Consider the following 83,112-nt stretch of genomic DNA (forward strand, 5'->3'; position numbering starts at 1 on the left):
TTTTGAGCTTGCTTATAGCTAAGTTCACCTTTTTCTACTTGCGAAATAACAGCTAATTTAAAGCCCAAATTATAATCGCGTTGACTACGCTTTTCTGCGCTGTTTTCTGATCTATTCATAATAAGTCGATTTCATGTCAACTTATTTCAGGACGGGACAGCAATTAACAAAAAAGCACCTCAATCAAGGTGCTTTTTTTATATCTAAAATAAAAAGTTTTTCTATTTAGTATCTTTCTTTTTCTGGTACATTTTATAAACCGCAAATCCTATTAATCCCGCAAGGATGTAAGGAATCACCATTAAGTACACAATTCCGTCATTAACCGCTTCAGCCTGACCAGTATCACCAGTACTTTCCAATGAAGCACGACACATTGCACATTGGCTATAACTTTGAAAAGAAAAGAAAATAGAAAATAGAAAATAGACGCATAATGTAAAACGTCTTTGCCCTTTACTCTTTGTTCTTTGCTCTTTAATTAACATAATAAGGTGAAATCATTAAATAAACAATCACTCCAGTCACTGCAACATACAACCAAATCGGAAATGTAATTTTGGCAATCTTTTTATGTTTATCAAATCTTTGCGAAAGAGCCCGAACATAAGTGACCAACACTAAAGGAATGATGATTATGGATAATAAAATATGTGAGATCAGAATGAAAAAATAAATCGGCCTTACAATACCGACTCCTCCAAACTTCGTTTCAATGGAAGTCATGTGATATGCCACATACATCGCTAAAAACGCCACAGAAAGCGCAATAGCCGTTTTCATCAGGTTTTCATGCAGTTTTCTTTTTCCATTTTTAATCGAAATAACCGCCCATATCAAAACAATAGCTGTAATCCCATTGATGGTAGCATAAATTGGAGGCAAAAAAGACAATGGTTTTACGTCATATCCTAATTTTCTCAGATTCACACCAAACAGCAGCGCAACTACCAAAGGGATCACAATTGATAAAATGGTAATCCAAACGTTGTATTTTTTTTCTGAAATATTGTTTTCCATTATTCTGCTAATAATTTGGTGATGTCTTGTTTAATTTGCTTTACTCCTTCGTCCTTCAATCCGTCATAATAAATAATCGGGTTTCCGAATTCGTCCCGCCTACTGCGGATATTGCCATTCTTATCAATTAAAGCAAAGAATCCCGAATGCTCAAATCCCCCGCTAACCTTACTATTCTTACCTACATACAAATTATATCCTTTGTTAGCCATATCAAATATTTTAGTTCGGTCTCCGGTCAAAAAATGCCAATTTACTCCTTTTGCACCAATGGTTTCAGCATGCTCTTTTAAAACTTCAGGCGTATCATTTTCAGGATTAATACTTATTGATGCAATCCCGAAATTGCTATTTGCTCCGAAACTCTCCTGAACAATTTTCATGTTTTTGTTCATAATTGGGCAAATGCTCGGACAGGTCGAAAAGAAAAACTCAACAACATATACTTTCCCCGCATATGTTTTATTAGAAATCATTTCCTTATTCTGATCCGTGAGCGAAAACAACGGTGCTTTCCCAATAGTCACTAAATCGCTTTTTACAGCTGTATCACCGTTATTGGTTTTACTCAATCGGTCAGATTTTACAACATCATCGCTTTTAATCCTGTCAACAATCTTTGGAATAAAGTAAATCCCAAAAACAAGTATGATAAAAGCGGTTCCAATGTATGATTTATTTTTCATGGCTTATTTGCTTTCGTGCAAATGAAAATCTTTGCGTTTATTATTTCTTTTCAGTGCTAAACGGTATTCGCGAAGCATAATCTTTACGTCGTCAGCCATTTCGTTATGCAAATCGGCTGCAGAAGTCGTATTATAACTTTCTTTGTATTCCTTTTTTCCGGCCTTATTTTTCCCTTTCCGGCCACGGTGATTTCTGTCTTTATCGATAATGATAACTTCTGCCGTATTCATCTCCGAATTTAATTTTCCTTTCAATTTGAAAGAATTATAATACTCCTGAATCTCTTCCGGTTTTGCAAAAACGAATTTCCAAGCCGACATGTTTTCAGTAAAATTTGACAATTTCTCGACTAGGGCTTTTACTTCATCCTGTTTCCCATCGGCTACAATCATTACCATCTGAAAGTCCTTAAACCCAACATAATTATCATATATCTTTTGGTTCAGATTAAAAATGTTTCCTTCGCTGTTTTTGATATCATTCCCGATAAATCCCAGAACGGTAATCTTGTTTTTCAAAAAAACAGGCTTAGCATCAAAACTGGTCCATTTAGGCAACTCTTTATTGTTACGGGAAATAGTAGGCAGAAAAAGTGAGTTATGAGTAGCTGAAGCAAAAATTAAGTAAATAAGAATCGGCAACGCCAAAAGAACGATTAAAACCAGTTTCTTTTTCATCTGAAAAATTTATATTGTGAGTACAAAAATAAAAAAAGCTCCGCATAACGGAGCTCTTTTTTGAATTAATATGTTGTTAAAAATTCCATTTAATGGTAGAATTCTTAAACACTCCAAAAATATAATCAGCTTCAACTAGTAAAATGAATATTAAATATATTATTAGAAAAACTAATGGCCCTACAATAGACCAACGCAATGATGCTTTTTCACCTTCAAGGTGCATGAAAGCCCACATGATTCCATAGGCTTTAGCAATTGTTAAAATGATAAAAATCCAGTTTAACAAATTCATTCCCAGTAAATTAGTGAAATGCAAGCTGTGAGGCTTAGTAATCCCAAAATAAACTTCAACAATAGTGATAGCAGAAAGAATGAAAAAAACTTTCCAGATTCTACCTACATTTGATTCGTGTGCGTGATCGTGTGACATGATAATCTTTCTTTTTTGAATTAAAAAATTAAACTAGGTAGAAGAATGTAAATACAAACACCCAAACTAAATCGACAAAGTGCCAATACAATCCAACTTTCTCCACCATTTCGTATGAACCTCTTCTTTCATAAGTACCTAAAAGCACATTAAAGAATATAAGAATATTGATTACTACTCCTGAAAATACGTGGAATCCGTGGAATCCTGTAATAAAGAAGAAGAAGTCAGCAAATAATTTACTTCCATATTCATTACGAGTTAAATTAGCTCCTTCAACTACGTAGTGCGCAGTTTTCATTCTCTCAAGTGATTCTTCACGTGAAAGTACTTTTTTATGCTTAGTTGTCGGATCAATTACTTCAGTTCGTACCAAAACATCAGGATGCACTTTAAATCCTTCAGTTATTTGTTCAACCGTATAAGTAGGCAGAGTTGACTCACCAAAAAACCAAACCCCTTTACTTCTGGTATCTTGAGTTCTTTCCGTAGGTGTATTCGCTGCAAAATCAGCCAAAGCAACTCTCGTATGCTTCGCGTCATTTTTCACAAATTGCAATATAGAACCTCCTTTAGTTTCTACAGCACCGTATTCCCCTTTAATGAAATTTTTCCATTCCCAAGCTTGAGAACCCACGAAAATTAATCCACCGATAATGGTTAGGAACATGTAAAGAATCACTTTGTTTTTTTTCATCTGATGACCAGCATCTACTGCCAACACCATGGTTACAGAAGAGAAGATCAGGATAAAAGTCATTAATGCCACGTAATACATCGGCGCAGAAACACCATGCATAAATGGAAAGTGTGTAAAAACCTCGTCCGCTACCGGCCAGGTTTCAATAAATTTAAATCTTGAAAAACCGTAAGCCGCAAGGAATCCGGTAAATGTTAAAGCATCAGAAACGATGAAAAACCACATCATCATTTTACCGTAGCTTATACCCATCGGTTCATTTCCGCCTCCCCAAGTTTTACCATCAGTACTAGTAGTAACTGTCGTTGCCATAGAATTGTATTTAAAAAGTTGTCAAATTTACGTTTTTTTCTTATTTCACGAAATATAAAAACAAAAACAAATATACCCAAAGAAAATCTAAAAAATGCCAGAACATCGCACCAAGCTCAATACCAGTGGATTGTGTGGAATTGTATTTTTGTTTAAAATGATTATAAATTATGATTAATAGTGAAATCATCCCTGCAAAAAGGTGTGCCAGGTGCAAAATAGTCAGAACATACAAGAATGAAGAGGTTACAGAACTTCCGTTTCCTGTAAAATAATACCCCATCTGAACCACCTGACTAAACCCTTTGAATTGAAAAAACACAAAAGCAATTCCAAGAACCAATGTTGTCAAAAGATACATGGTTGTATCTTTTCGATTGTCCTTTTGGATCGCTTTTTTTGCAAGGTGGATTGCAACACTGCATAAAATAATTAACACCGTACTTATTGTAAAAGCCGGTGGCACAATCATGGTGTGTATCCAGTCTTTTCTGGAAGAACTTACCAGATAAGCACTCGTTAAACCTGCAAACATCATAAACATACTCAACATTGCGAACAGCAGAATCAATTTGTATGATCTTGCTTTTCTTTGATTATGCTCCTGTACCGACATTGTCATCTCCATATTATTATCGTAAAAATTTATCTAAAATATAAACTACCTGTATTAGCGAAATGTAAGAAACACTCACCAGCATTAAAGATCTTGCTGATTTGTCGTTTTGGTTTTTATACAATTTAACAGCATAAAAAAGCATCCAAAGACCTAACAAACCAACTATTATTGTTGAAACTGTAGTCAAATATAACTGTCCTGTGTAACCAAAACTAGGCAAAACAGAAGCCACCGCCAGCCATAATGTATATAAAATAACCTGCATTGCTGTTCCTTTGTCTCTTTTCCCTGTTGGCAACATATAAAATCCGCCTTTTTTATAATCTTCAAACAAAAACCAGCCAATTGCCCAAAAATGAGGGAATTGCCAGAAAAATTGAATTAAGAACAAGGTACCCGCTTCAATTCCGAAGTTATTCGTTGCTGCAACCCAGCCCAACATAAAAGGAATTGCTCCTGGAAATGCCCCTACAAAAACAGATAATGATGTTACCGTTTTAAGCGGCGTATAAATACAAGTGTATAGAAATATTGAAATGGCACCAAACATGGCCGTTTTAGGATTAATCCAATACAAAATAATTAACCCAATCAAAGTTAGCGCCGTAGCAATGACAAACGCAGTGTTTACAGTCATTCTGCCAGATGGAATAGGCCGATTTTTCGTTCTGTCCATCAAAGCATCTAAATCTTTTTCAATGATCTGATTATATGCATTTGAAGCACCAACCATACAATAGCCTCCAACAGCAAGCATAACCAGCACATAAACATTGGCAGAGGAAAATTCCGAGACTCCAAGCAAGTATCCGGCTAGTGAAGAAAAGACTACACTAATCGCAAGACCTGCTTTAGTAATTTCTTTGAAATCAAGAAAAATAGATTTTAATGAATGTGATGAATTCGTTGCGCTCAAGGCAGATTTTTTTAAAACTGGTGCAAAGATATAAATTACCATGCAGAATATGGAAATCTTCAATCTATATTTTTTGATATTTTACTTAGAAGGCCCGCTTGATCCTGAAGTCTATTTATTGCCTCCTTCGTAAATTTCTTTAAAAATAACAGCACCTACAACTGGTCTGTAGTGACTGTTCTCATAATAGTTTTCTTCGTTATTGGTAAATTTATTTTTCCCGGTGTAATCATAAAAATTTTCACCAAAGAGTTTTGTCAGAATATCTTTGTCTTTTTTATTCCATTTTATCTGTTCGTACAAAGGTCCGGCGACGATTTTATACTTTGTTTTCTGTTTTTCAAGAATAGATTTCATTTCCTTCAGCGTTTCTAAATAATCCTGATCTATCCGGCTTATCGAATCTTCTTTTGCTTCATTCGGCCTGTCGTAAAAAACACCGCCAAGATCTTTAACATGCTGCCTGGGATCCTTTTCAATCCTTTTGTCAAGATCAAATTCAGTCATTTCATTACTAACCGGATCTATTGCAAATCGATCTTTGGCAATCACATACACCATCCAATCCTTATATTCTCCAGTTATTTTGTAATTATAAAACACTAATAAAAACCTTGGATTCAAATAGGCTTTCAAAAATGCAAAATGAAAATCCAACCATGATCTTCCAGAAATCACAGGATGTTTTTTAAACAAATGTCCGACGCTGTTTTTTCGGGTTGCAAAACTCCAATCCCTGCATAAAATTATCAGCGCATTTTTTATTTCAACCTTTTGCTTATCCATATATTTCAATTTGGCACCGATTCCGCTGATGGATTCCGCTGAAGCATCAAATTTGTATGGAATTGCATCATTACTTAAGTATTTCTTCCAATCAGCTGTCTTAAAAGCAATCGTCCTTGAACTACCTAAAATAAAAGAATTATAATGATACTTGTCTTTGTTTTTAAGATACTGTTCTGTGGAAATATAATCCCTACTTGAAATAACAGGTGTCTGATCGTAATTATCATACGTATAAATCACATTAAAGGGATCAAAATAAATATATCCTCCCAATAAAAAAACAACAGGAATGGATACAAATAAGAAAAGGCGTTTGAAGAATTTTATCATAAGCTAAAATTGGAAATAAATAAACTGCTGTCCTGAGCCTGCAAAATACAGCACTGCAATAATTACTGCGTAATAAAATCCCCAGCGAACCGGAGCAGGAAAGGTCATTTCTATTTTAGAAATAGCATATTCATGTTCCCTTCCAAACCATTCAACAATAAAAAATGGCAATAAAAACCACAACTTGATTCCTAGTTTTACATTTGGAACGGTAAAAACCGACATAGAAAATATCCCGCTTATATAGCTTATGGCATGGCTTAAATTCTCTGATCGAAAGAAAATCCAGCAGAAGACAGTCAGGCAAAAAGTGATAATAACCGATGCTAATTCCTTAAAAGTTGGGAAAATTCTGCCCTGAGCTACAATATCAAGATTATTTCTATTTGTGTTAAATAAAACAGAAGGCATTATAAACAATGCATTTACAAACCCCCAAGCGATAAAAGTCCAATTGGCACCGTGCCAAAATCCGCTTACGAGGAAAATAATAAATATATTACGAACCTTAGTCCCCACTCCTCCCTTGCTTCCGCCCAACGGAATATATAAATAATCTCTAAACCAAGACGACAATGAAATATGCCAACGCCTCCAAAACTCAGCAATATCTCTTGAAAAATAAGGAAATGCGAAATTTTTCAGTAAATCAATTCCGAAAAGCTTGGCTGTTCCAATAGCAATATCTGAATAGCCTGAAAAATCGCCGTAAATTTGAAAAGCAAACAAAACAGCCCCTATTATCAATGAACTCCCCGAATAATCTTCATGATTGTTAAAAATCAAATTAGCAAATTCGGCACAATTATCCGCGATAACCACTTTTTTAAACAAGCCCCACAGAATCTGCCGAAGACCATCTTTCGCCTTGGCATAATTAAAATCACGCTGGCATTGTATTTGCGGCAATAAATGCGTTGCTCTTTCTATAGGCCCTGCAACAAGCAACGGAAAAAAACTAACAAACACAGAATAATCCACAATATTCTTTTCCGGTTTGATTTTATCCTTGTAAACATCAATCACATAAGACAATCCGTGAAAAGTATAGAAGGAAATCCCCACAGGAAGTATCACCTGAAGCGACCAAAAACCCGCATGAATCCCCAAAAGAGACAATCCGTCTGCGAAAGAATCAGCGAAAAAATTATAGTATTTAAAAATCCCTAAAAACCCCAGATTGACCACAACACTTAACCAAAACCAAAAAGTTTTAGTCTTCTGAGTTTTGGCATCAGCCATTTTCAATCCGGTATAAAAATCCAAAAAGGTGGAGAAAATCAGAAGAAATAAAAATCTCCAATCCCAGCAGGCATAAAAATAATAACTGGCAACCAGCAAAAGCACATTTTGCACTTTATAATTACCTCGCGTTGCAAACCAATACAGTACAAAAACTATAGGCAGAAAAACAGCAAAACTAACGGAATTAAAAAGCATACTCTACAACTGATTTTTCAACCCGATGAAACCTAAAAATCATAATACCAGTTAAACAAATCTGCTCTTAGACCTACCGAAAACCAAGTAGTGTTTTCTTTAAATACTATTGCCGTATCCATTTTTGGTGAAAAATTTCTATAAATAAGATTTCCGAACAATTTTAGATTAGTACTTGGATTTAACAGATAACCAGCCTGAATATCAGCGATAAGAATATTGGCTTTATTTCCCTGACCTACAACAACACCTTTATCAAAAGCCCTGTTTTCCTCATAATCTTTATAGATATTTGATCCGTAATTTAATCCATCAGTCGCCGTGTCATAATCAAAGCCTCTTACTCCGACACTTAATTTTGCATCGGCAAACAAACGATTTTTAGAATAACGCGCAATGACTGTCAACTCTTTGAAGTTTGAGCCCCAAATATGCCCCATACTTTGATTGTTATGCCCGTAATTTGTAAGAGCGTTGCTGTGAGCGTAAACATAAGGACGAACATGATTGTACTCTGCCTGCAAATATAGGTTCTGAATTCCAAATGCGTTATAATACTTTCCTCCCAACTGGTATCCAAATTTATTTTTCCAACTTTTCTCTCCGGCTTTTATATCGCCAAGCGAAAATTCGTCAAGCAGAAATTGCCCGTAGAAATTAATGAAGTTATTCCATTTATATTTTGAAGTCAATCCTAAAACCGCATTTCCGCTTCGGGAAGAAGAAGAAAATTCAACAGAACGATAAAAGATAATCGGGTTTACAAAATTAACATCAAAGCCTCGATCATTATCATTGGCCCAAACTATCGATTCAAAGAAACCGATATTTAATCTTTTGGTCACATTATAACTCAAATAATGGTTAGCCATATATTTGGTTGCATAAGTTTTATCTACAGTTACTTCAGGACGGACGTCTTTAAGCCACATGTATGTGTTAGTATATTTTATTTTCCAGAAAGTCGTATTTATTTTAAAAAACGGGTACGGACTGGCACCATCCGCTTCTAACAGAGAACGGTAACCATCTCCAATGAAATTTCTGCTGTAGCCCAGTTGCAAATTGAAAAATCGACTTGGTGTATAAGTAATATTAGCATCGGCAGAAGGAAAATCAAATTGTGTTTCCTTAAAATCTTTGGCAATACCAATCCCTGGAATAACGGCAGGATTACCTCCTCCTGGTTTTATAGACTGAGCATATTGGTTAAAATAATCCGCAAAAAAACCTTGACTTTCATAAATAGTTGTTGTAAAACTTATCTGCTCACCCAGTCCGCCTTGAATCTGTAATCCACGAGTGTTGTTATAGGTGTAACTTTCAGAGCTTGGATTACTTTTTCCTAATCTTAAATCGAAAATAGGATTCATCGTAAACCAATAATCCTGCCCTTGGATGGCTACCAGATTTTCATTGAACATCTTCCTGCCCCACCAACCTTCTTTTTTTATTTTAATTTTCTCGTTGGCTTCGGATAAACTGTAGTATTTAGCAACTTCCGCATATGTAAATGGCTTTGACGCTGTATGACTGTTAGTTCCCACCTGATTCATTTCGTCATCAAACTGCGTATAGAAATTATGTGAAAAAGGAATATTGAGATGACTTGTAAACTGTGGATTCGAGAATTTCTTATAGCTTTTTGATACCGCTGCAAATTCCGGATTTTCTTTATTAGCCAATACTTTTGTCGAATTAGCTATTTGCATCTCTTCTTGTTGCTTCAGTTGCGCCATCTCGGCAGCACTTTGCAAAGGAATGGCAATCGTCAGAGTATACTTTGAATATGTAGGTTTTCCGTTGTAGGTTCCAGGAGTAATTTTTGGCAGTCCCGAAAAAACCCTTTTGATTTCATCAATTAAAGAAGCATCGATTGCATCAACATACAAAACCTTGAAAACCCCTGTTGTATCTACTTCAAACAAAGTAATAATCTTTCCTTTAAAATTGTTCTGTTTTGCCATTTCAGGCAACTGAAAATTATGGTAGACAAAATCCTGCAACTGGTTGTAAAAACAATTTTCAAGTTCTTGACTTAAAGCGTTTTGACAAGCATCAAAGACAGGAGGTTTTTCCTGATTTCCCACTTGTGAAAACATATTCTGAACAAAAAATAAAACAATAAAGGCAGAAAAGTATTTTTTCATTTTGGTATTTTTAATAATTATCACCCGATGTCTTCCCTTCAGCAATCACTTTTGCCGCCGAAGTTCCTATTCTTTTTACACCGAGTCTTATCATAGCTAGGGCTTCATCAAGTGTTCTTACTCCGCCGGCCGCTTTAACAGGAAGCGGATTTGAATTTTCCAGCATTAAGATAATCGTTGGGATCGTAGCTCCGTTTGGCAGACCATCTTCGGTTTTATAAAATCCTGTCGATGATTTCACAAAGACATTCTGGTAATTATCTTCTTTAAAATTAGCAATAATCGTGTTTTTGATTAATGCCGAAACCTGAACAATCTGCTGGTTGCTGAGCGCGGCTACTTCAATAATAAATTTGACCACTTTTTTATGCGACAATCCTAATTGAGTGCAGGCAATGATTTCTTTTTTGATTTCGTTTGTTTCTCCTCTTTTGAATGCCTCGTAATTGATTACAAAATCCAATTCATCTGCATGATTCTCTATTGCTTGTTGGGCTTCTTCTAACTTGGCTTCCAATTCTGAAGCACCGTTAGGAAAATCGATAACGGTTCCTATGAGTACTTTCGAATTAGCCTGAACGATCATTTTTTTTGCCAGCCGGACTTGTTCAGGGCGAATCATAATCAGTTTAAATCCCTCATCAATAGCTTCCTGAATGAAATTTTGTACCACAAGCGTATTTTCATTTTCAGATATATTCGCCTGCGAAGCTGTTTTCAGGTACGTTGAATCGAGATATTGTTTGATGTTCATGATTGTCAATTCTTAAAATAAGCTATACGGCTATAAAAATAGAAAAATCCCACCGAAATGGGGTCTTTTTTGAATTAATTATTTCGTCATGCTTCTGTTTTCCTTATAAAATACCGCTGTTGTCCTTGGTATCAAAACCATTTGTCCGTAACCATACAAACTATAGAAATAGATTCCTTTCCAATTTTGAATGATACTACATATTAATCCTTTTATAAAAGAAAAAACAATATGCCGATACTTAGCTCCAAATCTCTATATTTGTTAGTATAATTTATTCTGTTTTGAAAAGAATTTTTCCTTTTTTCTCCTACTTCTTCCATCCAATTTTCACAGCGGTATTTGCGGCGCTTTTATATTTTGTGATAACTCCCCGATATTTCGTATATGAAATTATCTATTTGTATCTTATGCAAATACTAGTGGTCACGGTTTTCATTCCTTTAGCCTGTTTTTACCTGTTGCTTATGCTTCAAAAGATAGACTCTATTATGGTTCCATCGGTGTCACAGCGTAAAATACCCTTACTGCTCCACATTGTTCTTCTGGCTATGCTTATTTTAAAAAGTACCAGCATAGACGCAATTCCAGAATTATTCTATTTTTATTTAGGCAGTATAATAAGTAGTGGATTAGCCTTGTTATTGGTTGTTTTCAACAGGAAAGCAAGTTTACACATGTTAGGCATGGCTTCTTTAACAGTTTTCTCCATCAGCTGTTGCCTTCATTTTCAAGCTAAAGAAGTTGTCTTTATTGCTTTGTTGTTATTGTGTAACGGACTCGTGGCATCCTCAAGATTATTTATGAAAGCTCACACAACAAATGAGTTGATTCTGGGGTATCTTATTGGGTTATTTCCGCAATTATTTCTTTTATTCTTCTGGCTATAGAATATAAAACATCAAACCAAAATTCAGGGTATTCATTTTAATCGGATTACCGTTTAATGTTCCTTTCTCGAACATATTATCAAATCCGTAGTAGGTATAAAAATTCCATTGATTCCAGCCTGCGGAAATATAAGCACCGTATTGAAGCTTTACAATGTCTGGATTATTATTTACTTTATAATCGATTCCGGTTGCTTTGTACCGAGATTGACTCGCCAACAGATAACTCATTTTAAATCCGGCATAAATACGCCAGAACTTATGTGATTCATAGGTTGAAGTTCTCCAGCGAAATTCGACAGGCACTTCGACAAAATACATCGCCAACTTATTTTTATCAAAAGGAACTCCGGCAGGAATAGTACTGTATTCCATCACTCCTTGATTCTCCTGAATAACCAAATTTTGTTTGTAGTTTTTGAATGAGAATCCTAGTCCTGGAGCTATTGCAAAAGTTCTTTTTTTATTGATTGGAAAATCTCTCAAAAAGCCTAAATACAATCCTGTAGAAAAAGAATTCTGTGAAACTTCCTTAGGCTTACTGCTCAAGATATTGTAGGTTACTCCAAAATAAAACTGATCTTCTCTATACAAAGAATCAACCGCTTCAAAGTTGGGAACTTCCTGCGAAAACACAGTAAAAAACGAAAGCAAAAAAACAACTTTAAAAAGGTTTTTCATAGCACTGATTTAAGGTTTAAAGTTAACAAAATACTTTATAAAGAAAAATGCCTTTCAATAAGAAAGGCATTTTATTATTATTTTGTTTATGAATGGTGAAGTTCTTCTTCTCCTTCTTTCATTGGTGTTGTTTGAGGCACAAAATCCTCTTCATAACCAGGCTTACTGTAATCGTAAGGCCATCTGTGTACTGTAGGCAACTCACCTGGCCAGTTTCCGTGCATATGCTCAACTGGTGCAGTCCACTCCAAAGTATTTGATTTCCATGGATTCTGCACTGCTTTTTTACCGTAGAAAATACTAGTAAAGAAGTTCCACATAAATACTAACTGGAAAGCAGCTCCAATGATAGCAAATGTTGTGATTAGAACATTCACATCAGCTAAATCATCAAATAATGGGAAGTTTGAATTTGTATAGTAACGACGTGGTAAACCAGCCATTCCAATAAAGTGCATTGGATAGAATACACCGTAAGCACAAATTGCTGTTACCCAAAAGTGAATATAACCTAAGTTTTTATTCATCATTCTTCCGAACATTTTAGGGAACCAGTGGTAAACCCCGGCAAAGAACCCGTAAAGAGCAGAAATACCCATTACTAAGTGGAAGTGAGCTACTACGAAATAAGTATCGTGAACGTTAATATCTAATGTACTGTCTCCTAAAATGATTCCTGTTAAACCTCCAGAGATAAAAGTAGAAACCAATCCGATAGAGAACAACATCGCAGGATTCAACTGTAAGTTACCTTTCCATAAAGTAGTAATATAATTAAATGCTTTTACTGCGGATGGAATTGCAATTAACAATGTTGTAAAAGTAAATACAGACCCTAAGAAAGGATTCATTCCTGAAATAAACATATGGTGACCCCAAACAATTGTCGATAAGAAAGCAATCGCTAAAATTGACGCAATCATCGCACGGTAACCAAAGATTGGCTTACGTGAATTTGTAGCAATAATTTCAGAGGTGATACCTAATGCCGGTAATAATACAATATATACTTCAGGATGTCCTAAGAACCAGAATAAGTGCTCGAACAATACCGGAGAACCTCCTTGGTAGTGTAAAACTTCACCTGAAATAAAGATATCTGACAAGAAGAATGAAGTTCCAAAACTTCTATCCATGATTAACAATAAAGCCGCAGATAATAATACCGGGAAAGAAACAATACCAATTACAGCTGTAATAAAGAAAGCCCAAACAGTAAGTGGCAATCTTGTCATTGACATCCCTTTAGTTCTTAAGTTGATAACCGTTACAACGTAATTCAACGATCCCATCAATGAAGATGCGATGAATATCGCCATAGAAGCCAACCATAAAGTCATACCTGCTCCAGAACCTGGAATAGCTTGTGGCAAAGCACTTAATGGAGGATAGATTGTCCAACCCGCAGAAGCTGGTCCCGATTCAACAAATAACGAACAAAGCATAACAACACTCGAGATAAAGAACAGCCAGTATGAAATCATATTCATAAATCCGGAAGCCATATCTCTTGCTCCAATTTGGAGCGGAATCAGTAAGTTACTAAATGTACCACTCAACCCGGCAGTTAATACAAAGAATACCATGATAGTACCATGAATAGTAACCAAAGCAAGGTAAATATCGTTACGCATTACACCTCCTGGAGCTAATTTTTCACCTAATAAAAATTTGAAAATCCCAAATGATTCCTCAGGCCAAGCAATTTGCATTCTAAAAAGAATTGACATTACAACTCCAATGATTCCCATAATAATACCTGAAATCAAGTATTGTTTTGCAATCATTTTATGATCAATACTGAAAATATATTTTGTTATAAAAGTATCTTTATGGTGGTGTGCGTGATCTTGATCGTGTGCGTGATCGTGGTCATGTGATGCTGCTGCCATAGTTTTATATTTTAATTTTTTTAATTCTGATTATTATTTACTTACACCTACTGTTTCTGTAGCCGCTACAACGATAGTATCAGCTTTTTTTGCCTGAACCGGAGCAGAAACAGGAGCGTTCTCAGCACCTTTAGCCGCTTTATCATCATTAATTGCTTTAACAATCGTTCCTTTTCCTTTTAACCAATTTTGAAAATCCTGTGGAGTATCAACTACAATTTTCATTTGCATGTTATAGTGAGAAGCACCACAAATTTTATTACATAACAAAAGATAGTCAAAAGTATACGGGTCTAATCCTTGTTTGCCTTGAGCTACTAATTCAGCAGTTTTCTTAGCACGAATTTTATTAATATTCGCAACTTTTTCAACCATATCAGCATCCTGACGCATTTCGTCTGTAGTATAGATTGGTTTAAATGCAAATTGAGTTACCATACCAGGAACACAGTTCATTTGCGCTCTAAAATGTGGCATAAAAGCCGAGTGCAATACGTCTTGTGAACGTAATTTGAACAATACTTTTTTCCCTTTAGGAAGATGTAATTCTGTAACTGCAATATCATCTTGTGCATTAGGATCTGTAACATCAACACCCATTGTGTTTACACCTTCAATCAAACGAACATTTGCTTTACCAAGAACGTTGTCCTCACCTGAATAACGAGCTTCCCAGTTAAATTGTTTTGCATATAATTCAACAACTATAACATCTTCGTCTTCATCAACAAACATGATATTTGTCCAAGTATACAATCCGTAAAGAATTAAAACTGCAAGAACAATAACAGGAATGATTGTCCAAACAAACTCTAGCTTATCGTTATCGGCAAAATACAAAGCTTTATTTTCTTTTTTCCCTCTGTATTTGTAAGCAAAATAATGAAGTAATGCCTGCGTAATAGCCTGTACAAAGAATACAATTCCAAAAGAAATCCACATTAAGTTGTCATAATCAGCTCCATGTTCAGAAGCCGGATTACTCAAAACAAAGTGACCCCATTTAAACAATCCATAAATAATAAAGACATATAGGAACGCAAGAAAGCCGAACATCAAATATCCTTGAATATTATTATCATTATCAGTCGCAACTTGGGAATCATCCTTTTTATTGCCAACTTGAGTTAAGTCGAAGATTTTAGTCATTTGCCAAATAGCAACTGATAATAGGACTAAAACTATAATAACCAACAAACTTGTCATCTGTTTTTGTATTTAAATATTAATAATGAAAATGCTTACTTTCTTCAACAAGCGGATTACCTTTTGGCAATAATGGTTCTTTTGTAAGTGCTGTAAAGACAACAAATATGAACAATCCCGCAAAGAATGCTATTGAGCTGATTTCTGAAAGACCTATAAACCATTGATCACCAACCGTTGCAGGATAAATCATGTTATGGAAATCTAAATAATGTCCTGCTAGAATAACGATTCCAGCCATACTGATAATCCAAGGCACACGTTTAAAATCAGTGTTGATAAGGATAAGAATAGGGAATACGAAATTCATCACAACCATTCCAAAGAAAGGCAAATTATAATGTTCAATTCTGAATTTAAAATAAACTACCTCTTCAGGAATATTAGCATACCAGATTAACATAAATTGAGAGAACCATAAGTAAGTCCAGAATACTGAAAATCCAAACATGAATTTAGCTAAATCATGAAAATGACTATTATTCACATATTCTAAATAACCTCTTGATTTTAAGTACAAAGTAACTAATGCAATTACAGTAACTGCACTTACAATAAAACTAGCAAATACATACCATCCGAATAAGGTACTAAACCAGTGTGGATCTACTGACATAATCCAATCCCAAGACATCATTGATTCTGAAACCAAGAAGAATGCTAAGAAACCAGCAGATAATTTGAAGTTTTTCTTGTAGTAAGTAAGATCGTTTGTTGCATCTAAAGCCAAACCGTTTTTTCTTGAAAAATGACGGTACAAAATCCAACCACCCATAAATATTGCTGCTCTTATTAAGAAGAACGGCACATTCAAATAACCGGATTTACTTTGAAGCAACTTATCTTCAGCTACAACTGACTCATCCATCCAAATAAATAAATGATTGAAATGCAATCCAGATAAAACTAATATAACATAAACTATTATAGCTCCGGGAACCAGGTATGAAGTGATAGCTTCCATTACTCTAAAAAGCACTGGAGACCAACCTGCCTGTGCAGCTTGTTGAATTGCATAGAAAGCCAACACTCCTAATGAAATTAACATAAAGAATAAGGCAGCAACATAAAATGCAGCCCATGGCTTGTTTTGCAGCTGATGTAAAACATGCTCTAAATGCTCTTCATGTTCATCTTGCTCAGCTACTTCATGTCCTTTTGCTTCTGCTTCATGTTCTTTTACTTCTACTCCATGAGCTGTTTTTGCAACTTCAGCAGCAGGAACTTCCGCTTTAACAACCGAATCAGAATGTGTTTCCGCAACAGCATTTGAATTCTTAACAGCTTCAGTAACATGTGCTTCTTCAGCATGTTCAGCAGGTGCTGCTTCGGCAGCATGTGCTGGTGCTGCTTCGTGAGCGCCTTCAACGTGATGACCACCATGACTATCAGCAGCAAGAATTGCTTCTACATCTTTAGTATTTTTTGGTGCAGTGAAAAAACCAACTCCAATACCCAATGCTCCTAAAACCATTAGGATAAGAGATAAGTTTTTTAATTTGCTTGAAAATGTATACATAACTTATAAATAGAGTGTTTTACAATTATAATTCAGATCTAAGTTTTAAAACATAACCTGTAACTTGCCATCTTTCTTTTTGCGATAGTTGATTAGCATGTGAACCCATAGCATTTTTTCCATAGGTAACTACGTGAAAAATACTTCCTTCGGTAACTTGTCTGTCTTTGTAACTAGGAACTCCAAGGAATTTTTCTCTTACTGCCAATTTTCCTTTTCCATCCCCTTTTTCACCATGACAAATTGCACAATAAATATTGAACAATTCTTTTCCTTTTTCCATGTTAACAGGTAAAGAATCCAAAGGTGATTTTAAATTTAATTTTGCAGCTTCGTACCCTGCATCCGTATTTGGATACTCATAAGGCACAAAACCTCTTTTGATAGAACCTTGAGCTGGCAATTGCCCTTCTTTTCCATTTTTGAAAGCTGCAGATTCAGAATAAGTTTCATATCCTGTCGATTCATACATGTTTGGAAAAAACTGATAATTCGGTTTTTTTGTATCTTGACATGAAAACAGCAATGAAGACAACCCCATTAAAACTGCTAGTGTATATACTTTTTTCATAGTTCTGATTAATGCTTTTCAATTACTTTAACTTCTACAGCACCTGTGCTTTGTAAAAATGAAGTTAATTCACTTTCATTATTATTTACTGCCACTTCCATTAAGAAGTGATCATCAGTTGTTCTGACATCTGGGTTTTCAGCTACTTTAAACGGCCATAATTTACTTCTCATATAGAATGTAATAACCATTAAGTGTGCTGCAAAAAATACCGTTTCTTCGAACATAATTGGCACGAAAGAAGGCATATTCTGAATATAGCTGAAACTTGGCTTACCTCCAATATCCTGTGGCCAATCCTGAATCATGATATTATTCATCAACCATGTTCCGAAAGACAATCCTGTTAACCCGTAAAGAAATGCGCAAATAGCGATTCTTGTAGGTGCTAACCCCATAGCTTTATCTAGTCCGTGAACTGGAAATGGAGTATAAACTTCTTCAATATGGTGATGCGCTTTTCTAGTTTGCTTTACAGCATCCATCAAAACATCGTCATCATTATATAGTGCATGTATTACTTTATTACTCATGACTTATTAGTGATTATCGTGATTATGACCTTCTTTTTCTCTTTCTCTTTTGTAATTCTCTCCTGATGATTTCAAGATTGTTTTTACTTCCGCCTGAGCAATCACAGGGAATGTTCTTGCATAGAGTAAAAATAATACAAAGAAGAATCCAATAGTACCGATAAAGATACCTATATCAACAAACGTCGGCTGAAACATTGTCCATGAAGACGGTAGGTAATCACGGTGTAACGAAGTCACAATGATCACAAAACGCTCAAACCACATACCTATATTTACAACGATAGAAATAACAAATGAGAACATGATACTGGTTCTTAGTTTTTTGAACCACATAAATTGCGGAGAGAAAACGTTACATGTCATCATCGCCCAGTATGCCCACCAGTAAGGTCCGGTTGCTCTGTTTAAGAAAGCATATTGCTCATACTCTACTCCAGAATACCATGCTACGAAAAGCTCTGTTATGTAGGCACAACCTACGATAGAACCCGTAATCATGATTACAATATTCATTAATTCAATATGCTGAATTGTAATATATGCTTCAAGATTAGAAACTTTTCTCATAATGATCAACAATGTATTTACCATTGCGAATCCTGAGAAAACCGCTCCTGCAACGAAGTAAGGAGGGAAAATAGTTGTATGCCATCCCGGTATTACCGAAGTAGCAAAGTCCATCGATACAATGGTATGCACAGAAAGTACAAGAGGAGTTGCCAAACCTGCCAAGACCAAAGAAACTTCTTCAAATCGTTGCCAGTCTTTAGCTCTACCACTCCATCCAAAACTCAAAATAGTGTAAATTCTTTTTGTAAACGGAGTTACAGCTCTATCTCTTAACATTGCAAAGTCAGGTAACAAACCAGTCCACCAGAAAACTAATGATACTGAAAGATACGTTGAGATTGCAAATACGTCCCAAAGTAAAGGTGAGTTAAAATTCACCCATAATGATCCGAACTGATTCGGGATTGGCAATACCCAATATCCTAGCCATGGACGACCCATGTGGATAATCGGGAACAAACCTGCCTGAACTACAGAGAAAATTGTCATCGCTTCTGCAGAACGGTTAATGGCCATTCTCCATTTTTGACGGAATAACAATAATACTGCTGAGATTAGGGTTCCAGCGTGACCGATACCTACCCACCAAACAAAGTTTGTGATATCCCAAGCCCAACCTACTGTTTTATTTAATCCCCATGTTCCAATACCTGTGGTAATTGTATATATCATACAGCTCAATCCCCATAAAAATGCGGCTAAAGCGATATAAAAAACTGTCCACCATTGTTTATTGGCTCTACCTTCAACTGGTTTAGCTACATCAACTGTTACATCGTGATAGCTTTTATCACCAATAACTAAAGGTTTTCTAATGGGTGCTTCGTAATGAGACGACATAATCCTTTATCTTATTTCTTATTAATATTAATTTCTAACTTTTACGTGATAGAATACGTTTGGTTTTGTTCCAACGTGCTCTAACAAGTGATACATTCTTTTATCTTCGGCTAATTTAGCAACTTTACTTTCTTTATCGTTAACATCACCAAAAACCATCGCTCCAGAAGAACATGCATTTGAACAAGCAGTTTGGAATTCGCCATCTTTTACTAATCTTCCTTCTTTTTTAGCAGTCAAAATAGTAGCTTGTGTCATTTGAATACACATAGAGCATTTTTCCATAACCCCACGAGAACGAACGTTTACATCCGGATTTAATACCATACGACCTAAATCATCATTCATGTGGTAATCAAATTCATCATTTTGGTTATACAAGAACCAGTTAAAACGACGTACTTTATAAGGACAGTTGTTTGCACAGTAACGAGTTCCCACACAACGGTTGTAAGCCATATGGTTTTGACCTTGACGGCTATGTGATGTCGCAGCCACAGGACAAACAGTTTCACAAGGCGCATGGTTACAGTGCTGACACATAACCGGCTGGAATGCTACTTGAGGATTATCAGAAGGACTTTCCATTCCACGTAATGTAGAAAGAGAATCCATCAGACCTGAAGCATCTTCTTTAGTTTTATCATCCCCTTCAAAAGTATCCTCAGAAGAATAGTATCTGTCAATACGCAACCAGTGCATATCACGGCTACGTCTAACTTCCGCTTTTCCAACTACCGGTACATTATTTTCAGCATGACAAGCGATAACGCAAGCCCCACAACCTGTACAGGCATTTAAGTCTATAGAAAGATTGAAGTGGTGTCCTACTGTACGATCAAATGATTCCCATAAATCAACCGTAGTTGCAGCAACTTCTTTATGATCCAAAGATACAACCGGAATAACATTCCATTCTTTTGAATCTTTAGTATTGAATATTTCAAGGGACGTTTCTTTAATAATATCGCCACGACCCATCAATGTTTTTTGTAATTGAACACAAGCAAACTCGTGCTCTCCGCTTTCTTTAGCAATTGTTACGTTCTGAACATTGCTAAAGTTGTTATACAAAGTGTAAGCATTAACTCCCACCTGCATTTCTTCTTTCATAGAAGCAATACGTCCGTAACCTAAAGCGATACCTGCAGTTCCTTTAGCTTGTCCTGGCTGAATCATAACCGGAACTTTCTCCAATTTGACACCATTAACAGTTAAAGTTGCATAACTTCCGTTAAGACCACCATTAGCTACATTCCAGTTTTCCAATCCTAATCTTTCAGCATCAGCTTTAGAAACGGTTACATAATTATCCCAAGAAGCACGTGTAATTGGATCTGGGAATTCCTGTAACCAAGGATTGTTTGCCTGCTGACCATCTCCTAAACCGGTTTTAGTATACATTACTAATTCCAATCCGCTGGCAACAGGAGTAGCTTTTGCTAAAGTTGAAGCAGCACTGTTAAAGTCAGCTCCAGCTCCAGTTCCTGCAGAAATTGATTCATTTACAGCAACACCATCATGAACTAATTGATTCCATGATTTTGTTCCAACCCATGAAGTACGGATATAATCGTAGTATGATTGGGAACTACCTGTCCAAGACAACAAAGCATCTTGAAATTGAACTGTATCAAATAAAGGGCGGATTGTAGGTTGTGTAATTGCATAACTGCCTTTTACAATACTTACATCATTCCATGATTCTAAATAATGAGGAACAGCAACAGCTACTTTAGAAACTAAAGCTGTTTCATCTTCTTTCATCGTGAATGAAGCAGAAAGTTTCACTTTCTTCAAAGCTTCAGCAAATTCTTTTCCATTAGGTAAAGAATAAACCGGGTTAACAGCATTCATAATTAAAGTGTGAACAGCACCTGATTTCATATCAGCCAAAAGCTGTTTTACATCAGCGTTATTTCCTTTACGGATTTGACGTGTATTTGCTGTATTGAAAGCTTCACTGCTTAAGGCGCGGTTGATAGCTAAAACTAACAATTGCGCATTTTTATCTTCGATACCACACACCAAGACACCTTTACTTCCGGCAGCTTTTAATTGTTGTGCAGCTTTTGTTACCGCATCATCATTATCAGTTTTTGAAACTGAAACAGCTGCACCGGTAATAATATTGTATATTTTTACTAAAGCTAATTTTTGATTAGCTACAGTCATTGGCACACGTTTATCAGCAGCAGCACCTGACATTGTCATATTAGCTTCAAACTGAAAGTGACGCGACATTTTTCCGTTTTGAGGAATTCTTCCTTGAGCATATCCAGCATCAAAACCTCCTCCTTGCCAATCTCCTAAGAAATCCGCACCAACAGAAACAATCGTATTTGCTTTTGAAAAATCATAATCAACTAAAGCTCTTTCGCCATAAACCATTTGGAAAGCATCTAAAGCTTCTGAAGAAGAAACCGCATCATACACCACATGCTTTGCATTAGGGTTTAACGCTAAAAACTGCCCAATTAATCTATCCGTAGATGGGCTCGCAGAAGTATTAGTAAGTAAAACTACCTTACCTCCTTTCGCCTTAGCTTCGGCTACGCTAGCTTTAATTTTAGCATTTGCTTTTTCCCAAGATGCAACTACGTTTTCAATCTTAGATGTTTTCAAACGCATATTATCATATAATGATAACACAGACGCATGAACACGAGCATTGGCTGTAAAATTCGCACCGGCGATTTTATTATTTTCTATCTTAATAGGACGACCTTCACGGGTTTTTACTAAAATATTAGCAAAATCGAAACCATCCGCCACAGTGGTAGCATAAAAATCCGCTACTCCAGGGATAATTTCTTCAGGTTGAACTACATAAGGAATCGACTTATGCACTGGACCTTCGCAAGCTGCCAATGTAGCAGCTGCAGTACTAAATCCAACGTACTTAAGAAAATCACGACGTGTTGTAGAAGACGTAGCTAAAGTAGCCGCATCACCTAAAAATTCATCTGTTGGAATTTCTTCAACAAATTCGTTATTTCTAAGCGTCTCAACAATAGAGCTATTTTCGTTTAGCTCCTCAACACTTTTCCAGTATTTTTTGTTTGATGACATATTGTATATAAAAATTAGCTTCTTAGTATTCTATTAATAGTGACATTTACCACATTCTAAACCTCCCATTTGCGCTGCAGTTAACTTATCTACACCGTATTTTTTAGAAAGTTCTTCGTGAATTTTTTTGTAGTAATCATTTCCTTCGATCTTCACATCAGTCTGACGGTGACAGTTCACACACCAGCCCATTGTTAATGGAGAGAATTGTTTCATTACTTCAAAAGTTTGCACAGGACCGTGACATGTCTGACATTCAACTCCAGCAACAGTTACGTGTTGAGAGTGATTGAAATAAACGAAATCAGGCAAATTGTGAATTCTAACCCATTTTACCGGTTTTTGTTTTCCAGTATATTTCTGAGTTGTTTTATCCCAACCCACTGCGTCATATAATTTCTGAATTTCAGCAGTGTAGTACTCCTTAGTATAATCAACATATGTTGAATCTTTGTCACCTTGGAATTCAGAGATGTTTTTATGACAGTTCATACAAACATTTAATGAAGGTATACCTGCATTTTTACTTACTCTGGCTGAAGAGTGACAGTATTTACATTCAATACCATTATCACCGGCGTGAATTTTATGCGAATAATGGATTGGCTGAATAGGCGCGTAATTTTGATCAACACCAACCTGCATCAAATATCCGTAGATAAAGTAAGCACTTGTCAGCATCAATAACACTACAGAAACCAGTACTAAAAATTGGTTTCTTGCAAAAGCTTTCCAGATTGGTAATGATTTTGGCTTTTCAGCAACTTCAACACCATTTGACTTAGCTATTTTATTAAGCACATTGTTAACCATAAATAACATAGCCACCAAAATTGCCAAAATACCTGCTAATAATCCTAAGATCAAGTTGTTTGACAAACCACCTTCTTTTGAAGCTCCTTCAGCCCCAAGTTGAGGAAGCACAGTTTTCGACACTTCGATTTTGGTATCCGTGTATGCTAAAATATTATCAATATCCGCTTCTGACAATTGAGGAAAGGCTGTCATGTTAACCTTGTTGTTCTCATTGAAAACCTTTACAGCTTCTGCATCACCTGAAGCAATTAAAGCTGCACTGTTATGAACCCACTTATAAAACCAAGCTTTATCATGTTTTTCAGAAACCCCTCTCAGAGCAGGCCCGGTAGACTTAGAGTCAAGCTTGTGACAAGCGGCACAATTGGTATTAAACAATGTTTTACCCAGAACAGCATCACCACCAGCAGCAGGAGGTGCAGCCGTTGTAGCTGCAGCATCAGCCGCAGGAGCAGCTGGAGTTTGGGCAAAAGAACTTAAAGAAACGGATAATACAAACGCCAGACTTAGCGTTATTATCCTTGAAATCGATTTATGGTTTCCCACTTTTTTCATATATTAAATGATTATCATCTAAATTTGGCATAGTTTTTTCTACTGTTTTTGCAGCAAATACAATATGCCATTTAAAAAACTCCGACAAAAATACGACTTATGAACTATTCTCAAAACCTTAAATATATCTTAATTATTAATTTATATTTATTCTAAATAATATTTTTGATTTGTTTAATCAGTTAAAATGTACTTTTGCTAAAAAATATATTCATTATGAGAATTTTAAGTCTGCCGAAAGGTTTTACCTGTTTGATTTTCTTTCTTTTTATTACCTCAAATAGTTTTGCACAGGATGGGAAAACGAGTGTTAAACAAGATCCGAGGTTTGAACAGCTGTTAAATGAAAAACGTAAGATTAATTCGTCAATTACAGTTAATGACCGTTATAAAATCCAGATTTTTACCGGTGATAGCGAAACAAGTAAGAAGGCATTAACCGAATTTAGAAAAGCCAACAAGAATGTTGATGCCACAATAGTTTTCAACACACCTATATATAAAGTATGGATTGGGAACTTTAAAACCCGCATTGAAGCCGAAAAAAAGCTTTTGGCGCTAAAGAAAAAATACCCGAATGCTTTTTTAATAAAGCCAAATAAATAGCATTTGAATTATCGATTCGATTAGTTCGCTATTATAAAGAATGGAAAAAGCCTTGATTTTTGAAAGTCAGGGCTTTTTTGTTTGAAATACTTACAAAGTAAAATTTTGAATTAGAATATCAATGTATTATGTTTTAAAAAAACCTGAAATTAGACAATATATGACACCGGACAAAGCTTCAAACCCCTTGATGAAAAAAGCTTAAGCCAATGTCTAGAACTTGCCCAGTAGTGGAGTTTTTAATAATTAGTTCTAAAAGTAAGTAAAATATCAACTTAAATTTTCCGGTTAAAGAAAACTAAATGAGCTATTTCACTAAACCGTCTTAAGTTTCTTTTTCATTCAATATTTTTATTTTTGAAGTGTCAATTCCTTTTGTTAGCATCCACAAACACAATGATAATTCGCCAATAAAAATAGGAATGGCAAGATATATAAATAATGGATTTAAAAAGCCTTTTGAAAGAAACATTGTAAAACTATTTATTAAGTAACACAAACCTGCAATTGCGTAAAGTATTCCCAATATTCTTGGAATTAATTGTGATTTAAAAATCAGAAAACCTATTATCAAGCAGTAAAAACCAAAAAATACTAATCCAATTCCGTAGCCTTGTGCTTGAATATTTAGAGATAATAGCGAAAGTGAAGCAAGTTGTTTAGGCTCAAATGTGTTAAGATAAGTTTCGTTACTTAAAATTAAAAGTGTAGAAATTTGATTTAAAAGATTAACTGCAATAATTGCAGTTTGAATAATTACAAAAGCCAAAGCAGTTTGTACTAATAATTTATTTACTCGTTTGAAAAAATAGTAAATAATTAATATAGTAGGTAAACCGACAACAAAGTTGATAATATCCGCAACAAAACCCCAACGAAATAGCATTTCGTGTGCCTGAATGTTTTGAGCAGTTGCCAAAGCATTATTCGGCACTCTTAATACTTGTCTTACAAATACTTCTGAAAATAGTCCTGTTGCTATTACAATTAAATAGCACAAGCCTGCTATACGAGCCAAATTTTTATCTGTTATCATTTTTTTGTTGGTAGAATATAATTTTTAAAGAAATATGTCCAATGAATAAAAGGTATTGCCAATAAATGAAATTGCAGCATAACCTGGCCATAATTAACAAGTTACACCATCTACTGGTTCCCATTCTCTAATATGAGTTAAAACCTCTGTCCACGTAATCTAACCCATTACAAAAAAATAAGCGCAAAATACACTCTTAGAACATAAATATTTATTGGTCTTACTCCTTCAAAATTCTTGAAGTCTTGCTTAAATATATTTTTCGTTTTTTATGTTTATGAGTAAGACGATTGGAATTATATTTTGTTACATTTCAATATTTTACGGTATCTCGCAGCTTGACCGCCAACTTACTTATATGTCTGATTTCATCATGTATATGTCTTAAAAACAGCTAACTATATGCGTAATGTTATTTTAAATATACTAAACTTAATTCTAAATTCTAACTCCTTGCTAAATTAGTATGCCCAATTCAAAAAACATATTGATTTGTTGTACTTATGTTGCACCAAATTAATTTTAATTTAAAAAATATCAATAAAATTGATACCATTCAAAGCTTCTAATGCAAAAGGGCTGTTATCCGCTGACATGTTATGATATGTTATCACAATACTTTTTGTTAACAACTTTGTCACGCATTATCGCTTTATTATTAAAACTTCTGGATATGTTTCTAATAATATCACTATAATTATTTCCATTTGTCCATTCATAAAAAAATGGTTTAATAGAGACGCAATTATTATTTTCAAACAATGTATTTAAAAGAGTTCTATCAGATGTTCCACATGAATGTCCAAAGAGTAAAATTTGATACTTTCCAGAGTTAATAAACTGTAATAGATTTTTATAATTCTCAGTTTCAAGATATTTTATAGATTTAATATTATCTAGATAAACATTATTTTCTAACTTTTCTATTTCCTTATAATCATCATCTAGTTCATCACCAAAGCCAAAAATTATTGGATTTGAATGAGAAGTGTCAACGCTCCCATGTATATGGATAACTTCAACATTTTTATCTGTATAATTACCAAAATGGTCATAGTCATTTTTATTCAGATATAATCTTTCACTACTTGTATAATTAAAATTTAGAAATAATATTGATTCGGGTAATAAGTCAAAATAATCAACTGCTGTATCTGATAATAATAATTTTCGCAATTCCTGTTTTGTCCTTTTTGTGCTAATTCTTGAAATAAGTCTTTGTTTATCTGGGGCTATTTCTTCGAAAGTGATATTTCCATTCTCGAGGTCATCAATAATTGGTTTAATTTTATCGTATTCAACGTTCGCTTTTTCATTAATTGAATTCTCAGTGAAATCTCTTAATTTGAAAGGACAATAAATTTTTGGTCCAATATCATTAGTCACTCCTGTCAAAATTAATTTTTCTAAATATTCGTTTTCAACGTTTAATAAATATTCATTCAACTCAGTCTTAATAAATTCAAACTGTCTGTTTAAATCTTCTATACTAAATTTACTTTTTACAATTTTGAATGTCTCTTTGAGTAGCTGATAATATTCATTTTCTATATCAACCCAATTTTTAAGGTTTTTTTTATCAGTTATAATTTCTAAAAACCTATTGTTATAAGATATATTTTTCCCGATATACTGTAAACTTTTGACAAGGGCCTCATAGTTATGGCCTGGAAACCATTGACGTGGTACGCGAGAAACTGATATATATTTATTGCTAAAACTTGTATCAACCTCAGCAGCTTGTACTTCTTTACAGATTTTCTCCCATAAATAATCTATGAAGTTATGATAACTAGTTGGAAATTTATGGGCTAAATCAAATCCGTTACCAATTAAAATTATTCTATTCATAAAAAAGTAGTTTGAAAATATTGTTGATTAATGCTTGCTACTAACTCATAAATATACACAACTTACCTTATAATCTTCAAAAACTCAACGAACAACCCAATGCTCTTTCAAACCACTCCATCCAAAAGGTTTGAATATTTACCACAATAATCTTCATCCAAATTTCATTTTTGACACATATATGACACAAGTCAAAACAAAAAAAGAGTCTAATTGTTTGACAAGCAAATAATTAGACTCTTTTTGCAGAGGGGATGGGATTCGAACCCACGATACAGTTACCCATATACTAGCTTTCCAGGCTAGCTCCTTCAACCACTCGGACACCCCTCTGAATATTTTTGCAAATAAAAGAATAAAATAGTTCTGATAAAATTATTTTTGGAATTTAATTTCAATTCATTTCACCACGAAGCGAAGTTTCGAAAATGGTCTTAAAAACATTGTGCGCCACATTTTGCCCTAACAGGTACATTAATTTCGCTATAGCAGCCTCAGTTGTAATGTCTTTACCGGAAATTACGCCAATTTGTTTCAGCTGTGAACTGGTTTCATATTGACCCATATTGACACTTCCACCGGAACATTGCGTCACATTTATAATGTAAATTCCTTTTTTGACAGCACCTTCCAACGCATTCAAAAACCAATCTTCCGTGGAAGCATTTCCTGAACCATACGTTTCCAAAACAATTCCTTTCAATCCCGGTATTGACAAAATGGTTTTAACCACGTTTACATTCATACCCGGAAATATTTTTACGATAGCAACATTGTCATCAAACGCAGTATGAACATCCAGTTTTTTTGCTGAAGGTTTGACCAAAATAGCTTCATTCACTTTCAAATGCACTCCAGATTCGGCTAAACACGGGAAGTTAGGCGAAGTAAATGCATTAAAATGTTCAGCACTGATTTTTGTAGTTCGGTTTCCTCTATACAACTTGTATTCAAAATACAAGCAGACTTCAGCGACAACGGATTTGCCTTTTTGCTGTAACGAAGCCACCTGGATTGCTGTAATCAGATTTTCTTTGGCATCTGTACGCAAATCTCCAATAGGCAATTGAGAGCCTGTAAACACAACCGGTTTATCGAGGTTTTCCAGCATAAAACTTAAGGCAGAAGCGGAATACGACATGGTATCTGAACCGTGCAAAACTACGAAACCGTCATAGGCATCGTAATTTTCCTTGATGATATTGGCCATTTTTACCCATTCCTGAATATTCATATTGGAAGAATCAATAGGATTTTCAAAAGAAACGGTGGCAATATTACAATCCAGCAATTTTAACTCTGGTATGTTTTTAAGCAGTTTACTGAAATTGAATGCTTTTAAAACACCCGTTTCGAAATCCTTAACCATTCCAATGGTTCCTCCAGTATAAATCAGGAGAATATTAGGCTTAGACTGCGTCATTGTATTTCATTTTGTTTACTACCGGATTGGCATACATGGCAAGAAAACTTTCCTTCATCTGCTCGTTTTTACCATCAATACGCATTTCCAGTCGACGTGCAAAAAGCGATTTTTCCTGTTCTGTATATCGGTCCGAAAACTGGTCCGTTTTATGCAAAACGTCGTAAGCGATAAAGTTGGTTGGCCATAATTTATACGATTTCAGGATAGACACGTCGACAACCTGAGTTAAGGCCTGAATTTGTTTATTTGAATTTGAATTTTCAGCTTTTATTTCATCCAATTCCTTATCTAATATATCACCCACGTGGATATGAATGCCTTTCTTCTGACCTATAATACCACTAATGATGTTATTGAAATCTTCGTTAGATCCTTTTACATACCTTTCCTGATTGGCTTCAGCCATTAATTGCGGCATTTTCAGAGCGTCTGTCGGATCGTATTCGTATGAGATAGAAATAGGAACAATTTTGATTTCCTTAAAATAGTCAATTACATTTCTATTTCCGGAAGCCATAGCAAGCATTTTTAAGACACCTGAATGCGTGGCATCGTTACCATCTTTGGTTCTTCCTTCACGTTGTGCAATCCAGACAGATCGGTTTTCACGCAACAACAATTGCTCTATATATTCAGACATCAGATGAGAACTTTGCAGTAATTCCCGTGGAGGCAATCCCCTTTGCACTAGAAAATTCCTATTAAGTCTTGATAATGATTTCAGAAAATCTTTCTTCACCAGATTATCCCCTATCGCCGATGCAGTCATGACCAATCCATGATCAAAAAGCGCAATGTTAAGCAACGAGGTATCTAAAATAATGTCGCGATGATTGGAAATGAAAAGGTACGAGGTGTTTTGCTCCAACTTTTCGAATCCGGAAGTAGACAAGCCATCAGAACTTTTTTTAAGTACTTTTTGAATTGCTTCGTAAATAAAATTACATTGAAAATCGCGAATAGAATGCGTTTTGCTCAGCTGTGTTTTCCAAACTACCTCTTCAACATCAGGGAAAGTGAAATTCATCATCGCCTTCATTATCGGATGATTAATTGCGCTTTGCAAAGCCTGATTTACTTCGGCATCATAATACGGTCGAATGGCATCGAATTTTGACATTTCAGAGAATTTATTCCTACAAATGAACGAATTTTTTTTTAATCTTAGGTTAAGAAACCCTTACATTCCAAATACAGCCTTTGCGTTTTGAGTCGTTATACGTGCAACTTCCTCAATTGAAATAGTATAAATTTCGGCTAATTTTTGAGCTACGAGTGTTATATAACTGCTTTCGTTTCGTTTTCCGCGGAAAGGAACCGGTGCCAAATAAGGAGAATCGGTTTCCAAAACGACGTGTTTGATATCAATCTGGTTTAAAAACTGGTCAATCTTTCCGTTTTTAAACGTCACAACCCCTCCAATTCCTAATTTCATATTATAGGAAATCGCTTGGAGTGCCTGCTCATAAGTCCCGGAAAAGCAGTGAAAAATACCAAATAAATCATCTGATTTTTCCAATTCCAAAACCTCGAAAATTTCATCAAAAGCTTCTCGGCAATGAATATTTATAGGCAACTTGTATTTTTTTGCCCATTGAATCTGTCGCTGGAAAGCAATTTTCTGAATAGCCAAAGTTGTTTTGTCCCAATACAGATCTATCCCGATTTCGCCAATGGCGGCAAACTTTCTTTTGGCTAATTCTGCTTCAACATGAGCTAATTCTTCCTCATAATTTTCTTTAACATAACAAGGATGTAACCCCATCATCAGAAAAATATTTTCAGGATATGCGGCTTCTAAAGCATACATTTTTTGAGTATAGCTGGAATCAATAGCCGGAATAAAGAATCTGGAAACGCCTTTTGAAATGGCATTTTGAATCATTTCGGCTCTGTCTTCATGAAATTCTTCCGAATATAAATGAGTATGTGTATCTGTTAAAACCATCAAATTATAAGTGCTTTTTTTGGGCTGTAAAAATACGATTATTGCCGCTAGTTTTCACAGAAAAAACAAAACAGAATACTATTGAGAATTACTCCAGGGCTTTTAGCAATTTTTGGGCTTTTTCGAAATCTTCCGCATCCGAAGGAATCTGTTCCAATAGGGACTTACAAGCAGGAATTTTATGCTGCTTTAATTCCAAAAGTGCCAAATACCATGTTGCTTTGTCTTTATAAACCGAAGTGCCTTCTTTAATGTTATCCAAAAGAATGGCTGCTTTAGCGAAATCATTGGTTTCAATTAAAGCAATAGCATAGAAATACTGCAATTCCGGATTTTTCAGGTTGTCCACTTTTTCAAAAGCCATAACTGCATTTTTATACTCTTTGGCATTAAAAAAATCCTGGGCTTTTTTCAAATTCACATCTTCAATTCCGCGCTCTATGAAATAGGCATTCTCATGCTGGTTGTAATCTCCATATTCCGGATTGGTATTTTGCATCAGAAACCAGGTACCAAACAAGATTGTAATTGAAGCAGCGACAGCATATTGCCACGGTTTGAAAGAAATCAATTTTGACTTATCCTGTTGATTTTCAGAAAAATAATCTTTTGAAATTGATTTTAAGTTTTCTTTAAAATCATTGGTTTCCTCGGAAAATTTACTGTTTAAAAACTGTGTGGTTTCTTTATATGAATTGAAGTCCTCTCTAAACTTTTCGTCGTTTTGAAGTCTTAATTCAAAATCAGACTTCTCTTCAGGCAGCATTTCATTATTGAGATAATTTTCAAAGCCTATGTATAATTCTTCGTTCATGACGCTAGTTTTTAAAAGATTTGTACCTGTTCGATTGTTGAATCATTTCTGACAATTGTCCTGTGCAAAGTGATTTCTTCTTTCTCACATAACCGTAAGTTACATTCAGTTTTTCGGCTACGTCTTCCATGGTTTTAGACACAAAACTTAATTTGAGTAATTCCTGGCATTTTTCACCCAGCTTTTGAAACATCTCGTCGAACAACGACTGTTTTTCATCAAAAACTTCGGTTTGAAAAACCATATCCTGAACAGGTTCATCTATAGATACAAGATTTTCTGAAATTGTTACCTTCTTATTCGCTTGTTTTTTCAATTCATTCAGCCAGCGTCTTTTGCATAATAGAAAAAAATAAGCCTCAAAAGGGCACGTCAATTTTAATCCGGTTGTTTTGGCTTGATTGTAAATAATAATTAAGACTTCCTGAATAATATCCTGAGCATCGTCATCATTACCGCTATTATTTCTGATGTAATTCTTGATTTTTGGCGCAAATTTCTTGTAAATAACTTGTATCACGCTGGAATTATTTTGCAATAAGCCATCAATATACATTTGATCTGAGTGTAGATTTTTACCGGTCATGAATAACTATTAAATGGATAAAGTTAAAAAAAATAAAACTAATGGGTAACAAATTGAATCTCTAATTGATATATCTACAAACACGATAATTAATAACACAAAAAAATTAGAAATCATGAAATCAAATTTTAAAACAATCGGTCTTTTATTCTTCGGAATAATCACAATGACGGGATGCAGTACTAGTGATAATGAGAGTCAAATTACACATATTCCACCTTCATCTCAAGAATACAGAGCATTAAGTCAGGAAGCATTAGACAATCTGACTCAGAATTTCACCATGGTAGCTGAAAACGGAACGGCCACTTTTACCTCTTCAAAAGGAGTGAAAATCACAATAAACGGAAACTGCCTGACGCTAAACGGAAATCCTGTAACCGGGAATGTAGATGTTAAATTCATCGAAGTATTTGACAAAGGAACTATGCTAACAACAAACAAACCAACTTCGGGAAAAATGGCTAATGGAAATTTAGAATTACTGATTTCAGGCGGTGAATTTTATGTTAATGCTACAAAAAACGGACAACAACTTACCACAACCTGTAATATTCAATTGGAAGTTCCTGCCAACTTAACTGGCGGCGCTGATATGGGTATGGAATTATTTACTGGCTTTATCGATGCCAAAGGCGATTTAGAATGGAGAAAAAACAATCCAAATCCTGCAGGCGGAGGCGGAATTGATGTAGGTCAAGGCGGAACAGGAGGCTCAAGCTATTATGTAAGTTTTGGAAACTTCGGCTGGACAAACGTCGATAAATTTTATAGCGACCCAAGACCTAAAACTACTATTCTTGTTGATGCACCGGAAGGCTATGATTTTGACAACAGCGCAATTTACCTTTCTTACGATGGCGAAGGGCAAAATGCCTTAGCGAAAATGGATACTTATACTGCTGCAGGTTTATTCAGTGAACATTACGGACAAATTCCAGTTGGATTAGCTTGTCATATTATTTTCGTAACCGAAGAAGACGGACAATTCAGATACGGAATAAAAGCAGTTACAACTACTGCAAATGCTATTTACTCTTTTACACTTGCTGAAACTACATTGGGAACTGAAGCGCAACTCGTTGCTGCTATCAATGCCATTCAATAATTCAAATTAAAAAAATATAGGAAAGTGGTGACAAATTCGCCGCTTTTCTATATTTTTATATACCAAAAACCAAAAGATCATGAAAAAATTATACTTACTTATGTTTTTTATGTCATCTTTTTTCTTGTTTTCCCAAACCAAAGTAAAAGACACGATAACAAGAAGAGCAAACATTGGTTATAATAAAAAAGGAAATCAAGTTTCTTTTAAACCGGAAACCCCTCCTCTGATCCAAATTGCCGGAGCGCCAAAAGCTAGCTATTCTTACTTATGGGAAATGGGAGATGGAAATTACAGCAAAGACCCCAATCCCAAACATAATTACAAAAAGCCAGGTGAATACAAAGTAAACCTAACGGTAACTAACAATTATGACAATGGAAAACCTCCCAAAACACGACCGAAAACTGTTGCCATAAACGAAATAACCGAGAACAATTATACCGAAATCGCATCACTGGCTGATTCAATCGGATACAGTATATTCAACAACAGGGAACCTGTTCCTGATGAAGAAATGGTTGTAGTTGTGAGTTACAAAAACAGTCTGAATTATGTAGCCAATGGAAAACTATACCTTTTTTATAACGACAAAGAATTTAAAAGCGATAATTTCCAATTAACAGAATACCGAACCCATTTCGATGAACGAAAAGTTATAGAAGAAGGTTTTGCCTACTCAGATGAACTCAATAATACCAACCAATATGTAGCTACTTCTTCAAACGAAACAAACTATAACAGTAATTTATCCCGAAAAGATGAAAATCTGGAAATGACGCTTTTGGAATGCAAATCACAATTTCGAAATGTTAACGTTCTCGAGTTTGACACTATGAATCCCAACGAAACCCGAAACGTTTTTTTTACCTTCAAAACCACTCCGGAAATGATAAAAGATACAAGTGCAACAGTAAAAATGCGAGGTATTTATGTCCCGGACCGAAATTACAAAAATCATAAGAAACGAACACTCGAAATGGAAATCGTAACCTCACATGATCCTAATAAGATGTCAAGCAACGGGCTTTTCATGAATTACAGATTCGTGAGACTTAAAAAACTGAATTTTAAAATTCGTTTTCAGAATGACGGTGAAGGCCCGGCAAGAACCATCCGTCTGGAATCTGATATTCCGGATATGTTTGATAAGAAAACACTTCAAATCGTAGATTCCTATCCTAAATGCCCTATTTGCCCCAAAGGTGAAGAAGTGACTTACAGCTGCCTGGACACGATTCTCAAACAAAAGCAAATCCATTTCATTTTCAAAAACATTTATCTTCCCGGAAGTAACCAGAAAAATGTAACCGAAAAAGACAGCACAAAGGGATTTGTAAAATACACCATGAAACTGGCTAAAGATTTCCACAAACAAACCACACGCAGCAAAACTTCTATTTTCTTTGATAAAAACGAGCCTGTAATTACAAATTATGCCGTTACGAGATTTAAACCCGGCATTTGTATTGGTGCAAAAACCGGTTATAATTATTTTTCCGGCTTAGAAAATTCCAAAAGTTACTTTGTTGCTGCTACTGTTTCCCCTTTTAAAGCATATCGCTGGTATTGGCAGGCAGAATGGCAAAACAGCATCCATAAATACAATTCAGAAACCAGTATTCATGACGAAATAGTAACCGGCACTAACGGCGTTCGTCAATTGCACCGTACGACAACAAAGTCATCATTTGACAACGTTACTATGGAAATTCCCTTATTAATGCGATATAACATTAATAACTATTTTGGAGTTGGTGCCGGAGTTTTGGCCGGAATTAATATTTCTGAAGATCAGGATATGAAAACCAAATTTGAAATTTTTGAAGGCATAAACCCTAATTTCGTGATGAAAGAAATGAATAGATCCGAAACCATAAAAGAATCTTTCTCTCAATTCAAATCAGGCATTTTACTCGATTTTACAGGTGGCTTCTCTCGAATCGGACCAAGTGTTGGAATTCGGTATATTTTACCTTTTGAGAAAAATTTTAATTACTGGCAGTTTTATGCAATTTGGAAATTTTAAATTCAACACCACAAAACTGACATGAAACAGGTTTTACTTCTACTTCTTTTTGCGCAATTCGCTTTTTGCCAAAACGTAAAAATCACCTTAGAAGATACCATTTACGATGCTATTGACAACTTCGTCGCCAAACCCAGCCCCGAAAGCTTAAAAAAATTAGAATCCTCAGAAAAGAAATTCAATCCTAAGACGAAATCGGAACTTTTAGCATTTGTCATTTTAAAATGCAATAAAGCGTATTTTGAAAATCAGTTCGGATTAACAAGCAAAGCCATTTCAGATTATGAAAAAGCATGGCAATTATTTCAAACTCATCAACTCAAAAATTACGACATTACTGAGTATTGCTTAAAACCTTTAGGGAATCTTTATACTGTTACAGAAGATTATGACAACGCCGAAAACACAATAAAACAGTATTTTTTTATTGCCAGCATGGAAGGAAACCAGCAGCAAAAGATAGCATCAGTCCTTAATTTATCTAATGTTTACCAAAGTTCCGGAAAAAGTGACCAGGCAATAGCATTGTTAGAAAAAACCATAAAAACAGAAAAATTATCTTACACGCAAAAAGGAATATTACTGAATAATTTAGGTGCCAATTATACGATTACCGCTAATTTCAAACAGGCAAAAAAAGCGTTGCAAACTTCTATCAGTTTATTAAAAAACAGCACAAATCAAATCATTACTGTCTCGAATGCAAACAGAAACTTAGCGCTGATTTATAACCGGGAACGAGATTTCAAAACTGCTGATTCTTATTTTGCAACCGCAAAAAAAATGTTTTTTGAAAGTAAAAACCTAGAACCTAGAAAGACAGGACGATTTTATTATGATGAAGCATTGTTGTTTTTTGAACAAGGAAAACAAACTGAAGCAACCCAATCCATAACTGCTGTATTTAAAACGCTCATCCCTGATTATGAAAAACAGCAAAAATTACTTCCGGACACCAACAGTCTCTATGCCGAAACGGTTCTAATTGATGCTTTAGACTTACAGGCACAATTATTTTCAGATCAAAATCAGCCTAAAAAAGCGTTAGAATGCTATACGCTTTCTTTTCACATCGAAGAATTACTTCAATCATTATTCGTTTATGAAAATTCAAAAATCATTTCACAAATCAGAAATCGAAACCGTACTGAAAAATGCATTTCCCTTTATACTTCGCTTTATCAGAAAGAGAAAAAAATTAGTTATATAGAAACTGCTTACCAATTACAAGATCAGACAAAATCAAGTGTTTTGAAGCATTATATCGCTGAAAATCAAATCATATCACAGGAAGAAAAACGTATTTTAGAAGCACTTCAAAGTTGGTCGGACAACATCTTGAAAGAACAGCAGAAATTAGATGCCGCTGATATTTCAAAAATAAACCATGCTATAAAAAAACAAAATGAGCTGATGCTTTTGCTCAAATCAAAACGGTTAAAAACTACTGATTCAAAAAATGAAATTATCAATCTTACCGATTTGTATGAAAAATTAGAAAAAGACAAAACCGATATGATTTCCTTTTTTTACGGGACAAAAGATATTTATCTGTTTACATTGTCCAATCGCAAAATAACATTAAAAGTTTTTGAAATCACCAGCCAATTACAAACAGATATTTACGGGTTTATCAATTATTTTAGTGATGCAAATGTTATCACAAATAATACAAAAGGCTACAATCTTTCCGCTAATAAACTTTACGAAACGTTCCAGCCGGGAAAACATTCTACCCAAAAAAACTTAGTTATTATTCCCGACGGCATTTTAAACTTTATCCCTTTCGAAGCTTTAATCGTCGAAAAAACAGCAACGGCAAATTTTACCAAAATGCATTATCTGGTCAATGACTTTAAAGTTGGATATGCTAATTCGGCTGATTTCTATCTGAATTCCAAACCTTTTAAGCACACAAAAGAAACTGTCTTAGGTGTTTTCCCTGTTTTTGAAAATTCACCACTGGAACTTCCCTTTTCAAAGGTAGAATTAGAGAATATTGAGAAGTCTTTCACAGGAATTTATTTAAAAAGAAACAAAGCGACATTTACCAATTTCAAAGCCAATGCAGCGGATTTTTCGATATTGCATCTTTCTACTCACGCTTCTTCAGGAGATCTTTATACTCCGGCAAGCATTCGTTTTTACGATCAGGAAGTTTTATATTCCGAATTATACCATCTCAACATCCATCCTGACCTAGTCGTTTTAAGCGCGTGTGAAACCGGTTTGGGAAAACTTTATAAAGCCGAAGGAGCTATGAGTGTTGCAAGGGGGTTTCAATTTGCAGGAGCCCGTAATTTAATGTTTTCTTTATGGAAGGTAAACGATTATACAACTTCGGTTTTTATGAATCATTTTTATCTCAATGTAAAAAATCACAATTCCTATTTCGAATCCAATCATAAAGCTAAATTAGATTACTTAAATGACTCCCATATCCCAAATGCAAAAAAATCACCTTATTATTGGAGTGCAATGGTCTATTATGGTACCTTGGAGCCTAAAACCGAAACCCACTACTCCATTTATATTGGATTGGGTATCATTTTTGGTTTTGGACTATTTTTACTCTTCAAAAAAATAAAAGATGGAAGAATTAGAGAAAATTCTAAAAAAAAATAAATACAAAAAAATAAAATTCAGGATTTTAAAAACCCAGCATTTGCTTATAAAAGCGAAAATAAATGGTATAAATGGCGATTTTATACTGGATACCGGAGCCAGCAACAGTTGTGTTGGTTTTGAAAGCATCGAATATTTCAACTTGGAAACTTCAGCATCAAAAACAAAAGCAGCCGGAGCCGGAGCAATTGGAATGAGAACGTTAGTTTCGAAAGAAAACAAAATTGAAATCGGCCGATGGAAACACACGGACATTGCAATTGTCATTTTCGATTTATCTCACGTAAATCAAGCATTAAAGGAATTTAAAACAAGACCTATTCACGGCATTATAGGCGCCGATGTTTTGCAAAGCGGAAAATCTATTATTGATTACTACAACCATTGTTTTTACCTTAAATAAAAAAACGCCTTGATTTCTCAAGGCGTTTTTTTTTATATTTATGAACTGCGATTACTGAAAATCAGTAGCAGTTACACCTTCATTGATTTTTACATCAGATGTAAGTAATTTGATTTCAACACCAACATTCATATCGATTTCATGTGGTATCTTAATTCCTTTAACCTCTTTATAATTACTATAATAAGTGGTTTGATTACCTCTTTCAGTCATTTCAGCTTCAGCTGTTTTTAGTCCTGTTTTAACATCGTAGTAGTATGTTTTCTTATCATTTTTGACAGCATAAACATCATTCCCATTCATGTTTTCGATAGACTCTAACTTGGCATTTGGATCACTGGTTAGTGTCAATTCTTCAAATGGGACAGCTGCTTTCTTTTCCTCCTTTAATTCTTCAGGAGTGAAGTCTTTTCTTTGTCCTTGCTGAACCATGTAACCGGATTTGTCACCTATTACTCGTTTCATCATTGACTGTCCCATCACTTTCATTTCCACAAACACTTTACTGTCTGAAGTAGTTTTAGTTGTTAACTCTAAAGAAGCTCCCTGAACAGTTCCTGAAGAAACCGTTACAACAGATTTAACAGTTTTAAGAATTTTTTCGCCACCAATAGCTTTAATATAATTATCAAAAACCGTTTTAGCAGTTACACCAGCTGGAATTGGAGTATTCACTTTTGGCTTTTCTGTCGGAGTACCATATTTATCAAAGTACAAAATTGGCAATTTTTCTTTAGCGCTCATTTTTTCTAATCCTGGTAAAACTTCAGAAGCTTTTCCAACGATTACAACACGAGTGTTATCCGCCATAAAGAATTTATTGGCAGCAGCCTTAACATCTTCAGCCGTTACAGCATTGATGTTCTTGATGTAGTTTTCATAGAAATCCAAAGGAAGACCTTGAGTTTCTGTATTTAAAGCATAACGGGCAATGGTAGCCGGTTTTTGAATTTGCATTACAAAGTTTCCGATGTATTTTGCTTTAGCAACTTTTAAATCTTCTTCAGAAACCAATTCGGTTCTAATTCTTTTCACTTCATTGAAAAATTGAACTACAGCACTATCTGTAACCGCGTTTCTTACTGAAGCTTCAGAACGGAATTTTTCTACATATTTCCCCGAACCTAATGAAGAATACGCTCCGTAAGTCCATCCGTGTTTCTCACGTAAATTCATGAACAAACGACCTTCTCCACCACCACCAAGAATTTGGTTAGCCAAGATTCCGGCGAAGTATTCTTTATCTGTCATTTTTAAATTTACCGTATTTACCAATGCAATTTCCGATTGCACAGCGTTTGGCATATCTACAAAGTTAATTTGAGAATACTGAACATTACTTGGATCAGTGTATGTTAGTGACGGAGCTGTTGCTTTTTTCCAAGGGCCAAATTGTTTTTCAACCATTTTCTTAATATCTTTCAAGGCAACATCACCAACGATAACCAAATAAGCATTACCAGGAACAAAGTATGTATTGTAGTTTAAAACAACATCATTCAGCGTGACATTATTAATTGTAGCTTCGCTTAAATACTCCCCTGAAGGGTGGTTTTTACCGAAAGCCAAAACGTCTTCCACGCGTCCTGCAACAGAAGTTACACTTTTCTCATTTGATTTTAATCCTTCTATTAATTTCGCTTTTTCTTTATCCAGCTCTTCCTGTGTGAAAATTGAGTTTAAAGCTCCATCAGCCATTAATTCCATGATTCTTCCGGAATATTTAGACAATCCGCTTGCGAATGCTCCGTTTGATTGGAAATTAATATCAGCTCCCAAGAAATCAACTTCTTCATTAAAAGCATCCTTAGTCATTTTTTTTGTTCCGTTTCCAATTAACGCACTGGTTAATTCTGACACCCCTTTTTTATCACCTTCGGTATAAGGTGCATTGTCGATTGTCAGGTTAAAAGAAATTCTTGGAAGTTTATGATTTTCAACAACCAATACTTTCAGTCCGTTTTTCAATACGAATGAAGATGGCTTTCCAACATTAATTGTTGGCGATGGGCCTGGTTTTGGTTGTTTTCTGTCTTGCGCTTGCATCGTCATTGTTAAAAACAAGCCCGCTGCTATATAAATATATTTTTTCATAGTAATTTTCAACTTAGTTTTGTGCTTTGTCTTTTGCAGGAACATAATCTAAAATCAAACGTTGGTTGGGGTTCAGATATTTTTTTGCAACTTCTCTGATTTCCTCTCTGGTGATAGAACGGTAAATATCAATTTCAGTATTGATTAAATTTACGTCTCCATGCAACAAATAAAAAGAAGCCAGGTTTTCAGCAATACCTTCAATACTTGCATTACCGTTAACATATTGGTTTTCGAATTTGTTTTGCAGTTTTTGAAAGTCTTTTTCAGAAATCAATTCTGTTTGTAATTTTACAATTTCCTCGTCAACTTCTTTAACTAAGCTTTCGGTAGTGTTTTGTCCCATTGGCAAACCGTAAAGGATATACATTCCGTAATCTTCCTGACTGTAGTTGAAAGCGCCAATTTGCAATGCCATTTTCTTATCGTCTACTACTTTCTTGTATAATCTTGAACTTTTTCCATCAGATAAAATCGAAGAAATCATATCCAAAACTTTAGAATCACGTGTTTTCATCGAAGGTGTTCTGTAAGTACAAACCATCATCGGAATCTGAATATTCGGATCCTGATATGTTGCTTTGATAGTTTGTGTTATAGGAGCTTCTTCAAATTTTTGTTTTTGAACCGGCGCTCCTTTTGGAATAGCATTAAAATAATCTTTTACCCATGCTTTAGCCTGTGCTGGATCAAAATCTCCGGCAACTACTAAAACAGCATTGTTAGGAATATAGAATTTTTTGTTGAAAGCCTGGAATTCTGCCAAAGTTGCTGCATCCAAATGTTCCATAGAACCAATAGGAGCCCAACGGTATGGGTGTACTTTGTACATATTTTGTTTCACGGCAGCAATTAAGTTTCCGTATGGCTGATTGTCTATTCGAAGTCTTTTTTCTTCTTTAACCACTTCATTTTGTGTATCAACACCAATTTGATTGATTACCGGATGCATTAACCTTTCTGATTCCATCCATAAAGCCAATTGTAAATTGTTTGAAGGAAAAACCTCGTAGTAATAGGTTCTGTCTTCCGATGTATTAGCATTGTTGTTTCCACCGTTAGCCGTTACAATTTTAAACCATTCGCCACGGGCAATGTTATCAGTACCTTCAAATAAAAGGTGTTCAAAGAAGTGTGCAAATCCTGTTCTTTCAGGGTTTTCATCTTTAGATCCCACGTGATACATTACAGAAGTGATCACAACTGGTGCCGATTTGTCCTGATGTAAAATTACATGCAAACCGTTGTCTAGGTTGTATTCTTCAAACGCTACTTTTTGAGCTGAGGCAAAACCTCCAAGCATTAAAACAGCGCTTAAAGTCATTAATGATTTTTTCATAAAAGTTAATAGTTATTAAAATATAATAGCATGAGACGATTCTTTTGATTTTTTGTTACAAAATCAATTCATTTTTTTATCAATCTTTTTGATTGTAAGACTTTTATAAATAATTTTTAAAGCAAGAGTTGCGGAATAGATAAATAATCGTATATTTGCAACCTTAAAATTAATAAACATTATTGTTATGTACGCAATCGTAGAGATAGCAGGGCAACAATTTAAAGTAAGCAAAGACTTAAAGGTTTATGTTCACCGTTTGACGAACGAAGAAGGTTCAAAAGTTTCTTTTGACAAAGTTCTTTTAGTAGACGACAATGGCACAATCACTTTAGGCGCCCCAGCTATAGAAGGTGCTTCAGTAGAAGCAAAAGTGTTACAACACTTAAAAGGAGATAAAGTAATCGTTTTCAAAAAGAAAAGAAGAAAAGGTTACAAGAAAAGAAACGGTCACAGACAGTATCTTACTCAAATCTTAGTAGAAGGTATTACAACTTCAGGCGCTAAGAAAGCTGCTCCTAAAAAAGAAGCTGCTCCTAAAAAAGAGGTTGCTGCAACTGAAGAGGTAGTTGAAGCTCCAAAGAAAAAAGCTGTAAAAGCTAAAAAAGAAGATACACAAGAATAATATTAACATTTAAAACCAAAACGTCATGGCTCACAAGAAAGGTGTCGGTAGTTCGAAGAATGGTAGAGAATCAGAATCGAAACGCTTAGGTGTTAAGATTTATGGTGGTCAAGCTGCAATCGCTGGAAATATCATTGTAAGACAAAGAGGTTCTAAACACAATCCAGGAGAAAACGTTTACATGGGTAAAGATCATACTTTACATGCAAAAGTTGCCGGTGTTGTGAAATTCCAGAAAAAAGGTGAAAACAAATCTTATGTTTCTGTAGTTCCATTTGAAGCTTAAGTCTTTAAAAACTTATACAATATAAAAAACGCTCAACTAGTTGAGCGTTTTTTTTTGGTCCTCGTGATTCAAAAAACAGGATTTTCTGAAATCTGCTCCATTAGCGGCTTAATAATTTATTTAATACCTTTGCAAACAATTTGATTTTTTATGAGCAAGATAAGAATTACCAAACAGTTCAGTTTTGAAACCGGCCACGCCCTTTATGGTTATGATGGAAAGTGCAAAAATGTTCACGGCCACAGTTACAAGCTGTCGGTAACGGTTATTGGTTCACCAATTACGGACAGAACCAATGTTAAATTCGGAATGGTGATTGATTTTTCGGATTTGAAGAAAATAGTTAAAGAAGACATTGTCGATATATTTGACCACGCCACAGTATTTAATGCCACCACTCCGCATATTGAACTGGCAAACGAATTGAAGACACGCGGTCATCACGTGATTTTGGTAGATTACCAGCCTACAAGTGAGAATATGGTGATTGATTTTGCAGAAAAAATAAAACGGAGACTGCCTGATTCTATTAAATTGCATTGCCTTCGATTACAGGAAACCGAAACTTCATATGCAGAATGGTTTGCATCGGACAACGAATAACCAGGTTTAAAACACAAAAAGGACAGCAAAATTGCCGTCCTTTTTTATTTCAACAAAAAAAGAGCCCAAACGAGCTCTTTAATTATACTATATAAATTAGATTTTAACCTAAAAGATTCAACACATAGCTAGGAAATAACCCCATCGCTATATTAAGCACTAAAGCCACCACAGCAACGATTTGATATGTCATTGGTATTGCCGGCAAACTTTCCTCACTTTCTTTAGTATACATAGCTAAAATGATCTTAAAATAATAGCCAACACTTATTATTGAAGTAACAATGGCAACGATAACTAAAACCAGCCAGCCAGTATGTACTAATTGGTTCAATAAAAAGAACTTGGCAAAGAATCCGGAAAGTATCGGTATTCCAGCCATAGACAATAACGATGCCGTAAGTATCCCAGCCAATAGCGGATGTGATTTTCCTAAACCGTTAAAGCTGTCAATTGTTTCGTTTTCTTTGGCAGCAGTCACATAGATTACCACAGCGAAAAAGGCAATACCTGCTACTGAATAAGCCGCAGCATAATACAATAAAACACTAGCTGCATCATTAACACATAAAAGTGTCATTACCATAAAACCTGCGTGTGAAATCCCTGAAAAAGCAAACATACGCTTTACATTATTTTGACGCAAAGCCATGATATTTCCAAGTACCATTGAACCAATAGCTACGCAAACAATAATAATTTGGAACGAATAAGATTGTATAGGCAAAAGTTTTGTCACCAATTTAAACAATGTTGCCATAGCTACAATTTTAGCCAAGCTGCTCATTGTAGCAGTTGTTAGCGCCGGAGATCCTTCGTATACATCCGGAGCCCAGAAATGAAAAGGCACAGCTGCTATTTTGAACAACATACCAATCACCAATAACACGATACCTATAAAATACCATTGCGGAAAACTAGAATAGTGTATTACCTGATAAATAGCCATCAAATCAAAACTACCGGTTGCACCATAGACCAAACAGATACCAAAAAGAATGATTCCTGAAGCAAATGATCCCATTAAGAAATATTTCATTCCGGCCTCGTTGCTTTTCAAATTCAATCTGTTGCTTGCTGCAAGAACGTAAAGTGCAATAGACAATACTTCAATTCCCAAAAAGAACATAGATAAATTCCCAAAAGAAACCATCGCCACAGCGCCTGCCAGCAAGAATACTTTTATGGCAACATAATCTGAGATTTTAGTCCTTTGATTTTTATAAAAATCATGACTCATAGCCACCAGAAAAATAGTAATTACAATAAATAAACATGAAAATGCAGAAGAGAATTTATCTGTAACAATCATGTTATTATAGTAACTTTTATCAAGACCAAACTCAGAAGCAGTAAGTCCCAAAATAGCTAAAAGCCCGACAATCGTTATTGGCACTATTATTCTTCTTGCGTTAAAAATTTCGGCAAGCAAAGTTAAAATCCCTAATCCTGATATTGCTATTAATGTATTCATTTGTGATATTTATATTTTGAATTCTGATTAAAAAATCAAATTCGAACTATTTATTGTCTATTAATTTTAGTAACAATCTCCTGTAATGCCGGTGTAATCAAATCATTAATTGGCTTTGGATACAAACCGAAGAAAAGCAATACAGCGATGATGATGACAAAAACTACTGTTTCCTGAACTGTAATCGTTTTGAAAACTTTGGCATTAGCCTCACCTAACATTACATGCTGAAACATTTTAAGCATATAAACTGCCCCTAAAATAATGGTTGTTCCTGCAATTACCGCAAACCAGATACCTGAGTTGTACAAACTGTATAATAAAGTAAACTCACCAACAAAGTTGAAAGTAGAAGGCAATGCAACCGAAGCCAGCATAACAATCATAAACATCGAAGCAAATTTATTATCCTGAATTCTGATTCCTCCCATTTCTGAAATTTCCTGAGTATTGAAACGTCTTTCAATAACTTCAGCAGCAAAGAAAAGACCTACAACGACAAACCCGTGCGCAATCATCTGTAAAACTGCACCACGCAATCCATCAAGTGTTAATGTATAAGCGCCCGCAGCAATTAAACCAACGTGTGCTAAAGACGAATATGCCAATAATTTTTTTATGTTTCTTTGTTTTAAAGCGACAATTGAACCATAAACTACACCCGCAACACTCAAACCAATGAAAATATCCATATACATCTTTGCTGCCATTGGCGCAATAGGCAATTGCCAGCGAATAACACTATACAATCCCATTTTAAGCATAATTCCTGAAAGCAGCATGGTACCAACTGCTGGAGCTTTCTGATACGTATTTGCCTGCCATGAATGAAAAGGAATAATTGGAATTTTGATTGCATAGGCTAAAAACAGCGCCAGGAAAATCCAGAATTGCTCTTGACCTGATAAAGGAAACGCATACAAATCTCCTATCAGCAAACTTCCTGCTTTTTTGAACAGGTAAATGAAAGCCACTAACATGAACAGCGAACCCGCTAACGTGTAAATAAAGAATTTAATTATTGCTCTCTTACGTTCTTCCGCATCGCCATTACCCCATAATAAAGCAATAAAGTAAATTGGGATCAATGACAACTCCCAGAAAATGTAGTATAGAAAAGCGTCTGCACTTAAGAATGTCCCCACCATAGCAAACGACATGAACAGTATTAAAGCGTAAAAATTCTTACTGTTATTGTATTGATTTCCAAAAGAAGAAAATATAATAATTGAAGTTAATGCCGTTGTCAAAAGCATCATAGCAATCGATAATCCGTCAACTTTTAATGCGATGAATAAATTAGGATTAGAAATCCAAACCTCTTTAAAATCAATATCGACTCCGGCCATATGAAGATTCAATATATAAATTGAACCTGCTACTGAAGCCAAACTAAAAATTAAAGCTACGCTTTTAGCTAATTTATCTCCAGCAAAATAAGTTGCTATCGCACCGAACAATAAGAGAATGAGTATAAATGATACGTTCATTATGTATGATTATTAAACTAAAAATAAATAAATTAAAATCGAAGAAACTCCTATTACAAAAGCAAAAAGATACAATCCAATACTTCCGTTCTGGATTAATTTCCCTTGATTCCCTATTTCGTTTGCCAATTTTCCTAAGCCAAAAATAAATCCTGAAACAGCTTCTTCAACATACTTTCTGCAGAAGTGTGATACCTTATACAATGGATTTACAAAAACAGCATCATACGCTTCATCGACATAGTATTTATTATACAACACTTTTGCAATCCCTTTAATCTCTGAATCTTCGTCCGGAATTTGATTTTGTTTGATGTATTTAGAGTAAGCCATTCCGATTCCAAGCAATGCTCCTGCTGTAGCAATCGCCATAAGCATGTATTCGGTTGTCCCCAAATGATGCGCTTCATGCGAAACTTTACTGAAAAGCGGCTCCAGATAATGATTTAACCAACTGTTTCCAGGCAAACTAATTAATCCGCCAATAGCAGCTAAAAACGCAAGAATAATCAATGGAATCGTAATTAAACTTGGACTTTCATGCAAATGATGTTTTTGTTCTTCTGTTCCTCTGAATTCTTTAAAGAAAGTCAGATACATTAATCTGAACATATAAAAAGCAGTCATTATTGATGCGATAGAACCAATTACCCAAAGCACAATATTCCCATGAAAAGCTGTCATTAAGATTTCATCTTTAGACCAAAAACCTGCAAATGGAAAAATCCCCGCAATAGCCAAAGTAGAAATCATCATGGTCCAGAATGTAATTGGCATGGCTTTTTTCAACCCACCCATTCTTCTCATATCCTGTTCTCCATGCAAAGCGTGAATAACAGAACCTGAGCCCAAGAACAAACAAGCTTTAAAAAAAGCATGTGTAATTACGTGAAAAACAGCCACTTCATAAGCTCCAAGACCTAAAGCCAAAAACATCAATCCTAATTGAGAGACCGTAGAATAGGCCAATACTTTCTTGATGTCATTTTGAACCAATCCGATAGAAGCAGCGACCAATGCCGTAACAGCTCCTACAACTGCAATAATATCCTGGATATACGGCGTAAGATCGAATAGAAAATTCATTCTTGTCACCATAAAAATACCGGCAGTAACCATCGTTGCAGCGTGTATTAAAGCAGAAACCGGCGTAGGCCCGGCCATCGCATCCGGCAACCATGTATATAATGGAATCTGCGCAGACTTCCCGCAGGCTCCTATAAACAGACACAATGCCGCTACAGAAAGTAATGGATTGGATAAAATAGCACTATTGCTCAGAATTCCTGTTTTAAGTGCGGTATAATCTAATGTGTTGAATAAGTATCCTAAAATGAACAGTCCGATTAACAAACCTAAGTCTCCAATTCTGTTCATGATAAACGCCTTCTTGGCAGCGTCGTTGTACTCTTGATTTTTATACCAAAAACCAATCAAAAGGTAAGAGCATAATCCGACACCTTCCCAGCCAATAAACAGGATTAACAAGTTACTTCCCATAACCAATGTGATCATGAAAAACACAAACAAATTCAGATAAGCAAAAAACTTATGCATATTTTCGTCATCGTGCATATAACTGATGGAATACATATGAATCAATGTTCCGATTCCAGTCACAAAAAGCAGCCAAAGAACAGACAATTGATCTAATAAAAACGAAAAGTCAATATTGAATTTTTCTAAAGAAATCCATTGGAATAAATTAACCTGCACTGGTTGTCCATTCGATTGGATCAAAGCGAAGAAATAAGTCGTTGCAAAAAAGGAAATCAAAACAGACAAAGTTCCAATAATTCCTGAAATCGATTTTCCTGCTTTTTTCCCTAAAAAAACATTGAATAAAAACCCGCACAACGGGGCTAACAATAATACTAAAGCTAAATTTTTTTCCATTAGTATTTATCCTTTTAAATTTTTTAAATTATCGATATCAATAGAACTCAAGTTTCTGAAAATCGATACTAATATAGCTAGTCCTACAGCAACTTCGGCAGCAGCCACAGCCATAGAGAAGAATACGAATACTTGTCCCTGAGCATCCTGATGATACGTCGAAAAAGCCACAAAAAGCAAGTTAACAGCATTCAGCATAATTTCGATAGACATAAACATGATGATGGCATTTCTTCTGTACAAAACACCAAAAATCCCAATGCAGAAAAGAATCACACTTAAATAAATGTAGTTTTCAATTCCTATTTCTTGTAAAATATTATTCATTTATTGAATTGATTTTTCTTTTTTAGACAACAACACAGCTCCAATCATCGCTACCAGCAATAAAACAGAAGCAAATTCGAACGGCACCATATATTCGTTAAGCAATACTTTACCTAATACTTTTATAGATTGAAAATCCTGACCTGTTTGCTTGTATTCTTTGATAATTGGCATTGCTTTAATAAATACCGCCAACATGATAAAGCAGATCAATCCAAAAGAAATTACTGCGGCCAGTTTGGTTGCCCATTTTTTATGCGGCTCGCCTTCTTTGTTTAAATTCATCAGCATGATCGTAAATAAAAACAAAACCATGATGGCTCCTGAATAAACTATGACATGAACGATAGCAAGAAACTGTGCATTAAACAGCAAATAATGGCCTGCTACCGTAAAGAAACAGATTACTAAATAAATAGCACTGTGAATAGGGTTTTTACTAATGATAGTTAAAAGTGCAGTCGCAATAGTAATTGCCGATAGAAAGTAAAATATAATAAGTAATGTTGACATTAGTTAGCGTTTTTAAGTTGAGCATTTTTCATAGCCATATCCAGTGGCATAACTAATTTATCTTTTCCGAAAATGAAATCTTCTCTTTCGTAATTTGAAGGAACCAATACTTTAGACGTTGTTAAGTAAATAGCATCTTTCGGACAGGCTTCTTCACATAATCCGCAGAAAATACAACGCAACATATTGATTTCGTAAATTTCTGCATATTTCTCTTCACGATACAGGTGTTTTTCATTTGATTTACGCTCTGCTGCTTTCATCGTAATAGCTTCAGCAGGACAAGAAAGCGCGCACAAGCCACAAGCCGTACAATTTTCGCGACCTTGCTCATCACGCTTCAACATATGCTGTCCGCGATACACAGGGCTCATTTCACGAACTTGTTCCGGATAATGAATCGTTACTTTTTTTCTGAAGAAGTGTTTAATCGTAATTAACAATCCTTTGACAATTGCTACTAAATACAAGCTTTCCCAAAAAGTCATCTCTTTGTGTGAAACGTCTTTTTTTCTGCCTGATAATGATATATTTTGTATAGTTACTGACATAAATTTCTTATTTAAAAGCTAAAAGGCAAACTCCGGTTATCATAATATTGATAATGGCCAATGGGATTAAAATTCTCCATCCTAAATGCATTAACTGATCGTATCTGAAACGCGGAATCGTCCAACGCACCCACATATAGAAGAAGATGAAACCGCAAATTTTGATAAACAAAGCCAGAATACCTAAAACATTAGCTGTATTTACACCCACGTTTTCAGCCATCCATTGCATTCCCGGATAATTGTAACTTCCGAAGAATAAAATAGCCAAAATAGCCGATGAGATAAACATATTAGCATATTCAGCAAATAAATAGAATCCCATTTTCATGGAGGAATATTCTGTATGGTACCCTCCAATTAATTCTGATTCACATTCTGCTAAATCGAAAGGTGTTCTATTGGTTTCCGCAAAAGCACAGATTAAAAATATCAGAAAAGAAAGCGGTTGTTTAAAAACATTCCAGGAAAACCAATTTTCTCCCCAAAAACCTGCCTGTTGCACAGAAATTTCTTTTAAGCTTAAAGTTCCTGTCATCATCAACAACGCAATCATTGACAATCCCATAGCTACTTCATACGATACCATTTGTGAAGCCGCACGAACCGCTCCCATCAAAGAGAACTTATTATTAGAAGCCCAACCACCAATCATAATTCCATATACACCTACTGAAATTACCCCAAAAATGTACAATAAAGACACATCAATATCTGTTGCCTGCAAAGTAATATCTCTTCCAAAAAGGTGTAGTTTATCACCCCAAGGAATTACTGCACTCGTCATTAAAGCCGTACTCATTGCGATACCCGGCCCTATGATAAACAAAAATCTATTAGGAGTGTTTGGGAAAAATTCTTCTTTTGAAAATAATTTCAAACCGTCGGCAAGTGGCTGTAATAAACCTCCGAAACCGGCACGATTTGGCCCAACCCTATCTTGTAAAAATGCAGCTACTTTACGTTCTGCCCAAGTAGAATACATGGCAAAAATCATCGTTATGGCAAATACTGTTACAATGACAACGCTTTTTTCTATAATAAATGCACTATCCATTTTTCTTAGTGTTGATTAAGTTACCATCAATTTTTTCGTTGTAATCAATTTCAGCCATACTGATTTTCTTTCTATCGATATCTCTACCGTCTAAGATTCCTTTTTCGGTTTCGATGATTACTTTTTCTAATTTTTGAGTGTAATTGTTTTGATTGATTACAGAATCTTTTTCAAATTCACGAGGTCCTTCAATTGTCCAGTCTTCCACGTTTTTATGATCAAAACGACATCCATTACAAATGAATTCTTCAACTTCATGGTACACGTCTTTACGACCTGTAACACGTTGGATTTCACCTCCGAACATCCAAACAGTTGTTTTTCCGCAGCATTTATCACAATCTCTGTGTGCATTATATGGTTTATTAAACCAAACTCTTGACTTGAAACGGAAAGTCTTATCGGTTAAAGCACCAACAGGACAAACATCAATCATATTCCCGGAAAACTCATTGTCAATTGCTTTTGAAATACAAGTTGAAATATTGGCATGATCACCACGATCCATTACACCATGAACACGATTGTCAGTCAATTGATCCGCTACCTGAACGCATCTTTGACATAAGATACAACGGTTCATATGCAGTTGAATATTCGGACCGATATCTTCCGGCTCGAATGTTCTTTTTTCTTCAATAAAACGGGATTTTGGATTTCCGTGTTCGAAACTTAAATTCTGTAAATCACACTCACCAGCCTGATCACAAACAGGGCAATCCAAAGGATGGTTGATTAACAGGAATTCCGTCACTGATTTTCTGGCTTCTTCTACTCTTGGTGAAGATTTGCTGTTTACTTCCATTCCGTCCATACAGCCGGTTACACAAGACGCCATCAATTTTGGCATAGGTCTTGGATCCGCTTCGCTGCCTTTCGCAACTTCTACTAAACAACAACGGCATTTTCCGCCGCTGCCTTTTAATTTTGAGTAATAACACATGGCTGGCGGCACTAATTCGCCACCAATCATACGTGCAGCCTGCAGGATGGTTGTTCCTGGTTCTACTTCTATACTTTGACCGTCTATTGTTACTTTCATAACTCTTATTGTAAAGCTTCAGCGATTTACATCACGCCACTTTCGACTAAATTTATACTGTTACTTTTGACACTAAATGCTTTACTTTCTCGAAAGGCTCAGCTACAAAGTGATCTCTGTTTTTTATTTTTTCGGGGAAACGAACGTGGTATTCAAATTCTTCTCTAAAGTGACGAATTGCTGCTGCCACTGGCCAAGACGCTGCATCACCTAAAGGACAAATCGTATTTCCTTCAATTTTACTTTGAATACTCCACAATAATTCGATATCCTCTTCACGACCTGAACCGGTTTCGATTCTGTGTAATATTTTTTCCAACCATCCTGTCCCTTCACGGCAAGGCGTACATTGTCCGCAAGATTCGTGGTGGTAAAAACGGGCAAAATTCCATGTGTTTCTTACAATACAAGCTGTATCATCGTATACGATAAATCCACCTGAACCCAACATCGAACCCGTAGCGAACCCACCATCAGATAACGACTCATACGTCATTAAACGATCTGTTCCAGCTGCTGTTTTGTAAATTAAATGTTCCGGTAAAATCGGCACGGAAGAACCTCCAGGCACTAAAGCTTTCAAGGGTCTGTCAGTACTCATTCCGCCTAAGTATTCGTCTGAATTCATGAATTCATAAACGCTGATTCCCATTTCAATTTCATAAACTCCAGGATTTTTGATATTTCCTGAAGCCGAAATTAATTTGGTTCCCGTAGAACGTTCAATACCGATTTTGGCATATTCAGCACCGGAATTATTTACAATCCAAGGCACTGCAGAAATAGTCTCCACATTATTTACTACTGTAGGATTTCCCCAAAGTCCTGAAACTGCAGGAAATGGTGGTTTAATACGAGGATTTCCTCTTTTTCCTTCCAATGATTCAATCAATGCAGTTTCTTCACCACAAATGTAGGCTCCACCACCAATTTGAACATATAATTCCAAATCATAGCCGGTTCCTAATATATTTTTACCCAACCAACCGGCAGCTTTTGCTTCAGCGATGGCTCTTTCTAAAATTTTGTAAATCCACATATATTCTCCACGAATATAAATGTAAGATAGGTTGGCACCCAAAGCATAACTTGAGGTAATCATTCCTTCAATTAGTAAATGAGGAATAAATTCCATCAAATAACGGTCTTTGAATGTTCCTGGTTCCGATTCATCGGCATTACAAACCAAATGACGTGGTTTTCCTGATTTTTTATCGATAAAACTCCATTTCATTCCCGCTGGGAAACCCGCTCCTCCACGGCCACGAATTCCTGAAGTTTTTACTTCTTCCACCACTTCATCAGGTGTCAATGTTTTCAAGGCTTTCTCTACAGATGCATAACCGCCTTCACGACGATATACTTCGTAAGTTTTAATGCCTGGAACATTTATTTTGTCTAATAATATTTTTCTTGACATCTTATTTATCGTGTAATATTATTTTATTGTCTTTACAATCAGCAATTAACTGATCAATTTTTGCCTCTGTTAAATGTTCCTGGTAGAAATCTCCCAATTGCATCATTGGTGCATAACCGCAAGCTCCCAGACATTCCACACCGCGAACTTCAAACATACCGTCAGCGGTAGGTTCTCCAATTTTAACTCCTAACTTATTACAGGTATAATCCATTAAGTTTTCGATTCCATTCAGACAACATGGGGATGTATGACAGAATTCGAACATGTATTTACCAATTGGTCTTTGGTTAAACATGGTATAGAAAGTTACCACTTCGTATACTTCAACAGGTTTAATCCCTAAAATTTCAGCAACTTTGTCTTGCAATTCGATACTCAACCAGTTGTCGTGAGCGTCTTGAACTTCGTGCAAAACGGGCAATAATGCCGATTTTCTTTTATCATCCGGATAATGACTCGTCAATTCATTGATACGGGTCATCAATGCTTCCGTGATGTTTATGTTTTGTTTGATCTGCGTTTTTTCCATAATTATTAAGCGTCTAACTCGCCGGCAATTACATTAAGACTTGATAATATTACGATGGCATCCGATAATAATGCTCCTTTAATCATTTCAGGATACGCCTGATAGTATATAAAACATGGACGACGGAAATGCAATCTGTAAGGCGTACGGCTTCCATCGGTAATTAAATAAAATCCTAATTCCCCGTTACCGCCTTCAACAGCATGATAAATTTCAGCTACAGGAACCGGAACTTCACCCATTACAATTTTGAAATGATAAATCAAGGCTTCCATATTATTGTATACATCTTCTTTTGGAGGAAGATAATAATCCGGAACTTCTGCATGATAGACATTTCCTTCCGGCATTTTATCCAATGCCTGACGGATAATGCTCAAACTTTCCCAAACTTCTGCATTACGAACGCAGAAACGATCGTAAGTATCACCTGATTTCCCTACAGGAACGATAAATTCAAAATCCTCATAAGAAGAATACGGTTCAGCCACACGGACATCATAATCAACACCTGCAGCACGTAAGTTTGGACCTGTAAATCCGTAAGCCATGGCACTTTCAGCAGAAATCGGACCTACATTTACGGTTCTGTCAATAAAAATTCTGTTTCTTTCGAAAAGGTTTTCAAATTCTTTCCAAGCTATCGGGAATTCTTCCAGAAAAACGTCTAATTTTCTAAAAGCTTCTTCCGACCAATCTCTTTCGAAACCGCCAAGTCGTCCCATATTAGTTGTTAAACGGGCTCCGCAAATCTCTTCGTAGATTTCGTAAATTTTTTCCCTGAATTGGAATACATATAAGAAACCGGTATAAGCTCCTGTATCAACGCCTAGAATCGAATTACAGATAATATGATCTGTAATACGTGCCAATTCCATGACAATAACTCTTAAATACTGAGCACGTTTCGGCACTTCGATATTCAGCAGTTTTTCTAAAGTCATCCACCACGCCATATTATTAATAGGCGACGAACAATAATTCATTCTGTCCGTTAAAGGGGTGATTTGGTAAAAAGGGCGGTTTTCGGCGATTTTTTCAAAAGCTCGGTGAATGTAACCAATTGTTGGCTCGGCATCTAAAATACGTTCTCCATCCATCAACAGAATATTTTGAAAAATACCGTGAGTAGCTGGGTGAGTTGGCCCTAAATTCAGGATGGAAAGCTCGCTTCCGTCTTCGTTTAGTTTCTCTTTAATTATTTTAGCATATCGATGCTCTGGTGGTAATAATAGTTCTGACATTTATTTAAATGTGAAAAATTATGTAAATATTTTTTAAGAATTTGTCTGGGTTCTTCCAAAAAACCTATCGTCTTTGTCTGTTCTTCCGGAATCTTCCAATGGGAATTCTTTTCGCATTGGAAAAGAAACCATTTCATCCATATTGAGGATTCTCTTTAATTGCGGGTGACCGATGAAATTGATTCCGAAGAAATCGTACGTTTCACGCTCCATCCAATTGGCGCCTGCAAAAACAGTTGAGATTGTTTTTATCTCCGGATTTTGTCCGTTAATAAAGCTTTTGATTCTGATGCGTTTGTTTTCAATCCAGTTATGCAAGTGGTAAACAACAGCAAACTGCTCGTTTACATCACTATCCGGATAATGAACTCCACATAAATCTGTTAAAAAGTGGAAATTCAATGTTTCTTCGTTCTTCAAAAACAGAATTACTGAAGTTATTTTATCTGATGAAACATCGAAAGTAAAAATATCTTTTTCCTGGCGGAAATGCATTACGCTTTCTCCAAAGGTTTCAGTTAATTTATCTTGAATTTGGGTGTTTTCTAAAGCCATGTTCTTACTTAATGTTATAAGATGCTAATAGTTCTTGGTATTCCGGCGAACTGCGACGACGAACCGATTCTGATTTGACCAATTCCTGCAAACGCATTACACCATCCACGATTTGTTCCGGTCTTGGCGGGCAGCCTGGAACGTAAACATCAACCGGGATTACTTTGTCTATTCCCTGTAAAACAGAATACGTATCAAAGATTCCTCCTGAAGACGCACAAGCTCCTACAGCAATTACCCATCTGGGCTCAGCCATTTGTTCGTAAACCTGACGTAAAATAGGTGCCATTTTTTTTGAAATAGTTCCCATGACCATTAGCATGTCTGCCTGACGAGGAGAAAAACTCACACGCTCAGATCCGAAACGCGCTAAATCATAATGCGAAGCCATTGTTGCCATAAACTCAATTCCGCAACATGATGTCGCAAAGGGTAATGGCCACATAGAATTGGCACGGGCTAAACCTACAACATCATTTAATTTTGTTGCAAAAAAACCTTCACCTGATACTCCTTCCGGAGCTTCTACTATGTTTATATCTGAATTGCTCATTTTAATATTTTAATTATTAAGTTATGAAAAATCACTACTTAAATATAAGAAAAAAAATCGACTTTTATTCCCATTCAAGGGCCTTCTTTTTGATAATATAGAAAAATCCGATTAACAATAACGACATGAAAATCACCATTTTAATCATTCCTTCCATTCCTAAATCCTTAAAATTGATAGCCCAAGGATATAAGAAAATAACCTCAACATCAAAAAGAACAAATAAAATAGCTACAAGGAAATATTTTACAGAAAACGGGATTCTCGCATTTCCGATAGATTCTATACCGCTTTCAAAGTTTTTATCTTTATTTTCGGAAGATCTTTTCGGGCCTAAAAGACTAGAACCAAATATGGTTAAGGCCACAAACCCTACCGCAAGTCCCAATTGCATTAAAATAGGTATATAATCAAATTGATTTGTATGCATGCTGCAAAAAAATTAGTTTTTATCACTTACAAAGATACATGGCTGGAATTAAATCACAATTAAAAATGGCAATTTCGGTAAAAAAAATGCCTTTAAAGGAGTTATTTTTATTATTTCTAAATAAGGCCTTGTATAATAATACTGTTTTGTCGTATTTTATTGATAAAAAAGCAAAATTTAACAGTGAAACTCTTAGAAAACTGAAGATTAAATTTATTTTGAAAAATATTAAAAAAAGCAGAAAAATTTTACCAATTTGGTATTAGTTTTGATGTAGTTTAAAAGAACTTTTAACCAATTATTTATCCTTAAATTCTTTAATCAAAATGAAAACGAAAAATTTTGTTTGCGTGTTTATTGCTGTTCTTATTTTTCAAGCTTGTGGCAGAAAATCAGCCGCCGATTTTAATTCAGACTTTTCATTATTTAAGGGTATAATTACAAATTTCACTGGAGGAATAGTCTCGGCCCAGTCGGATATACGAGTCGTCATGGCTTTTGACAAAAAAGAGTGGAAAGCCAATACCATTTTAGACAGCGATTTATTTGATATTTCGCCAAGCGTTGATGGAAAAATTGTCGCACTATCCAGCAACACCATTGCTTTTATTCCTGAAAAAAAGCTGGCTCCGGATACAGAATACCAAGTCACACTGAAACTGAACAAATTAATGACCGTCAAAAAAGAACTGTCTGAATTCTGTTTTACAGTTAAAACCCTAAAACAGGACTTCTTGGTTACAACTCAAGACATACAATCCTATAGTAAAGATTACCAATATTTAAACGGAACCTTAAAAACAGCCGACAACATCGATTTTGAAACAGCTGCAAAACTAGTAACAGCCCAACAAAAAGGAAAAAATCTTGCCGTAAAATTCATCAAATCCCAAAGCAACGCTACGGAATTCAAATTCATTATCGACAGCATTCAGCGTTTCGATGAAGACACAAAAATTCAAATCGCCTATGACGGAAATGATTTTGATATTGACCAAAAAGGAGAAATCGAATATACTATTATTGGAAAAGACAACTTTAAAGTGGTTGATGTTATCATTCCCGAAGGAGAAAACCAAACGCTGTTAATCAATTTTTCCGATGCTTTGCAAAAAGGCCAGGATTTTAAAGGATTAGTTTCCATTCAAAATGCCAAAAACCTAAAGTTTGCCACTCAAGGAAACGTCTTGAAAGTCTTTTTTAATAATGAAGTTCCTCAAAACACACCTCAACCCCAGCAAGTCACAGAAACCATCGAAGCTGTTGTAGATACGGCAGCAGTTGCAATAGATAGCGCTGCAGCAATTGTAGAAACAGCAGCAACTGCCGTAGAAGACGTAGAATATGAGGAACCCGAGACAGTTACCGAGCAAGTAACAAATGGCAATATCTTAGTGGAGGTCTTTCAAGGTATAGAAAGTGAAAACGGCTATAAAATGAAGCAGAATTTCACCACTTCCATTTCATTTGATCAGATAAAACCTAGTGTCAAATTCACAAAAAACGGCACCATATTACCTAGTTCGAATAATCTAAAGATCAATTTTGAAGCTGTAAATCTAAGCGCTGTTGATGTTAAAGTCTATAAGATATATAAAAATAATATTCTCCAATTCTTACAATACAATCAATTAAATGGCGCGCAAAATCTAAAAAAAGTAGCACAGCCTATAGCTAAAAGCACTATCAATCTGAAGGAAAACAGGCTGGTTAATTTTGCCGAATGGAATACGTTTGCATTGGATTTATCCAAAATCATCACGCCGGAACCGGGGGCCATTTATCGTGTAGAATTTTCATTTAAGAAAAAATACTCTCTATATAAATGTGACAATCCACAAACAGATGAAGAAGAAACAGAAGAGGAAGAAGTTGATGAAAACGATGTAAACTACAGCGGAAACAACTACGATGATTACTATTACGAAGATTACGACTGGCGCGAAAGCCAAGATGCCTGCACATCTTCTTATTTTTATAACACAACAATCGGCACAAACATTCTTGCTTCCGATTTAGGTGTTATTGCCAAACGGGGTGAAAACAAGTCCTATTTATTTGCTGTAAATAACATTGTAACAACAGAACCTGTTTCGAATGCAAGGATTGAATTGTATAATTTCCAACAGCAAAAATTAGCTGTCGAAGCAACAAACAGCGAAGGAATAGCCGAATTTCAACTGGATAAATTTGCTTATTTTGCTACTGTCACGCAGGGAACACAATCTACCTATCTAAAACTGGATGACGGAAATTCGCTTTCAGTAAGTAATTTCGATGTTGCAGGAGAAGCGTTGCAAAAAGGACTAAAAGGTTATATTTATGGAGAACGCGGCGTTTGGAGGCCGGGTGACAACCTATATCTTTCTTTTATTTTCAACGATGCTGCTAATAAATTACCCAAAACACATCCTATCAAATTCAGATTGTCAAATCCTAATGGAAAGGTAACTTATCAAACGGTTCAAAAATCAAATGAACTCAACCACTACAGCTTTATTGTGCCAACAAATTCGGATGATCCAACCGGGAATTGGGAAGCAATGGTGAGTGTTGGTGGTGCAAAATTCTACAAAAGCATTAAAATCGAAACCATCAAGCCAAATCGTTTAAAGATCAAAAATGTTTTCAAAAACGCGGTGCTTTCTTCTTCTTATCCAAACACAAGCAACCTACAGGTCAATTGGCTTCATGGGGCTGTAGCCAAAGATTTAAAAGTTGAAATGCAAGCTAAATTTTCACAACAAACAACCACTTTCAAAGGATACACCAACTATGTTTTTGATGATTTAGTACGTCAGTTTGGCACCGAAGAAATAAATGTTTTCTCAGGAAAAGTGAATGGTACCGGAAAAGCTTCTGTTGTTATTGACCCGAAATTACAAGGTCAGGCTCCGGGTATGCTAAAAGCCGCTTTCATCACAAAAGTATATGAAGAAGGTGGTGATTTCAGCACGGATGTAATAGCTACAACCTATTCACCTTACAAAACGTATGTAGGCTTAAAATTACCTGCATTGACAAAATATGAAATGCTTGAAACCAGAACTAATAATCGCTTTGATGTTGTTACCGTTGATGAAAACGGCCGTCCAAAATCAGTTAAAAATCTGGAAGTAAAAGTATTTAAAGTAGAATGGCGCTGGTGGTGGGATGCCTCAAATGATAATTTATCGAATTACAACTCATCCGATGCAACAACTTCGTACAAAACATTTAGGGTAAATACCGATGCAAACGGAAAAGGAACTTTTCAATTCGCGCTTTCTGATGAAGAATGGGGCCGTTACATGATTCGAATAACAGATCCTAACGATGGGCATGCGACAGCACAAACCGTAAACATTGACTGGCCAGTCTGGTCCGGAAAAACCAGAAACACAGATGCTTCAACGGCGAATATGCTTGTTTTTTCTACAGATAAGAAGGATTATGCCGTTGGAGAAAAAGCCCAAATTTCCTTCCCGTCAAGTGAAGGTGGCCGTGCTTTAATTTCGATTGAAAACGGAGCAAAAGTAGTACAGACTATTTGGGCAAAAACAACAAAAGGAGAAACAAAAGTTACAGTACCAATAACTGCTACAATGGCACCAAATGTGTACTTCAACATCACATTACTACAACCGCACGCTTCTACCAAAAATGATTCTCCAATACGAATGTATGGCATCCTTCCTATTGAGGTAATTGACAAGAACACCATTCTTGAACCGAAGATAGCAATGCCTGACGTTTTGAAACCGGAGCAAACCTTTAACGTAAATGTAAGTGAGAAATCAGGCAAGGAAATGACCTATACAATTGCTGTAGTAGATGAAGGATTATTAGATTTAACCCGATTTAAAACACCTAACGCTTGGGATAGTTTTTATGTACGTGAAGCACTTGGAGTAAAAACATGGGATATTTACGACGATGTCATCGGTGCTTATGGCGGAAAAGTAAATCAGATTTTCAGTATTGGTGGCGATCAGGATTTAGGTGGCGGAAAAGCTAAAAAAGCAAACCGATTCAAACCGGTGGTCATCTATCTCGGCCCATTCAAATTAGAAAAAGGACAAACAAAAACACATCAGTTGAAGTTACCAAAATATATTGGTTCAGTAAGAACAATGATTGTGGCCGGTGATGCGAACACAAGTGCTTATGGAAGCGTGGAAAAAGCTACGCCTGTACGCAGTCCTTTGATGGCTTTGGCTTCGTTACCGAGAAAAATTTCACCTTCGGAAAAAGTTACTATACCAGTTACCATTTTCGCAATGGAAAACCATGTGAAAAATGTTTCGGTGCAAATCAAAACCAGTGCCGGATTACGAATTGTTGGAAAAGCAATCCAAAACCTGACTTTTACCAGTCCGGATGAAAAAATGACTTATTTCAATCTGGAAGTAGGCGCAACAACAGGCATAGGAAAAATCGAAGTGATTGCAACTTCAGGCAAAGAAAGATCAACATATGATGTTGAGATTGATATGACCAATCCAAATCCTGTTACTAACATATATTCTGATATTATTTTAAACCCGAATAGCTCCAAAACTATTTCCTGGAAAACTTTTGGCGTAGCCGGAAGCAACAAAGCCAGAATTGAAGTTTCCTCGATGCCATCGGTTAATTTTAACGGAAGACTTCAATACCTGATTCAATACCCGCATGGCTGTGTGGAACAGACTACTTCTTCTGTTTTCCCTCAACTGTATTTAAATGATATTGCAGATATAGATGCTAATCGCAAGTCTCTAATCCAGAAAAACGTAACCGCCGGAATTACAAGATTGGGCGGATTTCAACTAGCTAATGGTGGAATGTCCTATTGGCCAGGAGAGGGTTCTGCTGACGATTGGGGAAGTTCTTATGCCGGTCATTTCTTAATTGAAGCGGAGAAGAAAGGGTATGTTTTGCCGATAAATTTCAAATCAAAATGGATTTCCTACCAGCAAAAAGAAGCTAAAAAATGGCGATTTGAAGCTAAATACGGTAATGATTTTGCGCAAGCCTACCGTCTTTATACTTTGGCACTTGCCGGATCACCGGATTTATCATCCATGAACAGACTAAGAGAAACAAATGGTATTTCTAACGAAAGTAAATTAAGATTAGCAGCAGCGTACGCTTTGGCTGGCCAAAAACAAGCCGGAATGTCTTTATTATTAAAGAGCAAAATCGACGAGGAAAACAACCACTATAATTATTACTATTATGGATCCGGCGACAGAAATCGTGCAATGACATTGGAAACGCTTATTTTATTAGGACAGAAGCCAAAAGCATTTACAATGGCCAATACCTTAGCTAAAGCCATGTCTGCCGATCAATGGATGAGTACGCAAACTACGGCATACTGCTTGTATTCGATGTCGAAATTTGCACAGTTCAATGGTGGAAAGGGTGTTAATGTGCAATTTAGTAATGGCGGAAAAAATATTCTCATCAATACTAATAAATCGTTAGCTGAGAGAAATCTGACCATCAAAAGCGGAGCAAACGGAGTTACTATTAAGAATAATAAAAACAACACCTTGTATGTTCGTGTCTTAAATTCCGGAATTTTACCTGTTGGTCAAGAACAAGTCGTTCAAAGTAATCTTTCGGCTACTATTGTTTTCAAAAACAGAAAAGGGCAAGTAATAAAAGTTTCCAAGATCAATCAGGGAACCGAATTCATTGCTGAAGTTACCCTTAGAAATGAGAAAAACGAACGTGTGGAAAATGTGGCGCTTTCACAAATCCTGCCTTCAGGCTTCGAGATTGTAAACACCCGTTTTACTGATTTTGGAGATGCGACCAACAATATTGCCGATTATATAGACATCCGGGATGACAGAACCAATTTCTATTTTCCGCTAGCAGCCGGCGAGACAAAAGTGTTCCGAATCCTGCTTAATGCTTCCTATCTTGGAAATTATTACTTACCTGGGTTGCAATGCGAAGCCATGTACGATCATACTTTCCTGGCCAGAACAAAAGGACAATGGGTTGAAGTGGTAAAATAATTTTTTTAACCGCAAAGAGACAAAGAAAACGCAGAGTTCGCAAAGTATTTAAATACTGTTTGGCGAACTTTGCGTAAATTCTTGCGGCCTTCGCGGTTATTATTTCAAACAAAATGAAAGAAAAACTAAAAGCGTTACTGCAACGCATTCTTCATTGGATAAAAAGCAATAAAAAAAAATCAGCATGCTTATTTGTGCTACTGGTTATTTACTATTTTTCATTGCCGAGAACATTGTTTCAGGAGCCCTATTCTACCGTAATTGAAAGCAAAGAAGGTGAACTGTTAGGCGCAAAAATCGCCCGTGATGGTCAATGGCGTTTTCCGGCGCAGGACAGCGTACCTGATAAATTTAAAAAATGCATTGTCTATTTTGAAGATGAACATTTCCGACACCATCCGGGTTTCAATCCTGTGGCAATGTACAACGCAATGAAACAGAACAGTAAAGCCGGCAAAGTAGTCCGAGGCGGAAGTACACTAACACAACAAGTTATTCGTTTGTCCAGAAAAGGAAAAAACCGGACTTATTTTGAGAAAATAATCGAATTAATTCTTGCTACAAGATTAGAATTCAGACATTCTAAAGAGGAAATATTAGAATTATATGCGGCACATGCTCCTTTCGGAAGCAATGTTGTCGGATTGGAAATGGCTTCCTGGCGTTATTTTGGAGTGCAGTCACATCAATTATCATGGGCAGAAAGCGCCACTCTGGCTGTTTTACCTAATGCGCCCAGTTTAATTTATCCGGGGAAAAATCAGGAAAAATTACTCCGAAAAAGGAATACTCTCTTGTTAAAACTAAAAAACGAAGGAATCATTGACCAGCAAACCTATGCATTAGCTAGTGACGAACCTCTGCCTCAAAAACCATATGACCTGCCACAAATTGCCCCTCACCTGTTACAGCGTGTTGCTAAAAATCAGGAGGGAACGCGATTGAAAACAACCATTGATATTACACTACAGAATCGGGTAAACCAAATTGCAAAATACTATTACAATCAGTACAAACAAAACGAAGTCAACAATCTGGCCATTTTAGTAATTGATGTACAGAATAGAAACGTGATTAGTTATATTGGAAATTCCCCTTCAGATGAAAATCATCAGAAAGATGTTGATATCATTGGCGCTCCAAGAAGTACCGGTAGTATTTTGAAGCCTTTATTGTATGCTGCCATGCTGGACGAAGGAGAATTATTACCCAACACATTAGTCGCTGATATTCCCACACAGATTTCAGGTTATACACCACAGAATTTCAATTTGACTTTTGACGGTGCTGTTCCTGCTCACAGAGCCTTATCGCGCTCACTGAACATTCCGGCAGTTCTGATGTTACAGGATTATGGAGTGAATAAATTTTATGAAGAATTACAGAAATTCAAACTCAAAGACATTTCGAAACACCCGGATCATTACGGGTTATCATTGATTTTAGGTGGTGCTGAAAGTAATTTATGGGATTTGTGCCGCACCTATGCCGGCATGTCATCAACAGTAGATTATTTTAATAAACACAACGGAAATTACCGTACCAAAGAATTCGCAGAATTGAATTATGATCATAATTTTACACCCGATTTTGGTTCAGAAAGTAAGCAAAAAACCATTTTAGGAGCCGGAGCAATTTGGCAAACTTACAATGCGATGGAAGAAGTAAACCGTCCTGAAGGAGATGAAGCATGGAAGTTTTATGACAGTTCGCTTAAAATCGCATGGAAAACAGGAACCAGTTTTGGGAATCGTGATGCTTGGGCCATAGGTACAAATTCGAGGTATGTTGTAGGTATTTGGGTGGGCAATGCTTCGGGAGAAGGAAGGCCAACATTGACAGGAGTAACCAGTGCAGCACCTATTTTATTCGATGTATTTAATTTATTACCAAGAAAAAAATGGTTTGATGTCCCTTTATTGGATCTGGCAGAAGTAGAAGTATGCAGATTAAGCGGCCATCTGGTACAGGAAGACTGTCCGAAGATAAAGCAATATGTTCCATTGAAAGGAAAAACGACATCTATTTGCCCGTATCACAAAACCGTGCATGTAGATAAAACCGGAAAATACAGAGTGAACAGCAGTTGCGAGAATGTAGAAAATATTGTGACAAAAAAATGGTTTGTGTTGCCTCCGGTTATGGAATGGTATTATAAGAACCAGCATATTGAATATTTACCTTTGCCCCCTTTCCGAAGTGATTGCCAGGGAACACAAACGGCTTCAATGGATTTTATTTATCCAAAAACCAACAACAAAATTTATCTGACAAAAGATTTTAACAGCGAAACCCAGCCTGTAATCCTAAAAATAGCCCATTCACAAAGAGAAACCGAAGTATTCTGGTATGTGGACAATGTGTACAAAGGTTCGACAAAAACCTTCCATGAAATGCCGATTACACCTAGTGAGGGCTTTCATTATATCACTGTGGTGGATGAATCCGGCTATGAAATCCGAAAGAAGATTGAGATTGTGCGGGAGTAATTTCAATAAAGCATTCTATCTATATCAAAAAAACGCCAGTCAAATTCGACCGGCGTTTTTGTTATTGTATATTTAAGGTTTTATAATCGGTATTGGCACTTTCTTTTTCCATTGTGCTTTTTGAGTTAACAGCCAACTGAAATCACCTGTCAACTGATCTCCTTGGGTAAAGTTTCCTTTAGCATCTATTCCATTATAAATACCGGCGCTTGAGTGGCATCCCATACAGCTTTCCGTACCAAAAACAGTAATATCACTTTTAGGATTGGCTTCCATAAAATTAGAGGCTGATTGGTTTCCGCCTTGGAAAAATGTTTCCATAGAGATATTCGTAAGAAAAGCCAAGTTTGGCATTCCTCCCGGTTTATTCGCGATGGATTCCGGAAGATGGTAACTGCTTTCTTCATGAGATCCCGGAGCAGCATTCTGATCTAATGGGTATTGAGTATCTATCAATTGATAATACTGCCAAACGCTTTTCTGAGACCTGAAATACTCCTGCATTCTTCTGTTAATTTCCTGCACACGCACTGGAATATCAACCATACGCTTCGCCTGAGTTTTCATGATATTGTTTTCAGCAAAATAACGATCCGTCGTATCTCCAGAAATAGTCCAGAAATTACTATGTATCCCTGTATTGAAAGTATAGGTTGTCCCACCGTTCGTAACATCAACATTAACAGGACAGGTTTCGCATTCCGGGTTTGTTAATGATGGATGTATGATGGTTTTTTTGCCATCTTTCATGACCACATTCTGATCTAGATTATCTATCTGCTCAAAGGTAGACCAAACCCATTGTTTTCCTGTTGGTGTCTTCTGACTGATATGGAAACCTATCATCCCAAGATCCTTTTTCACCAACTTTTTTGTTTTTGGATCAATGATATATCCCCTGCTTTTATAATAGCGGTCTTTATCATCTCCTTTTTCAAGTATTTTCCATGCAAATTTAATTTCTATTGCTCCTTCTTTCTTTTTTTTGTAATCTCCTGCAGGGAAATTTGCAAGGGAGTCTTTCTTCGAAAATTCTATTTGGCCATTAATATTGTACAGTCTATTCGTAACAACATAATCAAATTCGGATCTGTTCATTAAAACCTCATAAACAACCACATTCCCGTTTTGATCGAATAGCTCGCCAGCAAAGGCCTGATCTGTCTCATCCGCAATATTTTTACTACGATTTATATGTGTAGGTGTAAATGATGACAATACCAATCGCGTATCTTCTTCATTAAAAATAGCCTGTGGCAAACCCAATCCTCCACCGGTTCTTTTACTTCCCCACGGAGCCGGAATACCTCCATCTTCACGATACACCTGAAAAGCTTCTTTCCATGACAACCAAGTCGATTTTCCTTCGTCATTAAACTTTTCCTTAGGGTTTCCGTCTTTGTCCCTTGGCCAAAAAATAGCGATTAATGATTTCCAGCTGTGCTCATTGAAAACTTCGTTCAGTTGGTAAATATCACCCTCTTTTTTCAGTTTTTCCTGAAATGCAGGATCAACATCTATCGGAATTTCTGAAGAAAAATGAACTGGCGGAGGAATGTCGCCATAACCATCTTTCCTGCAAGAATTTGCCATGAAAAACAACACTAAAAGAGAAAGTCCCTTAAAGGAGTTGCTGCCGATTATTAATTTTAATTTGTTTGTCATTGTTTAAAAATTTAATGGTTAGTGTATTTTATTTCTTCTGTTCCAAAATGGGGAAGAAGCAAACCTTTCTTCCTGGTTATAATACTCCTGATGTTTCTTTAGGTAACCCTGAAAATCATGGTCAATAATTTTTTGGTATTTTTTTAAGCCCGATGGCTGATCATTAATTGTATCCAAAACAGCGTAGGCCGCATAATTGCTCATTGCTAATGATTTAAAAATACCAGCAGCAGAAATGGGATCATAACAAGAAGCCGCATCACCAACAGCAAGCCATAAATCTCCCGTTGCTGTATTAAGACATTGGGAATGTGCGGCAATAATTTTAGGCTTTGTTATTTCATTTTTCCCATCAACCCTACTACCTGTATGTATTGTCTGTGATAAAAAATCCTCAAAAACAACTGCATTCTTCATTTGCAATGCTACCGCAATATCAGCGTCTGTCATATATGCCGCGACTAAAACATCATTAGGCAATACCGCACTGTACCACCATCCATGCTCATTTGTTTCAACTAATGAACCTTTGGTTATTTTTCCACCTGTCTTTTTTTTATTTTTCAAATCATAAAAACGATAAATCCCTACCAGCTGATCTGTTGCTATTTTTTCGGCACCTTGCTGAACAGAAAATGCTGCTTTTTTTCCTGTTGCATCAACAACAAAATCAGCGTTGATAATTTGTTGTATCCGATTTGAATTACAATCCAAAACCCAATTGTGAGCTTCCTTTTTTGATGCAATGCAACTTGTTTCAAAAAAGAAATCAACGCCTCTTTTTTTTGCTTCATTCAGCATGAAACCATCAAAAACCGGTCTGTCTAAATACCATCCATATCCATACGGAGAATAGATATATTCATTAGTATACAATTGTGATGATCCCCATGCTGCAGATGTTCCATACGATGTTATAAAATTATAGGTGGCAAAATCATCCCAAATCCCCAGTTGCTGTAAAACTTTTGATGCCTGCGGAGGCAGTGTTTCGCCAATACGATTGGTTTCAATAACCGAATTTCCTCGTTCAAGAATGGCGATTTTAAGTTTTGAATTCAGGTTTTTCAACGCAATAGCAGTTGCACAACCCGCGACACCGGAGCCCATAATAACAACATCATATGTAAGGCTGTTTATCATGCTTTTTCTTCATCCTGCTTAACGGCAATCCATTGCGCTACTACTCCGGCAGGTGCTGTCGATTGATTATTAGGCCCTGTCGGATGTGGTATAACTCTAACTATTGTTCCTACAATTGCTGGTCGCTGGTCTACCCCGTTACACCAGTTAGGCACATAATACCCAACATAATTATAAATCCATTCTGCTCCGCCCACTATCCCTTTCCCTTGAAATTGAATAGTAAATGGATTACCATAACCTATAGATCCGCTTAGTTTTAATTCCCATCCCGGTCCAAAAATCAACCCGTCCAGTGTTTGCATAGGAGCGTCATCAATTTTAATTGTTCCTTTTCCAAACTGCAGCGAATTGAAGTCCGCATCCAAATCCGGGTTGCTGAGAAAACTTCTGTAAGTCCACAAACCCGTAAGGATTTCCGGAACTCCGTTCTTTTTTGAATTCATAATAATTTGTTTTTTGGTTTATAGTTAGATTATTAAAGTTTCTCTATTTTTTCTTTTTCGATTCATTAACAGAATGTCCCAGAATCCTGTCACCTGGCTTAACCGGTTCACCCAAAGCTTCGTTATTGCGTTCAATCTGATAAAACTGTCTGGTGATACCTTCTCCATCTGCAATTAAAAAACCTAAATCTTTCCAGGCCTGCACCATTTGAAGATCCCCTGCATTATTATCCGGTATTCCTGATGCCCAATACACTTGAGGGCCGTTTATAGCTACCGGAACAACGATAGGTCTGTGTGCTGGCCACCATGGAATGTTATAGGCAATTTGCTGTTCTACCGGGTCTCCAACAGAATCCGGGTATATAGTATTCCAGCTTCTGAAGGTTACATCTATATCCTGATCTGTACATTCATGGAAATCTGCCTGCCATGGTATTCCAATATATTTTGTAATATCTCCTGGCTCTAATCCTTGTTTCAAATCTGGCGCTGTACTGCCGTCGATATCCGCTATCGGCTTGGGAATACTCAGTGCTCCCGGAATATAATCCGCATGTTTAAAACGATATGGACCGCTGTAAATCGCTGGATTTTCGACTATCCAGGACATTTCGCCTCCAGGACAAAAAGCGCCTCCGATAACGTTACCCAATACTCCTCGATCAATTCCAATACCTGACACAGGAGGTAAACTCCATGGGTTACTGCAACTGGCATTTGCTTCATCCCATTCCAAGCATTCGTTTACAAATTTCCCTTTCGCCCATTGTTTCAGAAAAAACAACTGCGTCTCTGTCATAGATAAAAACTTTTGCGGAGCAGTATTTGTCAGCGGATTGCTGCCACACAATAATGGCATTAATCTGGGTTTGTTAGATCCGCCAAAATAACCGCTTACCTCATAATCGTTCGACTGGTCTGTTTGTCTCATGATACTTAAAACAAATTGCCGAAGTCTGGCATTCGGATCTTCTCCATTTAAAGGCGGAACAGAAAGGGCATCTTTGCTCAGATTACCTCCGGTTCCTCTATTATGCGGATCCCCTCCTCCGAAATTATCGAAGATATAAGTGTATTTAAAATCATCGGGTCTTCTGAGTTGCGACCAGATTTCTTTATAAAATTTAGGATAATAATCCGGGTTATAACGTGCGGCATTTCTCCAGAGATCAAGTTCTTCCTGTGTTTTAGGACTATTGCTTTTTTTATCAAAAGGAGGCACACCAAACACCTGAGGGTCATAAGCCATGTTTCGGACAAAAACATCATACATTTTCTCATCCATGGTAATCATATCTTCCATTTCCGGAACATATCTCGGATAACCAACAACAACCCATGCAGGGATTTGAACATCCATTGTTCCTTTTACGGTGGTTTCTATTTTTTGATCCCCATCATAAGTAATATCTGTAAATGTGTATTCGATTTTTGCAGTAACGGGCCCATCTGAAATATCATCAAACCATCCATTATTATTAACAAAATTGGTAATTACAGGAGTTTTTGTCGATCCTGAGTTTCCATCACCTCCCAGTACTATCAATCGAATATTTTGATCTTGTTCATTCACTATCAAGCTTCCTAGGGTCTCGATAGGATTTGGCTGGATATCAGAAGGTGGAAAAGTTTGAGGATAAGAGACTTTTTTGTTTTTACTATTATCGTTTTTCTTGCTTTCAGAACCAAATTTGGCAAAAGCCCCAGAGCTGTTTTTAAGATTGACCGTTAGCGGCCCCGGATCTATAATAAGTTGCCTGCGCAAATCCGGCTGGTTTACTTCTGGATTCCGCAAGGCATGATCCGGCGCATAACCATGCTCTCCGTTTGTCTCCTGAAACTCATACCACGAAGCTTTTTTATTAGCCAAATGTACTGTCCAATCAATATCAGTAACTTTACCTTTAACAACTCGCGGCGCTGTAACTGTCGTTTGATAAATAAAATTATAGGTCTCCCCTTTTTTAATTTCTTTACCAGAGGTATCATCATCATTATCGTAAGCAAAAATTTTAAACCTTGCTGCCTGTTTTTTAATTTTTGATAAGTCACCATCATCCTTGAAGGAACTGACTCTTATAAGATTTCCGTCTTTGTCTTTTAGTTCTCTGCCCACCTCATCACAAGCGATAGGCAAAGTTCCCGGTTGCTCCGGCGCTAAGTAAAAATCATCTGCCGTATTTCCTAATCTTGCGATACCGATGCCAGGGTGAATTTTAAAAGTTGTATATGATTTATCCATTGTATCCATTTTTTAGTCCATAAAGTTTAAAGAAACACCTTCGATATATACTCCGTTATCAATGGGTTTTCCATTAATCCCAACAATAACCAGCTGGATTGTAATATCCTTTGCACCGTTATTCAAAACCCTTTGCACAGCATTTGTAGCATCAATTTTAAAATTTCTTGGTTCGTGGTGGTGCAACGTCCTCTGATCAAATACTCTTGTTTTCTCTAAAGGCAAATTACAGTGGCTCGGACCTCCATAGCAGGTTCCGTGAAAGGTTGTAACCTCTTCAACAAAATTATCATTCCCGTTAGTTGGGGTGTCAATTGTAGCATTTGGAGAATTTAAAAACACTCTTATGCGTGCGTTTTGCAAATTCCCGCGTTGCACCCGATGAATTTTAATTTCGGCTTTTCTATGGGTATCCAAAGTATTGACAGACACTTTTATAGGCTCACTGTTGAATTTCTTCAATCCAACGGCACTGGAAACATTGTAGAAAACAGAATCTTTCATATAAGTATAGCCCAATTTCTGGATACTCATGGCGTCCTGAACCCCTAAACTCCATGGTGCTAAAGCAGCATTCATTTCCTGAGGAGTGCCATTATGCTGTTCCTGCCATCTTGCCCAAAGCCTGTCTACATTTGAGTGATGCGCCCAAAACAAAGGGTCAAAAGCTGTAACCCTGTTATCAGTCATCCAGCCATATGGAGGATTTTCTTTTCCTTGCGGATCAGCGGTTAAATTCAATTTCTGGTAAATTTTAACCCATTCAGGGCTGTTATCCGGATAACATAGATTTGTCCCTCCTGAGAAATTATGCATTCCATTATGCACTTTTTCCAAAGAACCAAAGAAATGATCGTAGGCAGGTCCTCCGCCAAAATCTCCAAAACTGTCTATCGACAATAGTAATTCTATGTCCTGTTTAGTGGGATATTGTGAAAGCGGGCCCATTGAACCAGGCCATCTGTTAGGAAACCACAACGGATTAACCTCTTTCAGCACGTTGTAAAGCATCCTGATTTTATCGGTCCATACTGCCGTATTGTTAACGTTCATGATTTCATAAGGTATTCCGGCTGCATTTAAAAAACGCAATCCAGAATTAAAAACAGTCCCTTTTTGAGCGATTTTCTGCAATGCTGTAATTTCGTTTTTGGAAAACATTGGACCACCAGTTACCGCTTTTGCATTCTGAAGTTTGTCTAATCCTTTAGCTGTTAAAAAACAACCGTAAGCTTCGGGAATGACTCCTAAATCGTATTGTTTGTTGTTGAATGTATTTCTGTTTACATCGGCATAATCCGTCCAAGACCAATAAGGCAAGGCTATATCAGCATTGTAATCTTGTAAAGTCTGCTCGAAAAAATAGAGATATAATCTATGCCAAGGTGCAAATTGCTCCCAACCGTGCTGACAGGAATCAGTGTGTATTCTGGCCCAATAATCAAAACTGCGTTCGTCCTGCAAATAGTTATTATACTGGCTCATGCAGTTAATCGCTTCCCGATACGTTTCCAGTTCATCCGGTGTCAATGAGCTTATTTCTTTTCTGACGGAAGGTCCTTTATTGTCTCTAAGATCTTTATTTGTTTTGTTTGCTGATATTTTATGCAATGCATCTCCGTTGGCTAAGGCCAATAAATTGCTCACTGCCGAAACCGCTGCCAATTTGGTTTTCGTATTGCTTTCTTCTTCCAGCGTTAACGGGCATCCTGCATCAATCCAATTCGCAACTAATGCAATCTGATCTGCTGAAGCCACATTAGCCGTATCCCATAATAACCTCGGAAACTGGGTGCCGTCAAAAGGGTACAATCCTTTAAGCCCTATTATAATCGCTGATGCATCACTTCTTTTTTTCTGAGGAATGATCTGTCCTCCGCCTTTTCCTCCTGAAGGCCAGCAATCCCCGGCATTATCTGATGCTGTAGGGGAAGATAAAGTACCCGTAACCGCTGCCTGAGGAACTCCGGAGTCAGACTGATCGCTGCCTGAACCGCAGCAACCTTCTCCTTTTTCAGTTGGTGATGCCGCAACTGGAATTGTTGTATTATCCGTCGAACCGCAACATCCATTCGGAGCCCCATTTGCATTTTCATCGCTTGCCGGTGCAATAAGCCGCTGTCCGTACAAAAAAGCATTTAGAAATATATCCGGATTAAGCCAAAACGCATGCAATCCCTGATAACTCGGTATCTTATCTCCTTGCAGCGAATTTAAAGTATCGATAACCTGCGCATACAAAGACTTTTCAGTTTTCTTGCTAGCCATATAGTAGATTTTAGATTTAGTGTTAAGTTAATCAAAATTAACAAAATATAAAAAAAATCTTACAGGTATTTATACCTGTTTTCTATAGTAGCGGTAAAGTTTAAAACTTGAAGTATTGATTTGAGGAAAAGAATAAAAACACGAAACTCGTTTAAATTAAGCTTGAGATGTTATGTGATGTTGAAGGAAATCGTTATTGCCAGCTGGTGATTATTTCTTCTTACTGGATTTAGCAAAAGGATTGAAATCCAGACAAAGCTGTATCCAATAGGAAAGATCTTTATTGCTTTTGTGTCCTTCTTCAGTAACAAAAATATAGCCCTTCATTGTTTTGCCTGACATCTCCATAGGCACGACAAAATTGTTTTCTACAGCCTTGGGTATGCCAATCAAAATTGCACCAAAAAAAGAAATATTTTCTATAGTTGGTTTTTTGAGTTTATGAGAAATAAAATACCCATAATCATAAATTAAAGCCATTCCAAACATCACATTATTGAATACAGTTGCAATTCCTTTAATATCAACTTTATCTTTTTCTTCTTTTGACATTGTATTATAGCCAGCTATAAAAAATACAATTTTCCGTGTTTAATTAGTATTCCGAGTACTATAAAAAGTATTGCTATTCCAATTATAGTTCTATTTTTTTTCTTTTTTATTAATTACACAAATTGTTAATATCATGGATATGATTACGCATAAATTGGAAAGAATTCCAGAATAACTATTTTCCTTTAATTTTTCAAAATTAAATTCTGATAAATTTAGAATAAGTAAAATAGAACTTGCAAAAATTAAAAAATAAGCCAATTTTTTTCTATCCATGTTTTTTTTCGTTTTTGTTCGGCAAAAATGACGCACAACATTGTGTGGCTTGCACGGAGTGGCGGACTTCGTGACTGATTAATTTTCCGCCAAGATAAAACATAATTGCGGAAAATCAGATTGAACCCGCCATTTCTGCAAACCACTGTGCTTGTTGCACAACTATCCAAATATAATAAAATGGTTTGTTTAAAAACATGAATTTTCGTGTTTTTAAGAATGCAAGGAAGAAAAGAACTCAGCCCCAAAATGCTTTACCAGGTTCACGGTAGTGCAAACCTTTTAAATGGTTTTTTCTTTGGAATGGGTGGCTGTCCTATGATTGCACAGACTTTAGTAAACCTATCTGCGGGTTCCAGAGCGAGACTTTCAGGAATTATAGCTGCGTTAACGATTTTAGTAATCATTTTAGTTGGTGCTCCTGTAATTGGAAAATTGCCAATGGCAGCCTTAACAGGTGTAATGATTATGGTGGCGATAGGAACTTTTGAATGGGCAAGTTTGAGAATTTTTAAACGTATGCCTAAGTCTGATATTTTTGTGATGATTGTTGTTATGTTAATAACGGTTTTTCTTCATAACTTGGCGTTAGCGGTTTTAATAGGTGTTATTATTTCTGCATTGGTTTTTGCTTGGGATAATGCTAAACGCATACGTGCAAGAAAGCACATTGATGAAAATGGTGTAAAACATTATGAGATTTATGGCCCATTGTTTTTTGGTTCTGTAACTGGTTTTTCTGAAAAGTTTGATGTATTAAACGACCCTAATGAGGTGATTATTGATTTTGCAGAAAGTCGTGTTGTGGATATGTCTGCTATTGAAGCCTTAAATACAATAACAAATCGTTACCACAAAGAAGGTAAAAAAGTTCACTTACGACATTTAAGCCAAGATTGCATTGCATTGCTTAAAAACGCAGAAGCAATTATTGACGTGAGTATTATGGAAGACCCGATTTATTTGGTTGCTGAGAAAGTATAATTTATTAAAAAGGCATTACGGAATCGTAATGCCTTTTCTTTTTAATCTCAATGTTTGAATTAATTTTTAAATGACACTATAAATAATGATTACGCCAATAATAAAAGAAAGAGGAGAAATTAATTGAAAATATGTTGGTTTTAATATATCTGCAGATTTATTAGAGAAGTTATAATGAAGTTGTCTTGGGACAAAATAAAGTACCCAAGAAGTAACAAGCATAAACCAACCAAAAATTTTGAATACTTCGGGAAATTTGGAAAAGTCAGAATATACAATTAATGCTGTTGCTGGTATCATTCTTATAGTTATCTCGGCATAGTTTATAAAATTTGTACTTCCTGCTTTTCTTAATGTTGCTCTTGCCTTTTTTGGATTAAAAAGCATTAATGCACTTACAAACATAAAAAATATTCCAAAGAAGATTATTATATATTTCGCAACAATTTCTATCATAATTTATCGGTTTTTTTCTGCGTAATTTTGGGGAAGGGTTGCCTACAACGTCCTGGCGCTACAAGAGGTTTGGGATTAAAGATGTGAGTTTTTTCCATTATGCACACCCGAGCGATAGCGAACTGACGAAGTAAATTTTCCAAATACAAAAGCATCTTCAAATTCAGCCTAATGCCCAAATCTCTTGTAACGGCTGTTATAGCCAGTACATTTTATTCATATGGTTTCCAATTCTTATCTCTTTCTTCATCAGGATTTGGAATGCGTACATTTTTAACCATCTCTTTTTCGCAGGCACCAAACTTTAAAAAATATTTTTGACCTTCTTTTAATGAAACTTTATTTGCCCCATCTTCATAATTCGGATTATCAAGTTGAATTGGGGCGTTTTCCAAAAAACAGACTTCACAAATATCATAATTCTCTTCAGGTTTGTCTGTAAAAGACTTGTAACCACAACATAGATAAGCATATTTTTCCGCCATCATCATTTTATTATTTGGTTATTATTTCTTGTTTACATTTATGAGAAATAAAACAAAACCAACAAAACTAAGCCCCAAACCAAATGTCAAACCTAAAGAGCTAAATGTTGGTCCAGGTAAAATCGTCCAAGCCAAACCATTTAGTATAAAACCTAATATCATTAAAGAGATCGATAAAATTATACCCTTATACCTTTTCATTATAATTTATAAAATTTTAAGTGATTTTGTTTTTCGCATTTTTTGGTTGTATTGGCTATAACGTCTTGGTACTTGCGATGTGGCGGATTAAGGAAGCCTAATCCCGCCATATTGCTAAACGACGGTTAGTGGCTGGTTTTTTGTTCAGTTTCTTTTTTTATTAAATTTTTCGCCATAAAATATATTCCGATTGTTATAAATGGAATACTCAAAATTTGTCCCATATTTAATTTCATACCGTCTTCAAATTCCACTTGATTTATTTTTACAAACTCAATTAAAATTCTCATTGTAAAAATTAAAGTAATTGCCAAACCAAACAAAAATCCATTTCCTAACTTTATGTTTTTAGTTTTGTAAATAGTAAAAACTATAATGAAAATTATTAAATATGAGATTGCTTCATAAAGTTGAGCTGGATGTCTTGGTATATTGTCAACTTTTCTAAAAATAAATGCCCAAGGCATTGTAGTTGGATTACCAATCATTTCGGAGTTCATTAAATTAGCCAGTCTAATAAATGTTGCTCCAAGTGGAGCAACGATTGCAATTAAATCAAGTATTTTAAGATATTTTATTTCGTATTTTTTTGAATATAAATAAAGTGAAATAATTAGTCCAATTGTTCCTCCGTGGCTTGCCAAGCCAGTATATCCAGTAAATTCTATTTCTCCAATTTGATTTATTTTAATTGGTAAAAACATTTCTAAAATATTTTTTGAATAATATTCAAAGTCATAAAATAAACAATGTCCAAGTCTTGCCCCAACAAAAATTCCAATTATTCCATAGACAAACAATGCTTCGTGTGCGTTATCTTTTAAGTTTTCATTTTTGTAAATTCCTTTTAAAACATAAGTGCTTAAAAGTAACCCACAACCAAATAGAAGTCCGTAATATTTTAAAGGAAATCCAAAAATGTTAATTATTTCAGAATCAAAATCCCAATTTATGTATAATGCAATCATATTTTTTATTAATTTCTATTTTCTGCGGTGTTTTGGCAAACTAGCCACTAACGTCCCGACGCTTGGCGATGGTTGCGAAATTCGGAACTGTTTATTTTCCGTTAAAGATAAAATTTCTTACGAAATGTAAACATGAATTTACTGCAAAATTCGCAATCTCGCCAAACGCCTGTTACCAGACGTTTTTATTTTAAATTTAATTTTTCTATTTTATTTCCGATTGTAAACGCTTTCATTTCACTTTCTAAATTGCTAAATTCCTCCTTCAAAACTCTCTTAATTATTTTTCCGTTTTTCAATAAAAATATTTCATCGCAAGTGTCGTTTAGTGTCGAAAAAATGTGAGATGAAATTATTATTGATTTTCCCATTCCTTTCAATTTATGAATTATTTCGGTAATTATTATATTACTGTGAATATCAACACCATTAAAAGGCTCGTCTAAAATGAATAATTTGTTTTCTTGCAATAATATTGCAGTAAATGCGAGTTTTTTTCTCATTCCTGTTGAGTACTTTACGGCATATTCATTCAATGGCAAATCAAAAATATTTTTTTCTTTTAAATCGGTGTTGGTTACATTTCTGGCATTGCATAATAATTGAATATATTCATTACCTGTTATTTTTGAAAAAAAGTAAGGTTCGGTTTGTAAATAGCCCAGAAAATCTTTAGGTTTTCCATATTCACAATTGATTGCTCCATTATGTTTTTCTAATCCAGCAATACATTTGAACAATGTAGTTTTTCCTGCACCATTTTCGCCAACAATTCCATAAACTTTTCCTTTTTCAAAATTCAAGTTAATATTTTCTAAAACTACTTTAGAACCGTATGATTTTGACAAGTTTTCAATGCTAATCATTGTAATATTTCTTTTAATTTTTTCGTTGATTGGATGTATAAATAAGGAATGATTAGCAATAATAATGGCGGAAGCCACAATGTTAATGCAAATACAATTCCGAATCTAATATTTAATTTTTCAGGAAATACTGAATATTTTGCTAACATAGTTGTGAAAATAAATAAATAACCTAAAAATTGAAAACCTAATATTATATCAATTTTTGTGAAGAAAAATAGAGATAAGCTTATAATTATTGGCAAACATAAAATGGTTGAATATTGGATGATATTTTTTAATTTATATCTTAAAAATTCTTTTGGGGTCAATGAAAATACCCAAACATAAAATTCATCTTCAGAATTTGCATAATAATTAAGACAGGAAAGTAAAGTAAGAATTAATGAAAAAATACCCAAATTAAAATTATCAACACTAATCGACATAAATGTTAAAAAATAAGCAAAGAAATAGATGAAATAATTTGACCTAAAACCTACTGTAAACTCAAACGGATACTTATAAAAAGGAGTTGGTAATGTAAAACTTGATTTGGTTTTTAAATCTATTAGAGAAAAAAGACAAACCGAAATAAAGAGTAAAATCGAACTCAAATATTTTTCTTGAAATAACAAAAATGTTATAAACGCAATTGAAACAATTAGGTTTTCGACTATTCTTATTTTAGTATATTCTGTTTTAGAATAACAAAGCTTCAAAAAATCGTTTCTGTTTATTTCATTCAATTTTATTACTAAACTTAAAGCCAATGCAATATAGACATATTCAGCAAATTGAGTTTTTTCAAATAATTTTATCGAAATACCAATAAATGCAAAAAGACCAACAAGATAACCAATTATAGGTTCAATTCCCCATTCGGTTAATTGTCTGTTTAGCATTTTGAATTGTAAAATACAATATTCTTTCATTATTTCGGAGCGCTAAAATGGCTGGTAACTCACTTATATGCATGATGAAATCATACATATGTCTTAAAAACAGCTAGATTATATGTATACTATTATTTTTAAATATACTAAATTTTATTCTTAATTCTAACCCCATGCTAAATTAGTATGCCCGATTCAAAACATGTTAGTTTGTTGTACCTATGTTGTACTAAATTAATTTTAATTTAAAAAATATCAATTAAATAAAGGAATAACAAGTGTTATCATTCTAAACCACTGTGCTTGTTGCACAACTATCCAAATATAATAAAATGGTTTGTTTAAAAACATGAATTTTCGTATTTTTAAGAATGCAAGGAAGAAAAGAACTCAGCCCCAAAATGCTTTACCAGGTTCACCTACAAGATTTGGTTTCAGAGCATAATTATTATCGAATGCTGGATTCGGCACTAGATTTTCACTTTTTATATAAAGCGACAGCAAAATATTACGCAGAAGAAGGACAAGAGAATATCGACCCGATAGTGTTTTTTAAAATCTGTTTGGTGGGTTATTTAAACAACATCAACTCTGATAGAAAACTAATTGAATATTGTTCGAATTGTCTGGATTACGATAAAATGCACCAAAAACTGACTCAAAACCCTCTGTATGCCAAGCGAATGGTTAGAGTGCGAAGCAAAACAGTAGAACCTGTTCTAGGGACTTTGATTAATTTTTTGAATATGAAAAAGGTAAATAGTCGTGGAATTAGGCAAGCCAACAAACATGTTTTGATGGCAACTATGACCTACAACCTGAAGAAATACCTGAAGTTTATTAGCCAAAAGCCTAAATCACAAGCCAGAATTATATCTCAAAAGGGAGGGAAAGTACAATCTTCTCTAAAGTCTTGTTTTTACGACTTAAAAAGAGTCCTTTTAAGTGTACTGATTGTTAGAGAAGATAATTTACAACCAAAAATAAACCTCGCTTAAATTGCTTTAAACGAGCTTGTTTTTTATGATTTATTTTAAATGATATTTTTTTTTAGAGGTTGTGCAACAGCTACCGCTGTTGTGCGTAGCCTTTTTATTTATTCTGTTTTTTTTCCAATTCTATTTTCATCTTGGCTAATATTTCTTCTTCGAGTGCCTTTTTTATTTTTCTATTTTCAAAATAACCGAAAGCACTATTTAAATCTTTCCATTCTGAATTTGAGTCTTGTATTCTCACAAACGCAAAAGTAGTATTGTTTTTTCCACTTGGTCTTGTCCAAGTTAATAGCATTCTATTATGAAAGTTAAAATAAATATGATGCCAATAATCGGTAGAATCTTTGTCTTCCCATCCTTCGCCAACGTGCAAGTAAATATTATCTTTCCTAACTTTTTCAGCGGCTTCAATTACTTTTTTTTCAGGATAATTTAGTTCATAACTTTCCGCATTTGCATAACTTCCTGGCGCAAATGCACTTCCTAATTTGTAGAAACAAAACAGAAATAATAATAATCCTCCAATAATAAATATGTATTTTCTTTTCATTTTAGTTCCGTTTTTCAAAGGTTACGCACAACGTCCCGCGGCTTGAAGCAGGTGGGGGCTTGGTAGCAAAGTATTTTCTGCTTTGAAAAGTGGTTCTTGGTTTCCAGTAATGCCAATAAATCCCCACTTGATTCAAACCGCCTTGTTAGCACTCGTTATTTCTTCTTCTTGTACTTTTTACAATGTATATAAATCATATCTTCTGTTCCAATTGTCTTGTCACCAAGTGAAACTGCTTTATGAAAATCTTCACAAGCACTTTCTGTCTGCGCGGAAGTAGGGTGTATATTTCCTTTAGAAGTAAACATATTAATTTTCGCATTTCCTCTGTTTCCATACGCTTCCATATATTCAGTATTCAGTTCTATAGCTTTGTCATAGTCTTTAATTGCTCCCTCAAAGTCAAAGTTGTTTCCCTTGCAAGCTCCACGATTAAAATAAGCTTGAGCAACTGTCGGATTCAATTCGATTGCTTTGTCATAAAGTTTAATCGCTTCTTCATTTTTAAATTGTCTACTTAATTCAATTGCTTCTTTTGTAAGCTTCATGAATTCATCTGAATAATTTGCTTTTCCATTAACAAAATAATACTTAACTAATAATTTTCCGTCTTTGGAATATTCCATGTAGTCGCCTTGTTGAACTCCATTTACAAAAGTTGATTCAACATGCTTTTCTCCTGTTTCATAGTAAATCGTCCAAATGCCATTTTCTTTATTATCTACAAACTCTCCCATTTGTTTTAGAGTACCATTTTCGTAAAACTCCTTTGCTGTACCATGTGGATAAGATGCCTTATAAAATTTCTCTGTTCTTTTTTGTCCGTTCTCAAAAAATTGAATTCTCAGTCCTTCGAGTTGACCATTTACAAAGATTCCTGTTCCTTTCGTTTTTCCATTTTCAAAAGTCTCAATAAATGCTCCGTTAAAAGCTGTATTTTCGCCCTTTTTTGTCCAAAGTCCATCTATGCGTTCAAGAGCGCTAATATTTGTCTGACCGAATGTGTAAATAGTAAGGAGTAAAGCCAAAAATGTAAATGTCAATTTTTTCATTGCCTTGTTTTGTTGTTACGGTGTCGTTTTATAATGAGTGCTAACGTCCCCGTGCTTTACGAGGTTTGGGACTAAATTAAGATTTATTTTTCGGTTAAACACAAATTTTACAAGTACAAAACAAATTTTGAATTAAGCCTAAAACCCGAATCTCGCAAAACATCGTGTTAGGCGTAGTATTTTTATTTCCACATTTTTGAGTAAAATAATCTATTCGGTTTTAGGTAAATTGTTTCATTATTAAAGTCAATAAAAACATTAAATCTTTTTAAAATATTATTGCCAATGTTTTCATTATGTTCAATATTTTCTATTTCTTTTTGTTGTATAGCCATTGGTATTTGATACATTTCATAATTTCCAATTATTAATTTAGGCAACAATGCTTCTTTATTCTCGATTTCAATTCCAGTACTGCCTTTACTTGTGTTTTTTCTTATTGTCTTCATTGCATCATTCAAATTGTTTTCTTTAGCAAATTTCTGTCCGATGAATAAATTACCATTAGAACCTGTATCGAAGTCAAACCAGGTTTCGCTTTCTATGCCGTTAACTACTAATTTACTTTTGATATAATGAATGCCTTCAATTAGCTTGAATTCTAATTTTGAATATTCAGAGGATAATTTGGGTACTGAATTGTGCAATATTATGTTTTGAGTTTCGTAGTCAATTTCTACAACTTTGCCTTCAAAAACAAGCCAACCTAATACAACATCAAAGGGAAAATTTGTTTTTGATTTATAATCTATAGATAAAAGTGGGATATTTTCCCATAAATAATTGCCGATTTTAATAGTGTTTTTAGAACTTTTATTAACTGTAGAAATTCCGTCCATTCCGTTGTTTTCTGTAGTTCCGTCTAAATTAATTTTTACTTTATTACCAATCAACGAAGAAGTAATTACACTTATTCCCGCACCAGTATCGTATATTAAGTCTAAAGTATCGCTATCATTAACTTTACCAGAAATATGAATTCGATTATCTGCACCAATTCGAAAAGGAATTGTGTCGGTTTCTGATTTATATTTAGGGTTTATATTTGAATAAAATAATTTAGGTTCAAGATTTGGTTTATTGTTTTTATAAGTATTTATTTGCGTTAATGCTCTTTCTTTACCGTTTAACAAAATAACAAAATCATATTTTTTATTTGGTTTGACCTCAAATTCAAGAGTGTCAATGTCACTATAAAAAATAATTTTTTCTTTGTCTTTAAATGGGTTTGCATTAAAAACGTCAAGTTTAAGTTCGGGTGATGTTTCCCAAGCATCCTTGTAATAAGATTTACCTTCTTTTATACTTATAAGTTTTGTGTTTGATTTTAAAACTAATGGTATTTTTTGTGCAAATGTTATCTTGCTCAAAATAATTAGTCCAACTGTTATAATTTTTTTCATTGTTCTGTTGTGTGTTTCGGTAATATTACGCCTAACGGTTTTCAGCTTGGCGAAGTGGCGGAAATCGAAGCACAAAACTTCAATTTTGCACAAAAGTTGAACCGAAGAACAACTGTTGAATTTTGCACTAAACCCGCCATTTTGCCAAACTGGTGTGCTTGTTGCACAACTATCCAAATATAATAAAATGGGGTGTTTAAAAACATGAATTTTCGTATTTTTAAGAATGCAAGGAAGAGAAGAACTCAGCCCCAAAATGCTTTACCAGGTTCACCTACAAGATTTGGTTTCAGAGCATAATTATTATCGAATGCTGGATTCGGCACTAGATTTTCACTTTTTATATAAAGCGACAGCAAAATATTACGCAGAAGAAGGGCAAGAGAGTACCGACCCGATAGTGTTTTTTAAAATCTGTTTGGTGGGTTATTTAAACAACATCAACTCCGATAGAAAACTAATTGAATATTGTTCGAATTGTCTGGATTACGATAAAATGCACCAAAAACCGACTCAAAACCCTCTGTATGCCAAGCGAATGGTTAGAGTGCGAAGCAAAACAGTAGAACCTGTTCTGGGGACTTTGATTAATTTTTTGAATATGAAAAAGGTAAATAGCCGTGGAATCAGGCAAGCCAACAAACATGTTTTGATGGCAACTATGACCTACAACCTGAAGAAATACCTGAAGTTTATTAGTCAAAAGCCTAAATCACAAGCCAGAATTATATCTCAAAAGGGAGGGAAAGTACAATCTTCTCT

At 35.4% G+C, this 83,112-nt stretch carries 72 protein-coding genes, 1 tRNA gene and 1 pseudogene; 15 read left to right on the forward strand and 59 right to left on the reverse strand.

Annotated elements, in window-relative coordinates:
• Nucleotides 1-221: 221 nt before the first annotated feature.
• The 12 genes from ACRDEC_RS08710 to deoC form a co-directional block, all read right to left on the reverse strand.
• Nucleotides 222-488, reverse strand: a complete 267-nt coding sequence (locus tag ACRDEC_RS08710; RefSeq protein ID WP_431497949.1) for a hypothetical protein — start codon at nucleotides 486-488, stop codon at nucleotides 222-224.
• The gene (locus ACRDEC_RS08715) at nucleotides 478-1,020 is read right to left on the reverse strand and encodes a DUF420 domain-containing protein (protein WP_431497950.1); all 543 of its coding nucleotides are present in this window, start codon (nucleotides 1,018-1,020) and stop codon (nucleotides 478-480) included. The genes ACRDEC_RS08710 and ACRDEC_RS08715 overlap by 11 nt, the downstream gene beginning before the upstream one ends.
• Nucleotides 1,020-1,706 (reverse strand): SCO family protein, encoded by a 687-nt coding sequence (locus ACRDEC_RS08720; protein WP_431497951.1) that lies wholly within the window; start codon nucleotides 1,704-1,706, stop codon nucleotides 1,020-1,022. The genes ACRDEC_RS08715 and ACRDEC_RS08720 overlap by 1 nt, the downstream gene beginning before the upstream one ends.
• Nucleotides 1,707-1,709: 3 nt before the next feature.
• Nucleotides 1,710-2,384: a hypothetical protein gene (locus ACRDEC_RS08725; RefSeq protein ID WP_431497952.1), complete on the reverse strand. Its 675-nt coding sequence runs from the start codon at nucleotides 2,382-2,384 to the stop codon at nucleotides 1,710-1,712.
• A 76-nt stretch (nucleotides 2,385-2,460) separates the two neighbouring features.
• A complete protein-coding gene (locus ACRDEC_RS08730) occupies nucleotides 2,461-2,817 on the reverse strand; it encodes a cytochrome C oxidase subunit IV family protein (protein WP_431497953.1) in 357 nt (118 codons plus the stop codon).
• A 28-nt stretch (nucleotides 2,818-2,845) separates the two neighbouring features.
• Nucleotides 2,846-3,829: a cytochrome c oxidase subunit 3 gene (locus tag ACRDEC_RS08735; RefSeq protein WP_431497954.1), complete on the reverse strand. Its 984-nt coding sequence runs from the start codon at nucleotides 3,827-3,829 to the stop codon at nucleotides 2,846-2,848.
• 40 nt (nucleotides 3,830-3,869) lie between these two features.
• On the reverse strand, nucleotides 3,870-4,457 hold the full coding sequence (locus ACRDEC_RS08740) for a cytochrome c oxidase subunit 3 (protein WP_431497955.1): 588 nt from the start codon (nucleotides 4,455-4,457) through the stop codon (nucleotides 3,870-3,872).
• A gap of 4 nt (nucleotides 4,458-4,461) precedes the next feature.
• Nucleotides 4,462-5,406 carry a heme o synthase gene (gene cyoE / locus ACRDEC_RS08745; protein ID WP_431498019.1) on the reverse strand — a complete coding sequence of 315 codons (945 nt, stop codon included), beginning with the start codon at nucleotides 5,404-5,406 and terminating at the stop codon, nucleotides 4,462-4,464.
• Between the two features lie 69 nt (nucleotides 5,407-5,475).
• Complete coding sequence (locus tag ACRDEC_RS08750; protein WP_431497956.1) at nucleotides 5,476-6,483, reverse strand: hypothetical protein; 1,008 nt, start codon at nucleotides 6,481-6,483, stop codon at nucleotides 5,476-5,478.
• Nucleotides 6,484-6,486: 3 nt separating this feature from the next.
• Nucleotides 6,487-7,923: an MBOAT family O-acyltransferase gene (locus ACRDEC_RS08755; protein ID WP_431497957.1), complete on the reverse strand. Its 1,437-nt coding sequence runs from the start codon at nucleotides 7,921-7,923 to the stop codon at nucleotides 6,487-6,489.
• Nucleotides 7,924-7,955: 32 nt separating this feature from the next.
• Nucleotides 7,956-10,073 carry a gliding motility protein RemB gene (locus ACRDEC_RS08760; RefSeq protein ID WP_431497958.1) on the reverse strand — a complete coding sequence of 706 codons (2,118 nt, stop codon included), beginning with the start codon at nucleotides 10,071-10,073 and terminating at the stop codon, nucleotides 7,956-7,958.
• A 10-nt stretch (nucleotides 10,074-10,083) separates the two neighbouring features.
• Complete coding sequence (deoC, locus tag ACRDEC_RS08765) at nucleotides 10,084-10,827, reverse strand: deoxyribose-phosphate aldolase (RefSeq protein ID WP_431497959.1); 744 nt, start codon at nucleotides 10,825-10,827, stop codon at nucleotides 10,084-10,086.
• Nucleotides 10,828-11,294: 467 nt separating this feature from the next.
• On the opposite strand from deoC, the gene ACRDEC_RS08770 reads away from it, so the two are divergent.
• The gene (locus tag ACRDEC_RS08770) at nucleotides 11,295-11,717 is read left to right on the forward strand and encodes a hypothetical protein (protein WP_431497960.1); all 423 of its coding nucleotides are present in this window, start codon (nucleotides 11,295-11,297) and stop codon (nucleotides 11,715-11,717) included.
• On the opposite strand, the gene ACRDEC_RS08775 is transcribed toward ACRDEC_RS08770, so the two are convergent.
• The 9 genes from ACRDEC_RS08775 to ACRDEC_RS08815 all read right to left on the reverse strand — a co-directional run bounded on the left by ACRDEC_RS08775 (nucleotide 11,712) and on the right by ACRDEC_RS08815 (nucleotide 23,975).
• The gene (locus ACRDEC_RS08775) at nucleotides 11,712-12,398 is read right to left on the reverse strand and encodes a porin family protein (protein WP_431497961.1); all 687 of its coding nucleotides are present in this window, start codon (nucleotides 12,396-12,398) and stop codon (nucleotides 11,712-11,714) included. The two genes, ACRDEC_RS08770 and ACRDEC_RS08775, sit on opposite strands and share 6 nt — an antisense overlap.
• Before the next feature lie 86 nt (nucleotides 12,399-12,484).
• Entirely contained in the window at nucleotides 12,485-14,290 is a 1,806-nt protein-coding gene (locus ACRDEC_RS08780) for a cytochrome c oxidase subunit I (RefSeq protein WP_431497962.1), read from the reverse strand.
• Nucleotides 14,291-14,323: 33 nt separating this feature from the next.
• Nucleotides 14,324-15,496 (reverse strand): cytochrome c oxidase subunit II, encoded by a 1,173-nt coding sequence (locus ACRDEC_RS08785; RefSeq protein ID WP_431497963.1) that lies wholly within the window; start codon nucleotides 15,494-15,496, stop codon nucleotides 14,324-14,326.
• A 19-nt stretch (nucleotides 15,497-15,515) separates the two neighbouring features.
• On the reverse strand, nucleotides 15,516-17,015 hold the full coding sequence (locus ACRDEC_RS08790; RefSeq protein ID WP_431497964.1) for a quinol:cytochrome C oxidoreductase: 1,500 nt from the start codon (nucleotides 17,013-17,015) through the stop codon (nucleotides 15,516-15,518).
• A 25-nt stretch (nucleotides 17,016-17,040) separates the two neighbouring features.
• Nucleotides 17,041-17,586, reverse strand: coding sequence for a c-type cytochrome (locus ACRDEC_RS08795; RefSeq protein ID WP_431497965.1), 546 nt, complete (start codon nucleotides 17,584-17,586; stop codon nucleotides 17,041-17,043).
• Between the two features lie 8 nt (nucleotides 17,587-17,594).
• On the reverse strand, nucleotides 17,595-18,119 hold the full coding sequence (locus ACRDEC_RS08800) for a DUF3341 domain-containing protein (protein ID WP_431497966.1): 525 nt from the start codon (nucleotides 18,117-18,119) through the stop codon (nucleotides 17,595-17,597).
• 6 nt (nucleotides 18,120-18,125) lie between these two features.
• Entirely contained in the window at nucleotides 18,126-19,532 is a 1,407-nt protein-coding gene (gene nrfD / locus ACRDEC_RS08805; protein WP_431497967.1) for an NrfD/PsrC family molybdoenzyme membrane anchor subunit, read from the reverse strand.
• Between the two features lie 27 nt (nucleotides 19,533-19,559).
• Nucleotides 19,560-22,604, reverse strand: coding sequence for a TAT-variant-translocated molybdopterin oxidoreductase (locus tag ACRDEC_RS08810; protein ID WP_431497968.1), 3,045 nt, complete (start codon nucleotides 22,602-22,604; stop codon nucleotides 19,560-19,562).
• A 33-nt stretch (nucleotides 22,605-22,637) separates the two neighbouring features.
• Nucleotides 22,638-23,975, reverse strand: a complete 1,338-nt coding sequence (locus ACRDEC_RS08815; protein ID WP_431497969.1) for a c-type cytochrome — start codon at nucleotides 23,973-23,975, stop codon at nucleotides 22,638-22,640.
• Nucleotides 23,976-24,191: 216 nt separating this feature from the next.
• On the opposite strand from ACRDEC_RS08815, the gene ACRDEC_RS08820 reads away from it, so the two are divergent.
• A complete protein-coding gene (locus ACRDEC_RS08820; RefSeq protein ID WP_431497970.1) occupies nucleotides 24,192-24,581 on the forward strand; it encodes an SPOR domain-containing protein in 390 nt (129 codons plus the stop codon).
• Nucleotides 24,582-24,906: 325 nt separating this feature from the next.
• Here the strand turns inward: ACRDEC_RS08820 and ACRDEC_RS08825 are convergent, their stop codons facing one another.
• The 8 genes from ACRDEC_RS08825 to ACRDEC_RS08860 all read right to left on the reverse strand — a co-directional run bounded on the left by ACRDEC_RS08825 (nucleotide 24,907) and on the right by ACRDEC_RS08860 (nucleotide 32,176).
• The gene (locus tag ACRDEC_RS08825; protein WP_431497971.1) at nucleotides 24,907-25,617 is read right to left on the reverse strand and encodes a DUF4386 domain-containing protein; all 711 of its coding nucleotides are present in this window, start codon (nucleotides 25,615-25,617) and stop codon (nucleotides 24,907-24,909) included.
• 597 nt (nucleotides 25,618-26,214) lie between these two features.
• Nucleotides 26,215-27,468, reverse strand: coding sequence for an AbiH family protein (locus ACRDEC_RS08830; protein WP_431497972.1), 1,254 nt, complete (start codon nucleotides 27,466-27,468; stop codon nucleotides 26,215-26,217).
• A gap of 246 nt (nucleotides 27,469-27,714) precedes the next feature.
• Nucleotides 27,715-27,801: transfer RNA gene (locus ACRDEC_RS08835), tRNA-Ser, on the reverse strand.
• Between the two features lie 61 nt (nucleotides 27,802-27,862).
• Complete coding sequence (locus ACRDEC_RS08840) at nucleotides 27,863-28,891, reverse strand: asparaginase (RefSeq protein ID WP_431497973.1); 1,029 nt, start codon at nucleotides 28,889-28,891, stop codon at nucleotides 27,863-27,865.
• A complete protein-coding gene (locus ACRDEC_RS08845; protein ID WP_431497974.1) occupies nucleotides 28,878-30,014 on the reverse strand; it encodes a 1-acyl-sn-glycerol-3-phosphate acyltransferase in 1,137 nt (378 codons plus the stop codon). Before ACRDEC_RS08845 ends, ACRDEC_RS08840 begins: the two co-directional genes overlap by 14 nt.
• Before the next feature lie 60 nt (nucleotides 30,015-30,074).
• A complete protein-coding gene (locus ACRDEC_RS08850; RefSeq protein WP_431497975.1) occupies nucleotides 30,075-30,842 on the reverse strand; it encodes a TatD family hydrolase in 768 nt (255 codons plus the stop codon).
• Nucleotides 30,843-30,930: 88 nt separating this feature from the next.
• Nucleotides 30,931-31,656 carry a tetratricopeptide repeat protein gene (locus tag ACRDEC_RS08855; protein ID WP_431497976.1) on the reverse strand — a complete coding sequence of 242 codons (726 nt, stop codon included), beginning with the start codon at nucleotides 31,654-31,656 and terminating at the stop codon, nucleotides 30,931-30,933.
• 4 nt (nucleotides 31,657-31,660) lie between these two features.
• Nucleotides 31,661-32,176 (reverse strand): RNA polymerase sigma factor, encoded by a 516-nt coding sequence (locus ACRDEC_RS08860; protein ID WP_431497977.1) that lies wholly within the window; start codon nucleotides 32,174-32,176, stop codon nucleotides 31,661-31,663.
• Nucleotides 32,177-32,357: 181 nt separating this feature from the next.
• Between ACRDEC_RS08860 and ACRDEC_RS08865 the strand changes: the two genes are divergently transcribed.
• The 4 genes from ACRDEC_RS08865 to ACRDEC_RS08880 all read left to right on the forward strand — a co-directional run bounded on the left by ACRDEC_RS08865 (nucleotide 32,358) and on the right by ACRDEC_RS08880 (nucleotide 38,407).
• Nucleotides 32,358-33,350, forward strand: a complete 993-nt coding sequence (locus ACRDEC_RS08865) for a hypothetical protein (protein ID WP_431497978.1) — start codon at nucleotides 32,358-32,360, stop codon at nucleotides 33,348-33,350.
• Nucleotides 33,351-33,429: 79 nt separating this feature from the next.
• Nucleotides 33,430-35,379, forward strand: a complete 1,950-nt coding sequence (locus ACRDEC_RS08870) for a PKD domain-containing protein (protein WP_431497979.1) — start codon at nucleotides 33,430-33,432, stop codon at nucleotides 35,377-35,379.
• Between the two features lie 21 nt (nucleotides 35,380-35,400).
• A complete protein-coding gene (locus ACRDEC_RS08875) occupies nucleotides 35,401-38,004 on the forward strand; it encodes a CHAT domain-containing protein (protein WP_431497980.1) in 2,604 nt (867 codons plus the stop codon).
• Nucleotides 37,970-38,407 (forward strand): retropepsin-like aspartic protease, encoded by a 438-nt coding sequence (locus ACRDEC_RS08880; RefSeq protein WP_431497981.1) that lies wholly within the window; start codon nucleotides 37,970-37,972, stop codon nucleotides 38,405-38,407. The genes ACRDEC_RS08875 and ACRDEC_RS08880 overlap by 35 nt, the downstream gene beginning before the upstream one ends.
• Before the next feature lie 51 nt (nucleotides 38,408-38,458).
• Here the strand turns inward: ACRDEC_RS08880 and ACRDEC_RS08885 are convergent, their stop codons facing one another.
• Both ACRDEC_RS08885 and ACRDEC_RS08890 read right to left on the reverse strand, forming a co-directional pair.
• The gene (locus tag ACRDEC_RS08885; RefSeq protein ID WP_431497982.1) at nucleotides 38,459-40,501 is read right to left on the reverse strand and encodes a M16 family metallopeptidase; all 2,043 of its coding nucleotides are present in this window, start codon (nucleotides 40,499-40,501) and stop codon (nucleotides 38,459-38,461) included.
• Nucleotides 40,502-40,514: 13 nt separating this feature from the next.
• Nucleotides 40,515-41,840: a M16 family metallopeptidase gene (locus ACRDEC_RS08890; protein ID WP_431497983.1), complete on the reverse strand. Its 1,326-nt coding sequence runs from the start codon at nucleotides 41,838-41,840 to the stop codon at nucleotides 40,515-40,517.
• A 187-nt stretch (nucleotides 41,841-42,027) separates the two neighbouring features.
• Between ACRDEC_RS08890 and rplU the strand changes: the two genes are divergently transcribed.
• The 3 genes from rplU to ACRDEC_RS08905 all read left to right on the forward strand — a co-directional run bounded on the left by rplU (nucleotide 42,028) and on the right by ACRDEC_RS08905 (nucleotide 43,354).
• A complete protein-coding gene (rplU, locus tag ACRDEC_RS08895) occupies nucleotides 42,028-42,465 on the forward strand; it encodes a 50S ribosomal protein L21 (RefSeq protein WP_431497984.1) in 438 nt (145 codons plus the stop codon).
• Between the two features lie 25 nt (nucleotides 42,466-42,490).
• On the forward strand, nucleotides 42,491-42,751 hold the full coding sequence (rpmA, locus tag ACRDEC_RS08900; RefSeq protein WP_135525651.1) for a 50S ribosomal protein L27: 261 nt from the start codon (nucleotides 42,491-42,493) through the stop codon (nucleotides 42,749-42,751).
• Between the two features lie 150 nt (nucleotides 42,752-42,901).
• Nucleotides 42,902-43,354, forward strand: a complete 453-nt coding sequence (locus ACRDEC_RS08905) for a 6-pyruvoyl trahydropterin synthase family protein (RefSeq protein ID WP_431497985.1) — start codon at nucleotides 42,902-42,904, stop codon at nucleotides 43,352-43,354.
• A gap of 103 nt (nucleotides 43,355-43,457) precedes the next feature.
• Here ACRDEC_RS08905 and ACRDEC_RS08910 read toward each other — a convergent pair whose 3' ends face one another.
• The 14 genes from ACRDEC_RS08910 to ACRDEC_RS08975 all read right to left on the reverse strand — a co-directional run bounded on the left by ACRDEC_RS08910 (nucleotide 43,458) and on the right by ACRDEC_RS08975 (nucleotide 56,438).
• The gene (locus ACRDEC_RS08910) at nucleotides 43,458-44,828 is read right to left on the reverse strand and encodes an NADH-quinone oxidoreductase subunit N (RefSeq protein ID WP_431497986.1); all 1,371 of its coding nucleotides are present in this window, start codon (nucleotides 44,826-44,828) and stop codon (nucleotides 43,458-43,460) included.
• Nucleotides 44,829-44,878: 50 nt separating this feature from the next.
• Complete coding sequence (locus ACRDEC_RS08915; RefSeq protein ID WP_431497987.1) at nucleotides 44,879-46,318, reverse strand: complex I subunit 4 family protein; 1,440 nt, start codon at nucleotides 46,316-46,318, stop codon at nucleotides 44,879-44,881.
• 12 nt (nucleotides 46,319-46,330) lie between these two features.
• Nucleotides 46,331-48,214 carry an NADH-quinone oxidoreductase subunit L gene (nuoL, locus tag ACRDEC_RS08920; protein ID WP_431497988.1) on the reverse strand — a complete coding sequence of 628 codons (1,884 nt, stop codon included), beginning with the start codon at nucleotides 48,212-48,214 and terminating at the stop codon, nucleotides 46,331-46,333.
• Nucleotides 48,215-48,220: 6 nt separating this feature from the next.
• A complete protein-coding gene (gene nuoK / locus ACRDEC_RS08925) occupies nucleotides 48,221-48,541 on the reverse strand; it encodes an NADH-quinone oxidoreductase subunit NuoK (protein WP_431497989.1) in 321 nt (106 codons plus the stop codon).
• On the reverse strand, nucleotides 48,542-49,054 hold the full coding sequence (locus ACRDEC_RS08930; protein ID WP_431497990.1) for an NADH-quinone oxidoreductase subunit J family protein: 513 nt from the start codon (nucleotides 49,052-49,054) through the stop codon (nucleotides 48,542-48,544).
• The gene (locus ACRDEC_RS08935; RefSeq protein ID WP_431497991.1) at nucleotides 49,054-49,605 is read right to left on the reverse strand and encodes a NuoI/complex I 23 kDa subunit family protein; all 552 of its coding nucleotides are present in this window, start codon (nucleotides 49,603-49,605) and stop codon (nucleotides 49,054-49,056) included. Before ACRDEC_RS08935 ends, ACRDEC_RS08930 begins: the two co-directional genes overlap by 1 nt.
• A 7-nt stretch (nucleotides 49,606-49,612) precedes the next feature.
• Nucleotides 49,613-50,662 carry an NADH-quinone oxidoreductase subunit NuoH gene (nuoH, locus tag ACRDEC_RS08940; RefSeq protein WP_431497992.1) on the reverse strand — a complete coding sequence of 350 codons (1,050 nt, stop codon included), beginning with the start codon at nucleotides 50,660-50,662 and terminating at the stop codon, nucleotides 49,613-49,615.
• The gene (locus tag ACRDEC_RS08945; protein WP_431497993.1) at nucleotides 50,655-51,704 is read right to left on the reverse strand and encodes a 2Fe-2S iron-sulfur cluster-binding protein; all 1,050 of its coding nucleotides are present in this window, start codon (nucleotides 51,702-51,704) and stop codon (nucleotides 50,655-50,657) included. Before ACRDEC_RS08945 ends, nuoH begins: the two co-directional genes overlap by 8 nt.
• 52 nt (nucleotides 51,705-51,756) lie before the next feature.
• Nucleotides 51,757-53,124 (reverse strand): NADH-quinone oxidoreductase subunit NuoF, encoded by a 1,368-nt coding sequence (gene nuoF / locus ACRDEC_RS08950; RefSeq protein WP_431497994.1) that lies wholly within the window; start codon nucleotides 53,122-53,124, stop codon nucleotides 51,757-51,759.
• Nucleotide 53,125: 1 nt separating this feature from the next.
• A complete protein-coding gene (locus ACRDEC_RS08955; RefSeq protein ID WP_431497995.1) occupies nucleotides 53,126-53,656 on the reverse strand; it encodes a complex I 24 kDa subunit family protein in 531 nt (176 codons plus the stop codon).
• Between the two features lie 5 nt (nucleotides 53,657-53,661).
• Complete coding sequence (locus ACRDEC_RS08960) at nucleotides 53,662-54,900, reverse strand: NADH-quinone oxidoreductase subunit D (RefSeq protein WP_431497996.1); 1,239 nt, start codon at nucleotides 54,898-54,900, stop codon at nucleotides 53,662-53,664.
• Between the two features lie 33 nt (nucleotides 54,901-54,933).
• Nucleotides 54,934-55,455: an NADH-quinone oxidoreductase subunit C gene (locus ACRDEC_RS08965; RefSeq protein WP_431497997.1), complete on the reverse strand. Its 522-nt coding sequence runs from the start codon at nucleotides 55,453-55,455 to the stop codon at nucleotides 54,934-54,936.
• 4 nt (nucleotides 55,456-55,459) lie between these two features.
• Entirely contained in the window at nucleotides 55,460-56,008 is a 549-nt protein-coding gene (locus ACRDEC_RS08970; protein ID WP_431497998.1) for an NADH-quinone oxidoreductase subunit B, read from the reverse strand.
• Between the two features lie 64 nt (nucleotides 56,009-56,072).
• Nucleotides 56,073-56,438 carry an NADH-quinone oxidoreductase subunit A gene (locus ACRDEC_RS08975; protein ID WP_431497999.1) on the reverse strand — a complete coding sequence of 122 codons (366 nt, stop codon included), beginning with the start codon at nucleotides 56,436-56,438 and terminating at the stop codon, nucleotides 56,073-56,075.
• A gap of 38 nt (nucleotides 56,439-56,476) precedes the next feature.
• On the opposite strand from ACRDEC_RS08975, the gene ACRDEC_RS08980 reads away from it, so the two are divergent.
• From ACRDEC_RS08980 to pbpC, 3 genes are all read left to right on the forward strand, one after another.
• A complete protein-coding gene (locus tag ACRDEC_RS08980) occupies nucleotides 56,477-56,704 on the forward strand; it encodes a hypothetical protein (protein WP_431498000.1) in 228 nt (75 codons plus the stop codon).
• Nucleotides 56,705-56,764: 60 nt separating this feature from the next.
• Nucleotides 56,765-62,431 (forward strand): alpha-2-macroglobulin family protein, encoded by a 5,667-nt coding sequence (locus tag ACRDEC_RS08985; RefSeq protein ID WP_431498001.1) that lies wholly within the window; start codon nucleotides 56,765-56,767, stop codon nucleotides 62,429-62,431.
• A gap of 113 nt (nucleotides 62,432-62,544) precedes the next feature.
• Nucleotides 62,545-64,920: a penicillin-binding protein 1C gene (pbpC, locus tag ACRDEC_RS08990; protein ID WP_431498002.1), complete on the forward strand. Its 2,376-nt coding sequence runs from the start codon at nucleotides 62,545-62,547 to the stop codon at nucleotides 64,918-64,920.
• Between the two features lie 72 nt (nucleotides 64,921-64,992).
• Here pbpC and ACRDEC_RS08995 read toward each other — a convergent pair whose 3' ends face one another.
• The 6 genes from ACRDEC_RS08995 to ACRDEC_RS09020 form a co-directional block, all read right to left on the reverse strand.
• Nucleotides 64,993-66,585: a hypothetical protein gene (locus ACRDEC_RS08995; RefSeq protein ID WP_431498003.1), complete on the reverse strand. Its 1,593-nt coding sequence runs from the start codon at nucleotides 66,583-66,585 to the stop codon at nucleotides 64,993-64,995.
• Nucleotides 66,586-66,603: 18 nt separating this feature from the next.
• On the reverse strand, nucleotides 66,604-67,728 hold the full coding sequence (locus ACRDEC_RS09000) for an NAD(P)/FAD-dependent oxidoreductase (protein ID WP_431498004.1): 1,125 nt from the start codon (nucleotides 67,726-67,728) through the stop codon (nucleotides 66,604-66,606).
• The gene (locus ACRDEC_RS09005) at nucleotides 67,725-68,174 is read right to left on the reverse strand and encodes a hypothetical protein (RefSeq protein ID WP_431498005.1); all 450 of its coding nucleotides are present in this window, start codon (nucleotides 68,172-68,174) and stop codon (nucleotides 67,725-67,727) included. The genes ACRDEC_RS09000 and ACRDEC_RS09005 overlap by 4 nt, the downstream gene beginning before the upstream one ends.
• A 43-nt stretch (nucleotides 68,175-68,217) precedes the next feature.
• Nucleotides 68,218-70,419 (reverse strand): LodA/GoxA family CTQ-dependent oxidase, encoded by a 2,202-nt coding sequence (locus ACRDEC_RS09010; RefSeq protein WP_431498006.1) that lies wholly within the window; start codon nucleotides 70,417-70,419, stop codon nucleotides 68,218-68,220.
• Between the two features lie 12 nt (nucleotides 70,420-70,431).
• Entirely contained in the window at nucleotides 70,432-72,687 is a 2,256-nt protein-coding gene (locus tag ACRDEC_RS09015) for a tyrosinase family protein (RefSeq protein ID WP_431498007.1), read from the reverse strand.
• A 210-nt stretch (nucleotides 72,688-72,897) separates the two neighbouring features.
• Complete coding sequence (locus tag ACRDEC_RS09020) at nucleotides 72,898-73,239, reverse strand: TfoX/Sxy family protein (protein WP_431498008.1); 342 nt, start codon at nucleotides 73,237-73,239, stop codon at nucleotides 72,898-72,900.
• Between the two features lie 543 nt (nucleotides 73,240-73,782).
• On the opposite strand from ACRDEC_RS09020, the pseudogene ACRDEC_RS09025 reads away from it, so the two are divergent.
• Nucleotides 73,783-74,499, forward strand: a pseudogene (locus ACRDEC_RS09025) (SulP family inorganic anion transporter); the annotation flags it as partial.
• 66 nt (nucleotides 74,500-74,565) lie between these two features.
• On the opposite strand, the gene ACRDEC_RS09030 reads toward ACRDEC_RS09025, so the two are convergent.
• From ACRDEC_RS09030 to ACRDEC_RS09050, 5 genes are all read right to left on the reverse strand, one after another.
• The gene (locus tag ACRDEC_RS09030) at nucleotides 74,566-74,955 is read right to left on the reverse strand and encodes a hypothetical protein (RefSeq protein ID WP_431498009.1); all 390 of its coding nucleotides are present in this window, start codon (nucleotides 74,953-74,955) and stop codon (nucleotides 74,566-74,568) included.
• A gap of 212 nt (nucleotides 74,956-75,167) precedes the next feature.
• Complete coding sequence (locus ACRDEC_RS09035) at nucleotides 75,168-75,446, reverse strand: CPCC family cysteine-rich protein (protein ID WP_431498010.1); 279 nt, start codon at nucleotides 75,444-75,446, stop codon at nucleotides 75,168-75,170.
• 320 nt (nucleotides 75,447-75,766) lie between these two features.
• Nucleotides 75,767-76,609 carry a prolipoprotein diacylglyceryl transferase gene (gene lgt / locus ACRDEC_RS09040; RefSeq protein WP_431498011.1) on the reverse strand — a complete coding sequence of 281 codons (843 nt, stop codon included), beginning with the start codon at nucleotides 76,607-76,609 and terminating at the stop codon, nucleotides 75,767-75,769.
• A gap of 185 nt (nucleotides 76,610-76,794) precedes the next feature.
• The gene (locus ACRDEC_RS09045) at nucleotides 76,795-77,475 is read right to left on the reverse strand and encodes an ATP-binding cassette domain-containing protein (protein WP_431498012.1); all 681 of its coding nucleotides are present in this window, start codon (nucleotides 77,473-77,475) and stop codon (nucleotides 76,795-76,797) included.
• Nucleotides 77,472-78,203, reverse strand: a complete 732-nt coding sequence (locus ACRDEC_RS09050; protein ID WP_431498013.1) for an ABC transporter permease — start codon at nucleotides 78,201-78,203, stop codon at nucleotides 77,472-77,474. The genes ACRDEC_RS09045 and ACRDEC_RS09050 overlap by 4 nt, the downstream gene beginning before the upstream one ends.
• Before the next feature lie 518 nt (nucleotides 78,204-78,721).
• On the opposite strand from ACRDEC_RS09050, the gene ACRDEC_RS09055 reads away from it, so the two are divergent.
• The gene (locus ACRDEC_RS09055) at nucleotides 78,722-79,348 is read left to right on the forward strand and encodes a transposase (protein WP_431498014.1); all 627 of its coding nucleotides are present in this window, start codon (nucleotides 78,722-78,724) and stop codon (nucleotides 79,346-79,348) included.
• Between the two features lie 94 nt (nucleotides 79,349-79,442).
• Here ACRDEC_RS09055 and ACRDEC_RS09060 read toward each other — a convergent pair whose 3' ends face one another.
• The 3 genes from ACRDEC_RS09060 to ACRDEC_RS09070 all read right to left on the reverse strand — a co-directional run bounded on the left by ACRDEC_RS09060 (nucleotide 79,443) and on the right by ACRDEC_RS09070 (nucleotide 82,350).
• Complete coding sequence (locus tag ACRDEC_RS09060; RefSeq protein WP_431498015.1) at nucleotides 79,443-79,895, reverse strand: hypothetical protein; 453 nt, start codon at nucleotides 79,893-79,895, stop codon at nucleotides 79,443-79,445.
• Between the two features lie 155 nt (nucleotides 79,896-80,050).
• Nucleotides 80,051-80,947: a tetratricopeptide repeat protein gene (locus tag ACRDEC_RS09065; RefSeq protein WP_431498016.1), complete on the reverse strand. Its 897-nt coding sequence runs from the start codon at nucleotides 80,945-80,947 to the stop codon at nucleotides 80,051-80,053.
• 182 nt (nucleotides 80,948-81,129) lie between these two features.
• Nucleotides 81,130-82,350 carry an aspartyl protease family protein gene (locus tag ACRDEC_RS09070; protein ID WP_431498017.1) on the reverse strand — a complete coding sequence of 407 codons (1,221 nt, stop codon included), beginning with the start codon at nucleotides 82,348-82,350 and terminating at the stop codon, nucleotides 81,130-81,132.
• Between the two features lie 226 nt (nucleotides 82,351-82,576).
• Here ACRDEC_RS09070 and ACRDEC_RS09075 point away from each other — a divergent pair.
• On the forward strand, nucleotides 82,577-83,112 hold a 536-nt coding region (locus ACRDEC_RS09075), incomplete at its 3' end, for a transposase (RefSeq protein ID WP_431498018.1).

Source organism: Flavobacterium sp., from assembly GCF_050696275.1.
Lineage (GTDB): Bacteria > Bacteroidota > Bacteroidia > Flavobacteriales > Flavobacteriaceae > Flavobacterium.

Coding starts and splice junctions, on each gene's coding strand:
- ACRDEC_RS08710 (WP_431497949.1), bottom strand. CDS start 488: ATGTTAATTAAAGAGCAAAGAACAAAGAGTAAAGGGCAAAGACGTTTT.
- ACRDEC_RS08715 (WP_431497950.1), bottom strand. CDS start 1,020: ATGGAAAACAATATTTCAGAAAAAAAATACAACGTTTGGATTACCATT.
- ACRDEC_RS08720 (WP_431497951.1), bottom strand. CDS start 1,706: ATGAAAAATAAATCATACATTGGAACCGCTTTTATCATACTTGTTTTT.
- ACRDEC_RS08725 (WP_431497952.1), bottom strand. CDS start 2,384: ATGAAAAAGAAACTGGTTTTAATCGTTCTTTTGGCGTTGCCGATTCTT.
- ACRDEC_RS08730 (WP_431497953.1), bottom strand. CDS start 2,817: ATGTCACACGATCACGCACACGAATCAAATGTAGGTAGAATCTGGAAA.
- ACRDEC_RS08735 (WP_431497954.1), bottom strand. CDS start 3,829: ATGGCAACGACAGTTACTACTAGTACTGATGGTAAAACTTGGGGAGGC.
- ACRDEC_RS08740 (WP_431497955.1), bottom strand. CDS start 4,457: ATGGAGATGACAATGTCGGTACAGGAGCATAATCAAAGAAAAGCAAGA.
- cyoE (WP_431498019.1), bottom strand. CDS start 5,406: ATGGTAATTTATATCTTTGCACCAGTTTTAAAAAAATCTGCCTTGAGC.
- ACRDEC_RS08750 (WP_431497956.1), bottom strand. CDS start 6,483: ATGATAAAATTCTTCAAACGCCTTTTCTTATTTGTATCCATTCCTGTT.
- ACRDEC_RS08755 (WP_431497957.1), bottom strand. CDS start 7,923: ATGCTTTTTAATTCCGTTAGTTTTGCTGTTTTTCTGCCTATAGTTTTT.
- ACRDEC_RS08760 (WP_431497958.1), bottom strand. CDS start 10,073: ATGAAAAAATACTTTTCTGCCTTTATTGTTTTATTTTTTGTTCAGAAT.
- deoC (WP_431497959.1), bottom strand. CDS start 10,827: ATGAACATCAAACAATATCTCGATTCAACGTACCTGAAAACAGCTTCG.
- ACRDEC_RS08770 (WP_431497960.1), top strand. CDS start 11,295: ATGCTTCAAAAGATAGACTCTATTATGGTTCCATCGGTGTCACAGCGT.
- ACRDEC_RS08775 (WP_431497961.1), bottom strand. CDS start 12,398: ATGAAAAACCTTTTTAAAGTTGTTTTTTTGCTTTCGTTTTTTACTGTG.
- ACRDEC_RS08780 (WP_431497962.1), bottom strand. CDS start 14,290: ATGGCAGCAGCATCACATGACCACGATCACGCACACGATCAAGATCAC.
- ACRDEC_RS08785 (WP_431497963.1), bottom strand. CDS start 15,496: ATGACAAGTTTGTTGGTTATTATAGTTTTAGTCCTATTATCAGTTGCT.
- ACRDEC_RS08790 (WP_431497964.1), bottom strand. CDS start 17,015: ATGTATACATTTTCAAGCAAATTAAAAAACTTATCTCTTATCCTAATG.
- ACRDEC_RS08795 (WP_431497965.1), bottom strand. CDS start 17,586: ATGAAAAAAGTATATACACTAGCAGTTTTAATGGGGTTGTCTTCATTG.
- ACRDEC_RS08800 (WP_431497966.1), bottom strand. CDS start 18,119: ATGAGTAATAAAGTAATACATGCACTATATAATGATGACGATGTTTTG.
- nrfD (WP_431497967.1), bottom strand. CDS start 19,532: ATGTCGTCTCATTACGAAGCACCCATTAGAAAACCTTTAGTTATTGGT.
- ACRDEC_RS08810 (WP_431497968.1), bottom strand. CDS start 22,604: ATGTCATCAAACAAAAAATACTGGAAAAGTGTTGAGGAGCTAAACGAA.
- ACRDEC_RS08815 (WP_431497969.1), bottom strand. CDS start 23,975: ATGAAAAAAGTGGGAAACCATAAATCGATTTCAAGGATAATAACGCTA.
- ACRDEC_RS08820 (WP_431497970.1), top strand. CDS start 24,192: ATGAGAATTTTAAGTCTGCCGAAAGGTTTTACCTGTTTGATTTTCTTT.
- ACRDEC_RS08825 (WP_431497971.1), bottom strand. CDS start 25,617: ATGATAACAGATAAAAATTTGGCTCGTATAGCAGGCTTGTGCTATTTA.
- ACRDEC_RS08830 (WP_431497972.1), bottom strand. CDS start 27,468: ATGAATAGAATAATTTTAATTGGTAACGGATTTGATTTAGCCCATAAA.
- ACRDEC_RS08840 (WP_431497973.1), bottom strand. CDS start 28,891: ATGACGCAGTCTAAGCCTAATATTCTCCTGATTTATACTGGAGGAACC.
- ACRDEC_RS08845 (WP_431497974.1), bottom strand. CDS start 30,014: ATGTCAAAATTCGATGCCATTCGACCGTATTATGATGCCGAAGTAAAT.
- ACRDEC_RS08850 (WP_431497975.1), bottom strand. CDS start 30,842: ATGGTTTTAACAGATACACATACTCATTTATATTCGGAAGAATTTCAT.
- ACRDEC_RS08855 (WP_431497976.1), bottom strand. CDS start 31,656: ATGAACGAAGAATTATACATAGGCTTTGAAAATTATCTCAATAATGAA.
- ACRDEC_RS08865 (WP_431497978.1), top strand. CDS start 32,358: ATGAAATCAAATTTTAAAACAATCGGTCTTTTATTCTTCGGAATAATC.
- ACRDEC_RS08870 (WP_431497979.1), top strand. CDS start 33,430: ATGAAAAAATTATACTTACTTATGTTTTTTATGTCATCTTTTTTCTTG.
- ACRDEC_RS08875 (WP_431497980.1), top strand. CDS start 35,401: ATGAAACAGGTTTTACTTCTACTTCTTTTTGCGCAATTCGCTTTTTGC.
- ACRDEC_RS08880 (WP_431497981.1), top strand. CDS start 37,970: ATGGAAGAATTAGAGAAAATTCTAAAAAAAAATAAATACAAAAAAATA.
- ACRDEC_RS08885 (WP_431497982.1), bottom strand. CDS start 40,501: ATGAAAAAATATATTTATATAGCAGCGGGCTTGTTTTTAACAATGACG.
- ACRDEC_RS08890 (WP_431497983.1), bottom strand. CDS start 41,840: ATGAAAAAATCATTAATGACTTTAAGCGCTGTTTTAATGCTTGGAGGT.
- rplU (WP_431497984.1), top strand. CDS start 42,028: ATGTACGCAATCGTAGAGATAGCAGGGCAACAATTTAAAGTAAGCAAA.
- rpmA (WP_135525651.1), top strand. CDS start 42,491: ATGGCTCACAAGAAAGGTGTCGGTAGTTCGAAGAATGGTAGAGAATCA.
- ACRDEC_RS08905 (WP_431497985.1), top strand. CDS start 42,902: ATGAGCAAGATAAGAATTACCAAACAGTTCAGTTTTGAAACCGGCCAC.
- ACRDEC_RS08910 (WP_431497986.1), bottom strand. CDS start 44,828: ATGAATACATTAATAGCAATATCAGGATTAGGGATTTTAACTTTGCTT.
- ACRDEC_RS08915 (WP_431497987.1), bottom strand. CDS start 46,318: ATGAACGTATCATTTATACTCATTCTCTTATTGTTCGGTGCGATAGCA.
- nuoL (WP_431497988.1), bottom strand. CDS start 48,214: ATGGAAAAAAATTTAGCTTTAGTATTATTGTTAGCCCCGTTGTGCGGG.
- nuoK (WP_431497989.1), bottom strand. CDS start 48,541: ATGAATAATATTTTACAAGAAATAGGAATTGAAAACTACATTTATTTA.
- ACRDEC_RS08930 (WP_431497990.1), bottom strand. CDS start 49,054: ATGTCAACATTACTTATTATATTTTACTTTCTATCGGCAATTACTATT.
- ACRDEC_RS08935 (WP_431497991.1), bottom strand. CDS start 49,605: ATGTCAGTAACTATACAAAATATATCATTATCAGGCAGAAAAAAAGAC.
- nuoH (WP_431497992.1), bottom strand. CDS start 50,662: ATGGATAGTGCATTTATTATAGAAAAAAGCGTTGTCATTGTAACAGTA.
- ACRDEC_RS08945 (WP_431497993.1), bottom strand. CDS start 51,704: ATGAAAGTAACAATAGACGGTCAAAGTATAGAAGTAGAACCAGGAACA.
- nuoF (WP_431497994.1), bottom strand. CDS start 53,124: ATGTCAAGAAAAATATTATTAGACAAAATAAATGTTCCAGGCATTAAA.
- ACRDEC_RS08955 (WP_431497995.1), bottom strand. CDS start 53,656: ATGGAAAAAACGCAGATCAAACAAAACATAAACATCACGGAAGCATTG.
- ACRDEC_RS08960 (WP_431497996.1), bottom strand. CDS start 54,900: ATGTCAGAACTATTATTACCACCAGAGCATCGATATGCTAAAATAATT.
- ACRDEC_RS08965 (WP_431497997.1), bottom strand. CDS start 55,455: ATGGCTTTAGAAAACACCCAAATTCAAGATAAATTAACTGAAACCTTT.
- ACRDEC_RS08970 (WP_431497998.1), bottom strand. CDS start 56,008: ATGAGCAATTCAGATATAAACATAGTAGAAGCTCCGGAAGGAGTATCA.
- ACRDEC_RS08975 (WP_431497999.1), bottom strand. CDS start 56,438: ATGCATACAAATCAATTTGATTATATACCTATTTTAATGCAATTGGGA.
- ACRDEC_RS08980 (WP_431498000.1), top strand. CDS start 56,477: ATGGCTGGAATTAAATCACAATTAAAAATGGCAATTTCGGTAAAAAAA.
- ACRDEC_RS08985 (WP_431498001.1), top strand. CDS start 56,765: ATGAAAACGAAAAATTTTGTTTGCGTGTTTATTGCTGTTCTTATTTTT.
- pbpC (WP_431498002.1), top strand. CDS start 62,545: ATGAAAGAAAAACTAAAAGCGTTACTGCAACGCATTCTTCATTGGATA.
- ACRDEC_RS08995 (WP_431498003.1), bottom strand. CDS start 66,585: ATGACAAACAAATTAAAATTAATAATCGGCAGCAACTCCTTTAAGGGA.
- ACRDEC_RS09000 (WP_431498004.1), bottom strand. CDS start 67,728: ATGATAAACAGCCTTACATATGATGTTGTTATTATGGGCTCCGGTGTC.
- ACRDEC_RS09005 (WP_431498005.1), bottom strand. CDS start 68,174: ATGAATTCAAAAAAGAACGGAGTTCCGGAAATCCTTACGGGTTTGTGG.
- ACRDEC_RS09010 (WP_431498006.1), bottom strand. CDS start 70,419: ATGGATAAATCATATACAACTTTTAAAATTCACCCTGGCATCGGTATC.
- ACRDEC_RS09015 (WP_431498007.1), bottom strand. CDS start 72,687: ATGGCTAGCAAGAAAACTGAAAAGTCTTTGTATGCGCAGGTTATCGAT.
- ACRDEC_RS09020 (WP_431498008.1), bottom strand. CDS start 73,239: ATGTCAAAAGAAGAAAAAGATAAAGTTGATATTAAAGGAATTGCAACT.
- ACRDEC_RS09030 (WP_431498009.1), bottom strand. CDS start 74,955: ATGATAGAAATTGTTGCGAAATATATAATAATCTTCTTTGGAATATTT.
- ACRDEC_RS09035 (WP_431498010.1), bottom strand. CDS start 75,446: ATGATGATGGCGGAAAAATATGCTTATCTATGTTGTGGTTACAAGTCT.
- lgt (WP_431498011.1), bottom strand. CDS start 76,609: ATGATTGCATTATACATAAATTGGGATTTTGATTCTGAAATAATTAAC.
- ACRDEC_RS09045 (WP_431498012.1), bottom strand. CDS start 77,475: ATGATTAGCATTGAAAACTTGTCAAAATCATACGGTTCTAAAGTAGTT.
- ACRDEC_RS09055 (WP_431498014.1), top strand. CDS start 78,722: ATGCAAGGAAGAAAAGAACTCAGCCCCAAAATGCTTTACCAGGTTCAC.
- ACRDEC_RS09060 (WP_431498015.1), bottom strand. CDS start 79,895: ATGAAAAGAAAATACATATTTATTATTGGAGGATTATTATTATTTCTG.
- ACRDEC_RS09065 (WP_431498016.1), bottom strand. CDS start 80,947: ATGAAAAAATTGACATTTACATTTTTGGCTTTACTCCTTACTATTTAC.
- ACRDEC_RS09070 (WP_431498017.1), bottom strand. CDS start 82,350: ATGAAAAAAATTATAACAGTTGGACTAATTATTTTGAGCAAGATAACA.